Origin of the sequence: Candidatus Dorea massiliensis AP6, assembly GCF_964245105.1 — a bacterium.
In the GTDB taxonomy this organism is placed as follows: Bacteria; Bacillota; Clostridia; order Lachnospirales; family Lachnospiraceae; genus Laedolimicola; species Laedolimicola intestinihominis.
Genome location: NZ_CAXTKW010000008.1, coordinates 1 through 115,343, shown reverse-complemented (window position 1 = coordinate 115,343; position 115,343 = coordinate 1). Strand labels below are relative to the sequence as shown.

Below are 115,343 nucleotides of genomic sequence, written 5' to 3'. Positions count from 1 at the left end.
GAAATATGGGAAAACGCGTTTTATTCCTGGATGCGGATATCCGGAAATCCATGCTGGTAAGCCGCTATCAGGTGAAGCAGAAGGGCATCACCGGACTGTCCCACTACCTGTGCGGACAGGCGGACCCGGAGTACCTGTGCTATGAGAGCAATTTCCCGAACCTGGACATCATCTTTGCGGGACGGAGCGTCCCGAACCCCTCCGAGCTTCTGGAGGACGAAGCCATGGGCAATCTGATCCAGAGCCTGCGCTCCCGGTATGACTTTATCATCCTGGACGCGCCGCCGGTCTTAAGCGTCAGCGACGCCCTGATTGCGGCAAAGTGGTGCGACGGCGTGATTCTCGTTGTAGAGAGCAAGAAGGTCAGCTACAAGGCGCTGCAGCGTGTGAAGAAGCAGATAGAGCAGACCGGCTGTAAGATTCTGGGAGCTGTGCTCAACAAGGTGGATATGCAGCAGGATACCTATTACAGTAAATATTACGGACACTACGGATATTATAATGGCTATGGAAATACGAAGTAAAAAGCTGTGGAAAATGGCAGGACTCCTGACACTGTCAGCGGCGCTCCTGAGCGGCTGCGGCAAGCCAAAAGCCGAACCGGTGGAAGCGGAAGGGGAGGACGTACTGGAAGAGACGGACGATACCGGAGATTACCGGACCGTCACCTGGCAGGGAACCACATACAAATACAACGATCATCTGAGTAATTTTCTGTTCCTGGGCGTCGATACCCGGGAAAAGGCAGAGACCGAGACAGGCAGCGCGGACGCAGGGCAGTCAGACGCCCTGTATCTCATAAGCTGGGACCGGGTAGACAATCAGGTTACCCTGATATCCATCCCCCGAGACACCATGACGCCCATCGAAGTATTTGACCAGAACGGCGGATCCTTGGGACTCACCGAGAACCATATCAGCCTGGCCTACGGCTACGGCGACGGCAGCTTCAAGAGCCTGGAGCTCTCGAAAAATGCTGTGTCAAGCCTGCTCTACGGCATGCCCGTCCAGGGCGTCTGCGCCATGAGCCTGGACGGAATCCCCGAGCTTCTTCGAAGCTTCGGCGATGTGACCGTCACCGTTCCCAATGACAGTCTGGCGGAGCGCTATCCGGAATTCCGGGAGGGCGCGGAGGCGACCATCACCCCGGAGAACGCGGAGATCTTCCTGCGGAGCCGGGACACCGGTGTCAGCCAGTCGGCCATCACCCGCATGGAGCGCCAGCAGGCCTTTCTGGACGCCTTCGGCAATGCAGCCGCGGCAGATCCGTCCAAGGTCACAAAGCTCTACGAAGACCTGATGCCCTATCTGGTCACCAGCATCAGCAATGACTGGTTTGTGAAGCTCATGGAAGCACTTTCCACAGGCGAGACCGTGGAGCGCTGGACGATTCCGGGCGAGGGCGTGGAGGGCGAACAGTACGACGAGTACCATGTGGATAACGGCGCCCTGTATCAGAAGATTCTGGAGACATTTTATAAAAAGGCGGAATAGAACGCTATGAAGAAAAAAACAATTGCGTACCTTCTCGGCGCGGCAGCCATCCTGTGCCTGGTCGTGGGCGGCATCAAGCTGGTAAGAGAGCAGAAGGCCGGAGAAGAGTACGAGGAGCTTCGGGAAGAGGCAAAGACAGAAGAACCGGAAACCGTGGAAGCGGAGCCGGAGGAAGAGAAAGAACCGCTGGATATCCCGGTGGATTTCGAAGCCCTGCAGGCGGAAAATCCGGATATCTACGCCTGGATCACCATCCCGGGCACCAACGTGGATTACCCCATCCTGCAGCGGGAGGGCGATAACGGCTATTACCTGAACCACAGCGTAGACGGAGCCGAGAGCATCGCCGGGGCCATCTTCACCGAGGACTATAACAGCAAGGACTTTACCGATCCGAATACCATCATCTACGGTCACAACATGAAGAACGGAAGCATGTTCCGTACCCTTCACAACTACAGTGACCGGGAGTTTTTCGATAACAACAGAGATATCACCATCTACATGCCGGATAAAATCCTGCATTACACCATTTTCGCGGCATATCTCTACGACAGCCGGCATCTGATGCTGAGCTTTGATTTCAAAGACCCGGACGTATTCCGGGCGTATCTCGACAGTGTCCGGAACATCCGCGACATGAACGCCTTTGTAGACACCGACATCCCGGTGACCGAGGAGGATAAGATTATCACCCTCTCCACCTGCTACAAGGGCCAGGCAGACCGACGATACCTGGTACAAGCTGTACTGGTATCTATAGAATCTTAAGAAAGGATATGGAGGTAAGAAACATGAGAAAGAAGATTCTTGCAACACTGATGATTGTTGGACTTCTGGCAGCTCAGACTCTGACCGTATGCGCAGCAGGCAGCGCAGTTACAGGCGTAACTGTAAGCTCAGGCTACACAGTAGCGATCGATGCGAAGAACGGCGAGGAGAAGAACCTGACCGAAATGGTTAAGAATTCTCCGGAAGAGGTAAAGAAGGCTGTAGAGGGCAAGACTGCTCTTACTCCGGTTATGGATGTAAAGGCTGACGGCGCTCAGAAGGACGCGAACGGCAAGTACGTTGTAACCTTCAACGTTCAGAACCTGACCAGCTCCGTAAAGAACGTAACCGTTCTTCACTTCAACGGAACTGCATGGGAAGTAGTAGAGTCCAGCTTCGATGCAGCAGCCAAGACTGTAACTGCCAAGTTCGCAAGCCTGTCTCCGGTTGTAATTGTCGCTGACACAGGTAGCAGCAACGGCGGAAGCAGCTCAGGCAGCTCTTCTAGCAGCTCCAGCAGCAGTTCTTCCTCATCCGCAGCAGCTTCTCCGAAGACCGGAGCAGCATCTGACTGGATGATGTGGATCGGCGCAGCAGTTGTTCTCGGAGCAGCTTCTGTAGCACTGAAGAAGAAAGAGGCTTAATCTAAGCCAGATGAGGGGATGGAACAGAGGAGCTTTGAGCTTTTGAGAAGCTCCCCTGTCCTGGACCTGAACATGAGATGAATATTCCGGGAAACCTTTCCTATGAAAAAACCTTTGCAGGTTCAGTCAAATCTCATTATGATGGTTTTTAGGAGTACTTATATAGAGGAACAGATAGGAAAAATCATGATAATAAGGTTTGAGGAAAGGCCTGTGGATGTAAGGGAGAGACATTCACGGGCTAAATTTTTGCAAAAAAACACCAGTTACGGATAAAAATGAGGGCAGTACAGGGAGATAAGTTATGAGTGAAAAAGCAAAGAGACAGCGAAAAATTGAGCACTGGCAAATTGTGACGGTGCTGTTGATGATATATGATTTTCTTGCAGTGACCGTATCTTATTTTGCAGCATTGTGGATTCGGTTTGACTGTAGATATGCGAGCATTCCCGGAGAATATCTGAAGCCGTTCTATCAGACGATTCTGATCTATGCGATTTTCTGTGTATTTGTATTCTGGGTACTGCGTTTGTATAAGAGCATCTGGCGGTTTGCCAGCTACACAGAGCTGATCCGGATCATTTTTGCTACAGCTATCACAGGCATTGTAAATATGGCTGCTATGCTTCTTTTTGTTAAGCGTATGCCGATCTCCTACTTTATATTTGGAGTATTTCTGCAGTTTGGCCTGACACTGGGAATCCGGTTCGCTTACCGCTTTGTATTGCTTCTGCGAGGCAGAAAGGCCAAAAATGCAGGGTATGAGAAGCGCGTCATGCTCATCGGAGCCGGAAGCGCAGGGCAGATGATTTTTCGTGATATCAAGCATGCGAAAGAGACTAGCGAAAAGGTCTACTGCTTCATTGATGATAATGAAAATAAATGGGGTAGATATATTGATAATGTGCCGGTTTTTGGTGGCAGAGAGCATATCATGGAGGCTGTAGAAAAGTTTGGCATTGAGAAGATCTACGTGGCAATTCCAAGCGCGAAGCCTGAGGATAAACGTGATATTTTACGCATCTGCAATGAGACATCCTGTGAGTTGATGAACCTGCCGGGTATGTATCAGCTGTATACCGGAGAGGTGACTGTCAGCAAGATGAAGCCGGTGCAGATCGAAGATCTGCTGGGCCGGGATCCGATTAAAACCGATATGGAAGGCGTGTTTAAGTATATTACCGGTAAGGTTATCATGGTGACTGGCGTCGGTTCCATCGGATCCGAACTGGCACGGCAGATTGCGTCGCATCATCCGAAGCATCTGATACTTTTCGATATCTATGAAAATAATGCATATGACATACAGCAGGAACTGCGGAAGAAATATCCGGAGCTGAACTTGGACACCATCATTGGTTCCGTCCGGGACAGCCGGAAGATCTTTCAGGTATTTGAGCAGTACCACCCGGAGATCGTTTACCATGCGGCGGCACATAAGCATGTGCCCCTGATGGAGGACAGTCCCTGTGAGGCCATTAAGAATAACGCCATGGGTACCTACAAGACCGCATATGCGGCCATGACACATGGCTGTAAGCGATTCGTTCTAATTAGTACCGACAAGGCTGTAAATCCAACTAATATCATGGGTGCATCCAAGCGTCTTTGCGAGATGATTATACAGGCCTTTGACCATAAGATTAAGGAGGGCAAAGCGAATGAGATTCCGCAGCTTTTCACTCATGGTATGGGCGAGGTTATTACAGCCCCGGAAGTGATAGAAGCCCTGAAAACCACTCAAACCGAGTTCGTAGCCGTTCGCTTCGGCAATGTCCTGGGAAGCAACGGATCCGTCATCCCGTTGTTTAAGAAGCAGATTGAAGCAGGCGGTCCCGTGACCGTCACCCATCCGGATATTATCCGTTACTTCATGACGATTCCGGAGGCTGTGAGTCTGGTTTTACAGGCAGGAACCTATGCCAAGGGCGGAGAAATTTTTGTATTAGATATGGGCGAGCCTGTCAAGATCGACACACTGGCCCGTAACTTGATTCGTCTGTCCGGCTTCAAACCGGATGTGGATATCAAGATCAGCTACACAGGTCTGCGCCCGGGCGAGAAGCTTTATGAGGAACGCCTGATGGCAGAAGAGGGACTGAAAAAGACCCAGAATGATTTGATTCATATCGGCTGCCCGATTCCATTCGACATTGACGAGTTCCTGAAAGAACTGGACGAGCTTCTGGAGGCGGCTTATAAAAATAAAGAGGATATGCGGGAGAGAGTGCAGAAGGTTGTGACGACGTATCATCCGGCGTAGGCGAAATTAGATTATATAATTGATAAGACATAAATTAAAAAGGGGAGCATAAAAATGAAGATTCCGTTTTCACCACCAGACATTACAGATGCAGAGATTGAGCAGGTTACCGAGGCGTTAAAATCCGGATGGATTACCACCGGTCCGAAGACGAAAGAGTTGGAAAGAGAAGTAGCAGAGTTATGTGGAACTAACCGTGCAGTATGCCTGAATTCACAGACGGCTTGTGCGGAAATGACACTTCGATTACTGGACATCGGTGAGGGTGACGAAGTAATCACTTGTGCTTATACTTATACAGCTACAGCAGCTGTTGTATGCCATGTGGGTGCTAAGCTTATTCTGATCGATACACAGAAAGATTCTCTGGAAATGGATTATGACAAGTTAGAAGAAGCAGTCACAGAGAAAACGAAAGTTATTATTCCGGTAGACTTGGGCGGTGTTCCCTGTGATTATGATAGAATCTTTTCTATCGTAGAGAAGAAAAAGGGCCTGTTTCACCCGGCTAATAAGTTACAGGAAGCATTTGGAAGAGTTATTGTAATGGCAGATGCAGCCCATGCGTTTGGCGCTACATGGAAAGGCAGACCGATTGGAAGCGTAGCAGATTTTTCAAACTTTAGTTTCCATGCTGTTAAGAATTTTACAACAGCGGAAGGTGGAGCTGTGGCCTGGAGAGATATTGAAGGCTTTGATAATGAAGAAATTTATCATAAGTATCAGTTGCTTTCTTTACATGGTCAGTCTAAAGATGCTCTGGCAAAGACGCAGTTGGGAGCGTGGGAATATGATATTGTTGGCCCTTGGTATAAATGTAATATGACTGATGTGGCAGCAGGTATGGGGCTTGCACAGATGAAGCGTTATAAAAGTTTGCTTGCAAGAAGAAAAGAAATTATTGGTAAATATGATGTTGCATTTAAGCCACTTGGTATTGAAGTGTTGGATCACTATACTGATGAGTATCAGTCGTCCGGTCATCTGTACATAACAAGAGTACCTGGGATCACGTTGGAACAGCGGCATGAAATTATCGTGAAGATGGCAGAGGCTGGTGTGGCGTGTAATGTACATTATAAGCCGTTGCCGATGATGACAGCTTATAAGAATCTTGGATTTGATATTCAGGATTATCCGAATGCTTATAAACAGTTCGAAAATGAGATTACGTTGCCGTTGCATACGCGATTGACGGACGAGGAAGTAGAGTATGTGATTGAAAAATATAGTAGAATTGTAAATTAGACAGGGAAAAGTGACTGAACCATGAAAAAAATAATGATTCTCGGAGCCAGTATATTGCAATTGCCGGCTATTGAAAAAGCAAAAAAAATGGGATTACACGTTATTGCTGTAGACATGAATCCAGATGCAATAGGATTTGGGGTTGAAGGAATAACGAAGGAAGTTATTAGTACAATAGATAAAGAGAAAGTTCTAGATGCAGCAAAAAGACACCAAATAGATGGTATTATGACACTGGCTTCAGATATGCCCATGCAAACAGTTGCGATGGTGGCAAAAGAATTAAAATTAGTAGGGGTTAGTGAGGATACAGCATTGAAAGCCACAAACAAGGGAAAGATGAGAGCAGCGTTAAAAGCCGCAAACGTGCCGGTACCTTTGTATTTTAGAGTGTTTACGAAAGATGAGTATTTAAACGCAGTAAATGAAATAAGAGAGTTAGGATATCGTTGTATTATTAAACCGGCAGATAATTCTGGAAGTAGAGGTATCTATTTATTGGAAGACTATTCCCCAAAATCTATAGAAGAGGCATATGCTTATAGTAGGCAATCGTCTCGCTCTGGAGAACTGATGGTAGAAGAGTATATGGAGGGAGCCGAGGTCAGTGTTGAAACATTAAGTATAAATGGAAAATGCCATGTTATTCAAGTTACAGATAAAGTTACAACAGGAGCCCCATATTTCGTGGAAATGGGGCATTCTCAGCCGTCAAGACAGCCAGAGTATATAAGAAGCGAGATAGAAAAAGTGGCTATTGCAGCGAACCATGCTATTGGAATAGAGGATGGTCCTTCTCATACAGAAATAAAAGTAACAAAAGATGGTCCTAAAATTGTTGAATTAGGAGCAAGATTGGGAGGGGATAGTATTACGACTTATCTTACGCCACTTTCAACAGGAGTGGATATGGTTGAAAGTTGTATTAAAATTGCGTTGGGAGAATTGCCTGATATAGAAAAAAAGATTTGCAAAGCATCAGCTATTCGTTATTTTGATGTAGAACAAGGCACGATTAAAAATATTACAGGCATAGAGGAAGCAGAGCGTATTCCTGGTGTACGGCAAATTTATATAGTTCATGGGGTTGGTGAAACCCTAAATGGAATTAAGTGTAGCGGAGATCGTGCTGGATTTGTAATAGCTCAATCAGATAGTGTTGATAGGGCTATTGCAGCATGTGATGAAGCAAACAAATTAATAAAGATAGAGGTAGGATAAAATGCTTTACAAAAAGTACTTTAAAAGAGCATTCGATTTTATTGGTGCATTAATTCTTACACCATTCATTTTGATTATATGTTTAATAGTGGGGCCGTTTATATATTTAGAAGATAAAGGGTCTATTTTTTATAGGGCAAAGCGAAGAGGTGTTAATGGAGAAATATTTGAAATGTTCAAATTTAGATCTATGAAAATGAATGCGCCAGATATTAGGAATGCAGATAACTCTACCTATAATGCACCAGATGATCCACGTATAACAAAAATAGGAAAGATATTGAGAAAAACGTCAATTGATGAATTGCCGCAGATATTTAATATCTTAAGAGGAGATATGAGTTTTATTGGACCGCGTCCAATAACAATTGATAGGCCATTGGAAGATTACGATGAAAAGCGAAGAATAAGATTAAGAGTTAGGCCAGGAATTACAGGATATTCGCAGGCGTATTTTCGAAATTCTATTAGTCAAGAGGAAAAATTGCAATATGATGCAGAGTATGCGCAGAATGTAACGTTCACTGGGGATATAAAAATTTTCTTTAAAACGATAGAAACTGTTTTGTTTAGAAAAAATATTTATATAAATAAGGCATCATAAGCATTGTTTTAGGAGGTAAATATGAACGTAAAAGATAAAAGACTTTTAATTCTCGGAGCGGGAAGAGGTCAAGTTGGGTTATATAAAGCTGCAAAAAAGATGGGAATACACACAATTGCTGGAACAATGTTTGATAATAATCCACCTGGAATTGAATTAGCAGATGAAGTATGTTATATGAATATAGCAAAACCTGATGAGGTTTTGGAAAAAGCTCAAACAATGAATATTGATGGTGTAGCGACATGCTGTCTGGATACGGGAGTGCCAGCATTAGGAAAAGTTTGTGATGAACTTAATTTAACGGGTTTAACGGAAAATGCGGCGGTTTTGTGTGGCGATAAACTTAAAATGAAAAAAGCTTTTATGGAGCATAATGTAAGTACTGCTCGATTTTATGAAGTTTCCAATGAAGAAGAATTAAAGGAAGCAATTGATAAGCTTCAACTTCCTGTAATTGTTAAAGCTACTGATCTTCAGGGAAGTAATGGAATATATATTTCCAAGTCTCGAGAAGAGGCTGTTTATGGATTTGAAGAGGCAATGAAAAAAACTAGAAGATCATATGTGATTGTTGAAGAGTATATAGAGGGATGGGAGTTTGGAGCACAAGCTTTTGTATATAAAGAAGATGTACTTTTTGTTATGCCTCATGGAGACGAAACATACATGAGTCATACAGCTGTCCCAGTTGGTCATTATGTTCCGCTTGATTGTAATGAGAGTGTTTATAAGCAGACAGAAGTGGCAGTAAAAAGTGCCATTAAAGCTCTTGGACTTAACAATTGTGCAGTTAATGTCGATTTAATTCTTAGAAATAATATTGTTTATGTTATTGAATTAACCGGAAGAGTTGGAGCAAATTGTTTACCAGAATTAGTACAGATTAATTTTGGAATAGAATATTACCAGATGATTGCAGCAATGGCATTGGGAGAAAATCCTCTGGAATTATGGGATAAGAGAAGAAACTATGCTAAGGCTGGATTGGCTAAAATGATACTTGAAACAGAAAAAAGTGGAATTTTGGATCAGGTTGGATATAATGGAGAAAAAGGAAATGATATTGTTGAAATATCATTTTTTAAACATCCAGGAGATGAAATTAGGGCATTTGAAAATTCAAATGATTGTTTAGGGCAGATAATAGTACAAGGAGATACACTTCCTGATTGCAAAAAAATGGTGAATGATGTTTTAGATAAAATTTATGTGACGTTGAAATAATTAGGAAAGGATATTAAATATTTCATGAATATATGGGTAATTGGGCGCAGCTATCCGTTAATGATAAATAATATGCAAGGGTCGTTCGAACTAGAACAGGCGAAAATGTTGGCCAAGCATGGACATAATGTGTCATATTTGGCTTGCGTTTTTCACCCATTTAAAAAAATAAGAAAATGGGGATTTTGTAAATGGAATGAAGAGAATATGTATGTATATACAAATTCGCAGTTTTATGCACATGAGCGCATGAAGCTTCATTTAGATCCGTTTAAGGCATATATATGGGAAAAATTTTTAAATAGAGTAGAGCAAGAAACAGGAATACCAGATGTTATACATGTGCATTACCCAGCTAATATAACAGTTGCAAGATTAATATTGGCCTATCAAAAAAAGGGGACAAAAGTAATATGCACGGAACATTGGACACAGGTCTTAAAGCAAACAATAGATGCGTATGAGAGAAAGCAATTGAAAGAATATGTGGATAATGCAAATGCTTTTTTATGCGTTGGAGTTCCGTTGAAAAATGCAATAGAAGAGATAACGCAAACAGCAAAGAGTGTTTATGTTATTCCTAATATAGCAAATAGTTTATTTAAAGTGAGAAAAAAGGAAAACACAATATATAATTTTATTGCTGTTGGAGCAGTTATTCCACATAAGCAATTTGATAAGATAATAGAGGCGTTCGGAGCTGTATTTAAAGGCGTTCACGATGTTCAGCTCACGATTGTTGGGAATGGTGTAGAACTTGGCAATTTAAAAAAGTTAGTAAGTAAAATGGCATTAAATGAGCAAGTAAAATTTACAGGAGAATTGAAAAGGGAAGAAACGGCGGATTATGTGTCCAATAGTGACGCATTAGTGTGCTATAGTCGATGTGAAACATTTGGAGTTCCGATCATTGAGGCATGGTCGTGTGGTATACCGGTTATTGCGACTACTGCAGCTGCGGTAATTGATAATTGGAACGATAGGCTGGGCATAGAAATTTCGCCAGATGATATTAGCCAGTTAAAGGAAGCAATGAAAGATATCTATATGAATCGAATGAATTATAGTAAAGAATATATTTCCAATTTTTCTGAAGAGCATTTTTCCGAGGAAAAAGTATATTCAATGCTTTTAAAATATTATCAGAAGGAATAAGAGGCAAGGAGTATGAACCCGAAAATAAGCATAGTGATGCCCGTTTATAATAGTGAGAAATATTTGAGAGAAGCTATAAACAGTTTGCAAAATCAGACATATAAAGAATTCGAGATTATATGCGTTGATGATGGTTCAACAGATCAATCTTTAAGCATTCTTAAAAAATTACAATCAGAGGATAGCAGAATAAAAATTATACAGCAACAAAATTTATTTGCTGGTGTGGCACGTAATAATGGCTTGCAAGAAGCAACGGGAAAGTATATTATGTTTTTGGATTCTGATGATATTTTTGAAAAAAATATGCTTTCATATTTAGTAAAAAAAGCGGAAAAAAATCAAACAGATATTGTGTTTTTTGGATTTTACCATTTTAAACAGGATATAAGACATAGGAGCATGATGGGAATCCCGTATGCTTGTAAAAAAATCACATCGGCTGTGGAACATAAGAATAATTTGTTTCAGATAGGACAAGGGGTGCCTTGGAATAGATTTTATAATTTGGAATTCATAAGGAAAACAGGTTTGCAGTTTCAAGACTTGCAAAGTAATAATGACGTGTTTTTTTCAAAGGCGGTTATGCTATATGCGAATAGAATGATGTTTTTAAGAAAGAGATTTGTTAATTATAGAGTGAATAATGAAAATAGTTTACAAGGAAGTTATAAATTAGCATCAGGAAATTTCGCTAAATGCGTAGAAGCATTATTTGAAGAATTGCAGAAAAAGGATGTATATGAGGAGTATAAAATATCATTTGAAAAATATGCAATTGAAAATTTCTTTTTAACGTTTAAAAAAGCGATTGATAAAGAAGCCTTTTATACTATTTGCGAGATTGAAAGAAAATCCTTAGAAAGAATGAATATAAATAAAGATTCGAGCGCTATAAAGAAATATGTAGGGGTTAAGATATTTGAGAATATTATTGATGCGAAATATGAGGAAGCATTGTTTGAAAGCTGGAAGTATATGAACTTCAATTATATATCTAAATATGCAATTGAAAGTAAAATTGGAAGAAAGATATTAAGTGTTTTTAAAGTAAAAGTCTATGATTAAAAAGGAGTATTTGTAATATGGCAGTGCTAATTGGAATAGTATGTCTAGAAGTGGCATTTTATGGGTATAACAGAACTCGTTTTATTCTCAATCCAATAACAGCCATGTTTACTGTGTGGGCTATTATATTGTTTTTTTCATGCTGGGGTTTTTATGGGACAGTTATTCCAAGTGATAAAGTATATATTATTATTGCGATAGGGCTATTGGGATTTTTAATTGGGTGCGTGTGCGGGCTTAAAGAGATTGAATATCGTTTGGGAAAGATAAGCACTTCAAATACATATGAGTATAAATTTAATTATAAATTGTTACATATTTTTTGCTTGATTGCGATAATTTATTATGTATCACAGTTAGCTATAGTGATTCGACTTTTAAAAGCAGGATATGATTATACGTATGTACGAAATTTATCAGTGGCGACAGAAATGAACGAACTCAGAACGTCAGCAATAGTTACAATGACAAAAGCATTTGTTGCTACACCAATAACATACCTTATGTTAGCTGTTTTCCCAATTGAATTAATGAAAAAACAGAAAAATGCAATAGTTATACTAGAATCGGTTAGCTTAATGCTTTTTTATGTGCTCACAACAGGAGGTAGATCGGTATTGCTGTGGTGTGCATTGTATTTTTTCTGTGTCTTATGTTTTGCAAAGAAAAGAATAGATTGGGGAAAAATGGAAACTGTAACAAAAAAATACAAATGGATAGTTTTGATTGGAGGCGTTAGTTTATTTATAATATTATTAAAAATGACGATGGCAAGAAAAGGTAGTGATGTTAATTTATTAAAACAGATGTATATATATTTTGTATGTCCTCTGCAGAATTTTGATTATCACATAAAGAACGTGGATAAATCAGGGGTATATGGATATGGACTTTCATCTTTTTATGGATTATTATATCCTTTCATGTTTTTACTTAGCAAATTGAAAGTAAATATTTTTACGCCTAATGTGCTTAAAATTTATAATATGTCTTTTCAAAATTTACAAAGAGGAATAGACATTGGCGGTGGAATTTATATGAATGCATTTGTAACAGCGTTTTATCAACCGTATTTAGATGGTAGATATTTGGGGGTTATTATAGTAATGATTCTTTTTGGGGTACTTTCTGGACGAGTTTTTTATGAAGCATATTATAAAAAAAATGTAAAATATTTATTGATATATATGTTAGTATTGCAAAAAATTATTTTCTCATATGTTCGATTTTATTTTACACAGCAAGCACAGTCTATATGTTTTCTTTTAGCATTTTTGATGGTTGTGAAGATTAAAGAGAATACTAGCGAAAGGGATAAGATAAATATATATTAAATAATATAATTCGGGAGGAATGTAATACTTAGTTATTACAAAAAACAAATGATTCGAGAAATATTATCACATAATTTGCAAATAAAGTATTTTATAAAGTCAGTTCGGCGAAGTCATTTTGTAACAAAAATGAAAAAAATGGATGCAGAACAATTAATGGAATACAATGCAAAACTTTTTGAAAACCGACAAGGATATAAATTAGACTGGAATAATTTGCAGACATATTCTGAAAAAATGCAATGGGAGAAATTGTTTGATAAAGATAGACGAAAAGTAATATGCGCAGACAAATATAGAGTTCGAGAATGGGTAAGTGAACGGATAGGAAAAGAATATTTGATTCCTCTAGTAGGTGTGTGGGATAATGCAAGAGATATAGATTTTTCAAAATTGCCGAACCAGTTTGTGCTTAAAACAAATTGTAGTTCGGGAGATGTTATTATTGTGAAGAATCGAGATAGTTTATCTTCCAAAGAGATAAGAGGATATAAAGCAAAGCTAAATTATTACCTCCATATGAATTTTGGGTATAATACATGTGAGTTGCATTATAATGATATACGACCTAAAATTATTGCAGAAGCTTTTATTGATAGTGGGAAAGAGGATTTACAAGACTATAAGTTCCTATGTTTTGATGGGAAGCCATATTATTGCTGGGTTGATATAGGACGTTATCATAATCATAAAAGAAATATATATGATTTGGAATGGAAATTGCAGGAATGGCATCAGTTTAATTATGGAATTGCAAACGAAAAAATTGAAAAGCCGAAAAATTTTGAGAAAATGATCGAAATTGCTGAGATTTTATCTAAAGGATTTCCACATGTCAGGGTAGATCTTTATGAGGTAAATGGGAAAATATATTTTGGAGAAATGACATTTACTAACTCTAGTGGGTTCGAAAAGATCGAACCGAAGTCAGCAGATTTGATGTTGGGGGAATTGTGGAAGATTGATCCAGTAATAAATGACTTTAATAAATAGATTACTAGGAGTGCAGAATTTTGAAAAAAGAAAGTCTTTCAAAAAACTTGGTTTTTCAGTTTTTATATCAAGGATTAATTTTGGTTATTCCATTGATTCTTTCTCCATATTTGACAAGAACGCTTCAGGAAACAGCATTGGGAATTTATTCATATACAAATTCCATTGCGTACTATTTTGTTATACTTTCATTACTGGGCATTTCAAGATATGGACAGAGAATTATTTCGCAGAGTGCGGATGATGAAACGCTTTTACGAAAGAATTTTTGGAGTTTATTTATAGTACATATTCTAAATTCTCTTGTAGTATTATTAGTATACGTTTTTTGTGTGCTAGTTTTTACAAAAGAAGATAAGTTAATATATTTAATACAAGGATTTTATGTTGCATCGGCATTATTTGATATAACGTGGTTGTTTTATGGACTGGAAAATTTTAGAAGCGTTGTAATTAAAAATACGGTTGTGAAGATTGTTGAATGTATACTGATATTTACATTTGTTCATTCACCGACTGATCTCTGGAAATATACGGTTATTTCTACAATGGGATTGTTATTAGGACAGGTTGTTATGATTCCGCAGGCTATACATTTGGTGCCATGGATATGGTTTACGAGAAAGGATATGGAACGTCATATCAAGCCGTTACTTGTTTTTTCAATATCTGTTATAGCAGTATCTTTATATACGGTTTTTGATAAAACACTCTTGGGATTATTAACTAATAAAGAGAATGTTGCGTTTTATGAGTATTCAAATAAAATTATAACTATACCGAAAACAATTATAGGTGTTGTTGGTACAGTAATGTTTCCAAGGGCTTGCCGACTTGCGGCACAGGAGGATTTCCAAGGGCAGAAAAAGTATATAGGATATTCATTTTTTCTAACTTCAGTGATAGGTATGGGTTCTATAATGGGATTAATTGCTGTAGGGAAACAATTTGCAGTATTATATTTTGGTAAAAACTTCGCGGTATGTGGAAATGTAATTATTGCGTTGTCTCCGTTGATTTATATCATTGGAATTGGTGATATTATTCGGACGCAATATATGATACCTAATCATATGGATAAACAGTTTAATATCTGTATTTTGTTGAATGCTTTAGTTAATATTATACTCAGTACTTCGTTGATTCCAGTAGTTGGAATATATGGAGCGGTTATCGGAACAGTATCAGCTGAATTGTTTGGAATTGTTTTTCAATTAATCATATGCAGAGAATTTATTCAAATAAAGGATATCTTAAATACAGCAATACCGTGTTGGGTTAGCGGAGTAGTTATGTTTGGCATAATTAAGTTATTGCAGATGTGTGTAGGAAATAGAATGTTAGGATTGGGTTTGGAAATCCTAGTTGGTATGCTGGTTTATTGTGGTCTGGTAGTAGGTTATATCATAGTTTACCAAAAAGAGTTATATAAGGCGATAATACATAAGATAATAAAAAAGAAAAGCTTTTGAGGTATTGCTTTTATAGAGAAAAGGGGAAAGAGAATGCCATTATTGTATTTAGCTAAGGTTAATTTGAATTCAAATATTTTTGATGTATATAAAAAAACGTTAGATATAAAGGCTGTGTCTGAAAAAATTTTTCAAGAATTTGTAGTAGGGGATACATATTTAAGGCGTTGCAAAGAAAGATATTTAGATTCAATGGGGAATACAATTGAGTATACGAAAGAATCAAATTACTCATTTCAAGAAATTCAGAAACATGAGAGCGGAATAATTACGGGAAAACTAGTTCGGAAATTTAATAAGCCATCTGAAGAATTGGATGAAAGAACAAAGAAGATGATAGCAACAACGGTTCAAGAAATGGTTAGTATTTATTTTTATTATGATGTATATAATGAAATGATAACATTTTGCGAACGCCAATCATTTGGGTATAATCAATTTATGGGAGCATTTGCGTATTTATTAAATAATATGGTGAGACCTTATGAATTTGAAATATTTCTTCAAAAAGATCGAGAAATATTAGAGGAAAAACTGAAAAATTTGGTCAAGGTTCAACGGGTAAAAGCAACTTTGATACCGCCTAATTCTAATGAGGATGATTTGATAGAATTAAGAAATGAATTAGCATATATGCAGCAAGCTCAAGATGCTAATGCAACTAAAATAGATTTATTATATACTTCGAATAATATGAATATGGAATCTAAAGTTATGAAAGATATTAAAATAGCTGTGTCAAGAGGATATGGTGATGTTAATGCGACAGGTATTAATAGAAACGGTAAAATTCAAACGATTAGATCCAGTCAAGATGCAGCATATACCGTTAATATACAGGATAATATTACAGAGACAGATTTTAATGAAGAATCACACAATATGATATTGCGTTTTATAGAAAAAATAGTACTTAAAGGGTTTATTAAAAAAGAGGAGCCAGAAACGTTGTGAAAGATGAATCATTTTCAAAAATATTTAAATTAAAGAAATACAGGGATTTATTCGATTTGAAAAGTGTTGAGTGTATTGTTGCACTAATTTCAACAGTGGCATTTGAGGTGATTATATTAATATGGAGTTCAAGACAGGAGTGTAATGAAATTGTAACATCAATGAGTGCAATTATAGATGGAATTGGGATTGCATTTATAGGATTTTTGGGATTTGTTGTGACTGGATTAGCGATACTAACAGGTGCAATATCTAGTAAAATTGTAAAACGATTACAAATCAGAAATAAAATGCAAGCGCTTGTTAGAATACTTTTAAGCTTCTATCTACTTGGACTTGTTAGTGCATTTATAGTATTAGGTTCGTTATTGCTACATTTTGTTATTGCATTACCGTTAGATTCAAATATTGCAGGGGTTATTATTGTCAGTGCAATATATTCATATTTTACTGTTTATGCAGTGTTTTATGCTGTTAAATTAATCGGAAATTGTATGGAATTGTTTATTATAATAAATGAAATGCAAATTGCAGTAGAAGATGATAATTGTAAATATAAAGCAAAATATAATGAGTACCGGATTATGGCATTAGAAAGGCTGATATTATGTTCAACATCCAAAGAAGGACTGGATGAATATAGAAATACTATTTATGAATTAATAGACTTGGATAATACAGAAATGGTTGAAAAAGAAATCTATAAGAATATGTTAAAAAAACAATTTGGAGAATAGAAAAAGCAGAAAATAATTCTATTGGTAAGTACAAATTTAAGAAGGTACTTTTCAAGTGGTTTGGAGAATACTATACAATGTAAGAAAATGCACATCAATATTAAATTCATAGACTATATGGGTTTGGAAATGTATTATTTGTTGTGAATAGATATACGGTTAAAAAGAGGTTGTGAATATGAAAATAGCAGTAGCAGGTACCGGATATGTCGGACTATCTCTTGCAGTGCTCTTATCTCAGCATCACGAGGTCATAGCGGTTGATATTATCCCGGAAAAGGTAGAATTAATTAACAACAGGAAATCGCCCATTCAGGACGAGTATATTGAAAAATATTTGGATGAAAAGGAACTGCATTTGACAGCGACATTGGATGCAGAGACTGCGTACAAGGATGCAGATTTCGTAATTATTGCGGCTCCGACGAATTATGACAGTAAGAAGAATTTTTTTGATACGTTTGCCGTAGAGACTGTGATTAAACTGGTGATGCAGTATAATCCGGATGCCGTTATGGTGATCAAATCGACCATTCCAGTCGGCTTTACAGCATCCGTGCGTGAGAAATACCATAGTGACAATATTATTTTCAGCCCGGAGTTCCTTCGCGAGAGCAAAGCTCTGTACGATAACCTTTATCCCAGCCGTATCATCGTTGGTACGGATACGAAGGACAAGCGTCTGGTTGAAGCGGCTTATACATTTGCAGGTCTGCTGCAGGAAGGGGCTATCAAGGGAAATATAGATACTTTGATTATGGGATTTACAGAAGCAGAGGCTGTGAAACTATTTGCTAATACATATCTGGCTTTGCGTGTATCCTATTTTAATGAGCTGGATACCTATGCGGAAATGAAAGGCCTGAACACCCAGCAGATCATCGACGGTGTCTGCCTGGATCCGCGTATCGGCAGCCACTACAATAATCCAAGCTTCGGTTACGGTGGCTACTGCCTGCCGAAAGACACTAAGCAACTCCTGGCCAACTATGCGGATGTGCCGGAGAACCTCATTGAGGCCATCGTGGAATCCAACCGTACCCGGAAGGATTTCATCGCGGATCGTGTGCTTCAGATGGCAGGCTACTACAGTTATGATGAGGACAATGAATATGACGCAAAGTCCGAAAAAACCTGCGTCATCGGCGTCTTCCGCCTGACCATGAAGTCCAACTCCGACAACTTCCGCCAGTCCTCGATCCAGGGCGTCATGAAACGTATCAAAGCCAAAGGCGCAACCGTCATCATCTACGAGCCGACACTGGAGAATGGAAGCACGTTCTTCGGCAGCGAGGTCGTGAACGATCTGGAGGAGTTCAAGAAGCGAAGCCAGGCGATTATAGCGAATCGGTATGATGGGTGTCTGGATGATGTGGTGGAGAAGGTTTATACGAGGGATTTGTTTCGAAGAGATTAGTGAGGGAGAACCCCGCTGCCGATGTGGTGGCGGGGTGATTTTGGATGGGGTTACCCTAAGCCAATTATCGCAAAAGGCGAGACAGAAGGAAGTTGTGGTTCTTGTCAGTTGACTTCAGAGAGAGAAATGAGAGATGATACCCATGTTGATTGGTGGGTGTATGACAAGAGTACTCCACAAATATATTTTAGTGAGGTGATAGTTGATGAGTTAATTGTGGAGATCGTGTCGTATAGCGAGAGATTAATGAAATTAATCGTGTTAATTAGTGTAAAAATTTAATAAAATTCAATTGATTTTTACACGAATCCTTGTTATGCTATAGTCAGTACCTTTAAGGAGGACTGTTTATGTATAGAAAGATTAGGGGCTTCCTGGAAGCATGGAAAGAAAGCGAACACCGCAAGCCCCTTATTTTACAGGGCGCAAGACAGGTCGGAAAAACCTATTCTATTCTGGAGTTTGGGCGCACCTACTACGAAAATGTGGCGTACTTTAACTTTGAAACCAATCCAAAGCTGAACGAAACCTTTGAGGAAAACATCAGCTCCGATTATCTGATACCGATTTTATCTCATATCGCAGGTCAGACCATCGTAAAAGAAAAAACGCTGATTGTGTTCGATGAGGTGCAGCTTTGCGAAAGGGCTTTGACCTCGCTCAAATACTTTTGCGAGAACGCTCCAGATTATCACATCATCGTCGCAGGTAGCTTGCTCGGCGTTGCGGTCAACAGAGCAAAATTCTCTTTTCCCGTAGGAAAGGTCGATATGAAAACGCTTTATCCTATGGATATGGAGGAATTTATGTTGGCGCTCGGTGAGGACGATTTAGTAGAGCAGATTAAAAAATGCTTCCAAACCGATACGCCGCTGCCGTCTGCTTTACACGATGCCGCAATGCAGCTTTACCGTCAGTATCTTGTGGTCGGCGGTATGCCAGAGTGCGTGATGCAGTTTGCTGAGACGAAGGACTACATCCTTGTCCGTCATACGCAGGATACAATACTTGCAAGCTATCTTAATGATATGAGCAAGTATAACAACTTGAATGAAATCAAGAAAACCAGACTTGCTTATGATAACATTACTGTTCAGCTCTCAAAGAAGAATACCCGTTTCCAATATAAGCTAATTAAGAAAGGCGGACGGGCTTCTGAATTTGAAAATGCGATTGAATGGCTTTGCCTGTCTGGTATCGTGTCACAGGTTTATAAGGTCGAGCAAGTCAAAAAGCCGCTTGAAAACTATCGTGATATTGATGCGTTTAAGATTTATGTGTCTGACTTGGGGCTGCTTTGCGCCAAGAAGGATTTAGCCGCCAATGACATCCTCTATATGGTCGAGGAAATCAACGACTTCAAGGGCGGTATGGCGGAGAATTATGTTAACGTGCAGCTCTCCATTAACGGCTACCACACCTACTATTGGGAGTCCGAGCGTGGAGCTGAAATTGATTTTATCATTCAGCGTGACGGTCAGCTCATTCCCATTGAGGTCAAGTCTGCCGACAACACCAGAGCCAAGAGCTTAAAGGTCTATATGGACACCTACAAGCCCGCCTATGCTATCAAGCTCTCTGCCAAAAACTTCGGCTTTGAGGACAATAAAAAAATCGTTCCTCTCTATGCCGCATTTTGTATCTGAAATAGGCATCCACTTTTCCTAAAAGGGCAGTGAATTAATTCAAAACGGGATAAGGAGAACAACCATGTGTGACCCCCAAAACCAATCATCCCCCGCGCAGCAGCCCATGGCAGTGGAACGGCTTCAGCGCACCCGGACCGAGGACGCCCTCTGGCAGGCCGTTGTGGCATTTCAGGGGGAGGCGTTTTATACGATATCAGGCCTGCCCTTTTCTTATACGCTGAAACGGGGACGAAGCGGCGACTATAACCGGGAGCTGCTGGTGAGCAGACGCAGGGAGAGCAAGACTCTGGCCTGGAGTTCGGTGGTGCTGGCGTTTCAGAATGCGCTGCAGATGGAGAGGGGCACAGTGATAGGCCGCCCGAAAGAGCTGGGTGATATTCGGGGAATATCCTATATCTATCCGCTGCTGTATCGCTGGGGTGTGATACAGGTTCCGGAAATGGCGGCGGAAAAGATGATCGGAATAGAAAAAGAGACAGAAAAACCTGACGGACAGAGCTGAAAGGAGGGCGTCCGGCAGGTTTTTTATTAAGATAAAACTTGAACTTGCACTTTTTGGTTGTAAATTTGCACTTTTGATTAACTAAAAAATGACATTTACACTTTTTAATCAAAAATCAATTTGCACTTTTCAATTTAATAATTATCTGCTACAATACCAATAACAAGTCGGTACCGATTCGTGGCATCCGACAAAGGTAAAATTGTCAATTTGTATAACGGAGCATAAACTGAAGGAATAACAGGAGGATTAAAGGAGTATGTGTGGTATTGTAGGTTTTGTGGGAAATCATCAGGCGGCGCCGATTCTGCTGGACGGACTGTCCAAGCTGGAGTACAGAGGTTATGATTCAGCCGGAATGGCGGTGCGGGACGGCGACGGAGCCATCGAAGTAGTGAAAGCAAAGGGACGGCTGAAGATTCTGGCTGAGAAGACCAATGGCGGTCAGGCGCTGGCAGGCGACTGCGGCATCGGCCACACCCGTTGGGCGACCCACGGCGAGCCCTCGGAGAATAACGCCCACCCCCATTGCAGCGACGACGGCAATGTGGTCGGCGTACACAACGGCATCATCGAGAACTACCAGGAGCTGAAGGATAAGCTGCTGCGCAAGGGCTACCAGTTTTATTCCCAGACCGACACCGAGGTGGCGATTAAATTAATTGACTATTATTACAAGAAATACCTGGGCACCCCGGTAGACGCCATCAACCATGCCATGGTGCGTATCCGCGGTTCCTATGCGTTGGCTGTGATGTTCAGGGATTATCCGGAGGAGATCTACGTGGCCCGTAAGGACAGCCCGATGATTCTGGGCATGGAGAATGGCGAGTGCTTCGTGGCGTCCGACGTTCCCGCCATCCTGAAATATACCCGCAACGTCTACTACATCGGCAACCTGGAGCTGGGCCGTCTGCAGAAGGGCAAAATTACCTTCTATAACCTGGATGGCGACGAAATCGAGAAAGAGCCGGTGGAGATTAAATGGGACGCCGAAGCGGCGGAAAAAGCGGGCTTCGAGCATTTCATGATGAAAGAGATCCACGAGCAGCCAAAAGCCTTACAGGATACCCTGAACTCTGTGGTAAAGGATGGCACAATCGATCTGTCTGAGATGGGACTTTCCGAGGAAGAAATCCGCGATATCAGCCAGATATACATGGTGGCCTGCGGCTCCGCATATCATGCGGCCATGTCCGCCCAGTATGTCATCGAGGATCTGGCGAAAATCCCGGTCCGTGTGGAGCTGGCGTCCGAATTCCGCTATCGGACCCTGCTGCTGGACAAAAAGGGACTGGTTATCCTTGTCAGTCAGTCCGGCGAGACCGCAGACACCCTGGCGGCTCTTCGTGAGGCCAAAAGCATGGGTATCCGTACCCTTGCCATCGTAAATGTGGTTGGCTCCTCCATCGCCCGTGAGGCAGACAACGTATTCTACACCCTGGCCGGACCGGAGATTTCTGTGGCTACCACCAAGGCCTACAGCACCCAGCTTTTGGCCTGCGACATCCTGGCCGTCCAGTTCGCGAAGGTACGCGGTGAGATCGATGAAGACCGCTACAGGAGCCTGATCGCGGAAATGGGAACTCTGCCGGAGAAAATCACCCGGATACTTCAGGATAAAGAGCGCCTCCAGTGGTTTGCCTCCAAGCAGGCCGCAGCCCACGACGTCTTCTTTATCGGACGCGGCATCGACTACGCCATCTCCCTGGAGGGCAGCCTGAAAATGAAAGAAATCAGCTACATCCACTCCGAGGCCTACGCCGCGGGTGAGCTGAAGCACGGCACCATCAGCCTCATCGAGGACGGCACTCTGGTCATCGGAATCCTGACCCAGAGCGACCTCTACGAAAAGACTGTCAGCAATATGGTCGAGTGCAAGAGCCGCGGCGCATACCTGATGGGCCTGACCACCTACGGTCATTACAACATTGAAGACACTGCCGACTTCGTCACCTACATCCCGAAGACCGACGAGCACTTCACAGCGTCCCTGGCCGTAATCCCGCTCCAGCTCATCGGATACTACGTATCCGTAGCGAGAGGCCTGGACGTCGATAAGCCCCGGAACCTGGCGAAGAGCGTGACGGTGGAGTAGGAAAATCTGCGTGTTCCGGTAGGGAGCGGTTCTTCTCCTGTCCGTACACAAGCTAAATCCTTTTATACTCCGCCTCTTCTCGGCACAGAAACCCGATTTCCCGGGGAGCGATTGGAAACGGCAGCGGCAGCTCGATGAGAGAACCGCTTTGCAGCTCCGTCTGCACAAATTGTCGGATCACCCCGGCAATGCCGAGCCCTACCCTGGCGAAATCAATGAGCAGATCCATGGAGGTGGTCTCCAACACATTTTCCGGAAACAGCGTATGCTCCTTCATATGCGCGTCCAGATACTGCCGGGTCAGATTCTCCCGATTCAGCAGCATCAGGACGCCATTTTTTATGAAAGAAACAGAATCCTCAGCAGTCAGATTCTCGGGAACAGGCTGCCCCAGCTGCCGGGACAGATTATCAAGATAATCCCGGGTGGTCACAAATGTATCCTGAATCTCCATGACCGGCGAAAAAAGCAGCGTCCCCGGATCCTCGGGCCGACCGGTCAGCCCCAGATCCAGATCGCCATTTTCCAGCATCTGGAGCGTCTGATTGGTAGCCTGACAGGAAATGGTCACCCGCAGGTGCGGATGGGTTTTAATAAAATCCTTGAGCCTCGGCATCAGCACATATTTGCAGAGAGTCGAGCTGGCCCCGATACGAAGCTGCCCCATGCCCAGCTCCCGGCGGAGGCGAAGCTGATTTTCCGCGTTTTCCAGGGTCCGAAAAGCGGATTTCACATGTGAGAAAAGCAGTTCCCCGTCTTCGGTCAGCTGGACCCCCCGGGAGGACCGGGTAAAGAGAGCCGTGTTCATAGACTGCTCCAGCTTTCGGATAGACTTGCTGACTGCGGGCTGGCTGATAAAGAGTTCGTCGGCGGCGTGAGAAATATTGCCGGTCAGGGCGACCGTGTAGAAAATGCGGTAGAGGGATAGATTCTGGTTCATGATTCAAATCCTTTCTATAAAAAGGAGAGAAGCCTGACGCTGCAAAGAATTTCAGCAGGAATCATCAGGTTATTCCTAATTTTTTGAAACATAACTTATAGTTATAATAAATATTATTAATATGTATTTTGATTATATCAATAAATGTGCTAGAATACAAGAAGCTGAAAATAAAGACTGCATACCCGAAAGGAGCTTATTTCCACAGATATGCAGAAACTACAGATAAAAGGAGAACAAAATCATGGGAATGACAATGACACAGAAGATCCTTGCGGCGCACGCCGGCCTTCCTGAGGTAAAAGCGGGACAGCTCATCGAGGCCGATCTGGATCTGGTTCTGGGAAATGATATCACCACACCGGTAGCTATCCGCGAGATGCAGAAGCTGAACAGACAGGATGTATTTCATAAGGACAAAATCGCCCTGGTTATGGATCATTTTATTCCGAACAAGGACATCAAATCTGCGGAAAACTGCAAATGCGTCCGTGAATTTGCCTGTCGTCAGGAGGTAACCAATTACTTCGACGTGGGAGAGATGGGCATCGAGCATGCGCTGCTTCCGGAAAAAGGACTGACCGTAGCAGGCGACTGCATCATCGGTGCAGATTCACACACCTGTACCTACGGAGCCCTGGGCGCGTTTTCCACTGGTGTGGGAAGCACCGACATGGCAGCAGGCATGGCCACCGGCAAGGCCTGGTTCAAGGTACCGTCCGCCATTAAATTCAATATCATAGGCAAGCCCTCCAAATGGGTCAGCGGTAAAGATGTAATCCTGCACATCATCGGCATGATCGGCGTAGACGGCGCCCTTTATAAATCCATGGAATTTGTGGGCGAGGGAATCAAAGATCTGTCTATGGATGACCGATTCACCATCGCTAACATGGCCATCGAGGCAGGCGGCAAGAACGGCATCTTCCCGGTGGATGAGAAAACCATTGCTTATATGAAGGAGCATTCAAAGAGGGAATATAAGATTTACGAGGCAGACCCGGACGCAGAGTACGATGAGGAGTACACCATCGATCTGAGCGAATTAAAGTCCACCGTCGCATTCCCGCATCTACCGGAGAATACGAAGACCATCGACGAAATCACCGATCCGGTAGAGATCGATCAGGTAGTCATCGGTTCCTGTACCAATGGACGTATCGACGACCTGCGTGCAGCCGCTGAGATTCTGAAAGGCCGCAAGGTGAAGAAGGGACTTCGCTGCATCGTGATTCCGGGAACCCAGAAGATCTACATGGACGCTATGGACGAGGGACTCTTAAAGATCTTCATTGAGGCGGGTGCTGTGGTCAGCACACCCACCTGCGGACCCTGCCTGGGCGGATATATGGGAATTCTGGCAGCAGGCGAGCGCTGCGTATCCACCACCAACCGGAACTTCGTAGGCCGTATGGGACACGTGGATTCCGAGGTATATCTGGCAAGCCCGGCCGTAGCCGCAGCCAGCGCCGTGACCGGACAAATCAGCGCACCGGCAGAGCTTGGATTATAGGAGGAAGAAAAGATGCAGGCAAAAGGAAAAGTATTTAAATACGGAGACAATGTAGATACAGACGTAATCATTCCCGCCAGATATCTGGCCATCGCAGACCCCAAAGAACTGGCGGAGCACTGCATGGAGGATATCGACAGGGATTTCGTGAAGAAGGTACAGCCCGGCAATATCATGGTGGCAGGCAAGAACTTCGGCTGCGGCTCCTCCCGCGAGCACGCGCCGCTGGTCATCAAGGTGTCTGGTATTTCCTGCGTTATCGCGGAGACCTTCGCGCGTATCTTTTATCGCAACGCCATCAATATCGGACTTCCGATCATTGAGTGTCCGGAGGCGGCAAAGGATATTCAGGACGGAGACGAGGTAGAGGTGGACTTCGACAGCGGTATCATTTACAACCGCACCAGCGGCAAGCAGTACCAGGGTCAGGCCTTCCCGGAATTTATGCAGAAGATTATTAAGGCCGAGGGACTGATCAATTATATCAATCAGAAATAAAGGCAGAACGTTCTTTTCATGTTATGCAGGCGGCGTAAACAGCGGCAGCTCCGGCGGCGCGAAGCTGAAGGAGAAGAAGCAGATGACGAGGAGAAGCAGCAGCACATAGACCGCCAGGAGCGGCAGCCGGAGCCCCGGACAGCGTACCTCAAAATACCGGGACAGAAAGAAGGTCAAAAGTACACTCAGTATAAAAATGAGAATATCCAGCACCAGAAAATCCCGTCCCAGAAGTCCCGTGTAGGTGAAAAATGCGGACGCGATAAAAAACATTCCAATGCAGACCGCCAGAAGCCGGGACGTGAGAAAATGCCCGGAGGTCTTATACAGCACGATGATTTCAAAAAAGGTATAGAGCAGCACAGGGAAAAACAAAAGCTTTAAGTGTTCCCAGACGGACTCATTGACTGGAGAGTAGAGGGCCACAAAAGGGTTTTCCCCGCTCCATTCATAGGTGAAGTGTAACAGCGTGCCGATGATCAGCGTAAACAGAATCCCGGCAGCCAGGTTGATGCGCTCACGGATTTTCATAAAAGTACTCCTTCGGATAACAGCTTCCATTAAATTTAGAACAGAAAATGCTCCAAAATGTCTGTCCTCTGAAAAATATTTTTTGTTTATTTCACTGGAATTATTCAAGAAAAGGATAAAACAGGAAAATAAATACAAAAAATGTTACAAAATTATTACGGAAGGCTTGACGGAGCAGACAATCATTTCTATAATGGGCGTATGAACAGACTAAGAGATGGTGCAATCGTGCTGGGATTGGCAGGTATGCTTTTGATGGTGTCCGCCGATACGAAGGATGTGGAAGCGAAAATCTCTTACGAAAGTGAAAGTATTGACAGATCGACAGAGGATGATACCGCCGGGGTGCTCCGGGGAATCGGGACAGAGCTGCTTGGCGCTGTGGCGGAGAACCGTGTAGATTCCGGCCGGATGCGGCAGACTTACGCAGAGGCACAGGCAGACTGGCCGGAGGAAGAGATAGATCAGACCGTAATTTTGGAGGAAGAAACAGCAGAGACAGAACCGGTGACAGAAGCTGCCGCAGTGCAGCCGGAACTGGCCGTTCCGGAGAATAGCATTTACGTCATCACCGCGGAGGACTATGACGCCCTCCTGCGCATCGTGGAGGCCGAAGCCTCCGGCGAGGATGAGACAGGCCGTCTGCTGGTGGCCAACGTGGTCCTGAACCGCGTCCGAAGCGCAGCCTTTCCGAATACAGTAAGCGAAGTCGTCTACCAGCGGAAGAACGGCAAAGCCCAGTTCTCCCCGGTACACACCGGCAAGATAGCGCGCGTCACCGTCTCCGACGCCACCCGCGCCGCCGTAGCCCGGGCTCTGACCGGCGAGGACGTCTCCGAAGGCGCTCTCTATTTCGTAAACCCCACCCTGGCCGACGCCGGAAACCTTAAGTGGTTCCGGGAGCACCTGACGCTGCTCTTTGCCTACCATGGGCATGAGTTTTATTTATAAAGGGGTTGACAATAACAGCGACATTTGCTATCCTAAACTACAGATATTAGATAAATGCGAGGACGAGGAGTAGTACGATTCCCTTGGAGTGCAGAGAGCTGCTGGCTGGTGTGAAGCAGTGGAAGAGAGAGGGGGAACTGACCTCAGAGCGGCTGTCCGAAATCCGATGTCTGATTTTCAGAAAATCGGAAAGTAGACGCAGACGGAGCCCGACCGTTACAGCGGGGAGGATATAAGGTTCAGATAAGAATCCGTATCCGATGAGAGTGTGAATGAGATTCACAAAAATGGAGTGGTACCGCGTAAGGCGAATAAGTCTTCCGTCTCCGTTGGCAGCAGGCTGACGGAGGCGGATTTTTTTACGCGAGTAAAATTCGCGAAGCGTATTTTATCTCGTTGCGGAAATCCACGTTCCTGTAGGTTGCCATACCGCATATCTATTATCGAAATGCAGAATAACACAACACACAGAACAAAAGGAGAGAAAACATCATGATGAATTACAGGAAATACCAGAGACAGTACTTTTTACCGCCGTACCCCTGTATGAAGTGGGCCGAGAAGGATTACGTAGACAAGGCTCCCGTATGGTGCAGCGTGGATTTGCGTGACGGCAACCAGGCGCTGGTGGTTCCCATGACTCTGGAGCAGAAGGTGGGCTTTTTCAAGCTCCTCTGCAAAGTAGGCTTCAAGGAGATTGAGGTGGGCTTTCCGGCGGCGTCTGAGACCGAGTATGAGTTCCTGCGTACCCTGATTGAGCAGGATCTGATTCCGGACGACGTGACTATCCAGGTACTGACCCAGGCCAGAGAGCACATCATCCGCAAAACCTTTGCGGCGCTGGAGGGCGCAAAGCAGGCCATTGTTCATGTATACAATTCCACTTCCGTGGCACAGCGGGAGCAGGTATTCCATAAATCCAAAGAAGAGATCCTGAAGATCGCCGTGGACGGCGCGGAGCTTCTGAAGAAGCTGGCGGACGAGACTGAGGGTAACTTCCGTTTCGAGTACAGCCCGGAGAGCTTCACCGGAACGGAGCCGGAGTACGCGCTGGAGGTATGTAATGCCGTTCTGGATGTATGGAAGCCTACCGCAGATAAGAAGGCCATCATCAACCTTCCGGTTACTGTACAGCACTCCATGCCCCATGTATACGCAAGCCAGGTGGAGTACATGTGCGAGAACCTGAAATACCGCGAGAACGTTATCGTTTCCCTGCATCCCCACAATGACCGTGGCTGCGGCGTGGCGGACACTGAGATGGGCCTGCTGGCTGGCGCTGATCGTGTGGAGGGAACCCTGTTTGGCAACGGCGAGCGTACCGGTAATGTGGATGTGGTAACCCTGGCCATGAACATGTATTCCCAGGGCGTGGATCCGAAGATGGACTTCAGCAACATGCCGGAGATCTGCGAGGCTTATGAGAAGTTCACGGGCATGAAGGTCAATGAGAGAAGCCCCTACGCAGGAGCGCTGGTATTCGCAGCCTTCTCCGGTTCCCATCAGGACGCCATCGCCAAGGGCATGAACTACCGTGTGGAGAACGATCCGGAGCACTGGACCGTACCGTACCTGCCCATCGACCCCACCGACGTGAGCCGCAACTACGACGCGGACGTGATTCGTATCAACAGCCAGTCCGGCAAGGGCGGCGTGGGCTACATTCTGGAGCACAACTTCGGTCTCAATCTGCCGCCGAAGATGCGCGAGGCTATGGGCTACGCGGCCAAGGACGCGTCCGATCACCAGAACAAGGAGCTGATGCCGGAGGAGATCTTCGAGATCTTCAAGAAGAAGTTCGAGGGCATTACGGCTCCCTACAATATCACGGAAGTACATTTCAAGCAGGTGGACGGTATCACGGCAGAGGTACATACCGAGTATCAGGGAGAAAAGAAGGTTCTCTACGCTACCGGAAACGGTCGTCTGAACGCAGTCAGCAATGCGCTTAAGAAGGGATACGGCCTGGAGTACAGCCTGGTTACTTATCAGGAGCACGCTCTGGAGCAGAGTTCCAGCTCCCGCGCTATCGCCTATGTGGGTCTCCAGAAGCCGGACGGAACCCTGGCCTGGGGCGCAGGCGTGGACCCGGATATCATCCGTGCCTCCATCGACGCGCTGCTGACAGCCATCAACAATTCCGTGGCATAGAAAACAGGATAAAAACAAGCGGAAAAATGAGGTCTCTCCACGTTCAGAGGCCTCATTTTATATGTACGTCTGTGGCGGACATGCTGTGCCAAAACTGTGGTTTTTCAAAGTCCTGTGGAAATGCCGGATAGAATGGACTATAATACAAAATAAGAAGAAAAAAGGAAAGGAAAGAAACGGGTATGCGGATCGCACTGGCACAGACGGAGCCTCTCTGGGAGGCAAAATACGAAAATTTTGAGCACGCGGAGAGCTTTTTGCAAGAAGCGAGAGAAGGACAGGCGGAGCTTGTCCTATTTCCGGAAATGAGCATGACCGGCTTTTCCATGCATCCGGAGAAGATCGGGGAACCGGCGGAGAAGCCGGAGACGCTGAACTATTTTGCGAAAAAGGCGGTGGAATACGGCCTCTACATCGGTGTGGGTTACGTAGAATACCGGGAGCCCAAGTCCTATAACCGTTACGCAATGATAAGTCCCAAGGGCGAGATTCTGACGGATTACCGGAAGATCCATCCCTTTACCTTCGGAACAGAATCGGTGCATTACGCAGGCGGCGATTCCCTAAGTTTCTGTAAGGTAGGCGACTGGACCATAGCTCCCTTTATCTGCTATGATCTGCGCTTTCCGGAGATCTTTCAGCTTGCCTCCCCACAGGCGGAGCTTATCGTGGTTCCCGCCAACTGGCCGGAGGACCGGGTGGAGCATTTCAAGACCCTTTTAAAAGCCCGCGCCATCGAGAATCAGTGTTACATCGCCGGAATCAACCGGGTAGGACATGCCAGAACCTCGGTGTACAGCGGGGATTCCATGATTGTAGATCCGTTGGGACGGGAATTGGCCCATGGCGGAAGAACGGAAGAACTGCTGGTGGCTGACCTGGATCTGGAAATGGTGCGGAAATACCGGGCAGCGTTCCCGGCAAAGATTGACCGGAAGCCGGAGCTGTACCGAAAGCTGGCGGATGGGCTGCATATTTAACTTTTGACGTAATGATTTAACGTAATAAAGAGCTGCGCATTGACGCGGTTCCTATGATCTGGTATAATAAGCGGGAATTTTGTGAGAACAAAGAATCACGATTTGCGATCTCGCTCCTGAAAAAGGGCAGTTCAGCAGATGCAGTGATCAGAATACAAGAAAAGGGGACAACTACTATGGATTTGTTATACAGAAGTACCAGAGATTCCAGTGTGCAGGTAACTGCTTCCCAGGCTATCTTAAAGGGTCTTTCCGCGGACGGCGGTCTGTTTGTGCCGATGGAGATTCCGGCACTGAATGTAAGTCTGGATGAGCTGGCAAAGATGAGCTATCAGGAGACAGCTTACGCGGTTATGAGCAAGTTCCTGACGGATTTTACAGAGGAGGAGCTGAAGCACTGCATCGACAGCGCTTACGACGAGAAGTTTGATACGCCGGAGATCGCGCCGCTTGTGAAGGCGGACGGCGCTTATTTCCTGGAGCTGTTCCATGGTTCCACCATCGCGTTCAAGGATATGGCGCTCTCCATCCTGCCCCATCTGATGACCGTTTCCGCAAAGAAGAATCAGGTAAAAAATGAGATCGTGATCCTGACCGCTACCTCCGGCGATACCGGCAAGGCAGCTATGGCAGGCTTCGCCGATGTGCCTGGTACCAGAATTGTGGTATTCTACCCGAAGAACGGCGTCAGCCCCGTACAGGAGAAGCAGATGGTGACCCAGAAGGGTAAGAATGTGAAGGTCATCGGTATCCATGGCAATTTCGATGACGCCCAGAGCGGGGTAAAGGCCATTTTCGGTGATAAGGATCTGGCGAAGGAAATGGACGCGGCAGGCTTCCAGTTTTCTTCCGCAAACTCTATTAACATTGGCCGTCTGGTTCCGCAGATTGTATATTATGTATATGCTTACGCGAAATTATATGCAAATGGCGAGATTGAAAAGGATGAGAAGATCAACGTGGTGGTTCCCACCGGCAACTTCGGCAATATTCTGGCGGCATATTACGCAAAGCAGATGGGTATGCCCCTTGAGAAGCTGATTTGCGCCTCCAATGACAATAAGGTGCTGTATGATTTCTTCCGGACCGGCAGCTACGACCGGAATCGGAAATTTGTGCTGACCACTTCCCCGTCCATGGACATTCTGATTTCCAGCAATCTGGAGCGTCTGATTTACCGTATCGCCGGTCACGACGACAAAGCGGACGCAGCGTTCATGAAGTCCTTAAGTGAGAGCGGAAAGTATGAGATTACCCCGGCCATGCGGGAAAAGCTGGGTGATTTCTATGGAAATTACGCGACGGAGCAGGAGACTGCGAAGACCATTCACGATCTGTATGATGAAAATGGCTATGTCATTGATACCCATACGGCGGTAGCGGACTGTGTATATAAGAAGTATCAGGCAGAGACAGGAGACCGGACAAAAGCTGTGATCGCGTCTACCGCAAGCCCCTTTAAGTTCACCAGAAGCGTCCTGGAGGCCATGGGCGTGGACTGCGAGGGCAAGGATGACTTCGCACTGGCGGATGAGCTGTCGAAGCTGTCCGGCGTGGCAGTTCCGAAGGCGGTAGAGGAGATCCGCACCGCTCCGGTTTTGCATGATACCGTAGTGGAGGTACCGGAGATGAAGGCGGCTGTAAAGGCATTTCTCGGTATGTAAGCTCAAAAAAAGAAAAGGAAGCGCTGTCCCCGGGAGAGAGGACGGCCACAGGTATGAAAATGGGTAATATATGGAGCTTTCTGGATATTATTTTTGTGGGAGCCGGCGTCTATATGCTGTATGCCTGGTTTCTTATGAAAAAAAAGGGCGAAATTAAGCAGGAAGTCCTGATGAGTAAGGATATTGAATTGAAAAAGTGTAAGGATTTGGAAGGCTACAAGGCTTATATAGCGCCGAAGATGGTAGTGTTTGGAGTGAGCGCTGTGATTTACGGCGGTATGGGGCTGGTCAACAGCTATGTGACACCGCTTCCCTCTATGCTTTACAATGTAATGATGTTTGTGTTTTTGCTGGTGCTGATCTGGTTCGCGCTGATGGCGCGAAAGGGAACCGAAAAGTTCTGGTAAAATATGTGAGGATCCCGGCAGAATGAAAAAGCTGCCGGGATTTTTATATGAAAAACAGCCTTCGGATCAGAAACACAGAAATCTGACCGCCGAAGGCTGTATCATTTTCGGAAGAAAGCGGATTACCGCTCAGCGAGCTTCACATACTCCTGCCGCTCGGCCACGCTCTTATATGCCGGACGGATGATCTTGCCGTTATTCGCCAGCTCCTCGATGCGGTGGGCGCTCCAGCCCACGATACGGGCCATGGCGAAGATCGGGGTGTAGAGCTCCAGGGGAAGATCCAGCATGCTGTATACAAAGCCGCTGTAGAAGTCCACATTGGCGCTGACGCCTTTGTAGATTTTGCGTTCCTCGCCGATGATCTGGGGGGCCAGCCGTTCCACCATGGAATAAAGGGCGAATTCCTCTTCCCGTCCCTTTTCCACGGAGAGACGCTTGACAAAGGATTTGAAGATGTTCGCACGGGGGTCAGAGAGGGAGTAGACCGCATGGCCCATTCCATAGATAAGTCCTGCATGGTCAAAGGCTTCCTTGTGGAGCAGAGCACGCAGATAAGCGCTTACCTCTTCCTCATTGGTCCAGTCTTTCACCTGCTGCTTCATATCCTCGAACATCCGCACCACCTTGATATTCGCGCCGCCGTGCCGGGGACCCTTTAAGGAGCCAAGAGAGGCAGCCACCGAGGAGTAGGTGTCGGTACCGGAGGAAGAGACCACATGGGTGGTGAAGGAAGAGTTATTACCGCCGCCGTGCTCCATATGAAGCACCAGGGCGATGTCGAGAATCTTGGCCTCGAAGTCTGTGTACCTGCTGTCGGGACGCAGGGTGTAAAGAATATTCTCCGCTGTAGACAGCTCCGGCTTCGGCGGGTGGATGTAGAGGCTCTTGCCATCGTGGTAATGGGCGTAAGCCTGATAGCCATAGACCGAGAGCATCGGGAACAGGGCGATGAGCTGCAGGGACTGGCGGAGTACGTTGGGAATAGAGATGTCGTCGCCACGGTTGTCGTAGGAGTACAGGGTCAGGACGCTTCTTGCCAGGGTGTTCATCATATCCTTACTGGGAGCTTTCATAATGATATCCCGGACAAAATGGGTGGGCAGGGAACGGTAGGAGCCCAGAAGCTCCCGGAAGGAAGAAAGCTCGTCTGAATTCGGCAGTTCCCCAAAGAGCAGCAGATAGGTGATTTCCTCAAAGCCGAAGCGGCCTTCCGATACGAAGCCACGCACCAGCTCCTCGATATCCATGCCCCGGTAGAACAGCTTTCCCTCGCAGGGAACCAGCTTACCGTCCACCATATCGTAGGCGTGAATCTCGCCGATCTCCGTGAGACCGGCCAGCACGCCCTGGCCGCTGATGTCGCGCAGTCCCCGTTTTACATCGTATTTTTTATAAAGCTCTGTGTTAATCTGGCTGGTTTTCTCGCTTAAGCGGGAGAGATCCAGAATTTCGGGTGTGATTTCGGAATATGAATTGATCTGCATAGGCAAAATCTCCTTTCGAAAGTATAACAGATGTTCTGTTGGTAACGGGTGTCCTGTGATGTTCAGATATGTCTGCCGGGCGGATATGAAAGAGTATTCATTGAATTACTTTGCACAGACACTGTTCCGCCGCGTATTGGAGTTATCATATCATAAAGCGGACAGAAAATCATGCAAAAAACAGAAAGTTTACAGATTTTTAAGAAAATGGTAACAAATGAGAATTCTGGCGAAATAAATTGTATTATTTTAAGTACTTTTCCTTGACTTTTTTTTCACAAGATGTGATAATAAGTGGCGTGGGCGGGTAAGCCCTGTATGCAGGATGGCAGCTACATGCAGAGGGACCCTTTAGTTGACACATATAATACAAAGAAAGAGGTCGAGTGAAAGATGGCAAAGATTGATTTAACTCAGTATGGTATCACAGGTACCACAGAGATCGTACACAATCCTTCTTACGAGATGCTTTTCGAAGAGGAGACAAAGCCGGGTCTGGAAGGCTTTGAAAAGGGCCAGGAGAGCGAGCTTGGCGCAGTGAACGTTATGACAGGTATTTATACCGGACGTTCCCCCAAAGATAAATTCATCGTTATGGATGAGAATTCCAAGGACACCGTATGGTGGACATCCGAGGAGTATCCGAACGATAACCATCCGGCAACTCAGGAAGCATGGGCTGCAGTAAAGGATATTGCAAAGAAAGAGCTGTCCGATAAGAAGCTGTACGTAGTAGACGCATTCTGCGGCGCAAACAAGGACACACGCATGGCTATCCGTTTTATCGTAGAGGTAGCTTGGCAGGCTCATTTCGTAACCAATATGTTTATTCAGCCGACCGCTGAGGAGCTGGAGAACTTTGAGCCGGACTTCGTTGTATACAACGCATCCAAGGCAAAGGTAGAGAACTACAAGGAGCTGGGTCTGAACTCTGAGACCGCAGTTATGTTCAACATCACCAGCCGCGAGCAGGTTATCGTCAATACCTGGTACGGCGGAGAGATGAAGAAGGGTATGTTCTCCATGATGAACTACTATCTGCCGCTGAAGGGCATCGCTTCCATGCACTGCTCTGCAAACACAGATATGGAAGGAAAGAACACCGCTATCTTCTTCGGTCTTTCCGGAACAGGTAAGACAACTCTGTCTACCGACCCGAAACGTCTTCTGATCGGTGATGACGAGCACGGCTGGGACGACAACGGCGTATTCAACTTCGAGGGCGGCTGCTATGCAAAGGTTATCAACCTGGACAAAGAGTCTGAGCCGGATATCTACAATGCCATCAAGAGAAACGCTCTTCTGGAGAACGTAACTCTGGACAAGGACGGCAAGGTTGACTTCGCAGATAAGAGTGTTACAGAGAATACACGTGTATCTTACCCGATTAATCACATCGAGAAGATCGCGCAGAATGTAAATGTTATTTCTTCCGGTCCGGACGCGAAGAACGTTATCTTCCTGTCCGCAGACGCATTCGGCGTACTTCCGCCGGTATCCGTTCTGACGCCGGAGCAGACTGAGTACTACTTCCTGTCCGGATTTACTGCAAAGCTTGCAGGAACCGAGCGTGGAATCACAGAGCCGACACCGACCTTCTCCGCATGCTTCGGCCAGGCATTCCTGGAGCTGCATCCGACCAAGTACGCTCATGAGCTGGTTAAGAAGATGAAAAAGAGCGGCGCTAAGGCATACCTGGTAAATACAGGATGGAACGGCACAGGCAAGCGTATCTCCATCAAGGATACCCGTGGAATCATCGACGCTATCCTGAACGGCGATATTCTGAACGCAGAGACCAAGACCATTCCGTACTTCAACTTTGAGGTACCGACAGCTCTTCCGGGAGTTGATGCAGGCATTCTGGATCCGCGTGATACATACGCAGATGCTGCAGAGTGGGATGCAAAGGCTAAGGATCTGGCACAGCGTTTCATCAAGAACTTTGCAAAATATGAGAGCAACGCAGACGGCAAGGCACTGGTTGCAGCAGGTCCGCAGCTCTAATTTATACAAAGGGATTGACAGTAAAAAAAGAACATGTTAGAATGACTCCATTAAAACCCGAAAGGGAAGTGGATTTTTCCAGAGTGATTCTGCTTTTCGCCACACAGATATGAGAGATCATATCTGTGTGGTATTTTTATGCGGGAAAATAAGAGGAGATACGAAATGAACGATACTTTCATGAAAGAGAAACCGATTCTGGGTCTGGTGCTTTCGATGTCCCTGCCCATGGTGCTTTCCATGCTGGTCAATTCCCTGTACAATATCGTGGACAGCTATTTTGTGGCCAGCATCAGCGAGGAGGCCATGACGGCCCTGTCCCTGGTCTATCCGATTCAAAATCTGATCAATGCGATTACCATCGGCTTTGGCGTCGGCATCAACGCCACCATTGCCTTCTATCTGGGGGCACAGCGAAAGGAGCAGGCGGATCGGGCGGCTTCTGCCGGCTTTTTCATCAATGCGGTTCAGAGCCTGATTCTGATGATCATCTGTCTGCTGGTGATGCCGGGCTTTCTGCGGTTGTATTCGAAGGATACAGGGGTTATCGACTATGCGCTGCGGTATTCCCGCATCGTTTTTGCCTTTGCGGTGATGATTTCCTTTAGCCTGAGCTTTGAGAAAATCTTTCAGGCAGTAGGAAGGATGAAGGTGTCCATGGTAAGCCTCATGGCAGGCTGTATCAGCAATATTATTCTGGATCCGCTGCTGATCTTCGGCGTTGGACCCTTTCCGGCTATGGGTATCGAGGGCGCGGCCCTGGCAACGGGCATCGGACAGACCGTCAGTGTGGCTGTGTATCTGATCATTTATGTTGTACGCCCGATTCCGGTGCGAATCACCAGAAAAGCCCTGAGCCTTGAAAAGGATGTGCTGAGCCATATCTATAGCGTGGGTATTCCGGCCACTCTGAATCTTGCGGTACCATCTCTGACAATTTCCGCTTTAAACGCGGTTCTTGCCGGATTTTCAGACGTCTATGTGCTGGTGCTGGGCGTATATTATAAACTACAGACCTTCCTGTATCTGACCGCAAATGGCATCGTGCAGGGTATCCGCCCGTTAGTGGGTTATAACTACGGCGCCGGAGAGGAACAGCGGGTGCGGAAAATTTACCGGACGGCGCTGACACTGGCGGCGGTCATCATGGCTTTCGGTACGGTCATCTGCGTCCTGTTCCCGAACCAGCTGTTCGGCCTCTTTACGGAAAATGCCGCGACAGTGCAGATGGGAGCCGAAGCTCTGCGCATCATTTCTCTGGGCTTTCTGGTATCCTCTGTGTCCATTATCTCCGGCGGCGTGCTGGAGGGGCTGGGACAGGGCGTACAGTCCCTGGTGATTTCACTGCTTCGTTACCTGGTTCTGTTGGTTCCGGCAGGCTTTGTGCTGAGCCGTTTCCTGGGCGCAGCAGGCGTCTGGCACGGCTTCTGGCTGACCGAATGGGCGACCGCGGCGGCCGCGTTTGTGATTTACAAAAAAGCGGTAAGTAAGCTTTTTGCTAACCATTCATAGCCACGATTCCGCGAGATGTATTACTGAGAATAAAGTGAACAGTAATAATTTTTTCTGTTGCCAAATAGTATCATTTGCAGTATAATAATTTCATGAGTTGAGTAACTTATAAGTGAAACGGAATGAATTCCTGGGGTGTGCGTGAACCCGCTATTTTGAACCTACATTTACGTTCATGGGATTCCAACATTTCTGTCCGGATGTCAGGCCTCCGATTGTGCAGTGGAAGGCAGAAAGGCAGTTGAGGTTACCCACCTAGCATTAGCTAGGCGTCAAAATCGCGGAAACGGCACTTTGGGTTTACAAGAAAGATAAGGGCAGTCGGAGACGGCTGTCTTTTCTTTTGCGTTCGGAGGGAAAATGCGGATGGAAGGAAAGAAGCTCCGGAAGATAAAACTGGGAATTCTGACCATAGGAATTCTGATTTTAGGCGTGATACTGAGCCTGAAATATGGCGGCGCGGCGGATAAGTCAGAGATGGAATTTTCGGACAGGAGGGAAACGGAAGAAGCGCCCGGGGCGCGTGAGTCCGGGACAGAAGAACCGGAGCCGGAGCTGCTGCCTTTTACCGGCAGTATCCGTGTCCTTTTAAAGACGGACGGCTTCGCCGGATTGCTGCATGAAAAAGCAACGTTTATCTCAGAAAACGGAAACGAACTGATCCTGACGGACCGGGATACCGGTGAAACAATAGAGGAAGGAAACCGTCTGGAGCTGACAGGGGAGGATGGCGTGCTGTATTTAAACGGAGAACCGCTGGAGGGCAGGCCGCGTTGTCTGCGGACGCAGGCGGCAGAGGCAGGCATCCGGGTGGCTTCCCTGACCAGAAATGCCGGTCATCCCGTTTACGGGGGCGCGTTGGAAATCTGGCCTGCGGACGAGGGCTTCTATCTGGTCAATGAGGTGCCCCTGGAGACATATCTGGCCTATGTGGTGCCCAGTGAGATGCCATCCGGCTATCATATGGAAGCCCTGAAGGCCCAGGCGGTCTGCGCCCGGACCTATGCGTATCAGGAGCTTTCCACATACGCCTACCCGGACTGCGAGGCCCATGTGGACGACAGTGTCAGCTTCCAGGTTTACGGCAACACGGGCCGGACCGCCGGCACAGATCGGGCGGTGGCAGAAACCGCCGGGCAGATTCTGACCTGTCAGGGCAGTCCGATTACGGCATACTATTTTTCCACATCCTGCGGCGCAACCGGCAATCAGGAGGTCTGGTGGGACGGCGATCAGACAGCGACACCCTATCTGGCCGGAAAGACCGTGGATGCAGCCGGAGAAGCGGTAGATTTAAGTAAGGAAGAAGAATTTAACGCATTTCTTGAGGCGGATCATCCGGACGGCTATGATGCGGATATCAGCTGGTACCGCTGGGAGACGGAGATCGACAACAAGACACTCTCGGAAAATCTGAATCAGGCGTTGGCAGGGCGTATCGCGGCCAATTCGAACGCGGTTCTGATCCGCCTGGGAAGTCGTCTGGAAAGCCGTACCATCAAAACCATCGGGCAGATCCGGGGCATCGACGTGCTGGAGAGAAACGAGGGCGGAGCTGTTACAAAGCTTCAGATTCGCGGCAGCCGTCATACCATCGAGGTCAGCACCGAGTACAACGCCCGGGCTCTTCTGAATGTACAGGGCGGAAGCATCCGGCGAAGGGACGGCAGCAGGGTGGAGGGCGGCATGCTGCTGCCCAGCGCCTGCATGAGGATTACGCCTCTGTTTGACGAAAAGGGCGAGCTGTCCGGCTGGCGGTTCACAGGCGGCGGCTATGGTCATGGCGTGGGCTTAAGCCAAAACGGGGCCAACGGTATGGCGAAGCAGGGAAAAGGCTACGGAGAAATCCTGCATTTTTTCTACACAGATGTGGAATTGACGGATATCAGGGAGATGTGATAATATATAAGATACGGTTAAAAGATTCGAGAATATGACGGGGGAATCATGAAGTTTGTGAAAAAATGCATAAAGTTAATCATGGGCTTTTTGAATGCCATGCAGGAGGACTGTGTGGGGGCGTATGCAGCGCAGACTGCATACTTCATTATGCTGTCCTTTTTCCCGTTTATCATCCTTTTGGTGACGCTGGTACAGTATACCTCCCTGACGCCTGCGGATATCTATAAAGCGGCACAGATGATTTTTCCCCCCAGCATGGATTCGTTCGTGCTGGGAATTATAGACGAGGTATACAGCAAGACGGCAGTTACCATTTCCCTGTCCGCGATCATGACAGCCTGGTCCGCAGGTAAGGGCTTTATGGGTCTGATACAGGGGATGAATATGATTTACAATGTGGAGGAGCGCAGAAATTATATCATTCTGCGGCTGCAGTCCGCGTTATATACGATGGTTTTCGTGGTGGCGATTATCCTGTCCCTGGTGGTTCTGGTCTTTGGCAATTCCCTGCACGAGATGGCGGTGGAATACATTCCGATTCTGACCTATGTGACGGAGATTATCCTGAAAATGAAAGGCATGGTGTCCGTCGGGATCCTGGCGGTACTCTTTATGGTGCTGTACCGTTTTGTGCCGAACCGGAAGGTGCGGCTCATCCGGCAGGCTCCGGGCGCGGCTTTCGCGGCGGTGTGCTGGTATGTATTTTCTATCGTATTTTCCCTTTATGTGGAATATTCTCCGGGTCTGGCCAATATGTACGGCAGTCTGACCACCATCGTGCTGGTGATGCTGTGGCTGTATTTCTGTATGTATATCATTCTGATTGGCGCGGAGATCAATTCTTACTTCGAGGATCAGTTCCGGCGGGTGTCCTATTACCGGCGGATGCTGCGGGAGCAGAAGAAGGAACAGGCAGAAGTGGAAAAGGAGCTTCGGGAAGAAGCGAAGGAAAAGGCAGAGAAAGAGATATAAAAAATTCCCGACCGGACGCAGCGCGTCCGGTCGGGAATTTTTTATATCTCTTTCTCTTCTGCTTCTGCAGCCTCTTCCGCAGCGGGAGCGTCTTCGCTCTCTGGGGCTTTAGCAGTCTCTTCTTCTGCGTCCTCTTCTTTTGCTGTAGATTCCTCAGAAGGTGTCAGGGACACATAGCTTCTGTCAGCAGTCTTCGAAGAGTCGGCGTCCAGATCCTCGTCCTCGAATTCTTCCTCCATCTCATCCTCCAGATCGTCGAAATCCTCGTTCGGGGAAATGAATTTTTTATACAGCGCCACTCCTCCTGCAACGGCAGCTCCGACTGCGGCGATTGCTCCAAAAATCTTTGCTATTTTCTTCATGATACAGTCCCTCCTTGTAAATTTACTCTATTGTAATACGAAACCGGAAAAAAGAAAAGCGAAAAAATATTAAAAATTTATTGTCAATCTAAAAATTATATATTACTCTAATAGAAGTGGTATGCCGGTAAAAAAGCTGGCATAGCGGGAAAGAGGAGTGAAAAATTGGAAAAAAGAAAACTGATACTGGCTTCCGCGTCACCGAGACGCAGGGAGATTCTGAGCAATATGGGCCTGAACTTCCAGGTGCATCCGGCCTGTGGAGAAGAAAAACTGGAGACGTCGGACCCGGTAGAGGCAGTAAAAGCCCTGGCATTGCAGAAGGCCCGGGAAGTGGCGGACAAGACAGGAGAGCCCGCGCTGGTCATCGGATCCGATACGGTAGTGGCCAGTGGGAATAAAATTCTGGGAAAGCCCCATGATAAAGAAGAAGCGTTTCGGATGCTGAAGGAGCTGCAGGGGGGGTCCCATATGGTGTATACGGGCGTGGCGGTGATCGATACCGTGACCGGCGAGCCGTTGGCGCATTTCGCGGAAGGGACAAAGGTATCCATGTATCCCATGACGGACGCCTGGATTCAGGATTATATTGAGACCGGCGAGCCCATGGACAAGGCGGGAGCTTATGCCATACAGGGCGGCTGTATGCCCTATATCCGCGGAATACAGGGAGAATACGCCACGGTCGTTGGCTTTCCGGCGGCCCGGTTTTATCAGGAGCTTCTGAAAAAGGGCGTGGATTTGCGGAAGACGGAAGAGGAGGAATATTATGAGCTTTAAAGCATGTATTTTTGATTTGGACGGTACCCTCTGTGACAGTGTGGAGTCCATTGCCTGGAGTGCCAACCGGGCTTTACGGGATTTCGGAATGAGGGAAGCTGCGACAGAGCAGTATAAGATTTTTGTGGGAGACGGCGTAGACGTCCTGATTCAGCGGCTGCTCCGCTTCGGCGGCGACGAGGCGTGTGAGAACTTTGAACGGGTGCGGGAACGCTACATGGAATATTTCAAAGAAGGCTGTCTCCATAACGTAAAGCCTTATCCGGGCATCGTGGAAGCCTTGAAGGAGCTGAAAAAACAGGGCGCGAAGCTCGCCGTTTTGTCCAATAAACCGGACTCCAACACCAAAAACGTCATCCGTACCGTATTTCCGGAGGAGGGGCTGTTTGACTGGGTGCAGGGACAGTCCGGGGCATTCCCGAGAAAACCCGATCCGGCAGGCGCTCTCTACATCGCGGAGCAGTTTGGCGTAAAGCCGGAGGAGTGCATGTATCTGGGCGATACCAGCACAGATATGAAGACCGGAACCGCAGCCGGCATGTACACAGTGGGTGTGCTTTGGGGATTCCGTGAGGAGCGGGAGCTGCGGGAGAACGGTTCTGACGCCATCGCGGGACAGGCGGATGAAATTGCCGAGATCTACAGAAAGGGTGGACAGATACATGATTAAATTGATATGCAGCGATATTGACGGAACTCTGCTTCCTGAGGGAACCGCGGAAATCAATCCGGAGATCTTTGATGTTATTCGAAAACTGAAGGAAAAAGATATCATCTTTGCGGCGGCCAGCGGAAGACCCTATTCCAGTATAGTCAGACTGTTTGAGTCGGTTAAGAACGATATTATCTTCGTTTCAGAAAATGGAGCCTATGTAAGCTGCAGAGGCTATCTGATGTCCGAGGAGGTTATCGATTGGAAGGATGTCTGTGAGTGGGTAGAGGAAGTGCGGAAGATTCCGGGAGCCAGCCTTGCCCTGGACGCCGACGGCGGACTTTACTCCGAAAGCACGGATCAGGAGTTCGTGGATCTGGTCCGTCTGGGCTACCACAGCCGGTTGACGATTGTGGAAGATGTACTGGCGGAGGAGCGCCATATCAATAAAATATCCGTATACCGGAAAAATGACATTGAGAAAGTGGCGGAGGACATGGTTCCCAGATGGTCCAAGCGTCTGCATTGCACCATAGCAGGAGACATCTGGCTGGATTTCATGAACAAGGAATCCAACAAAGGACACGCCATCCGGGAGATCCAGAAGATTCTGAAAATCAGTCCGGATGAAACCATGGTTTTCGGTGATAACTTAAATGATCTGGAAATGCTGGCAGCGGCCACGGAAAGCTACGCGGTAGCCAATGCGGCGGAACCGGTCAGAAAAGCGGCAAAGCACATCACGGATACCAATGTCAACGACGGCGTACTGAAAGTACTCCGCACTCTGTTGTAGGATAGAATACAAATAAAAAGGAGAGCACACAATGAACGAATATACAGAAGAATGTCTGAAAACATTTCTGAAGAACCAGGGTCAGCTTTTTGATGAACCCGTGGCGGAGAACCTGGAAGAGGCGGAAGAATTTCTGGAGGACTGCATGGCAGTGGTCGTAGACAGCCTGGAAGATGTCCGCGAATATCTGGAAGAAAGCGGTATGGACGTCAGCGGCATGAGCGACGAAGAAGTAGAAGAAACCGCGGAAGTCTTCGCCCTGGATGACGGCACCTACCTGATTGTGGAGGGATAAAAAACAATGATAAAAACCATCAGACGGGGGGCGGCTGCCCTACTTGCGGCCATCGTACTGACGGGCAGCCTGACCGGCTGCGGCACATGGAGCAATACAAAAATTGTACTGACCACCGGCCTGACCGGCGATCAGCTCTTTAAAGTGGGCAAAAGCGTCTGCACCCTGCCCGAAGCCATGATTTACGTCATGGACTACAAGCAGCAGTATGAAAACGCCTATGGCGTGGAAATGTGGGAGCACGATTTTGGCGGCGTGACGCTGGAAGAATATGTAAAAGATACCATTATTGCCCAACTGGCCTCTGTCAAAGCAGTAACCCTGCTGGCTAAAGAAAACAATGTCACCTTAAGCGATGCTGAAAAAGAAAAAATCAGCCAGGCAGCCGAAGAATATTACAGCGCTCTGACCGATGAACAGAAAAAATATATGAAAGTCGAAAAAAGCGACGTAGAAGACCTCTACGCCGCCCATGTATTATCGAAAAAAGTCTACACCGAGATCACCAAAGACGTGAACACGGAAGTCAGCGACGACGAAGCACGTATCATCACCATCCAGCAGATCCGCCTGGACAGTCTGGACAACGCCGAAAGCGTCAAAGCCCGCCTGGACGAAGGCAAAGATTTCGGTACCGTAGCCGCCGCTTATAATAGAGACAGCCAGACCACCGTAACCTTAGGCCGTGGTGAAAAAGAAGCAGCCTACGAAGAAGCAGCCTTCTCCCTGGAAAACGATCAGATAAGCAACGTCATCGAAACCACCGACGGCTACTATATCCTGAAATGCGTCAACAACTTCGACCGCGACGCCACCGAAGCCAACAAAATTACCATGGTAGAAAAACGCCGCGACGAAGAATTCACAGAAGCCTACGAAACTTTGATGGCCGACACCCCATCCGAATTCAACCGGCAGAAGTGGAACAAAGTCCACTTTGCCGACTACAGCGGCGAAGCCGCCCCCAACTTCATGACCATCTACACCAAATACTTCGGCAATTAATCCAAAGACAGAAAAAGAACGGGCGGGGGAAACTCTTCTAAGCGTGTGTCCGGCTTTTCGCGCACTGGTGTCTGACTGGAGCGGACTTAACAAGTCCGAGCCAGACAGACGCCTGTCCGTGAAACGTCCGAACACACCAGAAGAATTTCCCCCGCCCGTTCTTTTTCGTCCGTTTTAAAGCAACTCACGCAGACAGTTTAATAATTCCGTATTCTTCTCCGGACTCATAAAGCAAAACCGGAAAAACCTCTCATCCAAAAACGGAAACGTCGAGCAATTCCGAATCATAAGTCCCCGCTTAATGGCATGCTCAAACAGCACATCCGCGTCCACGCCCTCCTTGAGGATCTTCACCAGCATAAAATTCGCTGTAGGCTTATACACCTTCACCGTACCCCAGCCCTTCATTTCCTCATAACACCGTGTCCGTTCACGATGAATCAGCTCCCGTGTCTTACGGATATACTCTTCATCCGAGAACATCAGCTCCCCGGCCACCGCCGCCAGACTGTTAATGGTCCAGGGATTCTTATGGGTATTGATATACTTCAATAGATCCGCATTCCCCGTGACCGCATACCCAAGTCTGAGTCCCGGTGAAGCGAAAAACTTGGATACACCCCGCAGTACCACCAGATTATTGTAAAAATGAGTCAGCGGAATCGAATCCACCGCCGCCGCGTCCGGCGCGAACTCCACATAAGTCTCATCCACCATCACAAAGATGTCATACCGCTTACACTCATCCAGAATCTTCCGCATGGAATCCTGGGAAATCGCCGTAGAAGTGGGATTGTTGGGATTGCAGATTACCAGCAGATCAATACTCTCATTGAGCGCCGCCCTGAAGGCTTCCGGATGCAGAACAAAATCGTCTTCCTCTTTAAGTGGAAAATAAAGAGACGTACCGCCGCCCAGGGAAATCTCCCGTTCGTATTCGGAATAAGTGGGTCCCAGAATCAGCGCCTTTTTCGGATGCTCCATCTGGATAAACAGCGAAATCAGCTCTGTGGAGCCATTTCCCACCAGAATACTCTCAGCGGGGGCGCCCACATAAGCTCCAATCCGGCGGCGTAAGGATGTATACTCCCGATCCGGATAAGAGGTAATCGCGTCAATATGATCAATCAGCGAGGAACGCAGCTTCGGAGAGATGCCGAGCGGATTCACATTGGCGCTGAAACTGGTGATATCTTCCTTTTTGATGCCGTAAACTTCTTCAATCTTCTCCAGATCACTTCCATGAAAATGGTCTTTATGCTTAATCATTTCGAATTCCTCTTTCCTTGTGCTTTCTGACAAATAATGCTATACTGATTATAACTGGATTTTAGAAAAATGCAATCAAAACTTGGAAAGCCGCGCAGGCGGCGGAAGGAGCGAATATCTATGCGGGCGAAGCTGGAACGAATCGCAGCAGGAAAGATAGAATACGAAAAGCCGAAGATGAGTCTGTCCGAATCTTTGATCACTCTGAATTGCAGGCCGGGGGAAAAGGCGGAGGGCAGTTTTACCGTGACCGCGGATCGGCAGATCAAAGGCATCGTCTATGCTTCCTCCTGGCGGATGCAGGTGGAGCATCCCAGCTTTTCTGCCCGGACGGCGCGCATCGGTTACAGCTTTGACGGGCAGGGCCTCTGGGGCGGCGAGGAGATTGAGGGCGAATTTTGTATCGTAGCCGAGGCCGGAGAGTACCTGCTTCCGTATACGGTGCGGGTAGCGCCCCATGAGGAGCCAAAGGAAGAGGGCTACGCTTACTTTATTTCCGCCGATCCGATTGAACCGCTGCCGGAGGAAAAGCGATCGGAACAGCCGGAAGAAGTACTGGATGTGAAAATCATCGAGGATACGGAAAAAAAGGAACTGACGCCGGGAGAGGCGCTGGAACTGGCTGATCAGATCAGGCGGGGCAGACGGCCCGAGGCTCAGGGCTTTGCCCGGGTAAAAGAGGCCTATGAGCGGTATGGCGGCAGTGAACTTCTGTCAGCGATCTGCTCGATTCTGATTAAAAACGGCAGCACCGACGAAGAAAGCTTTTCCTGGTACCGGCGCGGCGTGGAACTGGAGCTGAAAATCACCAATCTTTATGAGTACTTTATGATGTCGGTTCCCGGAACCTTTGCGGAGGCATTTCCCCGGAATCTGCTGCTCTATTTTCTCATGGAGAATACGCTGAATAATGCTCAGAAGGCGCTGCTTTACGCCAATGTGATACGTTTCCAGCCGGAGGACGGCGAGCTTTACAGGCGCTACCGGGATCGGATTGAGGCCTTTATGCTGGATCAGCTTCTGGAGCGCAGACTCAGCGAAAATATGGCTGTCATATACGAACGTTTTCTGGTGGAAGAGCTTCTGACCATTGATTTTGCCGAGGCGTTGTCAGATATTATGTTCCTGCGCCGTTTCCGCTGCGATGACAGACGGATCCGACAGGTGCAGGTGCTCTATGAGCAGCTGCAGCAGAAGATTACCGTGCCTTTGAGCCACGGGGAAGCACTGATTCCCATCTATACGCCGGGGGCGGTGATTGTGCTGGTAGATGAACAGGGCAGCTGTTATACCAGCAGCGTCCCCTACACACTGACCCGTCTTATGAACGAGCGCCGTTACGTGGATAAATGTCGGGAACTGCTCCGATATCACAGAGGCTTATATCTCTACCTCTGCGACGGTATGTCCAGAAGTCATGTGATTACCAGAGAAAATGTGGAAAATTATAAGCGGGTATTAAAGATTGAAGGCTTTACGGCTCATTACAAAGAAGATGTGCGCCAGGAGATCCTGCAGTTCTATTACGCAAACCAGGATCTGGACGATCTGGATCAGGAATTCTTTGTGACCGAGACAACCCGGATGACGCCGAAGGACCGGGCACGTTATGTGGAAATCCTGATTTTGCGCGGCATGTACGGGGAAGCATGGGATACGATCCGCGCTTACGATTATTCCATGGTGCGGGTAAAGCTCTTGCTGAAGCTGGCGGTCTGGAAAATGCGGGAGCTGGAATATGAGGAGGATGCCTTCCTTTTGAAGCTCTGTCTGCATATTTTCCGGGAACACAAATACAACGAAGGAATCCTGGAATATCTTTCCGGTTACTATTATGGCTCTGTGGTCATCATGGAGGAAGTCTGGAATGAGGCGCATGAGTTTGAACTGGATGTCTTTGATCTGGAAGAACGTATTCTCGGCCAGATGCTGTTTACCGGACAGGTGAAAGAAGAGGCTTATGGAATCTTTGAGGATTACCGGGCTCTGGGCGGCGACGGTCTGGTGGCGCGGGCTTATCTCACATGGATGAGCTGGCAGGATTTTGTACGGGATGAGAAAGTGCCGGAAGGAATTTATGGGCAGCTCGCGCAGGCCATTGCCTGGGAAGCCGGTCTGGCGCCGGTCTGCGAACTGGCGTATCTGCGATATCTGTCCGGCAGGCGGAAGCTGACTGAAAGCGAGGAGATACGGGCCGAGCGGATGACGAAGCTCTGTATTCAGAAGAAAATGCGGTTTTCTTTTATGAAACCACTTTTGGCCCGGCTTGGGCGCTCGGAGCTTCTGGAGGATAAGACCTTCGTGGAATACCGGGCTAATCCGGAGCATAAGGTGATTCTGCATTACGTTATCGAGTCGCCCCGGATGAAAAACTGCAATTATGTGGCGGAGCGGCTGTATCCGGTGGAGCCGGGACTTTTTGTGAAGGAATTTACCCTGTTCTACGATGACCGGCTTACCTGGTTTGTGACGGAGGAGGACGAAGAGGGCGAGCACGCTACGCCGGATCACAGCTTCGTGGAAGGCGGTGAAGAGCCGCTTGTGACCGGCACCAAATATGCTTCCATTTACGAAATGGCCCGTGCCCTGTCCGAGCACGACATGCCGGAACTTCGGCGGCAGTATGGGACCTACGGGAAAAAGAAATTTCTGGTGGAAACCATGTTTTCGTTAAAATAGACTGACATTTGTTCGGACAAGGAGGTAGCAGACAGTGGGAACCTTTGTAATAGGGTTTGATCTGGGAAAAGAGTATTCGCAGATCTGCTGCTGGAATGAAAAATCAAAAGAACCCGTCTCGGTGGCTGTGGAACCCGGAACGGAGAAATACAGAATCCCCACAGAAACCACGGAGGCTTTTCTGAAAAAGGCCATGCGGCTTCTGAAGCCCTACGGTAAGATTCACGAGGCGGTTGCCGTGGTATTCTGTGTGGAACAGGCGGATGAGCAGACAGCGGCGGAGCTTCGGCGGGCGGCCATGCAGATGATTGGCATTCCGGAGAGCCGGATTTTCGTTCAGTCCCGTGAGGAGAGCTTCTGTGCTTATGTGCTGCATCAGCCCCGGGAAATCTGGCGGCATCAGTCCGTTCTCTTTACCTGCGAGGGAGGAGAACTTAGGAGCGCTGTGCTCAATGTGAACGGCAGGACGATTCCGGCCATGGCCCGGGCGGAAAAAGAAGAAAAATGGCAGACCGGCTTGGGGAATTATACCAATGGGGAGAAGGATCTGGCGCTGTCCGGCATTGCCCGGGATATTTTCGGAGGCCGTCCGGTGTCTTCTGTTTTTCTGGTGGGAGAGGGCTTCGATGGAAAATGGTATGAAGAAAGCCTGAAGATTCTCTGCAGTGCCGGGAAACGCGTCTTTGCGGGCAATAACTTATTTGCCAAGGGGGCCTGTTACCGGGCCATGGAAGAACTGAAGAATCCGGAGGAGCGTAGCTACGTGTTCCTGGGTGAAGATAAAATTCCCTACAATGTGGGTATCCGCACACCGGGAACGGGAAAAGACAGCCTCTATACCCTGCTGAACGCGGGAACCAGCTGGTATGAGGCCAAGGCGCAGTGTGAGGCCCTGCTTCTGGATGAACCGGTGCTGGAATTTATCTTAAAGCCCATGCAGGGAAATATGACGCTGAAGGAAAGCCTGGAGCTTACCGGCATTCCGGAACGGCCTTCCAGGACCACCAGGCTTCGGATTTTTGTGGAATTCGAAGGCGTGGAAAAGCTTCGGATAGAGGTGCGGGATCTGGGCTTTGGCGAGCTGTTTCCCTCTTCCGATATGGTCTGGAACGAAACGATTGATTTGAGTCAGGAAGGAGGCGCGCGGGTATGGGAGCAGTGATGATTTGCCGGGATGAACCGGTAAAGACGCCCTATTACATAGAGAGCATGGGTATCCGCCTGTATTCCATGGAGGAGCTGGCGTTTTTCCTGTACGAAAATGTCTATCTGGCCGATCGTCAGATGCTGGGGAAACGCCTCTGGGAATGGCTTCGGACGGAGGCCCACAATCCGGATTTGGCGGAGAAGCTGAAAAAGGGAGCCGAGGCAGGAAGCAGCATCCAGAATATGGTTCTGACCATCCTTCGGAGCGTCGACTATTATACCCGGGAGGAGCTGACGGAGCTTTCTTCCAGGATGAAGGTGCTGAACACTTACCAGGAGCAGGAACGGCTGAAGCTCCGGGCCGACGAATATTTCATCAATGGTAATTATCTGGCGTCCATTTATGAATATGAAAAGATTCTGGACATCCGGCAGAGCGATCGGCTGGGTGTGGAGTTTTACGCCCATGTCTGGAACAATCTGGGCGTCTGCTACAGCCGTTTGTTTCAGTTTGGAAGGGCTGCACGGGCATTTCGCACATCCTGGCAGTACCAGAAGGATCCGGAGGTTCTGAAGGAGTATGTCTTTGCCATGCGGCTGGGACTGTCCGACGAAGATTTTGAACAGGCCATGGAGCTTCAGAATATTCATGGAGAACAGCTCTCAGAATATATGGAGGACTATGAACGGCTTCTGTCCGAGGCAGAGGAGCATCTGGAACAGCCGGAACATCTGGCGGAGAAAATCTATGAGCTGGAGCGGGAATATGAAAAAAATACCCGCTATGCGTAAAGTTCGGGTTGACAGACCAGAAACCAGATGTTAAAATTCAATGGTACCGTCACTTTATTGTTGTACAGTGATTGAATGGTAGAGAATGAAAGAAAACGGTAACGAATCAGCCGCAGAGTCGGCAGTGGGAGGACAGATTATGAAAAAGAAAGTATTAAGCGTATTTTTATGTGGAGTAATGGCAGCTTCCATGCTGGCAGGCTGCGGATCTTCCGGCAAAGAAGAAGTAGTAACCAATACCGACGCCCAGGACGCGGCTGAGGACAGCGCGGATGACGCGGCAGAGGCTGATACAGCTTCCGCAGACAGCGATATGGCGTATGTGGTAGACAAGGGGACTCTGGTAGTCGGCATCACCGATTTCGAGCCCATGGATTATAAAGATGACAATGGCGACTGGGTCGGCTTTGACGCAGATATGGCAAAGGCCTTCGCGGAGAGCCTGGGCGTAGACGTGGAGTTCGTAGAGATTGACTGGGATAATAAGGTCCTGGAGCTGGACGGCAAGAGCATCGACTGTGTATGGAACGGAATGACCCTGACTGACGAGGTCACAAGCTCCATGGAGTGCACCGGCGCATACCTGAATAACGCGCAGGTAGTCGTAGTACCGAAGGACGCAGCGGATAAGTATCAGGATACCGACAGCCTGAAGGATTTAAGCTTCGCGGTAGAGGCTGGCAGCGCCGGAGAGGCAGAGGTCAGCGCCCTTGGACTTAATTACACACCGGTGAAGGCACAGTCCGACGCCCTGCTTGAAGTGGCATCCGGCACATCCGACGCGGCAGTTATCGACTCCCTGATGGCAGCGGCCATGATTGGCGAGGGAACCAGCTATGCGGATTTGACTTATACCGTAGCCCTGAACAGTGAGAAATACGGCGTTGGCTTCCGTAAGGGTTCTGACCTGGCAGCCGTTCTGGACGAGTTCTTCGCAAACGCCACAGCAGATGGAAGCATGAAGGCGTGCGCAGAGAAGTACGGCGTACAGGCTGCTCTGGTACAGGAGTAATAAAAATAAAAGCAAAAGAGAAGTAAAATGGAACGAATCATAGAACAGATGCCGATTGTTCTGGGAGCATTGAACAGCGGCTTTCTGCAGACACTGAGATTATTTTTCATCACATTGATAGGAGCGGTACCCTTAGGACTGGTGATAGCTTTCGGGTCCATGTCAAAATTCCGCCCCTTGAGTATGTTATCCAAATTCATCGTCTGGATCATACGCGGTACGCCGCTTATGATCCAGCTTTTAATCATCTTTTATTTCCCGGGACTGGTATTGCATAAGCAGATCTGGGGCGGTGGAGAGACCGGTCGGTTCCTGGCCGCGTCCCTGTCCTTCGTCCTCAATTATGCCTGCTATTTTTCCGAAATCTATCGCGGCGGCATTCAGAGCGTTCCTGCCGGGCAGGAAGAAGCCGGTCTGGTGCTTGGTATGACCAAGACCCAGATTTTCTTCAAGGTTAAGCTGATGCAGATGATCAAGCGCATCGTACCGCCCATGTCCAATGAGATCATCACCCTGGTAAAGGATACTTCCCTGGCGCGTATCATCGCCCTGCAGGAGATTATCTGGGCCGGACAGGCTTTCATGAAGGGCTCCCAGGGAATCGCGGGTGAGATCTGGCCGCTGTTCTTCACAGCCGTCTACTATCTGATATTCAACGGTGTTCTGACGGTCCTTCTGGAGCGTCTGGAGCGGAAACTGGATTATTTCAGATAAGGAGGATGTAAAAAGAATGGCAATACTGGAAGTAGAACATGTAAGCAAAACCTTTGACAAAACAGAGGTTTTAAAAGATATCAGCTTTACCCTGGAAAAAGGCGATGTAGTATCCATCATCGGATCCTCCGGAAGCGGTAAGACCACATTTCTCCGCTGCCTGAACTTCCTGGAGCACCCGGACACAGGCGTCATCCGTGTAAACGGCGAGACCCTGTTCGACGCCGCAGATCCACAGACCCGTCAGGAATCTGAGATCCGTAAAAAGAGACTGCACTTCGGACTGGTCTTCCAGTCTTTCAATCTGTTCCCGCAGTACACGGCCCTGGGCAACGTTATGTTGGCCAAAGAGCTGCTGGCCAAAGAACAGCCGGACTACAAAGCCCGTAAAAAAGAAATTCACGCAGAGATCGAGGCCGAGGCCAAAAATCTCCTGACCCAGATGGGACTGGCGGACAGAATGAACAACTATCCCCACCAGCTTTCCGGCGGCCAATGCCAGCGTGTGGCCATTGCCCGCGCCCTGGCTTTGAAGCCGGACATCCTCTGCTTTGATGAACCGACGTCAGCCCTCGACCCGGAGCTTACCGGCGAGGTCCTGAGAGTCATCAAAGAACTGGCGGATCAGAAAACCACGATGATTATCGTTACCCATGAAATGGCCTTCGCCCGCGACGTGGCCAGCCAGGTTATCTTCATGGACGACGGTCGCATCCTGGAAAAAGGCACGCCCGAAGAGGTCTTTGAGCATACCCGCGAAGAGCGTACGCGACAGTTCCTGTCCCGCTTCACGCAGGGGTAAAATAAAAACATCTCTGACCAAAGCGTCTTTGTCAAAACGTGAGGGCGGGGGAGAAAAAATTTCTCCCCCGCCTGTATTTTTACCACAAAACCCAGTTGAAAATCCGAACAATTCATATTAGAATAAAACAGATTGCAATTAAGAGAGGAGGACGTCCATCGTGAAAAAGCCCCTGATTATCCTGACCGGTCCCACCGCCGTCGGAAAAACAAAGCTATCCATTGCCCTGGCGAAAGCCGTAAACGGCGAAATCATTTCCGCCGACTCTATGCAGGTTTACCGCCGCATGGATATCGGATCCGCCAAGATCCGCCCGGAGGAGATGCAGGGCGTCCCCCATCATTTGATCGATGTTCTGGAACCGGAGGAAGATTTTCATGTGGTTCTTTTCCAGAAACTGGCAAAAGCCGCCATGGAAGACATCTGGTCCCGGGGTCACATCCCCATCCTGACCGGTGGCACCGGTTTCTATATCCAGGCGCTGCTCTACGATATTGATTTTACCGAAAATGAGGGAAATGCGGAGCTTCGCGCGAACCTGGAGGCCCTGGCCGCAGAGGAAGGCCCGGAAGCCTTCCACGCCCGACTGGCCCAGGTGGATCCAAAAGCTGCGGAAGAAATCCATGCCAACAACGTAAAGCGGGTTATCCGCGCCTTGGAATATTATGAAACGACCGGCGAGCGTATCTCTGAACATAATGAGGAGCAGCGGGAAAAGGAATCACCCTACAACTTCGCCTACTTCGTCCTGAATGACGATCGCGCGAGCCTTTACGGGCGCATCGACCGACGGGTAGACGAAATGATAAAGGACGGCCTGGTGAAAGAAGTGGAGAGCCTTAAAAACGAAGGCTGCAGGCGCGGCATGGTCTCCATGCAGGGGCTGGGTTACAAAGAAATCCTGGACTATCTTGACGGGGAAATACCACTGGAGGAGGCCGTGCGCGTCCTGAAACGGGATACCAGGCATTTTGCCAAGCGCCAGCTCACCTGGTTCCGGCGGGAGCGGGATGTGATCTGGGTGGAAAAACCGGAATTCGCGTACGATGATGAGAAAATTCTTGCATTTATGCTGAAAATAATAAAAGAAAGAGGAATTATGAAATGACACAGACAGAGAACATGTACCGGGAACTGGGCATCAGCCCGGCCGTATACGCATTTGGACAGGAGATAGAAAAGGGCTTAAAAGAACGCTTTGACCGGATCGATGAGACTGCTGAATATAATCAGCTTAAGGTTGTGGGGGCCATGCAGAAAAACCGTGTGGAGGCGGCCTGCTTCGCAGCTACCAGCGGCTATGGCTATAACGATCTGGGAAGAGATAAGCTGGAGGAAGTTTACGCTGCGGCGTTTCACGCAGAGGCGGCCCTGGTGCGCCCTCAGATCGCCTGCGGTACGCACGCTCTGGCAGTAGCCCTGTCCGGAAACCTGCGTCCCGGCGACGAGCTCCTTTCTCCGGTGGGCAAGCCCTACGATACCCTGGAGGAGGTCATCGGTATCCGTCCGTCCAACGGTTCCCTGGCCGAATATGGCGTGACCTACCGTCAGGTGGACTTAAAGGAGGACGGAAGCTTCGATTATCCGGCCATTGAGGCAGCCTTAAATGAGCGTACAAAGCTGGTGACCATCCAGCGTTCCAAGGGCTATCAGACCCGTCCGACCCTTTCTGTACAGCGGATCGGCGAGTTGATTGCGTTTATAAAAGAAAGAAAGCCGGATGTGATCTGCATGGTGGACAACTGCTATGGCGAGTTTGTAGAACGGATCGAGCCCACGGATGTAGGCGCGGATCTCTGCGTAGGCTCTCTCATCAAGAACCCGGGCGGCGGCCTGGCTCCCATCGGCGGTTATATCGTGGGAAAAGAACAGTATGTGGAAAACGCGGCATACCGTCTGACTTCTCCGGGCCTCGGCAGGGAGGTGGGCGCGTCCCTGGGCGTTATGACCAGCTTTTATCAGGGATTTTTCCTGGCTCCGACGGTTACGGCGGCAGCCTTAAAGGGCGCGATTTTCGCAGCCAATATCTATGAAAAACTGGGCTTTGCGGTAGTGCCGGACAGCATCGAGAGCCGGCATGATATTATTCAGGCCGTAACCTTTGGAAAACCCGAGGGCGTCATCGCCTTCTGTCAGGGCATTCAGGCTGCGGCGCCGGTGGACAGCTATGTAACGCCGGAGCCCTGGGCGATGCCGGGCTATGACAGCGACGTCATCATGGCAGCCGGAGCCTTTGTACAGGGCTCATCCATCGAGCTTTCCGCGGACGGTCCCATCAAACCGCCCTATGCGGTATATTTCCAGGGCGGACTGACCTGGCCCCATGCGAAGCTAGGCATTCTCATGTCCCTGCAGAAAATGGTGGACGCCGGTCTGGTACAGTTATAAGGAGAAACGGATGAAAAAGGTAGTGGTAGTGGGCGGCGGAGCCGCCGGGCTCATGGCGGCCATTGCGGCGGCAAAGCAGGGCGTTAAGGTGACGTTGTTGGAAAAAAATAAGCAGGTGGGAAAGAAAATACTGGTTACCGGCAATGGCCGCTGCAATCTGACCAACCGGGATCAGAGTCCGGACCATTACCGGAGCGCGGAGCCGGATTTTGCGGCGCAGGTTCTGTCCCGGGCCGGCATGCAGGATACCCTGAAAAAATTTACAGAATTTGGAATATTTACAAAAAATCGAAACGGCTATCTCTATCCCTACAGCGATCAGGCAGCTTCCGTGGCGGAGGTGCTGCGTCTGGAGGCGGAGCATCGGGGCGTAAAGCTGGCGCTGAATACAGAAGCACAGGCTATTACCCGGGAGGAAAATAGCTTTCAGGTGCAGACAGAAGGCTGGAACTATCCGGCGGACGCAGTGATTTTGACCTGTGGATCCAAGGCGGCTCCGGAGACCGGATCCGACGGCGGCGGTTACAGATTGGCGGAGAGTTTGGGGCACCGAATCATCAAACCGCTCCCGGCGCTGGTACAGCTTCGATGTAAAGAAAAATTTTATGAAAAGCTGGCAGGTGTCCGGATGGACGCAAGAGTGGAGCTCTATACAGAGGAAAGGCTGCTGGCTTCCGATCAGGGTGAGGTGCAGTTTACAAAAAACGGAATTTCCGGTATTCCGGTCTTTCAGGTGAGCCGCTATGCAGTGCGGGCGCTGGATGCAGGAAAAAAGGTGCGGGCAGTGCTGAACCTGATGCCCATGTTTGACGAAGCACAGTTTCTCACATTTTTAAAGGACAGAGCAGAAAAAAATCCTTATAAGACCGGCGAACAGTTCCTGACCGGCCTTTTTCCGGCTAAAACGAGCGCTTGCGTGCTGGAACGCAGCGGTCTGGGAAAGAGCGGGAAAAAGGCAGGAGACTGGACGGATGCAGAATTTGCGAAGCTGACGCGTACTGTGACGCAGTTTGAGACAGAAATCACAGGAAGCGGCGATTTCACCCAGGCTCAGGTCTGCTCCGGCGGCGCAGACACGCGGGAAGTGAATCCGGACACCATGGAATCCCGAAAGGTGCCGGGCCTTTATCTGGCGGGGGAGCTTCTGGACGTGGACGGAGCCTGCGGCGGCTACAATCTCCAGTGGGCCTGGAGCAGCGGCTGGCTGGCGGGAATGAGCGCGGCGACAGCCGGAGAGGAGAAAACCCTATGATTCGAATCAGTCAAATCAAACTTCCGGTGGAGCATGGCGAGTCGGCGCTTCTGCAGGCGGCGGCCCGGGAACTGAAGGTGGCTTCCGAGAAGATCGAGAAGCTGACCATTCAGAAGAAATCCATCGACGCGAGAAAGAAACCAATTTGTTATGTATATACGGTGGATGTGAAGCTGAAGGGCGAGGAAAAGCTTTTGAAAAAGCTTCACAACCGAAATGTATCAAAGACAGAGAAAAAGAGGTACCATTTTCCGGAGCCCGGAAATGAGATGCTGGAACACCGCCCGGTCATCGTGGGAACCGGCCCGGCGGGCCTGTTCTGTGGCCTGATGCTGGCCCGGGCAGGTTATCGGCCTATCCTGCTGGAGCGGGGCGAGACCGCCAGAAAGCGGAAAGAGACCGTGGATCACTTCTGGAACGGCGGCACGCTCGTACCGAATTCCAATGTGCAGTTCGGCGAGGGCGGTGCGGGCACATTTTCCGACGGCAAGCTGAATACGCTGGTGAAGGATCCGGCGGGCCGGGGTCGTCTGGTCCTTAAGACCTTTGTAGAGGCCGGCGCGCCTGAGGAGATTCTCTACTGGAATAAGCCTCACCTGGGCACAGATGTGTTGATTGGCGTGGTGGAGCATATCCGAAAAGAGATTGAAAACCTCGGTGGAGAGGTGCGCTTCGGTACACAGCTCACGGACATCGACATCCGGGACGGTCAGGTCCGCGGCGTGTATACAAAGCGCAGCAGCGAACCGGAACAGGAAGCGGATTATCTGGAGGCGGAGGTGCTGGTGCTGGCCATCGGCCACAGCGCCCGGGATACCTTTGCCATGCTGAAAAGCAGGGCCGTCCCCATGGAACGGAAAGCCTTTGCGGTTGGCGTGCGGATTGAGCATCCCCAGGAAATGATCAATGTGAGCCAGTATGGCGAGGGGTATCCGAAGGGACTGCCCACAGCTGCCTACAAGGTGACCCGTAAAGTCGGCGGCGGCCGGGGCGTCTATTCTTTTTGCATGTGCCCTGGCGGGTACGTGGTCAACGCTTCCTCGGAGGAGGGCGGCCTTGCGGTCAACGGCATGAGTTACCAGGCCAGAGACAGCCGTAACGCCAACAGCGCCATGATTGTGACCGTGCGTCCGGAAGATTTCGGCGGCAGCGATCTGTTGTCCGGCGTGGAGTTCCAGCGGAAGCTGGAGCGGGCGGCATACCGGGCAGGCGGCGGCCGGGTGCCGGTGCAGCTGCTGGGTGATTTCCGACAGCATGTGATAAGTAAAAATCTGGGAGAAATTGAGCCCTGTATCAAGGGAGCCTGGACTTTCGGCGATGTGCGCGGCATCTTCCCGGCGGAGTTGTCGGCGGCCCTGGAAGAGGGTATCGTGGGATCGGAGCATCTGATTCCGGGCTTTGCCCGGGCGGACGCGGTGCTGTCCGGCGTGGAGAGCCGGACCTCGTCACCGGTGCGTATCCTCAGAGACGACGGCCAGGAGAGCGCGGTGCGGGGACTTTATCCCTGCGGCGAGGGCGCGGGCTACGCGGGCGGGATCACTTCCGCGGCCATGGACGGCGTGAAAACCGCCGAGGCGATTGCAGGAAGATTCTGTCAGAACCTGGCGACAACTTAAGAGAACTTTAGGATTTTTTTTGTATACAAGAGAAAGCCTTTGTGCTATGATAAAATGTGATATATAGACAAAAGACGGAGGGAGTTTATGAGATCAAAGAACGGCTGGGTGCTGCTGATTATGCTGCTTTCCGGCATCGTATTGGGAGGCTTTATCGGCATGCTGACAGCCAATGTATCAGGCCTTAGCTGGTTGAATTACGGACAGAGCTTCGGTCTGGAGAATCCGATTGTGCTGGATTTGGGGCTGTTGATTCTGACCTTCGGCCTGACCATCCATATCTCGATTGCCAGCATCCTGGGCGTGGTGATCGCGATTATTATATACCGGAAGCTGTAAAGCACCGGTTTCAGAAAATGGTTGTTCTGTCGTTATCCGCTGCCTGGAGAGCAGAAAGGAACGAATATGAGTACAACAACCATGAAAGAATTATATAAGGAAGAACGTCCTTATGAAAAATGTGTGAAAGCCGGAGCAGCTGCTCTTTCCGACGCGGAATTGCTGGCCGTGGTTATGCGGACGGGCACCCGGGGGGAAAATGCCTGTCAGCTGGCGGGAAGGATCTTAAGCCTGCCGGGCTGCGAAGGCCTGAAGGGCCTGAATCGGATTTCCATGGAGCGTCTGATGGACGTCCGGGGTATCGGACAGGTGAAGGCCGTGCAGCTGAAATGTGTGGCGGAGCTGGCGGCCCGGATGGCAAAAGCGAAAGCGGCTGAACGTCTTGCCTTTGACACACCGGAGACGATTGCGGATTATTTCATGGAGGAGCTGCGTTACGCGGAGCAGGAACAGCTGCATGTGCTTTTTCTGAATACCAGAAATAAACTTCTGAAAGAAAAGCTCATGTTCCAGGGGACGGTTAACGCGTCGCTGGTTTCCCCTAGAGAGATTTTCATGGAGGCGCTGGAATGCCGGGCGGTGCGCATGGTGCTGGTACACAATCATCCCAGCGGCGATGCGGCTCCAAGCCCTGAGGATATCCGGATGACGCGCCGCATTTACAAAACAGGAGAAATGCTGGGTATCCAGCTTTTGGATCATATTATTATAGGTGATCATTGTTATAGCTCCTTTCAGGAGCGGGGAATACTATCTGAAGAATAAGAGTTTAGAAGAAAGTGAGGAGAAAGACATGTCTGCACAGAGTTTTGGATGCGACTTTGGTACAAGCAGCATCAAGATCTACAGTAAGGAGAGCGATACCATTTACTGCGAAAAGAATATGGTGGCTATCGAGGAGAAGAAGGGAATGATTGCCTACGGCGACGAGGCCTTCGAAATGCATGAGAAGGCGCCGTCCAATATCGAGGTGCTTTACCCCATGTCCTTCGGAACCGTAGCCAGCATTACCTATATGCAGGAGTTTCTGAAGGCTTTTCTGGAGACCCATACCAAGGGCAATTTAAAGGGCGCGGAGTTTGTGGTTGCGCTGCCTACCGATGTGCAGGATCGTGTGTTCAGCACGCTGATTCAGGGAACAGGCCTCAAGTCCAAGAATATCCAGATGATTGACAAGCCGGTGGCGGCAGGTTTGGGTCTGGGTCTGGATGTGACGCAGTCCCAGGGTATCATGATCGTAGATGTGGGAGCGGATACCACGGAGATTTCCATCCTGTCTCTGGGCGGAACCGTAACCAGCAAGCTGATTAAGAACGGCGGCAATAAGATCGACGAGGCCATCGCCAATGCCATCCGCCGGGAGTATGGTTATTTCATCGGTAATAAAACTGCCGAGATTCTGAAAAATGAGCTGGGTTATCAGCCGGGCGACACTACATCCAAGCGGGAAATCTGTGGCCGCAATATGGCTCTGGGACTTCCGGCCCTTCTGGAGATTACCGCGGACTTCGTGGCAAATGCCATTGCGGAGAATCTGAAGTCTATCGTGGATGCCATCAAAGTGATTCTGGAGAGAACCCCGCCCGAGCTTGGTGTGGATATCATCCGCAACGGTATCTTCCTGACCGGCGGCGTGGCCAACTTAAAGGGTCTGGACAAGCTCATCGCGGACGCCACCAATATCAAGGTGAATCTGGTGGAGAAGCCGGAGGAGTGCGTGGCCAGGGGGCTTGAGCGAGTGATCAAGGAGAAGGAGTTCAAGAGCCTGACCTTCGTGACCAAAGAGCAGAACTATAACTAAGTAATATCAGGTGAAGTATGAAGAAGAAAAATCATTTTACAGTACCGCCAAAGTACATATTTGCGGTGCTGGCGATTCTTTGTATCGGAATGATGTACGCGTCTTACGCCACCGGTTTCGCGGGCAGCACGCTGGGCCGTATCACCGGCTATATCTTCGTGCCCTTTGAGAGGGGCATCAACAGTGTGGGCGGCTGGGCCAGAGATAAAGGTAACAGCCTGCAGGATCTGGCGGACGCTCAGGCGGAGAATAAGGCTTTGCAGGAGCAGGTGGATGAGCTGACCCTTCAGAACAGCCAGCTGATGCAGAATCAGTACCGGCTGCAGGAACTGGAGGATCTCTATAATCTGGATCAGACCTATGGAGAGTATAACAAGGTGGCGGCCAACATCATTGCCAGCGACTCCGGTAACTGGTTCAACACCTTTGTCATTGACAAGGGCAGCAAGGACGGTCTGGCGGCAGATATGAACGTCATCGCAGGCAGCGGCTTGGTTGGTATTATTACCAAGGTGGGTGACAACTGGGCGCAGGTGCGCTCCATCATCGACGATATGAGCGAGGTCAGCGCCCAGGTGCTTTCCACCTCCGATCTCTGCTTTGTAAAGGGAGATTTGCAGTTGATGGAGTCCGGCCTGATTCAGCTTTACCAGCTGCGGGATACGGAAGGAAAGGCCAGCATCGGTGACACGGTGGTGACTTCCCATGTAAGCGACAAGTACCACGCGGGACTGCTGATCGGCTATATCAATGAACTGAGTTTGGATTCCAATAACCTGACCCGTTCCGGTACACTGACTCCGGCTGTGGATTTCGAACATCTGCATTCGGTGCTTGTCATCACCGATATGAAGCAGACCGAGGAAGAATAGGACAGGAGTGAAAAGGATGAGACGTAAAATCATAGAAGCTCTTCTGATTATCGTATGCTTTATCCTGCAGTGTACCGTATTCCAGACACTGTCCCTGGCCGGAATTGTGCCGAATCTGCTGCTGATTGTGACATCCTCCTTAGGGTTCATGCGGGGAGAAAAGGAGGGCATGGCAGTAGGTTTCTTTTCCGGACTGCTGACAGACATTTTCTTCGGTCAGCTGTTTGGCTTTTACAGTCTTCTGTACATGTTCCTGGGATACGGAAGCGGCCTGTTTCATCGGATGTTCTACGATGAGGATATCAAGCTTCCCATGGTCTGGATAGCGCTGTCAGAGCTGGTGTATGGACTGAGCGTCTATTTTTTCCTGTTCCTTTTGCGGAGCCGGTTCCAGTTCGGATTCTATTTTGCGCACATTATTCTTCCAGAGCTGGTGTATACCGTCGTGGTGACCATTGTGTTCTACCGGGTGATCCGGTCGCTGAATCACTGGCTGGAGAAGAAGGAAAAAGAGGAGGGGGAGAGCAAAATCATTTCTCCCGTGATCCCTTATAACGATAACAATGAGGCGGGGACAGACGGACAATAAGACAGAGGAGTTAGAAACGATTGTTGGACGAAATCAAAGAAGCCTTAAATAATTTAATAAAATCACGTATCTTTGTACTGGGCGTGGCTTTCGTGGTCCTGTTTGGCATTCTTTTGCAACGGGTGTTTTTTCTGCAGATTGTAAAGGGCGGTGACTATCAGGAATCCTTTTCCCTGAAGACCGAGCGCGAGGTGTCGGTGGCCAGTACCAGGGGAAAAATTTACGACCGGAATGGAGAAGTGCTGGCCTACAGCGAGCTGTCCTATTCGGTAACCATCCAGGATAATGGCACCTATGCCAGCAAAACCAAGAATCCCAAACTCAATGATACCATCTATCGGCTGATTCAGCTGATTGAGAAGAACGGGGACAGCGTTGTCAGCGATTTGGGGATTGTATACAACAACGGACATTATGAATATTCCCTGGAAGGAAATTCCCTTCTCCGTTTAAAAGCGGACGTATATGGCAAGAATAAGATCAGCGAGCTGGAGCCCAAGCAGGAGCTTGCCACTGCAGACGAGCTGATGGCGTATATGTGTGGTGAGAAAAAATATGATATCCGCAGCTCCTATACGGAAGAGGAACAGCAGAAATACGGCATTTCCGTAGCAGGATATACGCCTGAGGAGCAGCTGCAGATCGCGACCATCCGGTTTGGCATCTCCGCTAATAACTATAAGCGTTACGTGGCGACCACTGTGGCTACGGATGTATCCGAGGAGACCGTAGCGGCAGTTTTGGAAAATCAGAGCGAGCTGCAGGGCGCGGAGATCGAGGAGAGCAGCCGGAGAGTCTATCCGGACAGTGAATATTTCGCGCCGATCATCGGTTATATCGGAAAGGCGTCCCAGGATGAGCTGGACAGCCTGCAGGAGGAGAACCCCGACTATGAGCTCAACGATATCGTGGGAAAATCAGGTATCGAGCAGTATATGGAGACAGAGCTTCAGGGAACCAAGGGCTACGAAAAGATGTACGTGGACAGCGTGGGCCGGATTCTGGAGGTGGCCGAACAGAAGGACGCGGTTCCGGGCAATGACGTCTATCTGACCATTGACAAGAACCTGCAGATGGCCTGCTACAATATTCTGGAGCAGAAGCTGGCCGGTATTTTGATTTCCAAGATTCAGAATACCAAGGAGTACAATCCGGGTCCCAATGCCAGCGCTGCCAAGATTATGATTCCGATCTACGATGTATACTATGCGTTGATCAACAATTATATTATTGATACGACTCATTTTAACGCGGACGACGCCACGGATCTGGAAAAGAGCGTATACAGCCGTTTCCAGGTGAAGTTGCGGAATACGGTGGACAGCCTGATTGCGGAGCTGAATTCACAAAACGCGGCGGCTTATCAGAACCTCTCCAAAGAGATGAAAAATTATATGAGTTATATCGTGGCCAATGTGCTGATGGGAGATAATCAGGTGCTGATGAAGGATGCTGTGGATACTTCGGATGCCACCTATATCGCCTGGACCACCGACGAGACCATCAGTCTCCGGGAATATCTGCAGTACGCAATTTCCAAAAACTGGATTGACGTAACGAAGATTTCCGGTGATAATCCTTATCTGGACTCGGCGGAGATCTATCAGTCAGTACTGCAATATATCCGAGACGCTCTGATGGATGACGCGGAATTCGGGAAAATGCTGTACAAGTATATGTTGTTGGACGATCAGCTCTCAGGCAGAGAAATTTGCCTTTTATTATACGACCAGAATGTGTTAGAATATGATGAGGATACCGTATCCAGGCTGAATTCCGGAGCGCTCAGTTCCTACACATTCATGTTGGACAAGATTCGGAATCTGGAGATCACGCCGGCTCAGCTGGCTTTGGAGCCCTGCAGCGGCGGCATTGTGATTGTGGATGTGAAGACCGGTCAGACTCTGGCCTGTGTCACGTATCCCAGCTATGATAACAACCGTCTGACCAATGTGATGGATTCCGATTATTACAACAACCTGCGAAAAGACCTGTCATCACCCTTTGTCAACCGTGTGACCCAGGAAAATCTGGCGCCCGGTTCTACGTTCAAGCCGATTACAGCGATTGCGGGTCTGGAAGAGGGCGTGATTACCCCCTCAACAACGATTTATGCGTCCGGCGTATTTACGGAGATTACGCCGTCGCCCACCTGCTGGATTTTTAACCAGTATGGCGGACATCACGGCAATGAGACAGTGACTACGGCTATTCGTGATTCCTGTAATGTGTTCTTCTATGAGGTGGGCTACCGTCTGGCAGGCGGTCGGAGCGCCGGAGGATACAATGTGGACAAAGGTCTGACGGCACTGGAAAAATATGCCAGAATGTTTGGGCTGGGAGATAAATCCGGTCTGGAGCTTTCCGAGTACGAGCCGCGGATTTCTGATAAGGACGCGGTACGTTCCGCCATCGGACAGGGTACCAACAGCTATTCCCTTTCCCATATCGCCCGCTATGTGGCAACATTGGCGAACCGGGGAAATTGCTATGACCTGACGCTCCTTGATAAACTGACAGAGACAGATGGTACGCTGATCGAGGAGTATCAGCCAAAGCTGCACAATCAGGTACAGATTGCGGACAGCAGCTGGAATGCAGTGCAGCAGGGTATGCGCCTGGTGGCTGAGAACACCAAATCTTTGAGTGCTTTGAGTGATCTGGGACTCAATGTGGCGGGTAAGACCGGTACGGCGCAGCAGAGTAAGAGCCATCCGAACCATGCGTTATTTGTAGGCTTCGCGCCTTACGAGTCGCCGGAAATTGCCATTGCCGTCCGTATCGCTAACGGTTATACATCCGCAAACTGTGCGGAGGTGGGCGCGGATGTGTTCAAATATTACTTTAACCTTGCGGATGAGGAAGATATCTTAAGCGGAACTGCCAGCGGTTCCAGCGGACAGACAATCGGGGATTAGGAGTGAAAGTGATGTCGAATCAATCAGTTATCATCAAAAGTAACCGGTACGGGCTGATTGTCATTCTGGATGAGAAGCCTGACTGGGAGACCATAAAGAAAGAAGTAGCTGAGAAATTCAGCGCTTCCGCCAAATTTTTTGGAAACGCCCAGATGGCCCTGTGCTTTCAGGGAAGAACTTTAAGCATGGCGGAGGAACAGGAACTGGCGGATGTCATAGGAAAGAGTTGCCAGATTCAGGTGGTCTGCCTGGTGGATGAAAATCAGGTGACCGAGCAGCATATGAAGCAGGCGGTGGATCAGGTGGCAGGGGCAGCTGCAAGCCCGTCGGAGCATGACCTGACCAATCTGCAGGATGGGCGTTTCTATAAAGGAACCTTACGTTCCGGCCAGGTACTGGAATCAGAAACCAGCATCATTATTCTGGGAGACGTCAATCCGGGAGCCCGGGTGGTATCCAAGGGAAATGTAATCGTACTTGGAACTCTGAAGGGCAATGTGTTTGTGGGTGCAGCCGGTAATGAAGCAGCCTTTGTGGCGGCTCTTTCCATGGATCCCATGCAGATTCGGATTGGCGATGTGATAGCCCGCAGCTCCGACGGCGCGGCGGTACGGAAGAAGAAAGCAGATGACACGCCGAAGATTGCCTTTGTGGAAGATGGGAACATTTATATAGAACCCATTACAAAAGATGTATTAAATGATATTAAATTATAAAAGCTTGGAGGAAAAAGGTATGAGTGAAGTAATTGTAATTACATCCGGGAAGGGCGGCGTGGGTAAAACCACATCCACCGCGAATATTGGAACGGGACTTGCGAAGCTGGGTAAAAGTGTGGTAATGATCGATACAGATATCGGACTGCGGAATCTGGATGTGGTTATGGGACTGGAAAACCGAATTGTATACAATCTGGTAGACGTGGTAGAGGGTAACTGCCGTATGAAGCAGGCACTCATTAAGGATAAGCGGTATAACAATCTCTGTCTGCTTCCTTCTGCGCAGACACGGGATAAGACAGCAGTGAATCCGGAACAGATGAAGAAGCTTATCGAGGAGCTTAAGCCTGAGTTTGACTACATACTGCTGGACTGCCCCGCAGGTATTGAGCAGGGCTTTAAGAACGCCATCGCCGCAGCGGACCGGGCGCTTATCGTGACTACGCCGGAGGTTTCCGCTATCCGCGACGCGGACCGCATCATCGGTCTTCTGGAAGCCAATGACATCCACAAGATCAATCTGATCGTGAATCGTCTGCGCATGGATATGGTAAAGCGCGGCGATATGATGTCCATTGAGGACGTTATTGATATCCTGGCCATCGATCTCATCGGAGCCGTACCGGACGACGAGAGCATCGTAGTGGCTACCAACCAGGGCGAGCCGCTGGCCGGCGATTCTTCTCTGGCCGGAACCGCTTATATGAACATCTGTAAGCGTATCATGGGTGAGGATGTGCCGCTTATGAATCTGGATGTAAACAACGGATTCTTCGCAAAGCTGTCCAAGCTGTTTAAATAAGTAAAGGGGGAGAAGGAAAATGGCATTGATGGATTTTTTCCGGAAAAAGAGTTCAGGAGACGTGGCCAAAGACAGACTCAAGCTGCTTTTGATCTCTGACCGGGCAAACTGTTCCCCTGAAGTAATGGAACTGATTAAGAACGATATTATCAAGGTTATCTCAAAATATATGGAGATCGACTGTGAAAATCTGGACATCCAGATTACCCAGACCGAATCCGACGGGCAGAACGGCCATGTGCCGGCCCTGTGCGCCAATATTCCGATTAAGGATCTGAAGCACAAGGATCAGCTGCGGTAGGGATAATCTCAGGTATAAGAGGAGTATTATGTTAAAACAGTATCGATTGAGGGATTACAGATTCAGACTTGTGTGTTATGTGTATGCGATCAGTATTATCGGAATCCTGGTTATCGGAAGCGCGGAAAAATCCGTACAGAGTCAGCAGATTCTGGGACTATTTCTGGGAACCGTGGCCATGATTGTAGTCTCATTGATTGATTACACCTGGGTTTTGAAGTTTTACTGGCTGATATATGCCTTTAACCTGGTGCTTTTACTTTTGGTAAAGACGCCCTTGGGCGATGACGCCAATGGAGCGGTTCGGTGGCTGAAGATAGGCGGTTTCCGTTTTCAGCCCTCAGAGCTGTCCAAGCTTTTACTGATTCTGTTTTTCGCGAAAATGCTGGAAAAGTACAGAGAAAATCTGAATACCTGGAAGGTGCTGGGATTGATGGCGGCGCTCTTTGCGGTGCCCGCGGCTCTGATTAAGAGCCAGCCGGATCTGTCCACGACCATTTCCATCTGCATGACCTTTGCTATCCTGCTTTTTATCTCGGGCTTAAGTTACAAGCTCATCGGCGGAGCGCTGGCGGTGGGAATCCCGGCAGCGGTGATTTTCATCAGCCTGATTATGCAGCCGGATCAGAAGCTTCTCGACCATTACGCCTGGCTTCGAATTATGGCCTGGCTGAATCCGACCCAGTACGCGGATAACGCCTATCAGCAGCAGAATTCCATCATGGCCATCGGTTCCGGCCAGCTGGTGGGGAAGGGGCTGAACAATAATCTGGTTTCTTCCGTAAAGAACGGCAGTTTCATTGCTGAGCCCCAGACGGATTTTATCTTTGCGGTGGCCGGGGAGGAGCTTGGATTTATCGGCTGTGCAACAATTATTTTACTATTGGCGTTAATTGTGATAGAATGTATCTGGATTGGTAAGAAATCGCGAGATTTTTCGGGTACGCTGATCTGTTGCGGAGTGGCTGGCTATATCGGGTTTCAGAGTTTTGTCAACATCTGCGTCGCAACGGGGATTTTTCCGAATACGGGAATCCCGCTGCCCTTTGTGAGCTATGGACTGACGTCGCTTTTGACGCTGTTTATGGCCATAGGATTTGTGTTAAATGTCGGCTTGCAGCCGAAAAAATACTAACTTTGGGGGTGTTCCTATGAACATTGGATTAATCGCACATGATGCAAAGAAAAAACTGATGCAGAATTTCTGTATTGCATACAGAGGAATTCTCAGTAAGCATGAACTCTATGCGACGGGTACCACCGGCAGACTGATTGTGGAGGTTACGAATCTGAATGTACACCGGTATCTGGCGGGCCATCTGGGCGGACAGCAGCAGCTTGCGGCACAGATTGAGCATAACCAGATGGATTTGGTGATCTTTCTGCGGGACCCGCTGAATCCCAAGCAGCATGAGCCGGATGTGAATAACGTGGTAAAGCTCTGCGATATGTATAACATTCCGCTGGCTACCAATCTGGCTACCGCGGAGCTTCTGATCAAGGCTCTGGACCGTGGCGATATGGAATGGAGAGAATTATATAACTAGATTGTATAATTAGTCGGAAAAAAAGTAAATAATAGTTGTGTTTTTAGGGCAGATCGACTATACTGTTATTATCTAAAAAAGGATCGAACAGCCTTTAAAAGAAAAATGGGAAAACCAAGGAGGACACGGCTATGGTGCAGTTAATTGTAGGAAGTAAGGGAGACGGAAAGACAAAGCATTTGCTGGACAGAGTAAACAACCAGATTAAGACAGCGTCAGGCAACATCGTATACCTGGATAAGAATACCAAGCATATGCATGAACTTGACAACAAGGTTCGTCTTATCAATGTAGCTGATTATCCGCTTAAGAACTGTGATGAGTTCATCGGTTTTATCTGTGGTATTATTTCACAGGATTACGACCTGGAGCAGATGTATCTGGACAGCTTTCTGAAAATCGCCCATCTGGAGGGAGAGGATCTGACAGACGCGCTGACTCAGCTGAACGCCATCAGCGAGCAGTTCAAGGTAAACTTCTGTCTGAGCATTTCCGTTGAAGAGAACCAGCTTCCTGAATTTGCGAAAGAGCAGGTTATCATTTCCTGTTAGTTAAATGATTTTATTTCTGCACAATACATAAGAGGATGCCCTGTTTTCAGGGCGTCCTCTCGTTAAGTATGGAGGAAATTGACTGGTGGCAAAAACCGGGAAAAAGAAAAAAAAGGTAGTCAGAATGGGGCGGACCCTGAATGTGGGTGTTGTCTTCTTCGGGTTTATTGCCATCTATCTGATTATTTGTATTTATATGTATTTTACTTCGACGCATATCTCCGGGTATGAGGTCATAGAGGGAAATCTTGCGACGGATTACCGCTATACGGGTATTGCCCTGCGGACGGAGCAGGTATATTCTACGGAAAAGACAGGTTATATCAATTATTATGCGTCGGAAAGTGAGAAGGTGTCGGTCCTCTCGACGGTTTATACGTTGGATGAGAGCGGCAAAATGGCGGATATTTTGCAGGAAAACGCGGGAGACATCAGTTTGGGTGAAGAGGATTACGCAGAGCTTCGTACGCAAATCAGCACTTATATGAGCAGTTTTTCTGATATGGAATTTGACAGTGTATACAATTTTAAAACGAATGTAGACAGCACGATTCTGGAGCTTGTCAACCAGAATATGATTGACAAGCTGGACAGCGCTGCGGATGACAACAGCGCCCTGTTCACGCGGTACAACGCGGCCACGGCCGGAGTGGTGGAGTATTATATAGACGGCTATGAGGATGCCAGCCTCGATGATTTGAATGCGGACTGGTTTGACGAGACAAAATATCAGCGGCAGAATCTGCGGACCAATGAACTGGTCAGTTCCGGGGATCCGGCCTATAAGCTGGTGACGGACGAAAACTGGAAGCTGGTATTTCCGCTGGACGCAGAGATGGAAAGCTATATCCTGGATAAGATGCAGGCCAATCAGCGGACTGCGGAGGACGGTACGGTAACACAGGGAACCACCTACATACAGATACAGTTTGATAAGGACGGGGAGGCGGTGTGGCCTTCTGTGACTGTGGAATATCGGGACGGACAGGCCTATGGCGTGCTTTCTTTTGTAAATTCCATGGTGCGCTACGCAAATGAGAGATATCTGAGCTTTGAGGTGCTGCGCGACGAGACTTCGGGTCTGAAAATTCCGAAGACGGCCATTACGGAGAAGGATTTCTATGTGATTCCTGCAGCTTATCTGACTAAGGTGGAAAATGACACCGGCTTCATGAAACAGGTGACCGGAGAGGACGGCGCAGTGACTGCGCAGTTTGTGAATTGTACGATTTACTATCAGGATGAAGAAAATGCCTATGTGGATCCGGAAGAGGAGAGCTTCAGCACTTCCAAGAAGAAGCTTGTGAGTGGAGATTTGCTGGTGAAGACAGATTCGTCGGAAACTTATCAGGTGGGGCAGACCGCGAAGCTTACAGGCGTCTATAATATTAACAAGGGTTACACGATTTTCCGCCGGGTGGAGGTTCTCTACGAAAATGAGGAGTACAGTATTGTGAAAGAGGGAACCAGCTTCGGACTGTCCGTGTACGATCGGATAGTGCTGAACGCGGCGACTGTCACGGAGGATCAGGTAATTTATTAGGAGATACCAGGAGGAGCAAAATATGAGTATGGTAGTGGAAAATCTTGCAGAGGTAGAGAAGCATATATGCGAGGCATGTGCGCGCGCAGGACGTTCCCGGGATGAGGTGACCCTGATTGCGGTCAGCAAGACCAAGCCCGTGTCGATGATTGAGGAACTGCTTCCGGGCGGCACACGGGATTTCGGGGAAAATAAGGTACAGGAGCTTGTGGACAAATACGAGGTGCTGCCGAAAGATATTCACTGGCACCTGATCGGCCATCTGCAGCGCAATAAGGTCAAATATGTGGTGGATAAAGCCTGCCTGATTCATTCCGTGGATTCTATGCGGCTGGCAGAGACCATCAGCGAAGAGGGCGTGAAGAAAGGTGTCACGGTTCCGGTGCTTATCGAAGTCAATGTAGCCGGCGAGGAGAGCAAGTTCGGTGTCACTTTGGAGGAAACGGAAGGTCTGGTGCGTGAAATCGCCAAGCTTCCGTCCATTCAGATAAAAGGGCTGATGACCATAGCGCCCTATGTGGAAGATCCGGAGGAGAACCGGGTACATTTTTCCAGATTAAAGCAATTATCTGTTGACATCAAGAACAAAAATATTGATAATGTATCTATGGATGTCTTGTCCATGGGCATGACCGGCGATTATCAGGTAGCTATCGAAGAAGGCGCTACCATGGTGCGCGTGGGGACAGGCATTTTCGGAGAAAGAAATTACAATATCTAAAAAGAATAGATTGGAGACAGCGGTATGAGTGTAATCGATAAATTTCTGGATGTCATGAAGCTCGGCGGTGACGACGAGTACGACGATTATGAGGATGATTACGACTACGAGGACGACTACGACGATAAGCCTAAGAAAAGCATTTTTAAGAAAAAGAAGGACGAGGACGCAGAGGATGATTTTCCGGAGGATGCTGCTTCCGCAAAATCTGCCAAGGTAACTCCGATTCGACAGGCCCAGAGAAGAAGTGGTAACGGCATGGAGGTCTGTGTGATTAAGCCGACCAGCTACGAGGATTCTCTGGAGGTTATGGATACCCTGCTCAGCAACCGCACCGTAGTCCTGAATTTTGAGGGACTGGATGTGGATGTGGCTCAGAGGATTATTGATTTTACCTCCGGCGGCTGCTATGCCATTGGCGGTCATCTGCAGAAGGTGTCCGGTTACATTTTCCTGGTTACGCCGAAGAATGTGGATATCTCCGGTGATCTGCAGGATATTTTAAGCGGTTCCCTGGATCTTCCGTCTGTGTATAATAAGTAATGATGACAAGAGAAGAACAACAGCTGGAAAAGCATTTCCGGGATTTGGCCCGTACGGCCTATCAGCGCGGGATTGTTGTATTTTCCGACTTTCTGAATCTAAATGAACTGAATATTTTTCAGAGCCTGCGTCCGGAGTTCTCCTATCTGAAGATGGAGAGTTTCGGCGGCTATGAATTGGCGGAGCGTCAGATAGCGGTATTTCGTCCTGAGGCTCCTGTCTTTTATGCTGATTATCCGATTTGCTGCCTGAAAATCACACCGTTGAACGTGAAGTTTGCGGAAAGCTTAAATCATCGGGATTATCTGGGAGCAATTTTGAATCTGGGGCTGGAACGAACATGCCTGGGGGATATTCTCGTAGAGGACGACGCGGCTTATCTGTTCTGCCTGGAACGGATGGCGGATTTTATCCGGGAAAATCTGACCCGGATCCGGCACACAAGCGTCTATGTGGAGCAGGTGGAAGCGGAAGACTTTCACTATGAGCCTAAATACAAAGAGGTGGGCGGTACGGTGGCGTCGGTAAGGCTTGACAAGCTGCTGGCGCTGGCGTTTAATGCTTCCCGCAGCAGCCTGACCGGACTCATCGAGGGCGGCAAGGTCTTTGTAAACGGTAAATTAGTCACATCTAACGGCTATGAACCCAAAGAAGGTGATCTGGTGTCCGTGCGGGGCATGGGACGGTTCCGGTTTCAGGGAACGGGAGGCCAGTCAAAGAAAGGCCGGGAGTATGTGACCCTGTGGAGATATATCTGAGAGACAGAAGATGGAGGACATCGATATGGACGAAAATATGCGTGTGCTTCCGGTTCGAAAGGATGGGAAGTTCTGTTATAATATTATTCTGAAAGCGGATTTTACGAAGCTTGGCGAGCAGGTAAAGACCCTGGGAGTGGAAGGTCGGAAGCTCTGTATCGTGGCGGACGCGAAGGCCGGAGAGCTTTATGGGGAAGCGGTGCGGGCTGAGCTTTTGAAGGTGACAGATACTGTGGAGCTCTACACGATTCCATCGGGCGAGGAGTATAAAACACTGGATACGGTGCGCCAGGTCTACGCCTATCTGATCGAGAAGCATTATGACCGCAAGGATATGCTGGTAGCGCTGGGCGGTGGCGTAACAGGCGATCTGACTGGCTTCACTGCGGCGACATATTTGCGCGGCATCGGCTTTATCCAGATTCCCACAACCCTGTTATCCCAGGTGGACAGCAGCATCGGCGGCAAGACCGGTGTGGACTTCGACAGCTATAAAAATATGGTCGGCGCGTTCCATATGCCGAGGCTGGTATACATCAACCCGGCGGTGCTTAAGACCCTTCCGGAGCGGCAGTTTGCTTCCGGTATGGGAGAGATTCTGAAGCATGGCCTGATTAAGAATGGGGAGTATTTTCAGTGGCTGCTGGAAAACCAGCGGGCTATCCGGGAGCACGATATGGATTTTCTGCTTCCGATGATTGAGGAGAGCTGCAAGGTAAAGCGTGCGGTGGTGGAACAGGATCCTACTGAGCAGGGCGAACGCGCGCTCCTGAATTTTGGCCATACCATCGGACATGCGGTGGAAAAGCTGAAGAATTTCAGCATGTCCCATGGGGAATGTGTGGCCATTGGAACAGCGGCGGCCTCATATCTGTCCTGGAAGCAGGGATTGATTTCCGAGAAAGATTTGGTCTATATCTGTGAAGGTCTGAAAGAATTCGGTCTTCCGGTGCGGACGGATGGACTTTCTGCCGGGGAGATTTTAAAGGCGACCAAATCGGATAAAAAGATGGACGCAGGCAGTATCAAATTTGTGCTGCTGCGGCATATCGGAGACGCCTTTGTGGATCGGACGCTGACAGATGAGGAGCTTCTGGAGGCGATTCGGTGGATTTTGGGCGAGGCAATCGTATAGGGGAAGAAAGACATGAATAAAAAGACGAAATATAATCTGATTGGCATTGTGACGGCAGTGCTTCTCGTTGCCCTGGATCAGTGGACGAAGCTGCTGGCAGTGAAATATCTGATGAATCAGAAGCCTTTCGTGATCTGGGATGGCGTATTTGAACTGCACTACCTGGAAAACCGGGGTGCCGCTTTTGGGATTCTCCAGGGACAGAAGCTTATTTTCCTGCTCTGTACCGTCCTGGTGCTGGTGGTGCTGGCCTTTTATTACAATCGTATGCCGGAGGATAAGAAATATCTGCCGCTGCGCGTGGTAGGTGTCCTGCTTGGCGCAGGTGCGGTGGGCAATCTGATTGATCGGATGGCTCAGAGCTATGTGGTGGATTTCCTGTATTTCAAACTGATTGATTTTCCGATTTTCAACGTGGCCGACTGTTATGTGACTGCGGGCGCGATTTTACTGGCCGTGTTGATTCTCTTTGTATACAAGGATGAGGAGCTGGGCTTTTTAAGCCTGAAAAAGAAGCATGAATGAAAATGAATTACAGCGGCTTACGGTGAGTCCGGAGGACGCAGGTGTTCGGATTGATAAGTATCTGGCAGAACAATTGCCGGATATTACCCGCTCTTATCTGCAGAAGCTTCTGAAGGATGGCAGCGTGCAAATGAATGGAAAACCGGTCAAGGCCAGCACGAAGACAGCGGCCGGCGCTTTGATTGCGCTTACCATTCCGGAGCCGGAGGAGCCGGAAATTCTGCCGGAGGATATTCCGCTGGATATTCTCTATGAGGATTCCGACGTGATTCTCATTAATAAGCCGAAAGATATGGTGGTGCATCCGGCGGCGGGACACTATACAGGGACGCTGGTCAATGCGCTCATGTACCATTGCAGGGGCGATCTGTCCGGCATCAACGGCGTGCTGCGGCCAGGTATCGTCCATCGCATTGACAAGGATACCACGGGCGTTCTGATCGTCTGCAAAAACGACCGAGCGCATAATGCCCTGGCAGAGCAGCTGAAGGAACACAGCATCACAAGAAAATATCGCGCTATTGTCTGCGGCAATCTGAAGGAGGACGAGGGCACCGTGGACGCGCCCCTTGGCCGTCATCCCCAGGACCGCAAGAAGATGGCCATCGTCCGTAGTGGCGGCAAGCGTGCCGTGACCCATTATCGGGTTCTGGAGCGTTTTGGCAACTACACCTATATCGAGTGCCGGCTGGAGACAGGCCGGACCCATCAGATCCGCGTCCATATGGCGAGCCTGGGACATCCGCTGCTGGGAGATGAAATTTATGGCCGCGCCAAATCCCCCTTTAAGCTGGAGGGTCAGACCCTGCATGCCATGGTGCTGGGCTTCATTCATCCGACCACCGGCGAATACATGGAATTTGAAGCTCCCCTGCCGGAATATTTCGAGAAGCTGTTGGAAAAATTGCGGAAGAGTGGAAGTTAGGGCTTGCGCTTGACGTAAACCTGTGCTATAATAAGTTAGTTGCTGATACAGCACATGCCGGCATGTCGGAATGGCAGACGAGGCAGACTCAAAATCTGTTGTGGGTGACCATGTGCGGGTTCAAGTCCCGCTGCCGGCAGGCTCAGAAAAAGCTCTGTAAGACCTACGAATGGTTTTACAGAGCTTTTTTCGCATGAAAATCAGGGAAAAATCCGGCAGCGGGATTTGAACCCGCAGGGATTTCTTCCCGATACCTTGTATAATCCCAGCCATCTGTGCTATAATAAAATCTGATCTGCGAGCCGTGGAACTTTATGCAGTCCGCGGCTTTGTTTTATGAAAGAACGTATATTGCGAAAGGAGGCCCCGCTTATGACCTGCAAAGAAGTGGAACAGATGATTATGCCCTATATCAACGACGAGCTGACGGACAAGCAGCTGGGGCCGTTTCTGGAGCATATCAACGCATGCAAGAGCTGCTATGAGGAGCTGGAGATCTATTACACCATTTACGCGGGCCTGTCCCAGCTGGATGGGGAAAATGAAGGCCGGGATATGCACAATCTTCTACAGGAGGCACTGCACGCGTCAGAGCAGCGGGTGCGGGGACGGGTGCTCCTGAACGTGTATTATGTGGTATCACAGGTGCTGGCTATGGCGGCTCTTGTGGCAATTATCGTGATGGAGATAGTAAAACTATGAGTGAAAAAATACTGCTGGTGGACGGACACAGCATCATCAACCGCACCTTTTACGGCGTAACTGATCTGACCAATTCGGAAGGACTTCACACCAATGCCATTTACGGATTTCTGAATACATTATTTAAGGTGCTGGAGGAGGAAAAGCCCGATTATCTGACGGTGGCCTTCGATGTGAAGGCGCCTACCTTCCGGCATCAGATGTACGACGCCTATAAGGGCACCAGAAAACCCATGCCGGCGGAGCTTCATGAGCAGGTGCCGGTGCTGAAAGACGTGCTGCACGCCATGGGCATCGCGACCATGGAAAAGGCCGGTCTGGAGGCGGACGATCTCCTGGGAACCGTGGCGAAACGAAGCGAGGCCCTGGGCATGGAGGTGACGGTACTGTCCGGCGACCGGGATCTTCTGCAGCTGGCCACCGAGCATATTCGCATCCGCCTGCCAAAGACGAAAGGAGGTGTGACTGAGACCGAGAATTATAACACGCAGGACGTCATTGACCGGTATCAGGTGACCCCGCTTCAGATCATCGAGCTGAAGGCCCTGATGGGCGATTCTGCCGACAATATCCCCGGCGTTCCGGGCATCGGCGAGAAGACCGCCACGAATCTGATCGTTCAGTACGGCAATATCGAAAACGCCTACGCCCATGTGGAGGAGATCAAGCCCAATCGGGCGAAAAATGCGCTGCAGGAGCATTATGACATGGCGGTCATGAGCAAGGCGCTGGCCACCATCAACATCGACTGCGATTATGATTACGACTGGGACATGGCGAAGCTGGGCAACATCTACACCCAGGAAGCCTACGCCCTGATCAAGCGGCTGGAGTTCAAAAATATGCTGTCCCGTTTTCAGGTGGACGCCCCGGCCAATGATAAGATCGAGAAAACCTTCCGGATGATCGAGGACTTCGGCGAGGCGGATCAGGTGCTGAATAAGGCGGCAGCCGCGCTCCGTCTGGCCTTTGCCATTCACCGGGAGGGGGATGAAATACTGTCTCTTTCCCTGACCCTGTCGGAGAAAGAGACATACGTGATTCCGGTGGCGGGTTTTGTGACCGCAGACTGGCTGCTGGGCCGTCTGGGTGAGATCTTCGCGAAGGTACCGGAGATCGCAACCCTGAAATTAAAAGAAGAGTTAAAGCGCCTGGCAGCCCATGGTGTAAATGTGGACAAAGAGCAGCAGGGTGCTTTTCTGGACGCGGAGATCGCGGCCTATCTGCTGAATCCTTTGAAGGACAGCTATGCCTATGAGGAGCTGGCCAGGGAGTATGCGGGCCTTACGATTCCCTCCTATGCAGAACTATTTGGTAAGGATAAACTAACGAAAGTGCTGGAAGAAAAGACCGGGGCCTTCCGTATCTACGGCGGCTACTCTTCCTACGTTTTATATCAGTCCATGCCGGTGTTACTGGCGCATTTACAGGAGACAGGCATGGAAGATCTGTACCGGACCATGGAAATGCCGCTGGTCTGGACTCTTTTTGGCATGGAGCAGGAGGGCGTCCGGGTGGACGCGCAGGCTCTGAAGAGCTACGGCGACGAGCTGGCTGTCCGTATCGGCGAGCTGGAGACCCGGATCTATAAGGAGGCCGGGGAGACCTTCAATATCAATTCTCCCAAGCAGCTGGGCGTTATTTTATTTGACAAGATGGGACTGAAGGGCGGCAAAAAGACCAAGACCGGCTATTCCACTTCCGCTGAAGTGCTGGAGAAGTTAGCCCCGGAGTGTCCGTTTGTGGCGGACATTCTGGAATACCGGCAGCTTACAAAGCTCAAATCCACCTATGCGGACGGTCTGACGGCTTACATCGGCCCGGATGAGCGGATTCACACCACCTTCCAGCAGACCATCACGGCCACAGGCCGCTTAAGCAGCGTGGAGCCGAATCTGCAGAACATCCCGATTCGCATGGAGCTGGGACGGCAGATTCGCAAGGTCTTTATCCCGAAAGATGGCTGTGTGCTGGTGGATGCGGATTATTCCCAGATTGAGCTGCGAGTGCTGGCCCATATGTCCGGCGATGAAAATCTGATTCACGCCTACCGGGAGGCCCAGGACATCCACCGGCTGACTGCGTCCCAGGTGTTCCACATTCCCTTCGACGAGGTGACGGATCTCCAGCGAAGAAATGCCAAGGCTGTCAACTTTGGTATCGTATATGGCATCAGCTCCTTCGGCCTGTCTCAGGATTTGAGTATCGCCCGGAAAGAGGCCCAGGAGTATATTCAGAAATATTTTGAGACCTATCCGAAGATTAAGGAATTCCTGGATTCCTGTGTGACGGAGGCCAAAGAAAAAGGCTATGCCCGGACTATGTTCGGCCGCAGACGCCCCATGCCGGAGCTGAAGTCCTCGAACTTCATGCAGCGCTCCTTTGGCGAGCGGGTGGCCATGAACGCGCCGATTCAGGGAACGGCGGCGGATATCATTAAGATCGCCATGATTCGCGTGGACCAGCGGCTGAAAGCCGAGGGCTTAAAGTCCCGCCTGCTTTTGCAGGTACACGACGAGCTTCTGCTCGAGGCTTCTACGGAAGAGCTGGACGCGGTGGAACAGATCCTGTCCGAGGAGATGGAAGGTGCGGCAGAGCTTTCTGTTCCGCTGGAAATCGATATGAAGCAGGGAAAAAACTGGTACGAGGCGCATTAAGATGAGAGTAATCGGAATTACAGGCGGAGTGGGAGCCGGAAAAAGCGCGATTTTGAAGTACCTGACGGCCATTTCAGGCGTACGGGTGGTGGAAGCCGACGAGGTGGGCCACCTTCTGATGGAGCCTGGCATGGAGTGCTTTGAGAAGATTCGGGCGCATTTCGGGGAGCGTGTACTCACCCCGGACGGACAGCTTGACCGGGCCGCCGTGGCAAAGATTGTGTTTGCGGATAAAAAGGAACTGGATTGGCAGAATGAGCTGATGCATCCGGCCATCAAAAACTGGATCCGCCGGGAGATCGAGAAGGAACGGCAGCAGGGTGCGTGCGCGCTCTTTGTAGTAGAGGCAGCATTGCTTATCGAGGATCATTATGAGGAGCTCTGCGAAGAATTCTGGTATATCTATACAGAACCGGAGATTCGAAGGGCGAGACTTAAGGAGTCCAGAGGCTATTCGGACGAGAAAATAGATGCCATTTTCCGGAAACAGTGTACGGACGCGGAATTCCGGACCCACTGCGCACAGGTGATCGACAACAACAGCACGAAAGAGGCTGTTTATGAGCGGGTGGATATACTGCTGGGAAAACTTGGAATTCACACAACGCATCAGGAATCCGGGACATTCCGATAATCGTACAAGGTTATCCGGACAGAATCGTGATACATGACAGAAGGATAAAAAGGAGCAAGAAAGTAACATGAGACTATGCAGCATCGCCAGCGGCAGCAGCGGCAACTGTATTTACATAGGTTCGGAAGAACACCATATTCTGATTGACGCAGGCATTAGCGGAAAACGGGTGGAGGCGGGACTCAATAACCTGGAGCTGACCGGAAAGGATCTGGACGGCATTCTGCTGACCCATGAGCATTCCGACCACATTAAGGGTCTGGGCGTTCTGTCCCGCAAATACGGCGTACCGATTTACACCACGCCGGGCACCGCGGAGGCCGTAAAGGCCATGACAAACCTGGGTAAGATTGACGGAGAGTTGTTCCGCGAAATTCATGCGGATGAGGATTTCATCCTCGGGGATCTGACCATTTCCCCCTTCCGCATCTCCCATGATGCGGCGGAGCCGGTGGCTTACCGGGTGGCCTGTGGGGAAAAAAAGATGGCGGTAGCCACAGATCTTGGCGTTTATACCGATTATACTATTGACCATTTGAAGGATCTTGATGTATTATTGCTTGAGGCGAACCATGACATTCATATGCTTCAGGTGGGCGCGTATCCCTATTATTTGAAGCAGCGCATCGCAGGCGACCGGGGACACTTATCCAACGAGTCCGCCGGAAAGCTTCTGGGCCAGGTGCTTCACGACAACATGAAGGCCGTATTCCTGGGACATCTCAGCAAGGAAAATAATTACGCGGAGCTGGCCTATGAGACCGTGAAGCTGGAGCTGATGCTGAATGAAAGTCCATACAAACCGGGCGATTTCCCCATGTGGGTGGCGAGCCGGGACGAACAGTCAGAATGCGTAGCAGTCTAACGACACAAAGGAGGATATTATGAAAAGAAGCATTATCACCGTAGTAGGCAAAGATACCGTCGGCATTATCGCAAAAGTGTGTACCTATCTTGCAGAAAATCAGGTCAATATCCTGGATATTTCCCAGACTATTGTACAGGGCTATTTCAACATGATGATGATCGTGGATACCGGAAAAGTGGAATCCTTCGAGAAGCTGACCGGTGAACTGGCTGCCCTCGGCGAAGAGATCGGCGTAGTGATCAAGTGCCAGCAGGAAGAAATCTTCGACAAAATGCACCGCATTTAACCGGGAAAGGAGCCGCTTTTCATGATTAATTTATACGAAGTAAAAGAGACTAACCAGATGATTGAGCAGGACAATCTGGATGTGCGTACCATCACCTTAGGCATCAGCCTGATGGACTGTATCGACGCCGATCTCGACCGTCTGAATCAGAAGGTTTATGATAAGATCACAACCGTAGCCAAAAATCTGGTAAAAGTTGGAAAAGAAATCGAATGCGATTACGGCATTCCCATTGTAAATAAGCGAATTTCTGTCACCCCCATCGCCACCATCGGCGAGGCGGCCTGCAAGAAGCCGGAGGATTACGTGACTTTGGCTGTGACTCTGGATAAAGCGGCCAAAGAGGTGGGTGTGAACTTCATCGGCGGTTATTCTGCTCTGGTATCCAAGGGCATGACCAAGGGTGAGGAGAACCTGATTCGATCCATACCGGAGGCTCTGGCGAAGACGGAACGTGTCTGCAGCTCCATCAATGTGGGCTCCACAAAAACGGGCCTTAATATGGACGCGGTACGTCTGATGGGTGAAATGGTGGTACAGACCGCCGAGTATACCAAAGAGCAGGATTCCCTTGGCTGCGCCAAGCTGGTAGTATTCTGCAATGCGCCGGACGACAACCCGTTCATGGCGGGCGCGTTCCATGGCGTGACCGAGGCAGACGCCATCATCAATGTGGGCGTCAGCGGACCGGGCGTTGTAAAGCACGCGTTAAGTAAAGTGCGCGGTGAGAGCTTTGAGGTGCTCTGCGAGACCATCAAGAAAACTGCGTTCAAGGTAACCCGTGTGGGTCAGCTGGTAGCTCAGGAGGCTTCCAGACGTCTGGGCATTCCCTTCGGTATCATCGACCTTTCTCTGGCTCCGACCCCGGCCATCGGTGACAGCGTGGCGGAGATTCTGGAGGAGATCGGACTGGAGCGCTGCGGCGCGCCGGGAACCACGGCAGCCCTGGCCCTGTTAAATGATCAGGTGAAGAAGGGTGGCGTCATGGCGTCCTCCTACGTGGGCGGTTTAAGCGGAGCTTTCATTCCGGTCAGCGAGGATCAGGGTATGATCGACGCCGTGAAAGCAGGCGCCCTGACCATCGAGAAGCTGGAGGCCATGACCTGCGTCTGCTCTGTAGGTCTGGATATGATTGCCATTCCGGGCGACACCAAGGCCAGTACCATTTCCGGTATCATCGCTGACGAAATGGCCATTGGCATGATCAACCAGAAAACTACAGCGGTCCGTCTGATTCCGGTTATCGGTAAAGGCGTGGGCGAGACAGTAGAGTTTGGAGGTCTTCTTGGCTATGCGCCGATTATTCCGGTCAATCAGTTTTCCTGCGACGCGTTTGTGAGCCGCAAGGGGCGGATTCCGGCGCCGATTCATTCCTTTAAGAACTAACATATTTACAGAAGAGATACGGCGCGGCACGCAAATGTCTGCGCCGTGTTTTATCCTGTTTCGATAAGAGAAAAGGAGAGCGTTTATGAAGAAATACAGCCATCTGGTGTTTGATATCGATGGAACCATGATCGACTCCCTTCCGGTGTATATGGTATCTCTGAAAAAGACGCTGCGGGTCTGGATTTTGTATAAGACGTGGGAGGGTAAGAACCTTTGAAGACGGTCGGAATCATAGCAGAATACAATCCGTTTCATAAGGGACACGCTTATCAGCTTCGGAAAGCGAAGGAGCTTTCCGGGGCTGATTTTGCTGTCATTGTCATGAGCGGCGATTTCGTACAGCGGGGATGTCCGGCTCTGACAGACAAATATCTGAGAGCGGAGATGGCACTCTGTTCCGGCGCGGATCTGGTGCTGGAGCTGCCGGTATCCTATGCCACCGGCAGCGCGGAAACCTTTGCCCGGGGAGCGGTGGCGGTGTTGGAGGAATTGGGCTGTGTAGACGCACTTTGCTTTGGAAGCGAGACGGGCGATTTGGACAGCCTTTGGCGTTATGCGAGACTTTTTGAGGAGGAGCCGCCCCTCTATCGGGAGACCTTGCGGTCTTATCTGAAGCAGGGAGTCAGCTTTCCGGCGGCCAGAAGCCGGGCGGCGGAGGAGTACTGGAACAGCACGGAGCGGATTCTGCCGTGTTCCGCCGACGACGCGGATTGCCGCCGGAAAGCTGACATATTGGATTCTCCCAATAATATCCTCGGCGTGGAATATCTGCGGGCGCTGCTTCATAAAAGCAGCAGGATGAAGCCTCTGACCATCCGGCGGGAGGCAGCAGGATATCATGAGCTGACCCTGGACACGGCGATGGCGTCAGCCTCGGCCATCCGGCATGCGGTGGCGGGATTCGGGAGAGAAACCCTGCCTTTGGAGGCTGCGGCGCAGCTTCCGAAAGAATCTGCAGTCCTGCTCGCACAGGCGCTCCAAAGGAATGAAACGCTCTCCTGGAATGATTTTTCACCGCAGCTTTTTTACCGGCTGCTGACGGATTCTCAGGAAGAACTGGCAGCTATGCAGGATGTGGGAGAAGAGCTGGCCGTGCGGATCTGCAAGAACCGTCTGACCTTTACCTCGGCAGAAAGCTTTGCAGACCGGATAAAGACCCGGCAGGTGACCCATACGCGTGTGACCCGGGCACTGTGTCATATTTTGCTGGGGCTTTCGCAGAAGAAGCTTGAGGAGCGCCGGGAGGCGGATTATCCGGTTTACCTGCGGGCGTTGGGCTTTCGAAAAAGCGCCGGGAAGCTGCTTTCGGCAGTGAAGTGGGAGAGCGCTTCGCCGCTTCTGGTAAAGACGGCGGACGCGGCGAAAATATTGTCAGAGGAACAACGGGCGTTGTTTGAGCAGGATGTGGCGGCAGCTCATCTCTACGAGGCGGCCAAAGCTCTGAAGACAGGGAAAGCGCTTGCGAATGAATATACGAGGACGCCGGTGATTCTGCCCTGACAGAGAAAGACCGGCCAGGGAAAATATGCGGAATGAACAGGGGGAACAGCTTCGATTATGCGTCATTGCATTCAAAAAACAGTATCAACAGAATACGACGGCTCTACCCTCTATCATTTTCTCCGGGAAGGCATGGGTCTTGCAAAGAAGGAAATCAGCCGGGCCAAGTTTCTGGAGGACGGTATCTGCGTGGACGGAGAACGGCAAAAAGTGACGGCGCAGGTGCGAAAGGGGCAGCAGGTGACAGTGCAGACGGAAAAACCGGACGCAGTGAGCGGGCATCTGAAGGCTTCCAACGCGCCGCTGGAGATTCTGTATGAGGACATGGATGTGGTGGTGGTAAACAAGCCTTCCGGCATCCCGGTACACCCTTCCGGCAGACGGACCTTTGAGGCGGATACGCTCGCAAACCGCCTGGTACATTATTTACGGGAAAAGGGGGAAGAGGGTGTCATCCGCATCGTCGGCCGCCTGGACAAGGACACTTCCGGTGTGGTGCTGGCGGCGAAAAATCGCACAACGGCGGCCCGGCTGGAACAGCAGCGGGAGCGGGGAAGGCTTCATAAGACTTATCTGGCGCTGACGGACGGGATTCCGGAGCCGGAACAGGGAACGGTTGAAAAATGGCTGGCGCCGGATCCGGCGGATAAGACCCGGATGCAGATATGTCCGACAGGGGACATACATGGAAAATACGCGAAGACCTGCTATAAAACTGTAAAAAAATGGGAATTTATGAATACAGCCCTTTTGGAGCTGCGCCTGAAGACGGGCCGCACTCATCAGATCCGGGTGCATATGCAAAGCATCGGCTGTTCATTGGCAGGTGATTCTCTGTATGGCAAAGTAGTCGGCAGCGCCAGGCCGGAAAGCAGGGCAAAGGCACAGGAAGGGTGCGGAACACGGATGAACAGGACTGCACTTCACGCCGTCAGCCTGGATTTCTGTCTGCCCTTCACCGGAGAACCCATCCACGTCGAGGCACCCATTCCGAAAGACATTGCCAGATTCATGGCAGATGTGTTAGAATAGCCATAGTCTTCCGGGGAGCCGGGGACATTACATAGAAAGCGAGAACTTATGTCAAAATCACTATATATCGCAGAGAAGCCCAGTGTGGCCCAGGAATTTGCCAGGGCGCTGGGGCTTCAGACTGCCAGAAGGGACGGCTATCTGGAGGGTGAGGACGCTATCGTGACCTGGTGTGTCGGTCATCTGGTGACCATGAGCTACCCGGAGGTCTACGACGAGCGTCTGAAAAAATGGAGTCTCAGCACGTTGCCGTTTCTGCCGAAGGAATTCAAGTATGAGGTCATTCCTTCGGTGAAAAAGCAGTATACCATTGTAAGCGGCCTTCTGAACCGGCCGGACGTGGAGACCATCTACGTCTGCACCGACTCGGGGCGGGAGGGAGAATATATCTACCGTCTGGTGGAGCAGATGGCCGGCGTCAAAGGGAAAAAGCGCCGCAGGGTCTGGATTGATTCTCAGACAGAGGAAGAGATCTTACGCGGTATCCGCGAGGCAAAGGAACTGTCGGAATACGACAATCTGGCCAGCGCCGCTTACCTGCGCGCCAAAGAGGATTACCTGATGGGTATCAATTTTTCCCGCCTTTTAAGCCTCAAATACGGCGACACCATTTCCAACTATCTGAATACCCGCTATACGGTTATTTCCGTGGGTCGCGTGATGACCTGTGTGCTGGGCATGGTGGTGCGCAGAGAGCGGGAGATCCGGGAGTTTGTAAAGACGCCTTTTTATCGGGTATTGGGAGATTTCGGACTCCATGGCCGCAGCTTTGAGGGGGAATGGCGGGCTGTATCGGGCTCCACTTACTGCGAGCCGCATAAGTTATATAAGGAAAACGGATATAAGAAGAAGGAGGACGCGGAGAGCCTGATTCATTTTCTGGAAGAAGAAAAGCCGGTGCGGGCAGTGCTTACGTCCATGGAGCGGAAAAAGGAAAAGAAAAATCCGCCGCTTTTATTTAATCTGGCAGAGCTCCAGAATGAATGCTCCCGGCGTTTTAAGCTGAGTCCCGACGAAACTCTGCGGGTGGTGCAGGAGCTCTATGAGAAAAAGCTGGTGACGTATCCCCGAACGGACGCCCGCGTGCTGTCCGGCGCCGTGGCGAAGGAAATTTATAAAAATATCGGGGGCTTACGTTCTTACGGAAAGCTGTCGGAGTACGCGCAGGAGGTTCTGAATGGTACGGCCTGGAAAGGCATCGCCAAGACCCGCTATGTCAACGATAAGCAGATTACAGACCACTACGCTATCGTGCCGACGGGGCAGGGGCTCTCAGCGCTTCGAAGTCTGAATCCGGTATCCGAGCAGATCTATGAGGTAATTGCCCGGCGTTTCCTGGCCATCTTTTATCCGGCGGCGGAATACCAGAAGGTGCAGTTAGTAACCGAGGTGCGGGGCGAGCGGTTCTTCTCCGGCTTCAAGGTGCTGTTGAACGAAGGGTATCTGAAGATGCTGCCCCAGGGCACAGCGGATGCTGCAAAGAAGAAGGCGGACGCGGAAAATGAGGAGACCGAGGATGTGCGTGTGGACGCGGAATTCCTGGAGCTCCTGAAGCATCTGAAGAAGGGTGATTCGGTGGAAGTCAGCGGTTTCCACATCAAAGAGGGCGAGACGTCGCCGCCCAAGCGGTATAACTCCGGCTCCATGATTCTGGCCATGGAAAACGCCGGTCAGCTTATTGAGGACGAGGAGCTGCGGGCACAAATCAAGGGCAGCGGCATCGGCACCAGCGCCACCCGGGCCGAGATCCTGAAAAAGTTAGTCAATAATAAGTACATTGCCCTGAATAAAAAGACCCAGATTATCACGCCGACCCTTCTGGGGGAAATGATTTTCGACGTGGTGCGGGCTTCCATCTACGGACTTTTGAATCCGGAACTGACGGCCAGCTGGGAGAAGGGACTGACCCAGATGGCCGAAGGAACCATTACCGAAGACTATTACATGCAGAAGCTGGAAAAGTACATTACGGATAAGACGCAGGCGGTGCTTGCCGCCGATTACCGCAGGGCCCTACGCCCCTGCTTTGATGCGTCCGCCCGTTTTTATAAAACCCAGAAAAGTGAGAAAAAGGAGACGAAGAAGAAATGAAAGCATTGGAAGTAAAAGAGCTGTATACCTTAAGTGAAACCCTGGCTGCGCCCCTTCTTGAGAGTGTCACCTACCCCTGGGAGGCCCTGCCGAAGATTCACGATTTTATTCTGGAGCTGGGCGCGACACTCAGCGAGGAAGAGTATGAGAAACGCGGAGAGAACATCTGGATTGCCCGCTCTGCAAAGGTGGCGCCCACCGCGTCCATCACCGGTCCCTGCATCATTGGCAAGGATACGGAAGTGCGCCACTGCGCGTTTATTCGCGGAAACGCCCTGGTGGGAGAGGGAGCAGTTGTCGGCAATTCTACAGAGCTTAAGAATGTGATTCTGTTTAATAAGGTGCAGGTACCTCATTACAATTATGTGGGTGATTCGATCCTGGGCTATAAGTCCCATATGGGCGCAGGCTCCATCACTTCGAACGTAAAATCCGATAAGAAGCTGGTAAAGGTTCACACTCCGGAGGGAGATATCGAAACCGGTATCAAGAAATTCGGCGCCATGCTTGGCGATGAGGTAGAGGTGGGCTGTGGCTCTGTCCTGAATCCGGGAACTGTCATCGGTCCGCATACCAACATTTATCCGCTGTCTTCCGTGCGCGGCGTCGTACCGGCAAACTCCATCTATAAGAAGCAGGGTGAGGTTGCCGAAAAGCATGAATAAGAGAGAGACTGGCAGGCCGTTTTCAGGGAGTACTCTGAAATGGCTTGCCATTTTGCTGATGCTCGCAGACCATGTGGGCGCGAGCCTCCTGGAGATTTTTGTCCTGAATGGCTATGGAAATTCACCGCTGGCCGGGATGATCGAACATATGGAATTCTGGTGGAGCATCGATCGTATCCTGCGCTATATTGGCCGTTCAGCCTTCCCGATTTTCTGCTTCCTGCTGGTGGAGGGTGCGGTTCATACCCGTGATATTGGAAAATATGCCCGTCGGTTGCTGGTTTTTGCGCTGGTGTCGGAGCTCCCCTTTGATCTGGCGCTTCGAAATCATTTCCCATGGTGGGCACATCAGAATGTTTTCTGTACCCTGGCGCTGGGCCTTTTGGCCATCCAGATCTTCCGGAAAAGCGCAGGCCGGGAATGGCGCGGCGTGGCGGCCTTGGGCGCGGCGGCAATTCTGGCAGAAGTTTGCAATACTGACTATGGCGCCACCGGCGTGTTGGTCATTACGGTAATGTACCTTTTGAAGGAAAACAGAATAGCGGCGCTGGCCGTCTCCTATGTTCTGCTGGCAGTGGGCGGTCGGATAGAACTCTACGCCCTGCCCGGCTTCCTGGTTCTGCTTCTCTACAATGGAAAACGCGGCCATCAGCCCAAATATTTCTTCTACTGGTTTTATCCGGTGCATCTGCTGGCGCTGTGGGGGCTTGGAAATTTTGTCCTGCCATACGTGATTGGAAAAATATGACATTCTAAAAGAGCATATTTGAGAGAAAAGCCTGTCGTAAAATGTGAGTGATACATTTTACGACAGGCTTTCCTTATAAAAATAGGAAATGCATTTGAAAATTATGCCTCAAAGACATAAGCAGCTTCAAAGCCCTCCCGTACCGCTGTAGCGATGCGGCCACCCTTGCGGGCGTCGCCGACGATATGCACCTGCGGGCAGCAGGACTCGAAGCTTTCAGCCAGAGCGGAGCGCGGGCGCACACCCAGGGCCAGGACCACGGAGTCGGCGGGCAGAACCACAGTGCTATGGTCGTCAGTCTTTTCCAGGGTTACGGTCTTTTCCTCGATGGAGAGGAGCTTGTGGCCGGTGTAGACGCCCGGGTTGTGAGGCAGAATGCGGCTGAGCTCATCGTTTCGGATGGCGCCAAAGATACCCGGACCCATCTCCGGAGCCATCTCGATGATGGAGACGGAGAGACCACGGCTCAAAAGCATCTCAGAGGTCTCAAGTCCGGTCAGACCGGAACCGATGACAGCCACCTGTCCGGTCGGATTCGCTTTGCCGGTCAGGACATCTTCCGCGGTGCAGACATGATTCTGCTGCATGCCCGGCAGGGGCGGAATCACAGGCTCCGCGCCGCAGGCAACTATGATGCCCACCGGGTTCAGAGCGCTTACCAGCTCCGGAGTAGCGGCGGTGTCGAGACGGACTTCTACGCCCAGGTGGCGGATCTGGGTCTCCATGGTTTCGGAAAGACGGGTCAGCTTATCTTTAAAAGCAGGCTTGTCAGCCACATTCAGAGTACCGCCCAGTTTCGTTTCCTTTTCAAAGAGGACCACATGGAACTGACGCAGTGTCAGCACCCGTGCAGCCTCCATACCGGCGGGACCGCCGCCTACGACGACAGCGGTCTTGCCTGCGCCGTCCCTGCGGATATGGGAGAAGACATCCTCTCTGGCGGTACGCGCGTTGATGGCGCAGCGAATGGGAAGTCCCTGACCCAGTACACGTTCACGGCAGTAGAGGCAGCCGATGCATTTACGAATTTCATCTGCATGATCAGTCTTGGCCTTGTTCATGAAATCCGGATCTGCCAGCTGGGAACGGCCCAGGCCCACGAAATCACAGACGCCTTCCTCCAGAAGAGATTCTGCGAAATCCGGATCCTTGATAGTGTTCGTAGCGATAACCGGGATGTGAAGGGCTTCCTTATAAGCCTTCGCCACGTGCTTTTTCCAGCCGGACTGATAGGAGAAGGGTTCGCAGTTGGCGTCGCCGTTACGGGCGCTTCCGTTACTGATATTGATGGCGTCGATACCGCAGCTTTCCAGATATCTGGCAATCTCAAGACCATCTTCCAGAGTCAGGAAGCCATCTACAGGGGTCATCTCGTCGCCGCACATGCGGACAATGATCGGGAAACGGGAGCCAAGCTTGGTGCGGATGCCCGCGATGATTTCCGCGATGAAGCGGCAGCGGTTTTCGACGCTTCCGCCGTATGCGTCGGTTCTGCGGTTATAATATTTACTGAAAAACTGGGCGATCAGATAGCCGTGGGCGCCGTGAAGCTCTACGGCGTCGTAGCCTGCTTTCTGGCAGCGGACTGCAGCGTCGATAAACTTCTGTTCGACACGCTTGATATCCTCCAGTGTCATTTCCTTCGGAACCGGGCGTCCGTCCGCAATGGGAACGGCGCTGGGAGCCAGATTCTGGCGTCCGGTGAAGTTCGGGTTGGAGGTAGCGCCGCCGTGGTGAATCTGCGCCGCAATCTTACAGCCATAGAGATGAACCGCGTCGGTCAGCTTTTCCATTTCAGAGATATGGTAATCCCGGGCGATACGCAGGTTGTGGATGGACGGAATGCTGTCCACGTCGTCCACACCGGTATATTCATTGATAATCATGCCGATACCGCCTTTGGCCCGCTCCTGATAGTAGCGGATCTGTCTGGGGGTAACGATGCCGTTCTTGTCGGCCAGATCCGTGGCCATGGGCATCATGATGCCGCGGTTTTTCAGAACCAGGGTTCCGATACGTCCTTTTTCAAATAACTTGTCATAGCTCATAGTGTATGTTCCTTTCTTTTCTTTGATCTGCGCACGCTTTTTGCGCATATAGGTATCCCCGTAGGGGGTTTCTTTGATCTGCGCACGCTTTTTGTGCATATAGGTATCTAATAAATCAGCAATTGCCCCGAAGAACGCTGGAAGAAATTCCCTTTAGCATGTCCCGGTCAATACTCTCTAAGCCCTTCACCAGCGTGTCCAACTCATCCTTCGTGGTGAATGCGCTTATGCTTACCCGGACGGTGCCGTCGAATTCCTGATCCTTCAGGTGCTTATGAATTCGCGCAGCGCAGTGGTGGCCGGCCCGGACTGCGATATCCCATTCTTTGTCGAGAATTGCGCCTACTTCATTAGCCCGGAAGCCGTCCAGGTTCAGGGAAATGACACCTGCCTGAAGACTGGGATCCGGCGCACAGTAGAGGTGCAGGCCGGGAATCTCCCGAAGCTTAGGAATAAGATATTCCATAAGTTCGTCCTCGGTTTTCTTCGGGCGGACTGTTTTCAGCCATTTTAAAGAGGCGTGAAGGCCTGCGATGGCGGGAGTGTCCATGCTGCCGCACTCCATTTTCTCGGGCATATAGCGGGGCATGTCCTCGCTTAAGGATTTCATGCCGTTGCCGCCGGCCAGAAGCTCTTCCAGATCGATCCCGTTCTTTAACAGAAAGCCACCGATGCCAAAGGGCGCGTAAAGCGTCTTATGTCCGGCAAAGGTGATGGCGTCCGCCCGGAGGAAAGAGAAGCGCAGCTTTAGAAGTCCCATGGCCTGAGCTGCGTCCAGCAGAGTGAAAGCGCCATATTCTTTAGCCATCAGAAAGATTTCCCGGGCCGGCAGGATGTAACCGGTCACATTGCTGACGGCGGAGACGCTGACAAAATCCGGTGGGGTCTGCCGGAACATTTCTTTCGTGGCCTCCAGGTCGATGGAAAGATCTGCGGCGAGGGGCAGCTCCAGAACCCGGATACCGACGCGCTTTTCCAGAAGCTTTAAGGGGCGAAGTACCGCGTTGTGTTCGTAAGGGGATACGTAAGCCACCGATTCTGGCGTCCATTTCTGTCCCTGGATAATCTGGTTCAGGGCAATGGTGACAGAAGGGGTCAGGATAACCTGGGCCTGCTCCCTGGCGTCGCAGAGACTGATCAGCTGCTCACGGACCTCCCGAATCATGGCGGTGGCGTCCCGGGCAGCCTGATACGCGCCCCGGCCCGCGTTGACAGCTGCTGTCCGGTTAAAATGGTCTACGGCGTCCCAGACACATTCCGGCTTTGGAAAGGTGGTGGCGCCATTGTCAAGGTAAATCATAACGGTTCATCTCCAGATTTGAAAATAATTACACTTTTGTGTATTAACGTAACAGTGCTTTTGCGATAAAAGGGAAGCTGCGGATCTGCCGCCGGCAAAACTGCAGCTTTTTTTATTATAACACGAAATCTTTCTGAAAGAAAGCAGGAACCGATGAATTTACAAGATATCGGATCGGAATTCAGGGCAGGGGATGCATCTACCGGAAATAGAGCTCCCGGATATATTCCACAGGCATCTCCCGGCCGGTCCAACGTTCAAAAGCCTTAGCTCCCTGATGGAGCAGCATGTACATACCGTTGAAGGTGTGGCAGCCTGCTTCCTTTGCGGTGCGCAGGAGCAGGGTTTCCCGGGGGTTGTAGATGACGTCGCCCACCACCAGACCCGGATGGAAGAAGGCGGGATCCGGGATCAGGGAAGCGTCTGTGTGGGGAGCCATGCCTACGGAGGAGGCGTTGATGAGTACGTCGGCCTCGTCCAGACAGCGCCTGAGCGAAGTGCTGTCCGCCAGATCAAAGAGACGGATCCGACAGTCGCAGCGGGCATGGATCCGCTGGATTTCCTCGGCGATTAGCCTAGTGGACGCGGAGGCGCTACGGGCGAAGACGTCGATGGCAGCAGCGCCGTCCAGGGCCGCCTGAGCCAGAATGGCTGCCGCCGCTCCGCCGCTGCCAAGCAGGACCGCGTGTTTTCCCTCACAGGAGAAGCCTGCGTCCCGCATGGACTGCAGAAAGCCGTAGCCGTCCGTATTATCGCCAAAGAGCTGCCCGTCCCGGTTTACTACGGTGTTGACTGCGCCGCTTAAGAGGGCAGAGTCGGAGAGGGTATCCACCCGCTCGTACATAAGCCGCTTCAGGGGCATGGTGCAGTTCCAGCCGGCGGCCCCCAAGGTGATAAGTCCGTCCACGGCCCGTTCGAAATGCGTTTCATCTACGGAAAAAGCCAGATAAGTATAGTCCAGACCCAATTTTTGGAAAGAAGCGTTGTGCATAGCGGGGGATATGCTGTGGGAAACGGGATTTCCCAGCAGACAGGTAAGTTTCGTAGTGCCAGTTATCTCAAATTTTTTGTCCATTTTTACACCTTTTGCTTGAAGTTATCGGGGTTATCGTGTACACTTTTACTAAGGGTACAAAAAAAACAGGGAAAAGTCAATTGCAATTTGACAGGGCTGGAATGTATGCAAAGAAATACAATTTAAAGCCTTTATTCGGCCAAATTCGACTTGATAAAATCCCCCTGTCAGGGTATAATTGTACTAAGATTGTCAGGAAATTAACACAATTTAAAAGATAGAGTAAAAGGAGGAGACAACCATGCATATGGTAGACGGAGAACACGGACATTGCCACGGACATGAGCATGATCACGAGCACTGTCATGAGCATACACACGATCACAGCCATGAGGGCTGCGGATGTGGCTGCGGCGATCACAAGCCGGGAAGCGAGCAGGAAGCGCTGCTTTCCTATATGCTGGATCACAACAAGCACCATGCTGCGGAGCTGGCTGAGGTGGCGAAGAAGTTCCGCGAGACAGGAAAGGAAGATGTGGCGGTACAGATTGAGAAAGCCATCGAGAATTTCGATAAGGGCAATCTGTATCTGAGCCTGGCGCTTTCCTTAGTACAGTAACGACAGTTTACAAGGAGGCATCATTATGTGTTTGGCAACTGTATATAAGACGATGAAAGACACGGAAGAGGTCGTGCTGAAGAATGTCAGCAAGATTTACGTAGAAGGCGATTCGGTGCGTCTGATTGATGTCATGGGCGCCGAGGTGGTTGTAGAGGGAACAATTTCCTTTGTAGATCTGACTGGCTCCGTAGTGAAGTTAAACTGCCCGTCTGTATAAAGACGGGCTATTGTCCGCTTATGAAAAGCGGGGGCACGCTGTACGGAGGCAGCCGTGCGTGCGGGCCTGGATGGGATATCAATATTGTTGATATATAGAAAAAATGGAGGTTGGTTGAAATGACAAAGTTAACAGACATCATGAACGAGCGCATGGCGCTGTCTTTCGAGGTTTTCCCGCCGAAGACTGAGAAGGGTATGGAGAATCTTCCGGGCACGATCGAGCATCTGTGCAAGTATCAGCCGGATTACATTTCCTGTACATACGGCGCAGGCGGCGGAAACGTAGGAGCAAACCGCGAGGTATGTCAGATGATTAAGAACGCTGGCACTACACCGGTTACCCACTTTACCGTAATCAAGAACACCAAGGAAGGCATGAAGGATCAGCTGCAGCAGTACCTGAACGAGGGCGTAGATCATGTTCTGGCTCTCCGTGGAGATATTCCGCTGGGCGAGACCACTACCTGTGGTGATTTCCAGTACGCTACAGACCTTGTAAAGTTCATTCGCGACGAGTTCGGCGATAAGTTTGAGATCGCTGTTGCAGGTTCCCCGGAGGGACACATCGCATGCAGAAGCCTGGAGTCCGATATCGCGGTTCTGAAGCAGAAGCAGGACAACGGCGCTGACTACATCATGACTCAGCTTTGCTGGGATATGGAGCAGTTCAAGTACTGGCTGGACGCTATCTACTCCGCTGGTGTTACCATGCCGGTAGACGTAGGAGTTATGCCGATTCTGGATCAGGCAGCTACCATCAATATGGCACTGTCCCGCAACGGCTGTGTAATGGATCACGAGCTGTGCAAGATCATTTCCCAGAACTGGCTGTTCCCGAACCCGTTCGCAGCTAAGGACGCTGAGGGCAAGCCGTTCGATATGTTCTATGATGACAAGATTAAGAGATTCCGCGAGGCAGGAATCGAGTACACCATCAAGCAGATCGATACCTATCGTTCTCTGGGTGTAAACGGTATCCATCTGTACGCTCTGAACAAGTGGAAAGATGTATCCGAGATCATCGACCGCGCAGGTCTGAAGACCTTAATCTAGTTACTTAAAATTGATTATTAAAATTGCGGGCGGGGCACAAACCTGCCCGCGGTAAAAGGCAGGAGAGAACAAAGATATGCCACATACAATTGCCGTAGCCGGAAAAGGCGGTGTGGGAAAAACTACACTTACAGGACTTTTAATTGAATACCTGTGCCAGAAGAAGCAGGGACCTGTTCTGGCTGTAGATGCAGATGCCAATTCCAATCTGAACGAGGTACTGGGCGTGGAGGCTGCTCCGACCCTGGGCGAGATTCGTGAGGAGATTGCAAAGGCAGAGACAGCGGGTTCCAACCCGATTCCGAAGGGAATGTCCAAGCAGGATTACGCGGAGCTCAAATTCGGAGAAGCGCTTTCCGAGCAGGATGATTATGATTTGCTGGTGATGGGTCACACACAGGGAAAGGGATGCTATTGCTTCGTCAACGGGCTCCTGACGACCCAGATTGCAAGATATGCCAAGAATTACAAATATATAGTAGTAGACAATGAGGCGGGAATGGAGCACATCAGCCGCGGAATTCTTCCGTCGGTAGATACCATTATTCTGGTCAGCGACTGCTCACGCAGAGGCGTGCAGGCAGTAGGACGTATCGCAAGGCTGATTCCGGAATGTGGACTGAAGCCCAAGTCCGTAGGACTGATTATCAATCGCGCTCCGGGTGGAGTGCTGAATGCGGGAACGAAAGAAGAGATCGAAAAACAGGGCCTTCATCTGCTGGGCGTCGTTCCTCAGGACGAGCAGGTGTTTGAGTATGACTGTGACGGCGTGCCCACAGTAAAGCTTCCGGAGGATTCTCCGGTCCGCAAGGCGCTGTACAGTATTATTGACCAGTTGGATCTTTCATAATAAATTTATGAAAATAAAAAAAGGTAGGAGGTTTATAATGGGAGATTTAAAGTTGACAACGGTGGAGGAAATGGAAGCCGCAACAGCCAGACTTCTGGAGACAGGAGCAAAGGTAGGTGCTGATGCCTGGCAGCTTCGTGTGAAGAACCAGACGCCGCACTGTAAGTTTGGTGAGCAGGGTGTCTGCTGCCGAATCTGTGCTATGGGACCGTGCCGTATTACACCGAAGGCACCGAGAGGTATCTGCGGATGTGACGTACATGGTATCGTAGGCCGTAACTATCTGAAATTTACAGCAGGCGGAGCAGCTACACACTCTGACCATGGCCGTGAGATTTGTCACACACTGTATGCTGCACAGCCGGATGGAGCTTACAAGGTAAAGGATCCGGAGAAGCTGATCCGTATCGCAAAGGAGTGGGGCGTAGAGACCGAGGGTAAGGATATCTACGATCTGGCTCACGAGATGGCAGAGACAGCTCTGATGGAGTATGGTAAGCCCTTCGGCGTACAGAGATGGCTTAAGAGAGCTCCGGAGCATACCCAGAAGCTGTGGCATGACGCTGAGATCGAGCCGAGAGCCATTGACCGTGAGGTAGCTACTTCCTTACATATGACTCATATGGGATGTTCTTCCAAGCCGGAGGCACTGGTTCGTCAGTCCTTAAGAGCAGGTCTGGCTGACGGCTGGGGCGGATCCATGTGCGGAACCGAGTTCTCCGACGTACTGTTCGGAACTCCGAAGCCCATCGATACCGAGGCAAACCTGGGCGTTATGAACGCTGATAATGTAAACATCGTAGTACACGGACATGATCCGTCACTTTCTGAGATGGTCTGTGAGTACGCAGACGATCCGGAGATGATCGCGTATGCAAAGAGCATGGGCGCTAAGGGAATCACCGTATCCGGTGTATGCTGTACCTCCAACGAGGTAGCTATGCGTCGCGGTGTTCCGATGGCAGGTAACTTCCTGCAGCAGGAGAACGTAGTTCTGACAGGCGCATGTGAGGCTATCGTTGTAGACGTGCAGTGTATCTTCCCGGCACTCGGACCCCTGAGCAAGTGCTTCCATACCAAGTTTATCACCACTTCTCCCATCGCGCAGATGCCGGATTCCGATTACATCCGCTTTGATGTAGGAACCGCTGCAGAGAAGGCAAAGCAGATCGTTATGACTGCATGTGAGAACTTCAAGAACCGTAAGCCGGATCTGGTATACATTCCGGATATGAAGCAGAAGGCAACCGTTGGATACTCTCTGGAGGCTCTGGTAAAGACTCTGGATGGCGTAACCAACTCTCAGGTAGATGTAACAGGTACCACCAAGCCGCTTATCGAGTGTATCACCTCCGGTGTTATCCGTGGTGCAGTCGCTATGGTAGGCTGTAACAACCCGAAGATCCGCCCGGACTACGCGCATATCGAGCTGATGAAGAAACTGATTGCCAACGATATCGTAGTGGTAGCATCCGGATGTTCCGCACAGGCAGCAGCAAAGGCTGGTCTGATGGACAAGGCAGCAAAGGATCTCTGCGGTGCCGGTCTGAAGAGAGTATGTGAGCTGGCAGACATCCCGCCGGTACTTCACATGGGCTCCTGTGTAGATATCAGCCGTATGATGGTTCTGGTAGCAGAGCTGGCCAAGGATTCCGGACTGAATATTTCTCAGCTTCCGGTTGTAGGCTGCGCTCCGGAGTGGATGTCTGAGAAGGCTGTTTCCATCGGTAACTACGTAGTAGCAACCGGTATCGATACCTTCCTGGGCGTTGACCCGTATGTAGCCGGTTCTTCCGAGATGGGCCAGTGGCTGACTGAGGGCGTTCGTGACTGGGTTGAGGCAGCTTATACTGTCGAGACAGACATCGAGAAGCTGGTTGACAAGATGATCGACCGTATCGAGGAGAAGAGAACCGCACTGGGAATCTAATCCGGATAAATAGAGTAAAGAAAGAACCGGAGGGAATAGAACGTGAAAATTGCAATTACCGGAAAGGGCGGAGTCGGAAAGACGACCTTTGCAGCCACCCTTGCAAGATTATATGCGGAGGAGGGATGTACGGTTCTGGCAGCCGATGTGGATCCGGACGCGAATTTAGGTCTGGCGCTCGGTTTTCCGGAGGAGGTTCTGGACTCGATTGTTCCGATTTCTAAGATGAGAAAGCTCATCGAGGAACGGACAGGGGCAGGCCCCGGAAATGCCATGTACACGCTGAATCCCAAGGTGGATGATATCCCGGATACCTACAGCAAGACCTATAACGGTGTCAAGCTCCTGACGCTGGGCACTGTAGAGACCGGAGGGGGCGGCTGTGTCTGCCCCGAGCATGTGATGCTGAAGCGGATCTTGAGCTACTTAAGTCTTCGGAGCAAGGACGTGGTTATCATGGACATGGAAGCAGGCCTGGAGCATCTGGGCCGCGGTACCTGCGAAGGTATGGAGCAGTTTGTGGTAGTTATCGAGCCCGGAGCGAGAAGCATTCAGACCTATAAGAATGTAAAACGGCTGGCCCACGACCTGGGAATTCAGACCGTTCGCGTAGTAGCCAACAAAGTCCGCGGGGCAGAGGATGAGGAGTTCATCCGCTCGAAGATCCCGGCAGAGGATTTACTTGGATTTATCCATTATAACCCGGAAGTGATAGATGCGGACCGGCAGGGCAAATCCCCCTACGATGTAAGCGAGTCCGCAAAGGAGGAGATCCGGAAGATTAAGGAAATCCTCGATCAATCGAATTAAAATTTGGAGGTAAAATACCGTGACATTATTTGATAGAGTATTCGGCGGCAACGACGCAGTTTACGGACTGACCGAGGCTGCTATCGACGGCGCAATCGCACAGTACGGAGAAGATGCGGCAGTATCCTTCCCGGACACTGCATACAGCCTTCCCTGCTACTATGCCGTAACAGGAAGCAAGGTTACCAACCTGAAAGAACTGAAGGCAGCTCTGGGAGTTGTAAAAACTCTGATGACCAGAGAGAAGAGACTGAACGACGCATTCATGAGCGGTGTTGCAACAGCTCTGTGCGCAGAGTTCATCGAGGTACTGAAGTACATGAACGGCGCAAAGCCGTACGAGGAGCCCTGCTACGGACATCTGGCAGACGCTATCATCCGTGAACTGGGTGTACCCCTTGTAACCGGCGATATCCCGGGCGTAGCTGTTATCCTGGGAAGCGCTCCTTCTACAGAAGAAGCAGTAGAGCTGGTTAAGAGCTATCAGGCACAGGGCTGTCTGGTTACTCTGGTAGGCGGCGTTATCGATCAGTGCGTAGAGGCAGGCCTGAACATGGGCAACGCCGTACGTATCGTACCGCTTGGCAAGGACGTAACCGCAGTAATCCACGTTGTATCTGTAGCGCTTCGTGCGGCTCTGATCTTCGGTAACGTAACACCGGGCGACGCAGGCGCGCTGATGAAGTACACCATGGACCGTGTACCGGCGTTCGTAAATGCGTTCAAGCCGCTGGATGATGTTATCGTAGCTTGCGGTGCAGGCGCAATCGCTCTTGGTTTCCCGGTAGTTACCAACGAGACCGAGAACATCTTCCGTGTACCGAAGAGCCTGATCGTTCAGGAGGACGTATCCAAGTTCAACGCTACTTCTATTGAAGCAAGAGATATTAAGATTAAGGTTACCAAGATCGATATCCCGGTTTCCTTCGCATCCGCATTCGAGGGCGAGATTATCCGTCGCGGCGATATGCAGGTAGAGTTCGACGGTTCCCGTGTGGACTGCTTCGAGCTAGTTGAGGCAAAGGACGCGTCTGAGGTTGAGGACCACAAGATCGAAGTAATCGGACCGGACTTCGACGAGTTCGAGGTAGGCAGCAAGCACAGCATCGGCTACGTGGTAGAGGTTGCCGGCAAGAGCATGCAGGCTGACTTTGAGCCGGTATTCGAGCGTAAGTTCCATAACTACCTGAACTGCATCGAGGGTGTTATGCATACCGGTCAGCGTGATATGATCCGTATCCGTGTAAGCAAGAACGCTTTCGACGCAGGCTTCCGTGCAAAGCACATCGGTGAGGTTCTGTACGCAAGAATTAAGAATGAGTTTGACGCAGTTGTAGATAAGTGTCAGGTTAAGGTTATCACCGATCCGGAGCTGTGTACCAAGATGCGTCATGAGACTGCTATCCCGCTGTTTGACAAGCGTGACGACCGTCTGGCTACTCTGACTGACGAGTCTGTAGACGTATACTACAGCTGTATCATGTGCCAGGCATTCTCCCCGTCCCATGTATGCGTGGTTACTCCGGAGCGTCTGGGTCTGTGCGGCGCCGTTTCATGGCTGGACGCAAAGGCTACCAACGAGCTGGATCCTCAGGGACCCTGCCAGGTTATCACCAAAGAGAAGCCCATCGATGAGAGAATCGGTGAGTACGAGGATGTCAATGAGGCAGTTAAGCTGTACTCCCAGGGTGCTCTGGAAGAGGTTTCCCTGTACTCCATCATGGAGAAGCCGATGACCTCCTGCGGATGCTTCGAGTGTATCTGTGGTATCGAGCCGTTCTCCAACGGTGTTGTTATCACCAACCGTGAGTATGCAGGCATGACTCCGCTGGGAATGACCTTCTCCGAGCTGGCAAGTATGACCGGTGGTGGAGTTCAGACACCTGGATTCATGGGACATGGAAAGCACTTCATCTCTTCCAAGAAGTTTATGAAGGCTGAGGGCGGAATCGAGCGTATTGTATGGATGCCCAAGGAGCTGAAGGAGTCCGTAGCAGAGCGTCTCAATGAGACAGCAAAAGAGCTCTACGGAATCGACAACTTTACCGATATGATCGGTGATGAGACTATCGCAGAGGATCCGGAAACATTGCTGGCATTCCTTACAGAAAAAGGACATCCGGCACTTGGCATGGACCCGATGATGTAGTATAATATGTAAGATAATTGGTTTACGCATAGGGGCTGTGCCCCTATGCGTTAAAACCACGTAAAGGACAAGGAGGTAACTAAGAAATGCCGTTTACTGGAAAATCAGGAAAATTCAACGCTGCTATCCGTACCGTAGAAATCGGAACCGGAGATAAGGCAGTGAAGCTTGGCGGAGAGAATGTACTGCCGTTTTATACATTCGACGCGCCGATCGAGAATGCACCGAAGATTGGAGTTCTGATTACAGACATGGGTCTGGAGAATGAAGTTGCAGGAATCAAGGACTACTATGCAGGTGCTACAACTTTTGCAGAGATTGCAAAGAAAGCCGAAGAAATGCCTGGAGCAGATTTCGTTGTTCTCCGCTTTGAGGGAGCGGATCCGAATGGCGAGAACCGTTCCGTTGAGGATTGCGTAGCTATCGCGAAAGAGGTTGGCGACGCGATCACAGCTCCTCTTGTAATTGAGGGATGTAAGAATGTAGAGAAGGATGCAGAGCTTTTCTCCAAGGTTGCAGAAGCGCTTCAGGGAAAGAACGTACTGATCCTGTCCGCAAGAGAAGAGAACTACAAGGCAGTTGCAGCAGCAGCTGGTCTTGCTTACGGCCAGAAGGTCGGAGCAGAGTCTGCCGTAGATATCAACCTTGCAAAACAGCTGAACGTGTTGATCGGACAGCTGGGCGTAGATCAGGCTAACGTTGTCATGAACGTAGGTTCCGCAGCAGCCGGATACGGTTTTGAGTACGTAGTTTCTACTATGGACCGTGTAAAGGCAGCAGCTCTGGCTCAGGGTGATGTACAGCTTCAGATGCCGATTATGACACCGGTAGCTGACGAGGCATGGAATGTAAAAGAGGCTATGGCTTCCGAAGCAGATATGCCGGAGTGGGGATCCCAGGAAGAGCGTGGAATTGATATGGAAGTTGAGACAGCCGCAGCAGTACTGGCATCCGGCTCCAATGCAGTAATTTTGAAACATCCGACCTCGGTTGCAACGATTTCAAAATTAATTAAAGCACTGGTTTAATCGAGGAAGGAGGAGAAATTTACCATGGCATTAAAAGGCTTGGATATTTTTAAATTAACACCGAAGACAAACTGTAAGGAGTGCGGAAGCCCGACCTGTATGGCATTTGCTATGAAGGTTGCTCAGGGCGCTGTAGAACTCAGCAAGTGTCCGCATATGTCCGAAGAAGCGCTGGCTACTCTGTCAGAGGCAACTGCTCCGCCCATGAAGACCATCAAGGTTGGTACCGGCGAGGCTGAGTACACACTGGGCGGCGAGACCGTTCTCTGCCGTCATGAGAAGACCTTTGTAAGCAAGCCGAGATACGCAGTATCCATCTGCAGCGCGGACGAGGATATCGACGCGAAGCTTGAGGCAGCTAAGAAGGTTGATTATGACCGTATCGGCGAGCGTATGCACGTTGAGATGCTGTATCTGTCCTACTGTGCAGATAAGGGCGTTGATGCTTATGTGGAGCTGGTTAAGAAGGCAGCTGACTGCGGCAAGACGCTGGTACTTGACTGTACCGATGTTGAGGCAGCTAAGGCAGCTCTGGCAGTATGCAAGGACGCAAAGCCGGTTCTGGATGGCGCAGACGCTTCCAACTACGAGGCTATGAGCGCTGTCGCTACGGAGGCAGGCGTTGTTCTGGGCGTTCGCGGCGCAGACATCAACGAGCTCTATGATACCACAGCAGCTCTTGAGAAACTGGGCAATAAGAACCTGGTACTGAATGTAGGTACTGCTTCTGTTAAGGACGCGTTTGCTACCACCGTACAGATTCGTCGCGCGGCTCTGAAGGATCAGAACAGAACCTTCGGTTATCCCTCCATCGTTAACGTAGGAGCACTGGCTGCCGGAGATCCGACCATGCAGGCAGCTCTTGTTTCACTGTTTACTGTAAAATACGGTTCCATCATCGTTATGGAAGGCATGGACTATGCACAGGCTCTGCCGCTGTATGGTCTGCGCCAGAATGTATTTACCGACCCGCAGAAGCCCATGAAGGTTGAGCCGGGCATCTACCCGCTGAACGGCGGCGATGAGAATTCCGTATGTCTGACCACTGTAGACTTCGCTCTGACCTACTTCGTAGTATCCGGCGAGCTGGAGCGTTCCGGCGTTCCCTGCAACCTGATCATCAACGACGCAGGCGGACTTTCCGTACTGACTGCTTGGGCAGCTGGTAAGCTTTCTTCTACCTCTGTATCCAAGTTCATCCAGGAGAACGTAGAGCCGAAGGTTAAGTGCAGAAAGCTGATCATCCCCGGAAAGGTAGCAGTTCTGAAGGGCGATATCGAGGCGAAGCTGCCGGGCTGGGAAGTTATCGTAGCCCCCAACGAGGCAGTACAGCTTGTGAAGTTCCTGAAGGATCTGCAGGCTAACGGCGAGATCTAATTATTTTATAATAAAAGGAGAACAAAACTATGGCAAAATTTGTTACCATCGGTGAGAGACTTTCCACCACAGCACCGGCTGTAAATAAGGCATTTTCCGAGAGAGATCCGGAGCCGATCCTGAAGAGAGCAAAGCAGCAGCTGGACGCAGGCGCTACATACCTGGACGTTAATATCGGACCGGCTGAGAATGACGGACCGGAGCTGATGAAGTGGGCCGTTGAGCTGCTTCAGGGCAACTTCGACAACGTTCCGCTGGCACTGGATACTTCCAACGTAGCAGCTATCGAGGCTGGTATCTCTGTATACAACCGTGCAAAGGGTAAGCCCATCGTTAACTCCGCTGACGCTTCTGGAAGACTGGAGTACGTTGACCTGGCAGCAGCTAACGACGCTATCGTTATCGCTCTGTGCAACGGCGAGGGAATCGCTAAGGACAACGACGAGCGTATGATGTACATGCAGACTCTGATGGAGAGAGGCATGGAGCATGGTATGGACGTTGCTGAGGATATGTGGTTTGACCCGTTATTCCTGGTTATCAAGGGAATGCAGGACAAGCAGATGCAGGTTCTGGAGTTTATCAAGATGATCTCCGACATGGGCATGAAGTCCACAGGTGGTCTGTCCAACAACTCCAACGGTATGCCGAAGCACATCCGTCCGATCATGGACTCCGCTATGGTAGCTATGGCTATGATGAACGGTCTGACCTCCGCTATCGTTAACCCGAACGACCTGAGACTGATGGAGACCATCAAGTCCTGCGATATCATCAAGAACAACAATCTGTACGCAGATTCTTATCTTGAGGTTTAATTCGGATTCGAAGTCGAATAAGAGCTTAAAAAGGAGCATCTCCGGGAAACCGGGGATGCTCCTTTTGGTTACAGGGCTCCATCTGGGTTTCGGAAGGCTTGGGGCTGAGTGTGCATATGTGAGAAAAGGGTTGCCCTGACCGTCAATGTCCGTTATAATCTAAATAGAATCTGTCGGCGAAACCGGCGGCTGGAAATGGAGGAATTTTTCATGAAAAAGGTTATTACCATAGCCCGTGAATTCGGTGCAGGCGGCGGTGAAATCGGCCGGAGAGTGGCGAAGGAGCTGGGGATTGAGTTTTACGATAAGGATATCATTCTGAGAACAGCCCTGGCCAACTCGAAGCTGGATCCGGAACTGGTGCGGAAATGGGATGAGAGAGTGCCGAAAAGCTTTGGCTTTGCCCAGAGTCTCTTTGACTTCTATAATAAGCCTCTGGATGAGGAGCTGTGGCAGGCTCAGCGGGACGCCATCCGCGAAATGGCAAATCATGAGAACTGTGTGATTGTAGGCCGGAACAGCGAGTATATCTTAAGGGAATTCGATCATTGTCTCCATGTATTCGCCCATGCCAGCTTCCAGTGGCGGGTAAAACGTATGGCGGGCAAGATGCCGGGGGTACCGCTTTCCCAGGTGGAGAAGGATATCCGCGACGCGGATCGCTCCCGTAAGAAGAACTGCGAGTATTATACGAAGCAGATCTATGGGGATGCCCGGAACTACGATTTAACCATCAATACAGAGAAACTGGGGATTGACAAGGCGGTAGAGATGGTTCTGGATGCAGCAAAGCTTATTTAAAAAAACAGAATTTCGGGAAGACAAAAACTTTTTTGCTTGACAACAATAAAAGAAAAAATTATACTTATGAAGTGGCATCAAGGGCGGTGTATAGCAAAATACATCGCCCTTATGTTAAATATAGCCGACAGATAAGTCGGGGAAAAGGAGTGTATACATTATGAAAAAGTTACTTGTATTGGCTTTGGCTGCAAGCATGACTCTGGGTCTCGCTGCATGCGGTTCCTCCAGTTCTGACAAGGCTGCTGACACAGCGCCTGCAGAGACAACCGAAAGCGCAGACGCTGCTGAGAGCACCGGATCTGACAAAACATGGGTTATCGCAATGGATACCGTATTCCGTCCCTTTGAGTACACCGATGAGAATGGTGAGTTCGTAGGAATTGACGTGGATATCATTAAGGCAGTGGCAGCAAATCAGGGATTCAATATTGAGATTCAGAGCCTTGGCTGGGACGCAGCAGTTACCGCAGTTCAGGCAGGCCAGGCAGACGCGCTGCTGGCAGGCGCAAGCATCACAGATGAGCGTAAGGCAAACGGATGGATTTTCTCTGATTCCTATTATGATTCTTATCAGGTATTCGCTGCAAAGACAGACAGCGGTATCGAGAGTCTGGACGATCTGAAGGGCAAGACCATCGCGGTAAAGAACGCTACAGCAGGCGCGAATTACGCAGAGAGCCTGAAGGACGAGTACGGCTTTAAGATTGATACCTACGAGGATTCACCGACCATGTATCAGGCAGTGGTACTGGGCCAGGCAGACGCTTGTGTAGAGGATAAGCCGATTATGGCGGACAACATCAAGACCGGCGGACTGGATCTGACCATCGTTGAGAGTACCGCAAGTGAAGTGGCTCCCTATGGCTTTGCTATCATGAACGAGGATAATCAGGAGCTTCTGGATATGTTCAACAAGGGACTGCAGGAGATTAAGGACAACGGAACCTACGAGGAGATTCTGAACAAGTATCTTGGCGAATAGGGATAAAAGGTGCGGAGCAGCTGCGTAGCGATGCAGCTGCTTCCTGTACTGTGGAAGCTCCCGGATACGGAGGTTTCCACAATACAGGAAGTATTCCGCGGCAGAGAAGCCCCGCGGACAGCGGGAGTAAACAAGTGAGGAGAAAAGATATATGGCAGCAATTCTTCGAGTGTATGGAATCATGCTTTTAAAGGGCATGGGACAGACTTTGCTGATGACCCTGTTGACCCTGGTCATCGCGACGATCATTGGTATGATTTTCGGTCTGATGAACGTGGGACACAACCGGGTACTGAATCTGATCGGTACCGTTTATGTGGACGCGATTCGAGGCGTTCCGCTTATCGTACTGGCTTATTTTGTATTCTTCGGTATTCCGGCCGGTATGCAGGGCATGGGAATGAAGGGCTTCCGTCTGAGCGCGCTTCAGGCAGGTACCATCGCCCTTTCCCTAAACTGCGGCGCTTACATGGCGGAGATTATCCGCGCCGGTATCGAGAGCGTGGATCGGGGACAGATGGAGGCTTCCCGGAGTCTGGGACTTTCCTATGGTTCCTCCATGGCGCTGGTCGTAGTACCCCAGGCGGTACGCACCATGATTCCGTCTATCATTAACCAGTTTATCATTACCCTGAAGGATACGTCGATTCTTTCCGTTATCGCGTTCCCGGAGCTGACGCTGATTGGTAAAACCATTTCCGGTAATACCTTAAAACCGCTGCAGTCCTGGGCCATCGTCGGCGTGATGTATATGATTGTCATCATTACCTTAAGTAAGCTGGCAAAGAGAATCGAGAGGAGGGTAAACCGTGGCAGATAATAAGATTCATGTAACGAACCTGAAAAAGAACTTTGGAAAGCTGGAGGTTCTGAAGGATATCAGTATGGATATCACTGAAGGCGAGGTTGTGGTCCTACTGGGACCCTCCGGAAGTGGTAAATCCACCTTCCTGCGCTGCCTGAACCAGCTGGAGACGGCGACGGCAGGCCAGATTCTGATAGACGGCTATGACGTGACGGACAAGCACACGGATATCAATAAGGTACGTCAGAACATCGGTATGGTGTTCCAGCATTTTAATCTGTTCAACCATCTGAATGTGATGGACAATATGACGCTGGCTCCGGTCCATCTGAAGGTTATGACCAAGGACGAGGCCCGGAAAAAAGCCATGGAGCTTCTGACCCGTGTCGGCCTGGCAGATAAGGCGGAGGCATTCCCAAGCCAGCTCTCCGGCGGACAGAAGCAGCGTGTGGCTATTGCCCGCGCTTTGGCTATGAAGCCGGATATCATGCTCTTCGACGAGCCTACCTCTGCCCTTGACCCGGAGATGGTAGGAGAGGTTCTGGCGGTTATGAAGGAGCTGGCCCGGGAGGGTATGACCATGGTAGTCGTAACCCATGAGATCGGTTTTGCCCGCGAGGTGGCAGACCGGGTAGTCTTCATGGAAGGCGGCTATATCGTAGAGCAGGGAACCCCGGAGGAGGTATTGGCGAATCCGAAGGAGCCCAGAACCATTGATTTCCTGAGTAAAGTATTATAAAAAATGACAGAGATGGCTTCTGGAAAAAAATCCAGAAGCCATCTTCGGTTTCTTTACTTGTTACTGTTCACAGGCACTATCCCGCGAAGTGTTTTGGTATGAATATGCCAAAATACCGAGTTGGTATAATTTCATAAACCCTCCCCCGGGGTTATTGACTTCCTTATACAGGAGTGCTAAAATTTAATCATTAAAGGCTGATTTCCAAAGGAAACAGTTACATAACCCAAGGAGGGACATAAGAAATGAGCGTATTAACAGATTTAATCTACGGAGGCTCAAACGCAGTTGCGGGACTGACAGAAGGCGCGGTCAATGACGCGATTGCAAAGTACGGTGAGGACAAGAAGGTTGCAATGCCGGATACGGCGTACTTCCTGCCGACCATCTACGCCGCTACCGGCGTAAAGGTGACAAAGCTTGGCGATCTGCCGGCTTGTGTAGGCGTACTGAAAAGCCTGATCAGCAACAAGGAAGACCTGGGAGAGGCACTGAACGCAGGTCTGGCTACCGCAGTGGGAGCAGAGATCATCGAGGCCCTGAAGTATGTGGATAATGCCGACCCGTATGCAGAGGACAGCGGTATCGGCTTCGTACCGGACCCGGTTATCCGTTCTCTGGGCGTACCCCTTGTAACCGGAGATATTCCCGGCGTAGCAGTTGTACTGGGCAAGGCTGACAATGCAGAAGATGTAGTGACAGTTGTAAAAGATTACCAGAGCAAGGGTATCATGACCTTCCTGATTGGCGACGTCATCGAGCAGTGTGCCGAGGGCGGCGTAAAGATTGGCCTGGATTTCCGTGTAGTTCCGCTGGGACATGATGTGACCGCAGTCATCCATGTCGTAACCGTAGCGATCCGAGCGGCTCTGATCTTCGGTAATGTAACACCGGGCGATCTGCCGGGACTGTTAAAATACACCAAGGAAAGAGTACCTGCATTCGTGAATACATTCGGCGCTCTGAATGAGGTGGTTGTATCCGCAGGCGCAGGTGCTATCGCGCTGGGCTTCCCGGTAGTCGTAGACGTGGATCTGGGCGAGAATCAGGTTCCGGGCGCGCTGGAGTCTGTTCTGGATCACAGCCTGACCGTGAAGAAGTCCCTGGAGCTGCGTAACATTAAGATTAAAGTAACCGAGCTTCCGATTCCGGTTGCTTTCGCGTCTGCCTTTGAGGGTGAGATTATCCGTAGAGGCGATATGCAGGTAGAGTTCAGTTCCCATAAGGCACCCACCTGTGAGATCGTAGAGACCTGCAATGCAGATGAGATTGAGGATCACAAGATTACCATTGTCGGCAAGGATCTGGACGAGCTGGAGCAGGGTCAGACCTTCGCACTGGCTACTTATGTACAGGTAGCGGGAGCAAAGATGCAGCCTGACTTCGAGCCGGTTATCGAGCGTAAGATTCATGCATGGTACAACTATATGGAAGGTGTGATGCACACCGGCCAGAGAAATCAGATCCGTGTCCGTGTAAGCAAGGCTGCTTATGAGGCAGGACTTCGCCTGACCCATTTCGCAGAGGTGCTTTACAATATGATCATGGACGAGTTTGATATCGTCGTAGATAAATGTCAGGTTACCATCGTAACCGATACCGATAAGGTTCAGGAGCTTCTGGATACCGTCGCTATGCCGACCTATGAGAAGCGTGACGAGCGTCTGGAGACCCTGACCGATGAGAGCGTAGACCAGTTCTACACCTGTACCCTGTGCCAGTCCTTCGCGCCGTCACACTGTTGCGTGGTAACTCCGGAGCGTCTGGGACTTTGCGGAGCCGTTTCCTGGCTGGACGCTAAGGCAACCAAGGAGTTGAATCCTACCGGACCCTGCCAGCCGATTTCCAAGGAAGGCTGTGAGGACGAAGTAAAGGGAATTTACCCGGACGTAAACCGTATGGTAGCTGAGGCAACCCAGGGAGCTCTTGAGAAAGTAACCCTGTACTCCATTATGGAAGACCCGATGACCTCCTGCGGCTGCTTCGAGTGTATCTGCGGTATCGAGCCCTTCTCCAATGGCGTTATCATTGCCAACCGTGAGTACGCAGGCATGACGCCTCTTGGCATGACCTTCGGCGAGCTGGCAAGTATGACAGGCGGCGGAGTTCAGACGCCGGGCTTCATGGGTCATGGACGTCACTTTATCGCCTCCAAGAAGTTCATGAGCGCTGAGGGCGGCTTTGAGCGTATCGTATGGATGCCGAAGGAGCTGAAGGACGACGTAGCCGAGAGACTGAATAAGTCTGCGAAGGAGAAATACGGTATTGATAACTTTACCGATATGATCGCAGACGAGACCGTAGCAACCGATGAGGAAACTCTGATGGCGTTCCTGCAGGAGAAGAACCATCCGGTACTGGGTCTGGATCCGATTATGTAACACAGGATTTTTGATAAAACGATAGAATCAGAAAATGGGGTTTGGCTGCAGAAAGCCAGACCCTATTTTTGGATTCTTAATTGTTCTTAAGAAAGCTTCCTTTTTCGGTATCCATCTGATACAATGGGGCTAACCTGTAGGGAGAGACAGGTTAGGGAAAAAGATTCAGGAGGACGAATATGAAATTAAAAAGAGTGATACCGGTACTGGGACTGGCCCTGGCGCTGACGGCAGCGACCGCCTGCGGCAGTAAGGCAGAGGATACAGCAGCCCGTATTTATGGAGAAGTTGAAGAAATTTCGGAAGAAGATATCATAGTAGATAATCAGTCTGACATGTCTTCTCAGGGAGAGATGATTCTAACGATTGATCCGGAGAATACGGTTCTGGTAGATGGGGAAAGCGGTCTGCCACTGGAACTTTCTGACGTGGAAAAGGGAGGTTTTGTGGCCTATCTGGGACCGGCCATGACCCTGTCTTTACCGCCTCAGTGTACGCCGGAGGTAGTGTTCGCGAATGTTTCGGAGAAGGAAGCTGCACCCTATTACGCAGTCATTGCCCGGAAGCCGGTTGCGAAAGACGGCTGCCTGAAAGTGGTTGCTGAAGATGGAGAGAGTTATGTGATTCCGGACACGGCAGAGATAAAGCCCTTCCGTACCCGGAATGTAGTTCGGGCTGAGGACATCCAGAAAGGAAGTCGGTGTCTTATCTGGCAGAATGAACAGAAGGAGGTAGTCCGCGTGGTGCTTCTGGACGCAGAATAAGAGAGGCTTACAGAGATGATAAAAGCAGCATTTTTTGATATTGACGGAACACTGATGGATCACAGCATCGGTCAGATTCCATCAGACACGAAGGAGGCTCTGGCAGAGTTACGGAGAAGCGGCGTGAAAATTTTCACCAGCACCGGACGGCATCTGCTGGAGCTTCAGGAGCTGGGCGTGACAGAGCTTTCCTTTGATGGGCATGTGCTTCTGAACGGTCAGATCTGTCTGGACAAAGAAGAACAGCTGATAGACGCATGTGCCATTCCTGAGGAGGATATGCAGGGCGCTCTGCGCTGGTTTGATGAAATGGAGCTGCCGGTGGCCTTCGTGGAGCAGAAGCAGATCTATATCAATTTCATCAACGACCGGGTGCGGAAGACCCAGGCGGACATCTCCTCGGAACTGCCAAAGACAGGCCGCTTCGATGGCAATCCGGTCTATCTGGTCAATGTATTTGCCGATGAGGCGGATGTAAATCGGGTGCTTGCAGATATGCCCCACTGCCGCATGACCCGCTGGAATCCCTACGGTGTGGATATCATCGCCGCGGGCAACAGTAAGGCCAAGGGTATGGAGCGGGTGCTTCGTTATTATGGCATCGATCGGGAAGAAATCATTGCCTTCGGCGACGGGGAAAACGATATGGAGATGCTTCAGTTTGCCGGAATCGGCGTGGCCATGGGAAATGCGGATCCGGAGGTAAAGGAGATCGCGGATTATGTGACGGACGGCGTAGGAGAGGGCGGGATCACTCATGCGCTCCAGCACTTCAAGTTGATTTAGAAAAAGAGAATGCTCCGGCTGCCAGGTGTGGCAGTCGGAGCAATTTTTATAACTCTAAGAAGGATACTTATGGAACATTCATTTTTAAGAGAGCGAATTCGTATCGCCGTTGTTTCCAAAATTTTTTGCAATCTCAAAATCAACCGTCGCGGTATCCAATGGGGAAGCGGAAGTAAGCTCAAAGTATACGTAGCTTCCATCTTGGGTCAGAGCATATCCGGCTGCCGTATAAACGGTTCCGTCTGTCTGCTCATCCTGGTAGAAAAGATAGGAGGAAGTGCCCCGGTCAATCAGTTCGCCGATGGTACAGGGAACGGAAGCTTCTTCCATATCTACCACATGCTCAGATACATAATCTGAAAGAACCTCATCGAGAATCCATTTTTCCGATTCTTCCAGAGAAGTATAGGTCAAGGAGACAGCCGGAGCGTTTTCCTCTGCCGGATTTTCAGCTTTTACGGAAATGGGGTTCAGGAAAAGAACCAGGGCCAGCAGTCCGGCCAGAATACAAAGGGAAAATTTTTTCATAGGCTCACCTCATTTACGATGTGTGTTCTCTTTCATATGTAGTATTTTAACAAAAAAATATTACAAAATTATGATAAAGTATTTAGAATATCGTTATAAATTCTGAAGATTTCTTGAAGAATTCTGATAAATACACATATTTCCACATAATTCGATGGAAGCAGACAAAAAGAAAGAACAAACAAAATAGTTTTAGATACTTGCTGTCTTGTCACCTGTATGGTATGATATAAAGGCTTTATTAAGCAGAATGGTTACTAACAGGAAAAGAGGAGTAAGAAAATGGAAAATGTAAAAGCTTTTCTGAAAAAGAAAAATGTGGAAATCAGCGTGAAACGCTATCTGGTAGACGCACTGGGAGCCATGGCGCAGGGACTGTTTGCCAGCCTCCTGATTGGCACCATCGTGAGCACTCTGGGCAAGCAGCTGGGAATCGAATATCTGACCGAACTGGGCGGTTACGCCAGCGCGGTAGCCGGACCCGCCATGGCAGTCAGCATCGGTTGGGCTCTCCAGTGTCCGCCCCTGGCACTCTTTAGCTTAGTGGCAGTCGGCAACGCAGCCAATGTGCTGGGCGGCGCAGGCGGCCCCTTGGCCGTCCTTGTCATCACTGTCATCGCGGCGGAATGCGGAAAGCTGGTCAGCAAAGAAACAAAAATCGATATTCTGGTAACGCCGGGCGTCACCATTTTCGTGGGTGTCGGTCTGGCAGAGCTGATTGCGCCGGGCATCGGCGCGGCGGCTTCAAGTGTAGGTCAGCTGATCATGTGGGCGACAGAGCTTCAGCCGCTGCTGATGGGTATCATCGTATCCGTATTAGTCGGTATGGCTCTGACCCTGCCGATTTCCAGTGCGGCTATCTGCGCAGCTCTGGGTCTTACAGGACTTGCAGGCGGCGCTGCGGTAGCGGGCTGCTGCGCCCAGATGGTGGGCTTCGCGGTCATGAGCTATAAGGAAAATGGCGTGGGCGGCCTGGTGAGCCAGGGCATCGGCACCAGCATGCTGCAGATGGGCAATATCGTGAAGAATCCCCGCATCTGGATTGCGCCGACCCTGGCCAGCGCCATCACCGGCCCCATTGCCACCTGCGTCTTCCATATGACCATGAACGGCACACCCGTATCCAGTGGTATGGGAACCTGCGGCCTGGTAGGTCAGATTGGCGTGTATACCGGCTGGATGAGCGAGATTGAGGCAGGTACCCGGGCAGCTATCACCGGCTTTGACTGGGTGGGTCTGATTCTCATCTGTTTCGTGCTTCCGGCTGTTTTAAGCACCATTTTCTGTGAAATCGAGCGAAAGATGGGCTGGATTAAGGATGGCGATCTGAAACTCAACTAGGAGCCGTATAGGAAAAATCAGTCTTCTGACAGAACCCGGGAAAATCCGTCAAGTTACATTGGACTAAGCGGGAGGAGTATGTTATACTCTTATCAAAGGGATTTTTTTGTTCAAGAGAGGGAAGAAGTCAGGAGGAAGATATAAATGGCAAATGTAGTATTCCAGTTTGAAAACGGCGAGAAAGTGACGGTTTCAACTATGGCAGGAGAGAATCTGCTGGAGACGGCGCGGAAGTCCAACGTGGTCATCGACGCGCCCTGCTCCGGCAATGGCTCCTGCGGAAAGTGTCGCGTGAAGCTGCTGGGAGGCGAGCTGGATTCCAAGAAGACCCGCCATATCAATGAGGAAGAGTGGGCGGAGGGTTGGCGTCTGGCCTGTTGCAGTACGGTAGCCGGCGATGTGCAGGTCATGGTGCCGGATATCGCGTCTGCGTATCGCAGCCGCATGAAGGTGGCAGACTTAAGCTCTCCCCAGGAGATCAAGATTTTTGACGACTGCATGGAGCATCTGGCAGAGGCCGATCTGACTCTGGGTAATAACATCCGTATCATTGATCTGAAGATGGACGTACCGACCCTGGATGATACCATGCCGGACAATGAGCGGCTCACAAGAGCATTGCAGGCAGCGACCGGCATCGAGAAGATTGAGCTTCCGTTCTCGACTCTGATGGAGCTTCCGGATGTGCTGCGGGCCAGTGATTTCGAGGTGCAGTGTGTCATTGCCCAGAATAAGGAGCACGTGTTCGTATATGATGTGTTCGAAAAATCAGCCAATGTCGTAGCGGCTGGACTGGCTATCGATATCGGTACGACTACCGTATCCGCAGTTATGGTTGATATGCTGACCGGCAGGATTCTGGCCAAGGCGTCCTCCGGTAACGGGCAGATCCGGTACGGTGCAGACGTTATTAACCGTATCATCGAGTCCCAGAAGCCGGGCGGACACAAGAAGCTGCAGGACGCGATCATCGACGAGACCCTGAATCCGATGATTCAGCAGATGAGCCGGGCGGCAGGCTTAAGCTCCCGCCAGATTTACCGGCTGTCCGTGGGCGGCAACTCCACCATGAATCATCTGCTGGTGGGTATCAACGCAGATCCGCTGCGTATGGAGCCCTATATTCCGGCCTTTTATAAGACCAATTCCATCTATGCGTCGGACATCCGCCTGAACGTGCATCCGGACGCCCATGTGATCATCGCGCCGAATATCGGCAGCTATGTTGGCGGCGATATCACCGCCGGCGCTCTGGTCAGTATGCTGTGGAACCAGCCCCATTTCTCCCTGTTCATCGACCTGGGAACCAACGGCGAGCTGGTATTCGGTAACTCCGACTTCATGATGAGCTGCGCATGTTCCGCAGGACCGGCCTTCGAGGGCGGCGATATCAGCTGCGGTATGCGTGCGACGGACGGCGCGATTGAGGCGTGTAAGATCGATAAGGAGACCATGGAGCCTACTTTTGATATTATCGGCGATCCGGGACAGAAGCCCATCGGCCTCTGCGGTTCCGGTATCATCGACGTGATTGCGGAGCTGTTCCGCTGCGGCATCATCAGCCCCAAGGGCAAATTTGTCCGGGAAGGCAAGCGCGTGAAGCATGATCATTACGGTATGGGCAGCTATGTCCTGGCCTTCGAGGAGGAGGCTGCGGGCAGCAAGGACGTGGAGATCACGGAAGTGGATATCGATAACTTCATCCGTGCCAAGGGTGCGATTTTTTCAGCGATCCGTACCATGCTGAAGAGTCTGGACTTTGACATCAGCATGATCGAGGAGGTCTATGTAGCAGGCGGCATCGGAAGCGGTATCAACATGCAGAACGCAGTGAATATCGGTATGTTTCCGGATATTCCGATTGAGTACTATCACTACATAGGCAACTCTTCTCTGTGCGGCGCGTACGCTATGCTGCTTTCCACCAAGGCAGAGAAGAAGGTCTATGAGCTGGCCCAGAATATGACCTACCTGGAGCTTTCCACAGAACCGGGCTATATGGATGAATTCGTGGCCTGCTGTTTCCTGCCCCATACGGACAGCAGCCTGTTCCCGACGGTGATGAGTCAGGTATAAAAACGGAAATATTGCGAGAAAGAGAGACTGAAAAACCATGGAATTTCCTTACGAAAAGGACAATAAAGAGAGAATTCCCTTTGAGTATTATCTGAACGAATATCAGAAAATCAACCCAAAGGAGGCAGCCGAGCGCTGCGGCATCGAATACGACGAGGAGAAGCAGCAGTTTCATGTGCGCCTGATGGGCTATCATTATCTGGTGGACTATCCGGAATTCGCGGTGCATAAGGAACATGAGGAGGAAGAAGGCGCGTTCCTTTTGCTGGATACTGTGGCGGCGAAGATTAGCGTGCTCCGGTTCCTGATTTCCGGTCAGATGGTCAAAAGCAGCGGCAAATATCTGACCTATCGGGAAGTGCCCTGGGGCGAAGTGTATTTCCGGCAGTTCGAGGGAAGATGCCTGACCCGTCTTAAGTTCGCCTTTGGCTTCAAGCTGGACAAGTTTTGCGAAGCTATGGAGAAGCTTGGTGCGAAGAGATTGACCCTGGGCGACGCTTCTTACGAGTTCGAGTATATCAACGGCCTGCATGTGCGCTTTATTCTCTGGACAGGCGACGACGAGTTCCCGCCCGCGTCCCAGATCCTTTTCGAGGATAATTTCCCCTACGCTTACCAGGCGGAGGATCTGGCGGTGGTGGGAGATATCTCCATCAACACGCTGAAGATTCTGGCCGGGAAATAGGCGGATAACTGGAATAAAGGATATTGGAAATAAATGGAAAATAAGAAAAAAGCAATCCTGGCCGTGAGCTTCGGTACCAGCTTTCATGAGACCCGGGAAAAGACCATCGATCGCATTGAGACAGATCTGGCGGCAGCCTACCCGGAGTACACCCTGTATCGGGCATGGACCAGCAAGATGATCATCACGAAGCTGAAAAAGCGGGATGGTATTGTGATTCCTACGGTGGCGGAGGCTGTGGAACAGATGATTTCCGACGGCGTACAGGAACTGATTGTGCAGCCCACCCATATCATTAATGGCATTGAAAATGATCTGATGAAGGAGGATGTGCTGGCACGAAAGGAAGCCTTTGAAAAAATCGCGTTCGGCGATCCGCTGCTGACCACTACGGAAGACAATGTGGCGGTACTGCAGGCGGTGATGTCAGAATTTCCGGCGCTTGCAGAGGACGAGGCGCTGGTATTTATGGGACATGGAACTACCCATTACGCCAATACCGTTTACGCGGCCTTGGATTATACCTTTAAGGATTTGGGATATACCCGAACCTTTCTCGGAACTGTGGAGGCTTATCCGTCCATGGAATCCCTGAAAAAGCAGCTTCGTGCGCTAGCGCTGAAAAAGGTCATTCTGGCACCTTTTATGGTGGTTGCCGGAGATCATGCAAACAACGACATGTCCGGCGAAGACGAGGATTCCTGGAAGAGTCAGTTTGAGGCGGAAGGGTATCAGGTATCCTGCGTGCTGAAGGGACTTGGCGAGTATCCCAGTGTGCGAAAAATCTATGTGGCGCATACAGAGGCGGCGAAAAAGAGTCTGGAAGAGCAGGCGTAATCATTTGCGTTTCGCGGGTAGACGGGCAGCAACACCGCCCGATATAAAATAAATAGGGTAAAACGGAGATGCCGTATCGACAGCAAGTTCTGTTGATACGGTATTTTTTTGTGGAATAGAAAATTTCGGTAGAATTCCTTATTCCAAAAAATATTATCACACTGTGGCTGAGTGGTAATATGTCGCTTATGCGAGTAAAATTCGCGAAGCGTATTTTATCGCATTGTCACAAAACGTAGGGTAAAGTTTTTGTAGGAAAAGTTAATAGAAAAAAGAAAGAAAGCACCGGGATCCTGTGTTAGGATTGAA

At 49.9% G+C, this 115,343-nt stretch carries 106 protein-coding genes, 1 tRNA gene, 1 other RNA gene, 1 pseudogene and 1 other annotated feature (1 of these 110 running past the window's edge); of the genes and pseudogenes, 100 read left to right on the top strand and 9 right to left on the bottom strand.

Features of this window, described 5'->3' with window-relative positions:
* The 20 genes from ACESZP_RS09835 to glmS all read left to right on the top strand — a co-directional run.
* On the top strand, nucleotides 1-524 hold the 3' portion of the coding sequence (locus ACESZP_RS09835) for a CpsD/CapB family tyrosine-protein kinase (protein ID WP_499708920.1). Its footprint begins 187 nt before the window's first position; the window shows 524 of its 711 coding nt (coding positions 188-711); its start codon lies off the left edge, out of view; its stop codon occupies nucleotides 522-524.
* A gap of 13 nt (nucleotides 525-537) precedes the next feature.
* Nucleotides 538-1,494, top strand: a complete 957-nt coding sequence (locus ACESZP_RS09830; RefSeq protein WP_499708919.1) for an LCP family protein — start codon at nucleotides 538-540, stop codon at nucleotides 1,492-1,494.
* Between the two features lie 6 nt (nucleotides 1,495-1,500).
* Nucleotides 1,501-2,265: a class B sortase gene (gene srtB, locus ACESZP_RS09825; protein WP_499708918.1), complete on the top strand. Its 765-nt coding sequence runs from the start codon at nucleotides 1,501-1,503 to the stop codon at nucleotides 2,263-2,265.
* Between the two features lie 23 nt (nucleotides 2,266-2,288).
* On the top strand, nucleotides 2,289-2,909 hold the full coding sequence (locus tag ACESZP_RS09820; protein WP_499708917.1) for an LPXTG cell wall anchor domain-containing protein: 621 nt from the start codon (nucleotides 2,289-2,291) through the stop codon (nucleotides 2,907-2,909).
* 304 nt (nucleotides 2,910-3,213) lie between these two features.
* Nucleotides 3,214-5,172, top strand: a complete 1,959-nt coding sequence (locus tag ACESZP_RS09815) for a polysaccharide biosynthesis protein (RefSeq protein WP_499708916.1) — start codon at nucleotides 3,214-3,216, stop codon at nucleotides 5,170-5,172.
* 54 nt (nucleotides 5,173-5,226) lie between these two features.
* Nucleotides 5,227-6,420 carry a DegT/DnrJ/EryC1/StrS family aminotransferase gene (locus ACESZP_RS09810; protein WP_499708915.1) on the top strand — a complete coding sequence of 398 codons (1,194 nt, stop codon included), beginning with the start codon at nucleotides 5,227-5,229 and terminating at the stop codon, nucleotides 6,418-6,420.
* A gap of 21 nt (nucleotides 6,421-6,441) precedes the next feature.
* Nucleotides 6,442-7,641 (top strand): ATP-grasp domain-containing protein, encoded by a 1,200-nt coding sequence (locus ACESZP_RS09805; protein ID WP_499708914.1) that lies wholly within the window; start codon nucleotides 6,442-6,444, stop codon nucleotides 7,639-7,641.
* A 1-nt stretch (nucleotide 7,642) separates the two neighbouring features.
* Entirely contained in the window at nucleotides 7,643-8,245 is a 603-nt protein-coding gene (locus ACESZP_RS09800; protein ID WP_499708913.1) for a sugar transferase, read from the top strand.
* A 21-nt stretch (nucleotides 8,246-8,266) separates the two neighbouring features.
* Nucleotides 8,267-9,472, top strand: coding sequence for an ATP-grasp domain-containing protein (locus tag ACESZP_RS09795; RefSeq protein WP_499708912.1), 1,206 nt, complete (start codon nucleotides 8,267-8,269; stop codon nucleotides 9,470-9,472).
* A 24-nt stretch (nucleotides 9,473-9,496) separates the two neighbouring features.
* Nucleotides 9,497-10,627: a glycosyltransferase gene (locus ACESZP_RS09790; protein WP_499708911.1), complete on the top strand. Its 1,131-nt coding sequence runs from the start codon at nucleotides 9,497-9,499 to the stop codon at nucleotides 10,625-10,627.
* 12 nt (nucleotides 10,628-10,639) lie between these two features.
* On the top strand, nucleotides 10,640-11,695 hold the full coding sequence (locus ACESZP_RS09785; protein ID WP_499708910.1) for a glycosyltransferase family 2 protein: 1,056 nt from the start codon (nucleotides 10,640-10,642) through the stop codon (nucleotides 11,693-11,695).
* Between the two features lie 17 nt (nucleotides 11,696-11,712).
* Nucleotides 11,713-13,029, top strand: coding sequence for an O-antigen polymerase (locus tag ACESZP_RS09780; protein WP_499708909.1), 1,317 nt, complete (start codon nucleotides 11,713-11,715; stop codon nucleotides 13,027-13,029).
* Between the two features lie 48 nt (nucleotides 13,030-13,077).
* Nucleotides 13,078-14,022, top strand: coding sequence for an ATP-grasp fold amidoligase family protein (locus tag ACESZP_RS09775; RefSeq protein WP_499708908.1), 945 nt, complete (start codon nucleotides 13,078-13,080; stop codon nucleotides 14,020-14,022).
* 20 nt (nucleotides 14,023-14,042) lie between these two features.
* Nucleotides 14,043-15,494 carry an oligosaccharide flippase family protein gene (locus ACESZP_RS09770; RefSeq protein WP_499708907.1) on the top strand — a complete coding sequence of 484 codons (1,452 nt, stop codon included), beginning with the start codon at nucleotides 14,043-14,045 and terminating at the stop codon, nucleotides 15,492-15,494.
* 33 nt (nucleotides 15,495-15,527) lie between these two features.
* The gene (locus ACESZP_RS09765) at nucleotides 15,528-16,448 is read left to right on the top strand and encodes a DUF4747 family protein (protein WP_499708906.1); all 921 of its coding nucleotides are present in this window, start codon (nucleotides 15,528-15,530) and stop codon (nucleotides 16,446-16,448) included.
* Nucleotides 16,445-17,185: a hypothetical protein gene (locus ACESZP_RS09760; RefSeq protein WP_499708905.1), complete on the top strand. Its 741-nt coding sequence runs from the start codon at nucleotides 16,445-16,447 to the stop codon at nucleotides 17,183-17,185. The genes ACESZP_RS09765 and ACESZP_RS09760 overlap by 4 nt, the downstream gene beginning before the upstream one ends.
* 178 nt (nucleotides 17,186-17,363) lie before the next feature.
* Nucleotides 17,364-18,602 (top strand): nucleotide sugar dehydrogenase, encoded by a 1,239-nt coding sequence (locus tag ACESZP_RS09755; RefSeq protein ID WP_499708904.1) that lies wholly within the window; start codon nucleotides 17,364-17,366, stop codon nucleotides 18,600-18,602.
* Nucleotides 18,603-18,952: 350 nt separating this feature from the next.
* The gene (locus ACESZP_RS09750; protein ID WP_499708903.1) at nucleotides 18,953-20,248 is read left to right on the top strand and encodes an ATP-binding protein; all 1,296 of its coding nucleotides are present in this window, start codon (nucleotides 18,953-18,955) and stop codon (nucleotides 20,246-20,248) included.
* Between the two features lie 64 nt (nucleotides 20,249-20,312).
* Complete coding sequence (locus ACESZP_RS09745; RefSeq protein ID WP_499708902.1) at nucleotides 20,313-20,753, top strand: hypothetical protein; 441 nt, start codon at nucleotides 20,313-20,315, stop codon at nucleotides 20,751-20,753.
* A gap of 259 nt (nucleotides 20,754-21,012) precedes the next feature.
* Nucleotides 21,013-22,851 (top strand): glutamine--fructose-6-phosphate transaminase (isomerizing), encoded by a 1,839-nt coding sequence (gene glmS / locus ACESZP_RS09740; RefSeq protein WP_499708901.1) that lies wholly within the window; start codon nucleotides 21,013-21,015, stop codon nucleotides 22,849-22,851.
* Between the two features lie 52 nt (nucleotides 22,852-22,903).
* Here the strand turns inward: glmS and ACESZP_RS09735 are convergent, their stop codons facing one another.
* Nucleotides 22,904-23,791, bottom strand: coding sequence for a LysR family transcriptional regulator (locus tag ACESZP_RS09735; protein ID WP_499708900.1), 888 nt, complete (start codon nucleotides 23,789-23,791; stop codon nucleotides 22,904-22,906).
* A 244-nt stretch (nucleotides 23,792-24,035) separates the two neighbouring features.
* Here ACESZP_RS09735 and leuC point away from each other — a divergent pair, with 244 nt between their 5' ends.
* Entirely contained in the window at nucleotides 24,036-25,304 is a 1,269-nt protein-coding gene (gene leuC, locus ACESZP_RS09730) for a 3-isopropylmalate dehydratase large subunit (RefSeq protein ID WP_499708899.1), read from the top strand.
* A gap of 12 nt (nucleotides 25,305-25,316) precedes the next feature.
* Nucleotides 25,317-25,802, top strand: a complete 486-nt coding sequence (leuD, locus tag ACESZP_RS09725) for a 3-isopropylmalate dehydratase small subunit (RefSeq protein ID WP_499708898.1) — start codon at nucleotides 25,317-25,319, stop codon at nucleotides 25,800-25,802.
* A gap of 21 nt (nucleotides 25,803-25,823) precedes the next feature.
* Here leuD and ACESZP_RS09720 read toward each other — a convergent pair whose 3' ends face one another.
* Nucleotides 25,824-26,333, bottom strand: a complete 510-nt coding sequence (locus ACESZP_RS09720) for a DUF6512 family protein (RefSeq protein ID WP_499708897.1) — start codon at nucleotides 26,331-26,333, stop codon at nucleotides 25,824-25,826.
* 201 nt (nucleotides 26,334-26,534) lie between these two features.
* Between ACESZP_RS09720 and ACESZP_RS09715 the strand changes: the two genes are divergently transcribed.
* The 5 genes from ACESZP_RS09715 (at nucleotide 26,535) to ACESZP_RS09695 (ending at nucleotide 32,486) form a co-directional block, all read left to right on the top strand.
* Complete coding sequence (locus tag ACESZP_RS09715) at nucleotides 26,535-27,284, top strand: cell wall hydrolase (protein ID WP_499708896.1); 750 nt, start codon at nucleotides 26,535-26,537, stop codon at nucleotides 27,282-27,284.
* Between the two features lie 50 nt (nucleotides 27,285-27,334).
* Nucleotides 27,335-27,615, top strand: a binding site (T-box leader).
* Between the two features lie 161 nt (nucleotides 27,616-27,776).
* Nucleotides 27,777-29,435 carry a 2-isopropylmalate synthase gene (locus ACESZP_RS09710; protein ID WP_499708895.1) on the top strand — a complete coding sequence of 553 codons (1,659 nt, stop codon included), beginning with the start codon at nucleotides 27,777-27,779 and terminating at the stop codon, nucleotides 29,433-29,435.
* Nucleotides 29,436-29,617: 182 nt separating this feature from the next.
* Nucleotides 29,618-30,415, top strand: coding sequence for a nitrilase-related carbon-nitrogen hydrolase (locus tag ACESZP_RS09705; RefSeq protein ID WP_499708894.1), 798 nt, complete (start codon nucleotides 29,618-29,620; stop codon nucleotides 30,413-30,415).
* 176 nt (nucleotides 30,416-30,591) lie between these two features.
* Nucleotides 30,592-32,079 (top strand): threonine synthase, encoded by a 1,488-nt coding sequence (gene thrC, locus ACESZP_RS09700; protein WP_499708893.1) that lies wholly within the window; start codon nucleotides 30,592-30,594, stop codon nucleotides 32,077-32,079.
* Nucleotides 32,080-32,132: 53 nt separating this feature from the next.
* Nucleotides 32,133-32,486, top strand: coding sequence for a hypothetical protein (locus tag ACESZP_RS09695; RefSeq protein WP_499708892.1), 354 nt, complete (start codon nucleotides 32,133-32,135; stop codon nucleotides 32,484-32,486).
* 122 nt (nucleotides 32,487-32,608) lie between these two features.
* Here the strand turns inward: ACESZP_RS09695 and ACESZP_RS09690 are convergent, their stop codons facing one another.
* Nucleotides 32,609-33,973 carry a citrate/2-methylcitrate synthase gene (locus tag ACESZP_RS09690; protein ID WP_499708891.1) on the bottom strand — a complete coding sequence of 455 codons (1,365 nt, stop codon included), beginning with the start codon at nucleotides 33,971-33,973 and terminating at the stop codon, nucleotides 32,609-32,611.
* Between the two features lie 393 nt (nucleotides 33,974-34,366).
* Between ACESZP_RS09690 and pckA the strand changes: the two genes are divergently transcribed.
* The 5 genes from pckA (at nucleotide 34,367) to ACESZP_RS09665 (ending at nucleotide 40,366) form a co-directional block, all read left to right on the top strand.
* Nucleotides 34,367-35,980: a phosphoenolpyruvate carboxykinase (ATP) gene (pckA, locus tag ACESZP_RS09685; protein ID WP_440322280.1), complete on the top strand. Its 1,614-nt coding sequence runs from the start codon at nucleotides 34,367-34,369 to the stop codon at nucleotides 35,978-35,980.
* A 165-nt stretch (nucleotides 35,981-36,145) separates the two neighbouring features.
* Nucleotides 36,146-37,492: an MATE family efflux transporter gene (locus ACESZP_RS09680; RefSeq protein WP_499708890.1), complete on the top strand. Its 1,347-nt coding sequence runs from the start codon at nucleotides 36,146-36,148 to the stop codon at nucleotides 37,490-37,492.
* A 124-nt stretch (nucleotides 37,493-37,616) separates the two neighbouring features.
* Nucleotides 37,617-37,797, top strand: a non-coding RNA gene (ssrS, locus tag ACESZP_RS09675) — 6S RNA.
* 61 nt (nucleotides 37,798-37,858) lie between these two features.
* Complete coding sequence (locus ACESZP_RS09670; protein ID WP_499708889.1) at nucleotides 37,859-39,391, top strand: SpoIID/LytB domain-containing protein; 1,533 nt, start codon at nucleotides 37,859-37,861, stop codon at nucleotides 39,389-39,391.
* Nucleotides 39,392-39,472: 81 nt separating this feature from the next.
* A complete protein-coding gene (locus tag ACESZP_RS09665; RefSeq protein WP_499708888.1) occupies nucleotides 39,473-40,366 on the top strand; it encodes a YihY/virulence factor BrkB family protein in 894 nt (297 codons plus the stop codon).
* Between the two features lie 41 nt (nucleotides 40,367-40,407).
* Here ACESZP_RS09665 and ACESZP_RS09660 read toward each other — a convergent pair whose 3' ends face one another.
* Nucleotides 40,408-40,728, bottom strand: coding sequence for a hypothetical protein (locus tag ACESZP_RS09660; protein WP_499708887.1), 321 nt, complete (start codon nucleotides 40,726-40,728; stop codon nucleotides 40,408-40,410).
* A gap of 165 nt (nucleotides 40,729-40,893) precedes the next feature.
* On the opposite strand from ACESZP_RS09660, the gene ACESZP_RS09655 reads away from it, so the two are divergent.
* The 5 genes from ACESZP_RS09655 to ACESZP_RS09635 are packed head-to-tail and all read left to right on the top strand — an operon-like array spanning nucleotide 40,894 to nucleotide 44,256.
* On the top strand, nucleotides 40,894-41,508 hold the full coding sequence (locus ACESZP_RS09655; protein WP_499708886.1) for a Maf family protein: 615 nt from the start codon (nucleotides 40,894-40,896) through the stop codon (nucleotides 41,506-41,508).
* Nucleotides 41,498-42,178, top strand: a complete 681-nt coding sequence (locus tag ACESZP_RS09650) for an HAD family hydrolase (RefSeq protein ID WP_499708885.1) — start codon at nucleotides 41,498-41,500, stop codon at nucleotides 42,176-42,178. The genes ACESZP_RS09655 and ACESZP_RS09650 overlap by 11 nt, the downstream gene beginning before the upstream one ends.
* Nucleotides 42,171-42,956, top strand: a complete 786-nt coding sequence (locus tag ACESZP_RS09645; RefSeq protein WP_499708884.1) for an HAD family hydrolase — start codon at nucleotides 42,171-42,173, stop codon at nucleotides 42,954-42,956. The genes ACESZP_RS09650 and ACESZP_RS09645 overlap by 8 nt, the downstream gene beginning before the upstream one ends.
* A gap of 31 nt (nucleotides 42,957-42,987) precedes the next feature.
* On the top strand, nucleotides 42,988-43,251 hold the full coding sequence (locus ACESZP_RS09640) for a glyoxalase (RefSeq protein WP_440322294.1): 264 nt from the start codon (nucleotides 42,988-42,990) through the stop codon (nucleotides 43,249-43,251).
* A 6-nt stretch (nucleotides 43,252-43,257) separates the two neighbouring features.
* Complete coding sequence (locus ACESZP_RS09635) at nucleotides 43,258-44,256, top strand: peptidylprolyl isomerase (protein ID WP_499708883.1); 999 nt, start codon at nucleotides 43,258-43,260, stop codon at nucleotides 44,254-44,256.
* A gap of 174 nt (nucleotides 44,257-44,430) precedes the next feature.
* Here the strand turns inward: ACESZP_RS09635 and ACESZP_RS09630 are convergent, their stop codons facing one another.
* Nucleotides 44,431-45,525 (bottom strand): pyridoxal phosphate-dependent aminotransferase, encoded by a 1,095-nt coding sequence (locus tag ACESZP_RS09630; RefSeq protein ID WP_499708882.1) that lies wholly within the window; start codon nucleotides 45,523-45,525, stop codon nucleotides 44,431-44,433.
* A 120-nt stretch (nucleotides 45,526-45,645) separates the two neighbouring features.
* Here ACESZP_RS09630 and ACESZP_RS09625 point away from each other — a divergent pair, with 120 nt between their 5' ends.
* From ACESZP_RS09625 to ACESZP_RS09420, 42 genes are all read left to right on the top strand, one after another.
* A complete protein-coding gene (locus ACESZP_RS09625; protein WP_499708881.1) occupies nucleotides 45,646-48,204 on the top strand; it encodes a DUF5717 family protein in 2,559 nt (852 codons plus the stop codon).
* A gap of 34 nt (nucleotides 48,205-48,238) precedes the next feature.
* The gene (locus ACESZP_RS09620) at nucleotides 48,239-49,366 is read left to right on the top strand and encodes a DUF5716 family protein (RefSeq protein ID WP_499708880.1); all 1,128 of its coding nucleotides are present in this window, start codon (nucleotides 48,239-48,241) and stop codon (nucleotides 49,364-49,366) included.
* Nucleotides 49,354-50,142 carry a hypothetical protein gene (locus ACESZP_RS09615; protein ID WP_499708879.1) on the top strand — a complete coding sequence of 263 codons (789 nt, stop codon included), beginning with the start codon at nucleotides 49,354-49,356 and terminating at the stop codon, nucleotides 50,140-50,142. The genes ACESZP_RS09620 and ACESZP_RS09615 overlap by 13 nt, the downstream gene beginning before the upstream one ends.
* A gap of 139 nt (nucleotides 50,143-50,281) precedes the next feature.
* Nucleotides 50,282-51,154: a transporter substrate-binding domain-containing protein gene (locus ACESZP_RS09610; RefSeq protein WP_499708878.1), complete on the top strand. Its 873-nt coding sequence runs from the start codon at nucleotides 50,282-50,284 to the stop codon at nucleotides 51,152-51,154.
* Nucleotides 51,155-51,181: 27 nt separating this feature from the next.
* The gene (locus ACESZP_RS09605; RefSeq protein ID WP_178039487.1) at nucleotides 51,182-51,868 is read left to right on the top strand and encodes an ABC transporter permease subunit; all 687 of its coding nucleotides are present in this window, start codon (nucleotides 51,182-51,184) and stop codon (nucleotides 51,866-51,868) included.
* A gap of 16 nt (nucleotides 51,869-51,884) precedes the next feature.
* Nucleotides 51,885-52,670 (top strand): ATP-binding cassette domain-containing protein, encoded by a 786-nt coding sequence (locus tag ACESZP_RS09600; RefSeq protein ID WP_178039488.1) that lies wholly within the window; start codon nucleotides 51,885-51,887, stop codon nucleotides 52,668-52,670.
* A gap of 160 nt (nucleotides 52,671-52,830) precedes the next feature.
* Nucleotides 52,831-53,778, top strand: coding sequence for a tRNA (adenosine(37)-N6)-dimethylallyltransferase MiaA (gene miaA, locus ACESZP_RS09595; protein WP_499708877.1), 948 nt, complete (start codon nucleotides 52,831-52,833; stop codon nucleotides 53,776-53,778).
* Nucleotides 53,775-55,058 (top strand): methionine gamma-lyase family protein, encoded by a 1,284-nt coding sequence (locus ACESZP_RS09590; RefSeq protein WP_499708876.1) that lies wholly within the window; start codon nucleotides 53,775-53,777, stop codon nucleotides 55,056-55,058. The genes miaA and ACESZP_RS09590 overlap by 4 nt, the downstream gene beginning before the upstream one ends.
* A 10-nt stretch (nucleotides 55,059-55,068) precedes the next feature.
* Nucleotides 55,069-56,310, top strand: a complete 1,242-nt coding sequence (locus ACESZP_RS09585) for a BaiN/RdsA family NAD(P)/FAD-dependent oxidoreductase (RefSeq protein WP_499708875.1) — start codon at nucleotides 55,069-55,071, stop codon at nucleotides 56,308-56,310.
* Nucleotides 56,307-57,926, top strand: coding sequence for an NAD(P)/FAD-dependent oxidoreductase (locus tag ACESZP_RS09580; protein WP_499708874.1), 1,620 nt, complete (start codon nucleotides 56,307-56,309; stop codon nucleotides 57,924-57,926). The genes ACESZP_RS09585 and ACESZP_RS09580 overlap by 4 nt, the downstream gene beginning before the upstream one ends.
* An 87-nt stretch (nucleotides 57,927-58,013) precedes the next feature.
* Nucleotides 58,014-58,265: a DUF4321 domain-containing protein gene (locus tag ACESZP_RS09575; protein WP_178038183.1), complete on the top strand. Its 252-nt coding sequence runs from the start codon at nucleotides 58,014-58,016 to the stop codon at nucleotides 58,263-58,265.
* 66 nt (nucleotides 58,266-58,331) lie between these two features.
* On the top strand, nucleotides 58,332-59,030 hold the full coding sequence (radC, locus tag ACESZP_RS09570; RefSeq protein WP_178038182.1) for a RadC family protein: 699 nt from the start codon (nucleotides 58,332-58,334) through the stop codon (nucleotides 59,028-59,030).
* A 28-nt stretch (nucleotides 59,031-59,058) separates the two neighbouring features.
* Nucleotides 59,059-60,066, top strand: a complete 1,008-nt coding sequence (locus ACESZP_RS09565) for a rod shape-determining protein MreB (protein WP_178038181.1) — start codon at nucleotides 59,059-59,061, stop codon at nucleotides 60,064-60,066.
* Nucleotides 60,067-60,083: 17 nt separating this feature from the next.
* On the top strand, nucleotides 60,084-60,938 hold the full coding sequence (mreC, locus tag ACESZP_RS09560; RefSeq protein ID WP_499708873.1) for a rod shape-determining protein MreC: 855 nt from the start codon (nucleotides 60,084-60,086) through the stop codon (nucleotides 60,936-60,938).
* Between the two features lie 16 nt (nucleotides 60,939-60,954).
* Nucleotides 60,955-61,527 (top strand): rod shape-determining protein MreD, encoded by a 573-nt coding sequence (mreD, locus tag ACESZP_RS09555; RefSeq protein ID WP_499708872.1) that lies wholly within the window; start codon nucleotides 60,955-60,957, stop codon nucleotides 61,525-61,527.
* 23 nt (nucleotides 61,528-61,550) lie between these two features.
* The gene (locus tag ACESZP_RS09550) at nucleotides 61,551-64,445 is read left to right on the top strand and encodes a penicillin-binding transpeptidase domain-containing protein (RefSeq protein WP_499708871.1); all 2,895 of its coding nucleotides are present in this window, start codon (nucleotides 61,551-61,553) and stop codon (nucleotides 64,443-64,445) included.
* Nucleotides 64,446-64,456: 11 nt separating this feature from the next.
* Nucleotides 64,457-65,161: a septum site-determining protein MinC gene (gene minC, locus ACESZP_RS09545; protein WP_178038177.1), complete on the top strand. Its 705-nt coding sequence runs from the start codon at nucleotides 64,457-64,459 to the stop codon at nucleotides 65,159-65,161.
* 19 nt (nucleotides 65,162-65,180) lie between these two features.
* A complete protein-coding gene (gene minD, locus ACESZP_RS09540; protein WP_178038176.1) occupies nucleotides 65,181-65,966 on the top strand; it encodes a septum site-determining protein MinD in 786 nt (261 codons plus the stop codon).
* A gap of 19 nt (nucleotides 65,967-65,985) precedes the next feature.
* Nucleotides 65,986-66,267, top strand: coding sequence for a cell division topological specificity factor MinE (minE, locus tag ACESZP_RS09535; RefSeq protein WP_178038175.1), 282 nt, complete (start codon nucleotides 65,986-65,988; stop codon nucleotides 66,265-66,267).
* Nucleotides 66,268-66,295: 28 nt separating this feature from the next.
* Complete coding sequence (locus tag ACESZP_RS09530) at nucleotides 66,296-67,402, top strand: FtsW/RodA/SpoVE family cell cycle protein (protein WP_178038174.1); 1,107 nt, start codon at nucleotides 66,296-66,298, stop codon at nucleotides 67,400-67,402.
* A gap of 16 nt (nucleotides 67,403-67,418) precedes the next feature.
* Nucleotides 67,419-67,814: a methylglyoxal synthase gene (gene mgsA, locus ACESZP_RS09525; RefSeq protein WP_178038173.1), complete on the top strand. Its 396-nt coding sequence runs from the start codon at nucleotides 67,419-67,421 to the stop codon at nucleotides 67,812-67,814.
* A gap of 131 nt (nucleotides 67,815-67,945) precedes the next feature.
* Nucleotides 67,946-68,365, top strand: a complete 420-nt coding sequence (locus tag ACESZP_RS09520; RefSeq protein ID WP_178038172.1) for a twitching motility protein PilT — start codon at nucleotides 67,946-67,948, stop codon at nucleotides 68,363-68,365.
* Between the two features lie 85 nt (nucleotides 68,366-68,450).
* Nucleotides 68,451-69,908, top strand: a complete 1,458-nt coding sequence (locus ACESZP_RS09515; RefSeq protein WP_499708870.1) for a biotin/lipoyl attachment domain-containing protein — start codon at nucleotides 68,451-68,453, stop codon at nucleotides 69,906-69,908.
* A 28-nt stretch (nucleotides 69,909-69,936) separates the two neighbouring features.
* Nucleotides 69,937-70,629, top strand: a complete 693-nt coding sequence (locus ACESZP_RS09510; RefSeq protein ID WP_349164140.1) for a YggS family pyridoxal phosphate-dependent enzyme — start codon at nucleotides 69,937-69,939, stop codon at nucleotides 70,627-70,629.
* Nucleotides 70,630-70,653: 24 nt separating this feature from the next.
* Nucleotides 70,654-71,172, top strand: a complete 519-nt coding sequence (locus ACESZP_RS09505) for a cell division protein SepF (RefSeq protein WP_178038170.1) — start codon at nucleotides 70,654-70,656, stop codon at nucleotides 71,170-71,172.
* Nucleotides 71,173-71,174: 2 nt separating this feature from the next.
* Complete coding sequence (locus ACESZP_RS09500; RefSeq protein WP_499708950.1) at nucleotides 71,175-71,930, top strand: YlmH family RNA-binding protein; 756 nt, start codon at nucleotides 71,175-71,177, stop codon at nucleotides 71,928-71,930.
* Nucleotides 71,931-71,955: 25 nt separating this feature from the next.
* A complete protein-coding gene (gene aroB / locus ACESZP_RS09495; RefSeq protein ID WP_499708869.1) occupies nucleotides 71,956-73,065 on the top strand; it encodes a 3-dehydroquinate synthase in 1,110 nt (369 codons plus the stop codon).
* A 12-nt stretch (nucleotides 73,066-73,077) separates the two neighbouring features.
* On the top strand, nucleotides 73,078-73,590 hold the full coding sequence (gene lspA / locus ACESZP_RS09490; protein ID WP_499708868.1) for a signal peptidase II: 513 nt from the start codon (nucleotides 73,078-73,080) through the stop codon (nucleotides 73,588-73,590).
* The gene (locus tag ACESZP_RS09485) at nucleotides 73,583-74,515 is read left to right on the top strand and encodes an RluA family pseudouridine synthase (RefSeq protein ID WP_499708867.1); all 933 of its coding nucleotides are present in this window, start codon (nucleotides 73,583-73,585) and stop codon (nucleotides 74,513-74,515) included. The genes lspA and ACESZP_RS09485 overlap by 8 nt, the downstream gene beginning before the upstream one ends.
* 56 nt (nucleotides 74,516-74,571) lie before the next feature.
* Nucleotides 74,572-74,654: transfer RNA gene (locus tag ACESZP_RS09480), tRNA-Leu, on the top strand.
* Between the two features lie 233 nt (nucleotides 74,655-74,887).
* Nucleotides 74,888-75,217 (top strand): zf-HC2 domain-containing protein, encoded by a 330-nt coding sequence (locus ACESZP_RS09475; protein ID WP_178038167.1) that lies wholly within the window; start codon nucleotides 74,888-74,890, stop codon nucleotides 75,215-75,217.
* Nucleotides 75,214-77,874, top strand: a complete 2,661-nt coding sequence (polA, locus tag ACESZP_RS09470) for a DNA polymerase I (protein ID WP_499708866.1) — start codon at nucleotides 75,214-75,216, stop codon at nucleotides 77,872-77,874. Before ACESZP_RS09475 ends, polA begins: the two co-directional genes overlap by 4 nt.
* A 1-nt stretch (nucleotide 77,875) precedes the next feature.
* Complete coding sequence (gene coaE, locus ACESZP_RS09465; protein ID WP_178038165.1) at nucleotides 77,876-78,508, top strand: dephospho-CoA kinase; 633 nt, start codon at nucleotides 77,876-77,878, stop codon at nucleotides 78,506-78,508.
* Nucleotides 78,509-78,575: 67 nt separating this feature from the next.
* On the top strand, nucleotides 78,576-79,373 hold the full coding sequence (locus ACESZP_RS09460) for an MBL fold metallo-hydrolase (RefSeq protein WP_178038164.1): 798 nt from the start codon (nucleotides 78,576-78,578) through the stop codon (nucleotides 79,371-79,373).
* Between the two features lie 19 nt (nucleotides 79,374-79,392).
* Nucleotides 79,393-79,662, top strand: coding sequence for an ACT domain-containing protein (locus ACESZP_RS09455; protein WP_178038163.1), 270 nt, complete (start codon nucleotides 79,393-79,395; stop codon nucleotides 79,660-79,662).
* Nucleotides 79,663-79,683: 21 nt separating this feature from the next.
* On the top strand, nucleotides 79,684-81,048 hold the full coding sequence (locus tag ACESZP_RS09450) for a DUF711 family protein (protein WP_178038162.1): 1,365 nt from the start codon (nucleotides 79,684-79,686) through the stop codon (nucleotides 81,046-81,048).
* An 85-nt stretch (nucleotides 81,049-81,133) separates the two neighbouring features.
* On the top strand, nucleotides 81,134-81,268 hold the full coding sequence (locus tag ACESZP_RS09445; RefSeq protein ID WP_349164047.1) for a hypothetical protein: 135 nt from the start codon (nucleotides 81,134-81,136) through the stop codon (nucleotides 81,266-81,268).
* Nucleotides 81,265-82,551 (top strand): nucleotidyltransferase, encoded by a 1,287-nt coding sequence (locus ACESZP_RS09440; RefSeq protein WP_499708865.1) that lies wholly within the window; start codon nucleotides 81,265-81,267, stop codon nucleotides 82,549-82,551. Before ACESZP_RS09445 ends, ACESZP_RS09440 begins: the two co-directional genes overlap by 4 nt.
* A 57-nt stretch (nucleotides 82,552-82,608) precedes the next feature.
* Entirely contained in the window at nucleotides 82,609-83,583 is a 975-nt protein-coding gene (locus ACESZP_RS09435; RefSeq protein ID WP_499708864.1) for an RluA family pseudouridine synthase, read from the top strand.
* A gap of 48 nt (nucleotides 83,584-83,631) precedes the next feature.
* A complete protein-coding gene (locus ACESZP_RS09430; RefSeq protein ID WP_499708863.1) occupies nucleotides 83,632-85,674 on the top strand; it encodes a DNA topoisomerase in 2,043 nt (680 codons plus the stop codon).
* Nucleotides 85,671-86,339 carry an LbetaH domain-containing protein gene (locus ACESZP_RS09425; RefSeq protein WP_178038158.1) on the top strand — a complete coding sequence of 223 codons (669 nt, stop codon included), beginning with the start codon at nucleotides 85,671-85,673 and terminating at the stop codon, nucleotides 86,337-86,339. Before ACESZP_RS09430 ends, ACESZP_RS09425 begins: the two co-directional genes overlap by 4 nt.
* Nucleotides 86,332-87,087, top strand: coding sequence for a TraX family protein (locus ACESZP_RS09420; RefSeq protein WP_499708862.1), 756 nt, complete (start codon nucleotides 86,332-86,334; stop codon nucleotides 87,085-87,087). Before ACESZP_RS09425 ends, ACESZP_RS09420 begins: the two co-directional genes overlap by 8 nt.
* A 101-nt stretch (nucleotides 87,088-87,188) precedes the next feature.
* Here ACESZP_RS09420 and ACESZP_RS09415 read toward each other — a convergent pair whose 3' ends face one another.
* From ACESZP_RS09415 to aroE, 3 genes are all read right to left on the bottom strand, one after another.
* On the bottom strand, nucleotides 87,189-89,234 hold the full coding sequence (locus ACESZP_RS09415) for an NAD(P)/FAD-dependent oxidoreductase (RefSeq protein WP_499708861.1): 2,046 nt from the start codon (nucleotides 89,232-89,234) through the stop codon (nucleotides 87,189-87,191).
* Nucleotides 89,235-89,250: 16 nt separating this feature from the next.
* A complete protein-coding gene (locus ACESZP_RS09410) occupies nucleotides 89,251-90,435 on the bottom strand; it encodes an aminotransferase class V-fold PLP-dependent enzyme (RefSeq protein WP_499708860.1) in 1,185 nt (394 codons plus the stop codon).
* 199 nt (nucleotides 90,436-90,634) lie between these two features.
* Nucleotides 90,635-91,510 carry a shikimate dehydrogenase gene (gene aroE, locus ACESZP_RS09405; protein WP_499708859.1) on the bottom strand — a complete coding sequence of 292 codons (876 nt, stop codon included), beginning with the start codon at nucleotides 91,508-91,510 and terminating at the stop codon, nucleotides 90,635-90,637.
* A 241-nt stretch (nucleotides 91,511-91,751) separates the two neighbouring features.
* Here aroE and ACESZP_RS09400 point away from each other — a divergent pair, with 241 nt between their 5' ends.
* From ACESZP_RS09400 to ACESZP_RS09320, 17 genes and pseudogenes are all read left to right on the top strand, one after another.
* Complete coding sequence (locus tag ACESZP_RS09400) at nucleotides 91,752-92,069, top strand: DUF8180 domain-containing protein (protein WP_440322548.1); 318 nt, start codon at nucleotides 91,752-91,754, stop codon at nucleotides 92,067-92,069.
* Between the two features lie 25 nt (nucleotides 92,070-92,094).
* Nucleotides 92,095-92,289, top strand: a complete 195-nt coding sequence (locus tag ACESZP_RS09395) for a CooT family nickel-binding protein (RefSeq protein ID WP_499708858.1) — start codon at nucleotides 92,095-92,097, stop codon at nucleotides 92,287-92,289.
* Nucleotides 92,290-92,408: 119 nt separating this feature from the next.
* Nucleotides 92,409-93,344 (top strand): methylenetetrahydrofolate reductase, encoded by a 936-nt coding sequence (locus ACESZP_RS09390; RefSeq protein ID WP_178038151.1) that lies wholly within the window; start codon nucleotides 92,409-92,411, stop codon nucleotides 93,342-93,344.
* 76 nt (nucleotides 93,345-93,420) lie between these two features.
* Nucleotides 93,421-94,194, top strand: a complete 774-nt coding sequence (locus ACESZP_RS09385; protein WP_499708857.1) for an ATP-binding protein — start codon at nucleotides 93,421-93,423, stop codon at nucleotides 94,192-94,194.
* A 37-nt stretch (nucleotides 94,195-94,231) separates the two neighbouring features.
* Complete coding sequence (gene cooS, locus ACESZP_RS09380) at nucleotides 94,232-96,124, top strand: anaerobic carbon-monoxide dehydrogenase catalytic subunit (protein ID WP_440322543.1); 1,893 nt, start codon at nucleotides 94,232-94,234, stop codon at nucleotides 96,122-96,124.
* 42 nt (nucleotides 96,125-96,166) lie between these two features.
* Nucleotides 96,167-96,799: pseudogene (locus ACESZP_RS09375) on the top strand (ATP-binding protein); the annotation flags it as partial.
* A gap of 154 nt (nucleotides 96,800-96,953) precedes the next feature.
* A complete protein-coding gene (gene acsB / locus ACESZP_RS09370) occupies nucleotides 96,954-99,083 on the top strand; it encodes an acetyl-CoA decarbonylase/synthase complex subunit alpha/beta (protein WP_186873610.1) in 2,130 nt (709 codons plus the stop codon).
* An 86-nt stretch (nucleotides 99,084-99,169) separates the two neighbouring features.
* Nucleotides 99,170-100,111, top strand: coding sequence for an acetyl-CoA decarbonylase/synthase complex subunit delta (acsD, locus tag ACESZP_RS09365; protein ID WP_158361985.1), 942 nt, complete (start codon nucleotides 99,170-99,172; stop codon nucleotides 100,109-100,111).
* 24 nt (nucleotides 100,112-100,135) lie between these two features.
* Complete coding sequence (gene acsC / locus ACESZP_RS09360) at nucleotides 100,136-101,488, top strand: acetyl-CoA decarbonylase/synthase complex subunit gamma (RefSeq protein ID WP_499708856.1); 1,353 nt, start codon at nucleotides 100,136-100,138, stop codon at nucleotides 101,486-101,488.
* Nucleotides 101,489-101,517: 29 nt separating this feature from the next.
* Nucleotides 101,518-102,306, top strand: a complete 789-nt coding sequence (gene acsE / locus ACESZP_RS09355; RefSeq protein ID WP_158361987.1) for a carbon monoxide dehydrogenase/acetyl-CoA synthase methytransferase subunit — start codon at nucleotides 101,518-101,520, stop codon at nucleotides 102,304-102,306.
* A gap of 210 nt (nucleotides 102,307-102,516) precedes the next feature.
* Nucleotides 102,517-103,107: a cytidylate kinase-like family protein gene (locus ACESZP_RS09350; protein ID WP_158361988.1), complete on the top strand. Its 591-nt coding sequence runs from the start codon at nucleotides 102,517-102,519 to the stop codon at nucleotides 103,105-103,107.
* A 160-nt stretch (nucleotides 103,108-103,267) separates the two neighbouring features.
* A complete protein-coding gene (locus tag ACESZP_RS09345) occupies nucleotides 103,268-104,092 on the top strand; it encodes a transporter substrate-binding domain-containing protein (RefSeq protein WP_499708855.1) in 825 nt (274 codons plus the stop codon).
* Nucleotides 104,093-104,243: 151 nt separating this feature from the next.
* Nucleotides 104,244-104,912, top strand: a complete 669-nt coding sequence (locus ACESZP_RS09340; protein WP_158361990.1) for an amino acid ABC transporter permease — start codon at nucleotides 104,244-104,246, stop codon at nucleotides 104,910-104,912.
* Nucleotides 104,902-105,636: an amino acid ABC transporter ATP-binding protein gene (locus tag ACESZP_RS09335; protein WP_158361991.1), complete on the top strand. Its 735-nt coding sequence runs from the start codon at nucleotides 104,902-104,904 to the stop codon at nucleotides 105,634-105,636. The genes ACESZP_RS09340 and ACESZP_RS09335 overlap by 11 nt, the downstream gene beginning before the upstream one ends.
* A 245-nt stretch (nucleotides 105,637-105,881) precedes the next feature.
* Nucleotides 105,882-108,017 (top strand): acetyl-CoA decarbonylase/synthase complex subunit alpha/beta, encoded by a 2,136-nt coding sequence (acsB, locus tag ACESZP_RS09330; protein ID WP_499708854.1) that lies wholly within the window; start codon nucleotides 105,882-105,884, stop codon nucleotides 108,015-108,017.
* Between the two features lie 179 nt (nucleotides 108,018-108,196).
* A complete protein-coding gene (locus ACESZP_RS09325; RefSeq protein ID WP_499708853.1) occupies nucleotides 108,197-108,781 on the top strand; it encodes a hypothetical protein in 585 nt (194 codons plus the stop codon).
* A 15-nt stretch (nucleotides 108,782-108,796) separates the two neighbouring features.
* Nucleotides 108,797-109,567 (top strand): Cof-type HAD-IIB family hydrolase, encoded by a 771-nt coding sequence (locus ACESZP_RS09320; RefSeq protein ID WP_499708852.1) that lies wholly within the window; start codon nucleotides 108,797-108,799, stop codon nucleotides 109,565-109,567.
* An 84-nt stretch (nucleotides 109,568-109,651) separates the two neighbouring features.
* Here the strand turns inward: ACESZP_RS09320 and ACESZP_RS09315 are convergent, their stop codons facing one another.
* On the bottom strand, nucleotides 109,652-110,095 hold the full coding sequence (locus ACESZP_RS09315) for a hypothetical protein (protein ID WP_499708851.1): 444 nt from the start codon (nucleotides 110,093-110,095) through the stop codon (nucleotides 109,652-109,654).
* A 282-nt stretch (nucleotides 110,096-110,377) separates the two neighbouring features.
* Between ACESZP_RS09315 and ACESZP_RS09310 the strand changes: the two genes are divergently transcribed.
* The 4 genes from ACESZP_RS09310 (at nucleotide 110,378) to ACESZP_RS09295 (ending at nucleotide 115,034) form a co-directional block, all read left to right on the top strand.
* Nucleotides 110,378-111,436 carry a PTS sugar transporter subunit IIC gene (locus ACESZP_RS09310; protein WP_499708850.1) on the top strand — a complete coding sequence of 353 codons (1,059 nt, stop codon included), beginning with the start codon at nucleotides 110,378-110,380 and terminating at the stop codon, nucleotides 111,434-111,436.
* 144 nt (nucleotides 111,437-111,580) lie between these two features.
* Nucleotides 111,581-113,512 carry a corrinoid activation/regeneration protein AcsV gene (gene acsV, locus ACESZP_RS09305; RefSeq protein ID WP_499708849.1) on the top strand — a complete coding sequence of 644 codons (1,932 nt, stop codon included), beginning with the start codon at nucleotides 111,581-111,583 and terminating at the stop codon, nucleotides 113,510-113,512.
* Nucleotides 113,513-113,549: 37 nt separating this feature from the next.
* Entirely contained in the window at nucleotides 113,550-114,197 is a 648-nt protein-coding gene (locus tag ACESZP_RS09300; RefSeq protein ID WP_499708848.1) for a DUF3786 domain-containing protein, read from the top strand.
* 33 nt (nucleotides 114,198-114,230) lie between these two features.
* Nucleotides 114,231-115,034 (top strand): sirohydrochlorin cobaltochelatase, encoded by an 804-nt coding sequence (locus ACESZP_RS09295; protein WP_499708847.1) that lies wholly within the window; start codon nucleotides 114,231-114,233, stop codon nucleotides 115,032-115,034.
* Nucleotides 115,035-115,343: the final 309 nt, after the last annotated feature.

Coding starts and splice junctions, on each gene's coding strand:
- ACESZP_RS09830 (WP_499708919.1), top strand. CDS start 538: ATGGCAGGACTCCTGACACTGTCAGCGGCGCTCCTGAGCGGCTGCGGC.
- srtB (WP_499708918.1), top strand. CDS start 1,501: ATGAAGAAAAAAACAATTGCGTACCTTCTCGGCGCGGCAGCCATCCTG.
- ACESZP_RS09820 (WP_499708917.1), top strand. CDS start 2,289: ATGAGAAAGAAGATTCTTGCAACACTGATGATTGTTGGACTTCTGGCA.
- ACESZP_RS09815 (WP_499708916.1), top strand. CDS start 3,214: ATGAGTGAAAAAGCAAAGAGACAGCGAAAAATTGAGCACTGGCAAATT.
- ACESZP_RS09810 (WP_499708915.1), top strand. CDS start 5,227: ATGAAGATTCCGTTTTCACCACCAGACATTACAGATGCAGAGATTGAG.
- ACESZP_RS09805 (WP_499708914.1), top strand. CDS start 6,442: ATGAAAAAAATAATGATTCTCGGAGCCAGTATATTGCAATTGCCGGCT.
- ACESZP_RS09800 (WP_499708913.1), top strand. CDS start 7,643: ATGCTTTACAAAAAGTACTTTAAAAGAGCATTCGATTTTATTGGTGCA.
- ACESZP_RS09795 (WP_499708912.1), top strand. CDS start 8,267: ATGAACGTAAAAGATAAAAGACTTTTAATTCTCGGAGCGGGAAGAGGT.
- ACESZP_RS09790 (WP_499708911.1), top strand. CDS start 9,497: ATGAATATATGGGTAATTGGGCGCAGCTATCCGTTAATGATAAATAAT.
- ACESZP_RS09785 (WP_499708910.1), top strand. CDS start 10,640: ATGAACCCGAAAATAAGCATAGTGATGCCCGTTTATAATAGTGAGAAA.
- ACESZP_RS09780 (WP_499708909.1), top strand. CDS start 11,713: ATGGCAGTGCTAATTGGAATAGTATGTCTAGAAGTGGCATTTTATGGG.
- ACESZP_RS09775 (WP_499708908.1), top strand. CDS start 13,078: ATGATTCGAGAAATATTATCACATAATTTGCAAATAAAGTATTTTATA.
- ACESZP_RS09765 (WP_499708906.1), top strand. CDS start 15,528: ATGCCATTATTGTATTTAGCTAAGGTTAATTTGAATTCAAATATTTTT.
- ACESZP_RS09755 (WP_499708904.1), top strand. CDS start 17,364: ATGAAAATAGCAGTAGCAGGTACCGGATATGTCGGACTATCTCTTGCA.
- ACESZP_RS09750 (WP_499708903.1), top strand. CDS start 18,953: ATGTATAGAAAGATTAGGGGCTTCCTGGAAGCATGGAAAGAAAGCGAA.
- ACESZP_RS09745 (WP_499708902.1), top strand. CDS start 20,313: ATGTGTGACCCCCAAAACCAATCATCCCCCGCGCAGCAGCCCATGGCA.
- glmS (WP_499708901.1), top strand. CDS start 21,013: ATGTGTGGTATTGTAGGTTTTGTGGGAAATCATCAGGCGGCGCCGATT.
- ACESZP_RS09735 (WP_499708900.1), bottom strand. CDS start 23,791: ATGAACCAGAATCTATCCCTCTACCGCATTTTCTACACGGTCGCCCTG.
- leuC (WP_499708899.1), top strand. CDS start 24,036: ATGGGAATGACAATGACACAGAAGATCCTTGCGGCGCACGCCGGCCTT.
- leuD (WP_499708898.1), top strand. CDS start 25,317: ATGCAGGCAAAAGGAAAAGTATTTAAATACGGAGACAATGTAGATACA.
- ACESZP_RS09720 (WP_499708897.1), bottom strand. CDS start 26,333: ATGAAAATCCGTGAGCGCATCAACCTGGCTGCCGGGATTCTGTTTACG.
- ACESZP_RS09715 (WP_499708896.1), top strand. CDS start 26,535: ATGAACAGACTAAGAGATGGTGCAATCGTGCTGGGATTGGCAGGTATG.
- ACESZP_RS09710 (WP_499708895.1), top strand. CDS start 27,777: ATGATGAATTACAGGAAATACCAGAGACAGTACTTTTTACCGCCGTAC.
- ACESZP_RS09705 (WP_499708894.1), top strand. CDS start 29,618: ATGCGGATCGCACTGGCACAGACGGAGCCTCTCTGGGAGGCAAAATAC.
- thrC (WP_499708893.1), top strand. CDS start 30,592: ATGGATTTGTTATACAGAAGTACCAGAGATTCCAGTGTGCAGGTAACT.
- ACESZP_RS09695 (WP_499708892.1), top strand. CDS start 32,133: ATGAAAATGGGTAATATATGGAGCTTTCTGGATATTATTTTTGTGGGA.
- ACESZP_RS09690 (WP_499708891.1), bottom strand. CDS start 33,973: ATGCAGATCAATTCATATTCCGAAATCACACCCGAAATTCTGGATCTC.
- pckA (WP_440322280.1), top strand. CDS start 34,367: ATGGCAAAGATTGATTTAACTCAGTATGGTATCACAGGTACCACAGAG.
- ACESZP_RS09680 (WP_499708890.1), top strand. CDS start 36,146: ATGAACGATACTTTCATGAAAGAGAAACCGATTCTGGGTCTGGTGCTT.
- ACESZP_RS09670 (WP_499708889.1), top strand. CDS start 37,859: ATGGAAGGAAAGAAGCTCCGGAAGATAAAACTGGGAATTCTGACCATA.
- ACESZP_RS09665 (WP_499708888.1), top strand. CDS start 39,473: ATGGGCTTTTTGAATGCCATGCAGGAGGACTGTGTGGGGGCGTATGCA.
- ACESZP_RS09660 (WP_499708887.1), bottom strand. CDS start 40,728: ATGAAGAAAATAGCAAAGATTTTTGGAGCAATCGCCGCAGTCGGAGCT.
- ACESZP_RS09650 (WP_499708885.1), top strand. CDS start 41,498: ATGAGCTTTAAAGCATGTATTTTTGATTTGGACGGTACCCTCTGTGAC.
- ACESZP_RS09645 (WP_499708884.1), top strand. CDS start 42,171: ATGATTAAATTGATATGCAGCGATATTGACGGAACTCTGCTTCCTGAG.
- ACESZP_RS09640 (WP_440322294.1), top strand. CDS start 42,988: ATGAACGAATATACAGAAGAATGTCTGAAAACATTTCTGAAGAACCAG.
- ACESZP_RS09635 (WP_499708883.1), top strand. CDS start 43,258: ATGATAAAAACCATCAGACGGGGGGCGGCTGCCCTACTTGCGGCCATC.
- ACESZP_RS09630 (WP_499708882.1), bottom strand. CDS start 45,525: ATGATTAAGCATAAAGACCATTTTCATGGAAGTGATCTGGAGAAGATT.
- ACESZP_RS09625 (WP_499708881.1), top strand. CDS start 45,646: ATGCGGGCGAAGCTGGAACGAATCGCAGCAGGAAAGATAGAATACGAA.
- ACESZP_RS09615 (WP_499708879.1), top strand. CDS start 49,354: ATGGGAGCAGTGATGATTTGCCGGGATGAACCGGTAAAGACGCCCTAT.
- ACESZP_RS09610 (WP_499708878.1), top strand. CDS start 50,282: ATGAAAAAGAAAGTATTAAGCGTATTTTTATGTGGAGTAATGGCAGCT.
- ACESZP_RS09605 (WP_178039487.1), top strand. CDS start 51,182: ATGGAACGAATCATAGAACAGATGCCGATTGTTCTGGGAGCATTGAAC.
- ACESZP_RS09600 (WP_178039488.1), top strand. CDS start 51,885: ATGGCAATACTGGAAGTAGAACATGTAAGCAAAACCTTTGACAAAACA.
- ACESZP_RS09590 (WP_499708876.1), top strand. CDS start 53,775: ATGACACAGACAGAGAACATGTACCGGGAACTGGGCATCAGCCCGGCC.
- ACESZP_RS09585 (WP_499708875.1), top strand. CDS start 55,069: ATGAAAAAGGTAGTGGTAGTGGGCGGCGGAGCCGCCGGGCTCATGGCG.
- ACESZP_RS09580 (WP_499708874.1), top strand. CDS start 56,307: ATGATTCGAATCAGTCAAATCAAACTTCCGGTGGAGCATGGCGAGTCG.
- ACESZP_RS09575 (WP_178038183.1), top strand. CDS start 58,014: ATGAGATCAAAGAACGGCTGGGTGCTGCTGATTATGCTGCTTTCCGGC.
- radC (WP_178038182.1), top strand. CDS start 58,332: ATGAGTACAACAACCATGAAAGAATTATATAAGGAAGAACGTCCTTAT.
- ACESZP_RS09565 (WP_178038181.1), top strand. CDS start 59,059: ATGTCTGCACAGAGTTTTGGATGCGACTTTGGTACAAGCAGCATCAAG.
- mreC (WP_499708873.1), top strand. CDS start 60,084: ATGAAGAAGAAAAATCATTTTACAGTACCGCCAAAGTACATATTTGCG.
- mreD (WP_499708872.1), top strand. CDS start 60,955: ATGAGACGTAAAATCATAGAAGCTCTTCTGATTATCGTATGCTTTATC.
- minC (WP_178038177.1), top strand. CDS start 64,457: ATGTCGAATCAATCAGTTATCATCAAAAGTAACCGGTACGGGCTGATT.
- minD (WP_178038176.1), top strand. CDS start 65,181: ATGAGTGAAGTAATTGTAATTACATCCGGGAAGGGCGGCGTGGGTAAA.
- minE (WP_178038175.1), top strand. CDS start 65,986: ATGGCATTGATGGATTTTTTCCGGAAAAAGAGTTCAGGAGACGTGGCC.
- ACESZP_RS09530 (WP_178038174.1), top strand. CDS start 66,296: ATGTTAAAACAGTATCGATTGAGGGATTACAGATTCAGACTTGTGTGT.
- mgsA (WP_178038173.1), top strand. CDS start 67,419: ATGAACATTGGATTAATCGCACATGATGCAAAGAAAAAACTGATGCAG.
- ACESZP_RS09520 (WP_178038172.1), top strand. CDS start 67,946: ATGGTGCAGTTAATTGTAGGAAGTAAGGGAGACGGAAAGACAAAGCAT.
- ACESZP_RS09510 (WP_349164140.1), top strand. CDS start 69,937: ATGGTAGTGGAAAATCTTGCAGAGGTAGAGAAGCATATATGCGAGGCA.
- ACESZP_RS09505 (WP_178038170.1), top strand. CDS start 70,654: ATGAGTGTAATCGATAAATTTCTGGATGTCATGAAGCTCGGCGGTGAC.
- ACESZP_RS09500 (WP_499708950.1), top strand. CDS start 71,175: ATGACAAGAGAAGAACAACAGCTGGAAAAGCATTTCCGGGATTTGGCC.
- aroB (WP_499708869.1), top strand. CDS start 71,956: ATGGACGAAAATATGCGTGTGCTTCCGGTTCGAAAGGATGGGAAGTTC.
- lspA (WP_499708868.1), top strand. CDS start 73,078: ATGAATAAAAAGACGAAATATAATCTGATTGGCATTGTGACGGCAGTG.
- ACESZP_RS09485 (WP_499708867.1), top strand. CDS start 73,583: ATGAATGAAAATGAATTACAGCGGCTTACGGTGAGTCCGGAGGACGCA.
- ACESZP_RS09475 (WP_178038167.1), top strand. CDS start 74,888: ATGACCTGCAAAGAAGTGGAACAGATGATTATGCCCTATATCAACGAC.
- polA (WP_499708866.1), top strand. CDS start 75,214: ATGAGTGAAAAAATACTGCTGGTGGACGGACACAGCATCATCAACCGC.
- coaE (WP_178038165.1), top strand. CDS start 77,876: ATGAGAGTAATCGGAATTACAGGCGGAGTGGGAGCCGGAAAAAGCGCG.
- ACESZP_RS09460 (WP_178038164.1), top strand. CDS start 78,576: ATGAGACTATGCAGCATCGCCAGCGGCAGCAGCGGCAACTGTATTTAC.
- ACESZP_RS09455 (WP_178038163.1), top strand. CDS start 79,393: ATGAAAAGAAGCATTATCACCGTAGTAGGCAAAGATACCGTCGGCATT.
- ACESZP_RS09450 (WP_178038162.1), top strand. CDS start 79,684: ATGATTAATTTATACGAAGTAAAAGAGACTAACCAGATGATTGAGCAG.
- ACESZP_RS09445 (WP_349164047.1), top strand. CDS start 81,134: ATGAAGAAATACAGCCATCTGGTGTTTGATATCGATGGAACCATGATC.
- ACESZP_RS09435 (WP_499708864.1), top strand. CDS start 82,609: ATGCGTCATTGCATTCAAAAAACAGTATCAACAGAATACGACGGCTCT.
- ACESZP_RS09430 (WP_499708863.1), top strand. CDS start 83,632: ATGTCAAAATCACTATATATCGCAGAGAAGCCCAGTGTGGCCCAGGAA.
- ACESZP_RS09425 (WP_178038158.1), top strand. CDS start 85,671: ATGAAAGCATTGGAAGTAAAAGAGCTGTATACCTTAAGTGAAACCCTG.
- ACESZP_RS09420 (WP_499708862.1), top strand. CDS start 86,332: ATGAATAAGAGAGAGACTGGCAGGCCGTTTTCAGGGAGTACTCTGAAA.
- ACESZP_RS09415 (WP_499708861.1), bottom strand. CDS start 89,234: ATGCACAAAAAGCGTGCGCAGATCAAAGAAACCCCCTACGGGGATACC.
- ACESZP_RS09410 (WP_499708860.1), bottom strand. CDS start 90,435: ATGATTTACCTTGACAATGGCGCCACCACCTTTCCAAAGCCGGAATGT.
- aroE (WP_499708859.1), bottom strand. CDS start 91,510: ATGGACAAAAAATTTGAGATAACTGGCACTACGAAACTTACCTGTCTG.
- ACESZP_RS09400 (WP_440322548.1), top strand. CDS start 91,752: ATGCATATGGTAGACGGAGAACACGGACATTGCCACGGACATGAGCAT.
- ACESZP_RS09395 (WP_499708858.1), top strand. CDS start 92,095: ATGTGTTTGGCAACTGTATATAAGACGATGAAAGACACGGAAGAGGTC.
- ACESZP_RS09390 (WP_178038151.1), top strand. CDS start 92,409: ATGACAAAGTTAACAGACATCATGAACGAGCGCATGGCGCTGTCTTTC.
- ACESZP_RS09385 (WP_499708857.1), top strand. CDS start 93,421: ATGCCACATACAATTGCCGTAGCCGGAAAAGGCGGTGTGGGAAAAACT.
- cooS (WP_440322543.1), top strand. CDS start 94,232: ATGGGAGATTTAAAGTTGACAACGGTGGAGGAAATGGAAGCCGCAACA.
- acsD (WP_158361985.1), top strand. CDS start 99,170: ATGCCGTTTACTGGAAAATCAGGAAAATTCAACGCTGCTATCCGTACC.
- acsC (WP_499708856.1), top strand. CDS start 100,136: ATGGCATTAAAAGGCTTGGATATTTTTAAATTAACACCGAAGACAAAC.
- acsE (WP_158361987.1), top strand. CDS start 101,518: ATGGCAAAATTTGTTACCATCGGTGAGAGACTTTCCACCACAGCACCG.
- ACESZP_RS09350 (WP_158361988.1), top strand. CDS start 102,517: ATGAAAAAGGTTATTACCATAGCCCGTGAATTCGGTGCAGGCGGCGGT.
- ACESZP_RS09345 (WP_499708855.1), top strand. CDS start 103,268: ATGAAAAAGTTACTTGTATTGGCTTTGGCTGCAAGCATGACTCTGGGT.
- ACESZP_RS09340 (WP_158361990.1), top strand. CDS start 104,244: ATGGCAGCAATTCTTCGAGTGTATGGAATCATGCTTTTAAAGGGCATG.
- acsB (WP_499708854.1), top strand. CDS start 105,882: ATGAGCGTATTAACAGATTTAATCTACGGAGGCTCAAACGCAGTTGCG.
- ACESZP_RS09325 (WP_499708853.1), top strand. CDS start 108,197: ATGAAATTAAAAAGAGTGATACCGGTACTGGGACTGGCCCTGGCGCTG.
- ACESZP_RS09320 (WP_499708852.1), top strand. CDS start 108,797: ATGATAAAAGCAGCATTTTTTGATATTGACGGAACACTGATGGATCAC.
- ACESZP_RS09315 (WP_499708851.1), bottom strand. CDS start 110,095: ATGAAAAAATTTTCCCTTTGTATTCTGGCCGGACTGCTGGCCCTGGTT.
- ACESZP_RS09310 (WP_499708850.1), top strand. CDS start 110,378: ATGGAAAATGTAAAAGCTTTTCTGAAAAAGAAAAATGTGGAAATCAGC.
- acsV (WP_499708849.1), top strand. CDS start 111,581: ATGGCAAATGTAGTATTCCAGTTTGAAAACGGCGAGAAAGTGACGGTT.
- ACESZP_RS09300 (WP_499708848.1), top strand. CDS start 113,550: ATGGAATTTCCTTACGAAAAGGACAATAAAGAGAGAATTCCCTTTGAG.
- ACESZP_RS09295 (WP_499708847.1), top strand. CDS start 114,231: ATGGAAAATAAGAAAAAAGCAATCCTGGCCGTGAGCTTCGGTACCAGC.